The organism is Pseudomonas sp. URMO17WK12:I7 (assembly GCF_003269045.1).
Taxonomy (GTDB): Bacteria; Pseudomonadota; Gammaproteobacteria; order Pseudomonadales; family Pseudomonadaceae; genus Aquipseudomonas; species Aquipseudomonas putida_J.
Genome location: NZ_QLTL01000011.1, coordinates 169,207 through 254,194, shown reverse-complemented (window position 1 = coordinate 254,194; position 84,988 = coordinate 169,207). Strand labels below are relative to the sequence as shown.

Genomic DNA, 84,988 nt, shown 5'->3' with positions numbered 1-84,988 from the left:
TCCACCGCGCCATCGAAGCGGCCGACCTGATCATCAACATTGGCCACGACGTGATCGAGAAGCCGCCGTTCTTCATGGTCCGTGGCGGCACCGAAGTCATCCACATCAGCTTCCGCTCCGCCGAAGTCGATGCCGTGTACTTCCCGCAGGTCGAAGTGATCGGCGACATTGCCAACGCCGTGTGGCAGATCAGCGAAGCGCTGACCGACACCGCGCACTGGGACTTCACCCGCCTGATGGCCATCCGTGAAGCCAACGAAGCGCAGATCGCCGAAGGCGCCGACGACAACCGCTTCCCGGTCTACCCGCAGCGCATGGTCGCCGACATCCGTCGCGTACTGCCGTCCGAAGGCATCGTTGCCCTGGACAACGGCATCTACAAGATCTGGTTCGCCCGTAACTACAAGGCCCACAAGCCGAACACCGTGCTGCTCGACAACGCCCTGGCGACCATGGGCGCCGGCCTGCCATCGGCAATGGCGGCGCACCTGGTCTACCCGGACCGCCCGGTGATCTCGGTGTGTGGCGACGGCGGCTTCATGATGAACAGCCAGGAGCTGGAAACGGCGGTGCGTCTGGGCATGCACATCACCGTGGTGATCCTGCGTGACGACGGCTACGGCATGATCCGCTGGAAGCAGGCCAACATGGGCTTCACTGATTTCGGCCTGGACTACGGTAACCCGGACTTCGTCAAATATGCCGAAGCCTACGGTGCCAACGGCTACCGCGTGGAGAGTGCAGATGCCTTGCTGCCGCTGCTCGACCACTGCATCGCCAACCCAGGCGTGCATGTGATCGATTGCCCGGTCGACTACAGCGAGAACGACCGCATCCTCAACACCGAGCTGCGGGCGCGGGCGCTGATGGTATGAAGCGCTGACCGACAGCGGGCCGGCGGTTGTCCCCAGCCACTGACCTGCGCCTCATACGATATCGATTGACCTCTTGCCAGCAGGCGCAGACATTGGCCTGCTGGCTTTTTTATCTGGCGCAGGGTGCATGCTACGTTGGCGCAGGCCGACCGTTGTCGGATAATGAGGTTTTTCTGCCCTCGTGTTGAATGGAGGGCCTCAATCGTGTGAGGTTTTGCAAATGGTGAAAGCGCGGCCGCGTCCAGCGGTGAATGGAGTGGCATCGGCAGACCGTGTTTTGACCGTGCTGACCGCTTTTCAGATAGGTGATTCTGCGCTGAGCCTGGTCGAGCTGGTTGAGCGTACCGGGCTCATCAAGAGCACGATCATGCGCTTGATGGTGTCTCTGGAAAACCACGGATTCATCACGCGCATGGCTGATGGCCGCTATCAGCTGGCCAGTGAAGTCATGCGTTTGAACGCTGTGTATCAGGAGGCGCTCGACCTCGAGAGGCATGTGATGCCGCGTTTGCATTATCTGGCTGAACAGTCGGGTGAAACCGCTTCGTTCTATGTGCGTCACGGTGCGTATCGGATGTGTCAGTACCGGGTTAATTCCTCGCACAGACTGCGTCTGAACATGCAACCTGGTGACATGCGTCCGATGGATGAAGCTGCAGGTGCGCAGGCCTTGCGCGCGCCCTATCAGATAGGCATAGCCTTGCAAAAGCCTTACTACTCCAAAGGCGCAACCGACCCGCATGCTGCTTCGATGGCACTGCCTATCTACGGTGCGCAGCAGGAGCTGATGGGCGCGCTTGTCATTTCAGGTCCTGCGAGTCGCTTGACGGAAGAGTATGCCGAAAGCCTCAAGCATATGTTTTTCGAAGCTGCACGTGATCTGATGCGTAGTCTGGGCTTCAAGGCGGCCTCATTGGAGTCCGAAGCGGTCCAGTAGGCGCATTTTGCGGCGATGGTGGCTGGGGCCATTCCTCGTGGGGATGGCCCCAGGTAGCAGTTCAGAAGCCTTCCAGCACGATCTTGCCGCGCGCCTTGCCACTTTCGATCATGGCGTGGGCGCGCTTGAGGTGCTCGGCGTTGATGGTGCCGTAATGCTCGCCCAGGGTGGTCTTCAGCACGCCCTCATCAACCAGTTGCGCCACGCGGTCGAGCAGTTGGTGTTGCTTGATCATGTCCTCGGTCTTGTACAGCGAACGGGTGAACATGAGCTCCCAGTGCAGCGAAAGCGACTTGCGCTTGAGCGGCATGACATCCAGCTGCGCCGGGTCGTCGATCAATGCCAGCTTGCCTTGAGGGCGCAATACTTCCACCAGCTGTGCCAGGTAGCTGTCGGTGTGGGTCAGGCTGATCACGTAGTCGACCGAATCCAGCTTGAGCGCTTGCAGCTGAAGCGGGAGCGATTCGGTGTGGTCGATGACGTGGTGGGCACCCAGTTGCCGGACCCAGGCCTGGGTTTCGGGGCGCGAGGCGGTACCGATGACTGTCAGCTGGGTCAGCTTGCTGGCGAGCTGGACCAGGATCGAGCCCACGCCGCCGGCGGCACCGACCACCAGCAGGCGCTGGCCCTGGCCGCCGTTTTCTTCGATGCCCAGGCGGTCGAACAGCAGTTCCCAGGCGGTGATGGACGTGAGGGGCAGGGCGGCGGCGCTGGCGCTATCCAGGCTGCGAGGCTTGTGCCCGACGATGCGCTCGTCCACCACGTGGAACTCGCTGTAGCTGCCGGGGCGGTCGATGGCCCCGGCGTAGAACACTTCATCACCGGGACCGAACAACGTCACCTGGTCGCCAACCTCGCGCACGATACCGACGGCGTCCCAACCCAGCACCTGGGGTTGCTCACCCCCGCGGCTGGCGCGGATCTTGGTGTCGACCGGGTTGACGGCGATGGCCTTGACTTCGACCAGCAGGTCCCGCGGGCCGGGTTTCGGCTTGGGCAGTTCTGCGTCGTACAGCGACTGTGGGTCGTGGATCGGCAAACCGGGTTGGGTGTAAACGACAGCCTTCATTGGCGCTACCTCTTGGGCATTCGAAAAGTGGGTTCAGGCTATTCCTTTCGTTTCAAACGATAAACAGCCCAAATGGCGCAACACTTTCACTGCAGCAGTGAAAAAGCCATGAACCGCCGCTTCATGGCTCAGTTCCTCATGTGCTGATCAGCTTGCGCTGTAGCGTGGTGCGAGCTGGTTGCTGGACAACTGGCCGAACAGCGCCTGCCGGCTGGCCTGGTAGTGGTCGAAGGCCTGCAGGTCGTGCACCGACGGCAGCGAGATCAGCACACCGTTGTCGAAGTCCTGCAGTGCGCCGTCCACCAGGTCCTGGGCGGACATCACGATGCCGGGGTCGAGGTTCTCCACGGGCAAGCCGCCGATCTGCCAGAAGTCGGTGGCAGTGGCACCGGGTAATACCGCCTGGACCTGCACGCCTTGCTCTGCCAGCTCCTTGTTCAGTGACTGGGTAAACGCCGTGACATAGGCCTTGCTGGCACCGTACACGCCGTTGAGCAGTTCCGGCGCCAGGCTGACGACGGACGAAATGTTGATCACCGCCCCCTGCCGACGAGCGACGAAACCAGGCACTGCCGCGTAGGTGAGGCGGGTGAGGGCTGTGACGTTGAGGCTGATCATCTCGGCCATGCGCTCGACGTCGCTCTCCAGCAGGGGGGTGTGGGTACCGATGCCGGCGTTGTTCACCAGCAGGCTGATGCTGGCGTCCTCGCGCAGCTTGCGCTCCACCTTGGCCAGGTCCTCGGCATTGCCCAGGTCGGCCGGGAACACTTCGACGTTCTGCCGGGTTTGGCTGGTGAGCCGGCCGGCGAGCGCGTTCAGGCGTTCCCGGTTGCGAGCCACCAGCACCAGGTCATAGCCGCGGCGGGCCAGGCGCTCTGCGTAGATCGCTCCAATACCGCTTGAAGCGCCTGTGATGAGCGCGGTGCCTTTGAATTGCTGCGTCATGGTGATGCTCCGTTGCTTGGGTGTGGAGCCATGATGCAGAAAGTGTTTTGTGGCTTAAATGACGTATATGGTAAGTTTTCAGGACAACAGGCGCAGGAGGTTCACGATGCATCGGGTCGGCTATCTGATTACTGAAGGCTTCCAGATCATGTCCCTGGCGACGCAGACGGTGTTCGAATTCGCCAACATCTCGGCGGGCGAAACGGTGTACAGGGTCCAGAACTTCTCCATCGAGGGCGGTATGGTGCGCTCCTCCCTGGGCATGCATATCGAGACGCTGCCACTGGGCGCGCCCGGCCTTGCGGACACCTGGATGGTCACCGGCACGCTGACGCCACTGACACCACCCAGTGACGCAGTGCTGGCCAGCGTGCGCGGTTTCGTTGATGGTGCACGCCGGACCGCTGGCCTGTGCACCGGCGGCTTCGTGCTGGCCCAGGCCGGCGTGCTGGATGGCCGGCGCGCCACCACTCACTGGGCTTACGCCCCGAAGCTGCGCGAGCTGTTCCCTCAGGTGCAAGTGGAGGAAGACCGGATATTCATCGTCGATGGCTCGATCTGGACCTCCGCCGGCATGACCGCTGCCCTGGACATGGCCCTGGGCATGGTGGAAAAGGACCTGGGCGCCGAACTGGCCAGGTCAGTGGCGCACAGGATGGTCATGCACCAGCGCCGCTCCGGTGGGCAATCCCAGCATTCCGAATTGCTGTCGCTGTCGCCCAAGTCGGACCGTATCCAGCACGCGCTGGATTACGCCCGCCAGCACCTGAGCCGGCCGCTGAGCGTGGAGGAGCTTGCCGACGTGGTGCACCTGAGCCCTCGGCAATTCACCCGTGTATTTACCGCCGAAACCGGCCAGTCACCCGCCAAAGCGGTGGAAAGCCTGCGCCTGGAGGCTGCCCGGGTGATGATCGAGCAGAGCCGGCACAGCCTGGACACAGTGGCCCGGGAGACTGGCTTTCGCGACCGGCGGCATATGCGAGAGGTGTTCATGCGTGGGTTTGGTGTGCCACCGCAGGCGGTGCGCAGGGACGCACGACGCGTAGTGGCTGGCTGAAGCGCCGGCTGTAAGCGAGATGCCGGGGCTGCAAGTCAGCTGCAGGCGCCCAATCGCTGCCAGGCCTGCGGCGACATGCCCTCCGCTTTCGCAAAGGTTCTACAAAAGTGGGACTGGTCGCAGAAACCGCAATCCAGTGCGATCTCAGCCAGCAATTTTTTGCTTCGCTTTAGCCGTTGCTCACGCATCCACTGCTGCGGGGGCACTTGCTCGGTTTCTTTGAACATGCGCGTGAAATGGCTGCGTGACAGCGCGCGTGCCTGGGCGAGCTCGGTAACGGTGATGCCGGTGTCCAGGTGACCCAGCATCAACGGCTTGGCAATCTTGAGCTGCCAAGGTTTGAGCCGCCCGGTCGTTTTCAGTGCGACAGTCGCCAGCACAGTGCAGTGGTCACTGTTCATACAAATCCATTTATCCATGAAGTGGGCACACACCGCCGTCCACTGCAGCCGGGTTACCCACCAGCGGGTCAGTGAGCAGCCCCTGGGCGCAGGGGCTGACAAGGGTCAGGCAGAGGCAGCAACCGGGGGCCCGGCGCGAAGCACGGGCGGGGCAGGGCGAACTCGCCTAACGCTCCAGCAACTGCCCCACCAGCCATTGCCCGGCGGGCCCCAGCGCCCGTTGGCGTGACCAGGCCACATCCATGGCCACCCGCCGCGGGTAGCCGGCCATGGGCAACTCCACCAGGCCACTGCCGAAGCGCGCCACCAGCGCCTTGGGCAGTTCGGCCCAGCCGAAGCCGCGCACGGCGAATTCGAGCAAGGTCAGGTAGTCCGGTGCCGACCAAGCCTGGCCGTGGCCGTGGGGCAGGCTTGGGGCGTAGGTCTTGATGTACAGCTGGCGTTCGTGTTCCAGGTGTTCCGGCTGCAACGCCGGCAGCTTCGCCAACGGGTGTTCGCGGCTGGCATAGAGGCAGAATTCTGCCTGCTCGGGCAGGCGTGCCACGCTGACGTCCGCCGGGTAACTGCCCTGCGCCGCGAGGATGCCGATGTGCGCCAGGCCTTGCTGCACCAGGTCGATCACGTCGGCGTCTTCGGAGGGGCCGCAGCGCAGTTCGGTGTGTGGGTAATGCTCGGCGAAACGGCCCATCGCCGCGCCCTGGAAGGTCACGCTGTAACTGTCGGACATCACCACTGACACCAGCGGTTCGACCTGGTCAGCCAGGCGCACGGCCAATGCATCCAGCCTGGCGCTGGCATCGAGGATCGCCTCGACGTGGTTCAGCACCTGATGGCCGGCCGCATTGAGCGTGGGGTGACGGCCGGCGCGGTCGAACAGCGGGCAGCCGATGTCGGCCTCGAAGTTGGCAATGGCGATGCTGATGGTCGACTGGCTCTTGCGCAGCTTGCGCGCGGCGGCGGAGAACGAACCGAGGGCGGCGGCTTCGACGAAGGCGACAAGAGCTTCGGGGGAGTAGCGCATGGGTATCGATTAAGGCTATGGAAGGTGTGCCAAGAGTATCGATCCCGCCAAAGTGGCAAGCAAGCATGAATCGTGGATGGCGGATTTCTGCACGGCGCAAGAGTTTGCTCTATGGGTTGCTGGTAGCGAAGGCTTGGCTGGTGGCGCACTCGATAAGCCAGTCGATCAAAACCTGTAACCTTCTGGGCATCGGATCGTGATGGGGGTAGACCAGGAAGTAACCGTAGTTGGAGGCATCCAGAAAGTCCCCGAACGGCAGCACCAGTTCACCTTGCGCAATACGCTCCCTGACCAGTTGTTCCCGGCCGATGGCAATGCCGGCGTGATTCAGCGCAGCGAGCGTGCAAAGGTCTGAACGGTCAAATGTGAGGAACCGGCGCGGGAGTTTGAGGCCGGCACCTGTGCTGTTGGCCCAGAGCTGCCATTCTGCATCGAATGCGGCGTTGTCCCAGGCCGCAACGTCATGCAATGCGGTGCACTGCTCCACCTGTCGCAGGTCACCTGCCAATGCATGGGTTTCTGCGTAACGGGGAGAGCACACTGGGGCGATCCGCTCGTTCATCAAGTGGATGCTCTGTAATCCGGGATGATGCCCATCCGAGTAACACAGGACCAGGTCGATCTTTCGTGTCCGGTAATCGATGCTCTCGTTACCGACCCTGATATCCAGCTGGATATCAGGGTAGCGGGCGCTGAACTGTGCCAGCCGCGGCACCAGCCAGCACTGTGCTACGGACGGGCGTACATACAAGGTCAACTGGCCGGCGATCTCGGCGTGGGCGCGCTCCTGCACGGCCTCGCTGAGTTCATCCATGGTCCGCTGCATGACCGTGAACAAGCGCTCACCGTCTTCGGTAAGGCGGACCTTGCGCGGCATGCGGTGAAACAGCTTGTATGCCAGCTCATCTTCCAGGCGGTTGATGCGATGGCTCACTGCACTGGCCGTCAGGCACAGCTCATCTGCTGCGCGAGAGAAGCTCAGGTGTCGTGCGGCCACCAGGAAAACATGCAGGCTGCCCAAGTGCGAGCCGTTGAGTTTCACCGTGGTACCGCTGCCTTGGCTGTTCATTGACCCATCCTTCTGCGCAGTTCATCTACTGCTGTTACACCGTAGCTGGAAGGCTTCGCCCTTTCGCCAGGTATGCGTTGAACTCATCGTCCGGCACCATGCTGCCACCTGTACCCCAGACGAGGTGGGTAGCCTGCTGCAGTTGGGCCGCGCAGTAGCCCAGGCGAGCCAGATAGTCGCTTGCCTGTAGCACCCGAGCCATCCCGGGTACGCCGGCCAGCGCAGAGGGCTCCAGCTTGACCTTGTCCTGTTCGAAGGCAACCACCATCAGGCGGTACAGCTCTTCGTCGGTCACGGTGTAGTAGCCGTCAATCAGCCGCTGCATGGCTTTGCCGACGAACCCGGACGGGCGTCCGACTGCCAGGCCGTCGGCGGCGGTGATGTTGTCGATACCGAAGTCTTGCACGCTGGTTTCGTCGTGCAGGCCGGTGTACACGCCCAGCAGCATGCAGGGCGAGTGGGTGGGCTCGGCGAAAACGCAGTGCACTGCATCACCGAAAACCAGCTTCAAGCCGAAGGCGACGCCGCCAGGGCCGCCGCCAACACCACAGGGCAGGTAGACAAACAGTGGATGATCGGCGTCCACCTTGATGCCGGCCTGGTCGAATTGCCGGGCCAGGCGCTCGGCGGCCACGGCATAGCCCAGAAAGAGTTGCGCAGAGTTCTCATCGTCAACGAAATAGCAGCTGGGGTCGGACGCTGACTGCTGGCGGCCCTGCTCGACGGCAACGCTGTAGTCCGAGGCGTGTTCAACCACCGTTACGCCGTTGGCGCGCAGCTTGTCCTTTTTCCACTGCCTGGCGTCGGATGACATGTGCACGCTCACCTGGAAGCCCAGCTTCGCGCTCATGATGCCGATCGACAAGCCCAGGTTACCGGTCGAACCCACGGCGATCTTGTACTGGCTGAAGAACCCGCGCGCCTGCTCGCTGGCCAGTACCGCGTAATCATCGCAGGGCGTGATCAGGCCGGCTGCCAACGCCAGATCCTCGGCGTGCTTGAGCACCTCATGTATGCCGCCACGGGCCTTGATGGAGCCTGAAATGGGCAGGTCGCTGTCTGCCTTGAGCCACAGGCTACCAGCGTTCTGCAATGATCCTTCTTCGACAAGCAGCTGGCGAAGCTGCGGCAGTGGGGCGATATGGGACTCGATAACCCCGCCGCTGGCTGCCGTTTCGGGGAACACAGTGGCGAGGTAGGGCGCGAACCTCTGCAGCCGCTGGCTCGTGGCCTGCACATCTTCAGCGGTCAGGCCCACGTCGCTCAGTGCTGCTGACGCCTTGGCAATACCAGGGTTGAACCAGCTGGTTTCCTTCAGGGCGACCAGGTCGGCAATGATCGGGTGGCTTTGTTGCCAGGCTTGCAAGGTTTTTCCGTGAATCATGATTTCACCTGTAGCGCAGTCTTTGCACAGTAGATCAGACAATTTTCGAAAGCAGCAGGGTCAGGCACAAGGCGATCACCGAGGCCAGCACAGTAGCTGCGGTAAATTTCTTCAGCGCATCGCTCAGCGAAAGGCCGAGGTATTCCTTCACAACCCAGAACGCCGAATCGGTAATGTGCGTCCAGCCAATGGCCCCGGCACCGATGGCGATCACCAGGATTTCTCGGTTGTATTCGGGGTGCTGGCCAAGCATCGGCATTACCATGCCCGCTGCGCTGATCATGGCCACCGTGGCCGAACCGACCGCAAAGTGCATGATCCCGGCGATCAGCCAAGCGAGGATGATCGGGTTGAGCTGGGTCTGGTTGAGCACGTCAGCCAGTGCCTTGCCGATGCCGCTACCCACCAGCATGTCGTTGAAGGCGCCACCGGCACCGATGATCAGCAAGATGCCGGCCAGGGGCGGGAAGCAGCGCTGGGTCAGATTGAGCAATTGCGACATGTCCAGGCCGCGACGCAGGCCCAGCGCCCAGTAGGCGAACACGACCGACAGCGCCAGGGCGATCAGCGGGTTGCCAATAAAGGCCACCCATTCGTAGAGCGGGGTGCCTTTGGCCAGCACGGTGACTGCCAAGGTCTTCGCGACCATGAGCAGCAGCGGCAGCAGCACCGTGGCGAGCGTGATGCCGAAGGGTGGTAGCGGTTGGTCGTCGGCCTGGGCCTCGCTGCGTGCGGCAAGGAAGGCCTGTTGCGTGGGTGTCGCGTCGCGGTTGCAGGCAAAGCGTACCCAGATCGGGCCGGCGATGATGGCAGTGGGCAGACCAACGATCAGGCCGTAGAGGATGACAGTGCCGATATCGGCATTGAGCATGCCGGTAATTGCCGTGGCAGCCGGGTGCGGTGGCAGGATGCAGTGCACCACCATCAGCGAGGTAGCCAGCGGCACGCCGAGGTACAGCATGCTGATACGGGTTTGCCGGGCGACCACGTAAATCAGCGGAATCAGCAACACGAAGCCGACTTCGAAGAACACCGGGATGCCGGCAATGAAGCCCACCAGCATCATTGCCCATGACGCGTTGCGTTCGCCCAGCAGGTTCAATAGCGTGGTGGCGATGCGTTTGGCTCCGCCCGATTCTTCGAGCAGTTTGCCCAGGATGCTGCCCAGGCCGATGATGCCGGCGAGAAAGCCGAGGGTGCTGCCCATGCCCTTTTCGAAAGCAGCAACCATGGCCGTAGGCGGCATGCCGGTGCCGATGCCTACCACCAGGCTTGCAGCCAGCAGGGCGAGGAAGGGGTGGACCTTGAGCTTGCTGATCATCACCACGATCAGGAGTATCGCGGTGCCCAGGACGATTAACGAGAACGTTGGAGTCATCTTGTAGTTATCTCTGTCGCTGATCGCTTCCGTGCGAGCTTCTTGTTGGTTTCCAACCATTAGATTTCAGCGATTTGATCGACTCAAACGATCACTTTTCAAGGCATGAGTGAACCCATGTCACCCATGGCATTGGGTTGGCAGTCAGAGTTGGGGGCACCCTGGCGAAGAAGTCCGCCGGATTGTGAAACAGCACGTGCTCGACCTGAGATTCGCAGCATCGCTTGCTGTTCCGTGTCGAACCAGTTCCCTTGCCAGCTCGCCCGCGAGCAGGCTTCGGCGTTGATGGGCGATGGCCAAGGCCTTGATGGAGGGCGCAGAGATAGGCATGGGGGCTGCGAAAGGCCAGGTCTGAGAACGCATTACGGCTACCAGGTGTTCGTCGACAGTTGTGCAGTGCCTGTGAAATCGAGCGCCGCCCGCGCGGCGCATCGCGAATAAATTCGCTCCTACATTTGTTGCAACGTGGCCATGCCTGACAGGCCATGGTTTCCAGCCTGCCTGCAAGGCTCAGGGCATGCGCCGGGGCTGGCAACCATGGCATAACAGGTTCGGTACGTTGCAACAAATGTAGGAGCGAATTTATTCGCGATGCGCCGCGCGGGCGGCGCTCGGTCTAACAGCCGCTGTCTATTCAACGTCGAACACCTTTAGGCCATCACGCCCTGAATCCGGCGATAACGACCCACCGCTGCACGTCACTGACTCAGCGGCACACCACTGAGTTTCTGCAGCGCGTCGAAGTCGATGTCTGCGCAGATCTCTATCACTTTCAGGCCATCGGCGGTCACTTCCAGCACGGCCAGGTCGGTGTAGATACGGCTGACGCAACCGATGCCGGTCAGCGGGTAGGTGCACTCGGGCACCAGCTTGCTTTCGCCAGACTTGGTCAGGTGGTCCATCATCACGAACACCTGGCGGGCGCCGGTGGCCAGGTCCATCGCGCCGCCCACGGCGGGGATCGAACCCTCGGCACCGGTGTGCCAGTTGGCCAGGTCGCCCTTGACCGACACCTGGAAGGCGCCCAGTACGGCGATGTCCAGGTGGCCGCCACGCATCATCGAGAACGAGTCGGCGTGGTGGAAGAAGGCACCCCCGGTAAGCAGGGTAACGTGCTGCTTGCCGGCGTTGATCAGGTCATCGTCTTCCTCGCCCGGGGCCGGGCTCGGGCCCATGCCCAGCAGGCCGTTTTCGCTGTGCAGGAACACTTCCTTGTCGCCCAGGTAGTTGGCCACCAGGGTCGGTGCGCCGATGCCCAGGTTGACGTATGCGCCTTCCTGGATGTCTGCGGCCACGCGCTGGGCCATCTCGGTGCGGGAAAGCTTTTTGGTGATGGTCATGGCAGGCCTCAGACAGCGTTGGCGATCGAAGAAGCGGCAGCGCCGGAGACGGCAACCACACGCTGGACGAAAATACCCGGGGTGATGATGTGTTCCGGGTCCAGTTCACCGAGCTCGACGATCTGGTCGACCTGGGCGATGGCGGTCTTGGCGGCCATGGCCATGATCGGGCCGAAGTTGCGGGCGGCCTTGCGGTAGGTCAGGTTGCCCCAGCGGTCGCCCTTGTGCGCCTTGATCAGCGCGAAGTCAGCGTGCAGCGGCATTTCCAGCACGTACTGGCGGCCGTCGATCTCACGGGTTTCCTTGCCCTCGGCCAGCAGCGTGCCGTAGCCGGTCGGCGAGAAGAATGCACCGATCCCTGAGCCCGCCGCGCGGATACGCTCGGCCAGGTTGCCCTGCGGCACGACTTCCAGTTCGATCTTGCCGGCCCGGTACAGTTCGTCGAAGACGTATGAGTCAGACTGGCGCGGGAAGGAGCAGATTACCTTGCGCACGCTGCCCGCCATCAGCAGAGCGGCCAGGCCGATCTCGCCGTTGCCGGCGTTGTTGCTGATGATGGTCAGGTCGCGGGCACCGGTGGCGATCAGGCCATCAATGAGTTCCGAAGGCATGCCGGCAGTGCCGAAACCGCCGACCATGATGGTCGAGCCGTCGGTAATCCCTTCCACCGCGCTGGCGATGGACTCAAACGTTTTATTGATCACAGCGAGCTCCTGGTTCTTCCTGGAGTATGGTTTGTCGACCTGGCCGCGTGCGGACGCGGTGGGGCCATTCAGCGCTTGGCGTTGTGTGCTGACTTGCCTATAGCGTGCCGCAAGACAGGGCAACAGTAGAGAGGGCGGAGTGGAATTTGTGCGATTACCGAACTGTTGTGCGATTTATGAGCGGCTCAGGTCACCTGCGTTCACGCGGATGCAAACGACGGTCGTTCCGCGAACCATGCCACCGCCACCGCCACCGCCACCGCCACCGCCTTGAACGCCTCGGCTGAAGGCGTCAGCGGAGAGCGCTGGTCATGCGCCAGCACGATGCTATGGGTTGGCAGTTTTCCCTCGGTCGGCCGGCAGACCAGCGCTTGGCCATCATCGCTACGGTCACCAAATGGGGGTATGGATCAGCGCCACGCCAAACCCGTTGGCGACGAGGCTGCGCTGCAACTCGAAGGTGCGCACACGGTGCACGGCGGCAGGTGAAAGGTCGTAGAAGCTGAACAGATCCAGTATTCCCCGACCTGCTATGAAGGCCTAAAACCTGCGCTGTACCTGTGGGAGCCGCGCAACCAGCAGGCAAGGCTGCAACCTGGCTTTGCGCTGCGCGCGATGAAACGCGACCCGGTGACTAGTTCGCGGGCAAGAGGATCACGAAGTTCTTTTTCATGTCTTCCAGCACGGTCCATTTGCCCTTGGCGCCCGGCTCGATAATGAACGTGTCGCCAGTGGCCAGTGTGACGGGGGGGCAACCCTCGAGCTCGATGACGCAGGTTCCACTCAGCACATGGCAGAACTCCCAAACTGTGTAGTCGATGCGCCACGCTCCGGTGCTGGCTTCCCATTCTCCGGAAATACGACCTTGCTGTTCATCGTGGTAGTACTTGGACGTCAGCGTATGAGGGGTGCCTTCCAAGACCTCTTCAAAAAAGGGAAGGTCACGCACCGGTTGGATATCCAGTTCGCGGAACACGGTCAGTTTGTTGTTCATGGTTTTTTCTCGAGCACGTTTTAGATAGGGCGATACATCAAATAGGCTTCACCGGTTACGCCCAGCATCGGGTGCGGAACGATCTGGCAGGTTTTAACAATCTGAAAACCGTGGCGTTCGTAGAAGCGGCGTGCACCGTGGTTTTCTGCATAATCGATCAGGCATAGCCCATTCAGGCCAGCGTCCTCAGCACGTTGCTGGGCGTGGCGAAGAAACTGCACGCCCAACCCTTGGCTGCGCCAGGCTTCATCCAGGGCCAGGCTGGATAGGTACAAGGTGTCGGGTATTTCCATGTCGGAATAGGGCGCAAGGACAGGGTCTGACTCGACAGGCCTGTCAGGGGTCTCGTGCAAGGCATAGCTATGCATCATGCCGATGACGCGCCCTTCGAAAGTGGCCATCAGGCAGTTCTTGTAGGAGAAGTCGCCCTGTTCCCTGGCATAGCGAGAAGCACCGACACTCAGCAATGCTTCACCAGGTGCGGCAAGCTTGCTCCATATGTAATCGGCCATGCCCTCCGATGTCAGTTGAAAGAAGCGTGCAATATCGCGCGCGTCTGAGGCTTGCGCGGGTCTGAAGTCGATAGGCAAGTACAGTGCTCCCATGGCATCGGGTGATTAGTTTTCAAGGATTACGCCTTTGACAGGGGGGCAGGGTAGGCGGGTTCAGCGGTTGCCATCATGCTCTGGGCGAACACCGTCAGCACGGCCTGCGACGTTGCCCATGTTCAAAGGCATGTGGCCGTCTAATGGCTCAGGCCTGGGGAATCGATCATGCAATTGCTGGAGGTGGAGAGGCGAGAAGCGGGGGCGATGTTTACTTCCATGGCGGGGTGGCCGGAAACTGAGCAGGTCGTGTTGCACGAAATGGCAGCAACCGACCCATTGCGGACATTCAACAGAGGCTACAATACAACACCAAATCACCAAAAACTGCCTGCCCTACGGTTCGTCTTCCTCAATAAAGCTCGCAATCGCATCAAGGTGTTGTATTGGGAGCGTCGACAGCCAGTCTCTGCCTAGCGTTCGTGCGCCAGTCGCCATGAAGGCGAGAGCTGTGATTTCTCCACGCCGCGGCACGGCGTGATAGAAGGCACGTGTCAGGCTCCCGAAGACCCTCGATAAGTGCTGCCCCTGCCTGAGGGCCTGAAGCATTGGTTAGGGGCCGTCAGCATCCTGCCCCGGGGCGACGGAATGCTGCATCCTCAAAATGAATTGCTGGGTTTCGGGCAATAGTTTCTGGAACACCTCGTCCAGTTCCGGGGCAATCTGGATATCCCCGCCTCGTAAACCCTGGGCAACCTGATCCTGGTAACGCTCAACAAAACGCTGCCGGATGTGCAGTGCCTCGGGGGCATCGTTGGCGACAAGTTCTTCAAGAACTCCTTGCACTGCCTGCATGAACACCAAGCTGCGCTTGTACTGCTGGTCTCGAAGCCTGGATTGCTCGAGCGCTGCTGCATAATGCTCATCCATGACCTCAACCCTTGCCTGCAACAGGTCATTGGTGCTCTGCAATGCCTCAAACGCTTTTGACATTCCAGTCGTCTGTCCGCCCTCGGCGCACTTGCCCGCTTTCGCGACTTGGGAGAGTTGTTGGTACATCAGGTCAATCATTGTCTCCTGGCGCTCTACAACGGCCCTGAGCTGCACTGCCTCCTCGAAATACTGCCGGAGATGCCCCCTCAGCGGCTCCAATTTTTCATTGGCGCACGCCGCCCCCGCATCCCAGCCTTGCGAGTAGCCTTGGGAATGCCCTTCATCGAAGCCCTCCTTGCGCCCTTCTTGCTGCCCCTGGCTGCGCCCGACATGCAAGTTGGAGATCGCATGGTCCAGCGACCCGATATAACCGCCATCCAGGCCGCCACCGCGCCTGCCCGCACCCCAGTTGTGATCCATCTGTCACCTCCTTTGATCCGCCTGTCGTTAGCATGCCCACCGGCGAAGTCTGGCACAGGGTGGCGGATGAATGTCAGCGTCGTACAGCGCTCGGAATCGGGCAACATTGGTGTGGGTAGCCTTGGGCTGGCCATGCCCTTGTTGCTGCCAGTACCATCGAAGTGCACCGTGACGTGCAATGAATCATTCATGCCATTTCCCTATGAACATACGTCGGATCAGTCCGCATTCAACTTCAGAATGTGATCACGTATTGCAAACCCGGCCTGGTCGATGAGTGGTTCCCAGAACTCACGCCCCCTGGTCATGAGTGGCGATCCTCGCAAAGCGTCCGCCGAGGCATGCAGTGCAAGCACTCCGAACTCTTCAGCCATGCTGGTGACGCTGCGCTTACGCCTGTCCAGGTTGTCATACGGTTTCTGATACCACGTCGCGATCTGGAACTCGACACCCTGCTCTTCGAACTTGGCGTACAGATGAGAGATCAGTGAAATGATGGTTTCGCGAATCAGGCCAGGGTCAACGCCCTGTGTTTCCAGGAAAGCCTGGGTAGCAATCTGGGCAACCGCAGTCAGATCTTCGTGGGTATAGCCAGACATCGGCGGAAAAACGCCATCCGGCAATTCCATCTTGGCATCTAAGTCGTGGCAGGTATTTTCATCATCTTGCATGAAGGGCTCCAGAGCAGTTCAGCTCATGAAAATGAATGCCGACAAAGAGCAGTTGAACACATGCACTCCTTGCTGGGCGAGTGTGGCCAGGCTTACCCAGCGCTCGTAACGTCGGTCGAGGGCTCCATCCTGGCTCGCGAGTTTGCCCACGAACGTGCCGCACAGCAGGCTGACGTCAGCCAAGACTGGCTGAACGCTGCCGATATACCCCCCACAGGGATCATCGAGTCAGCCGCAGACGACATCTGGAACATGAAGCCCTAGCCAAAAATGCAGGCACACAACCGACAAAGGCAGGTGAATTCACGCGCTATCGCGAAGCAGTCTTGAACTGCCGGGTGCTGTCCTTGCACCCCATGGATGCAACCGTGAACAACACCTCATACCGCGTGTATGCACTGGCATCAATGCTCGATGGCCTAGGCCCCTTGTCCACGGTCTTGCTGTATGCAAGCACCGCATCGCACGCGATAGCATCCACGACCTGGTTGCTGACACTAGCCGCACGCTGGCGCATTCCCAGCTCGAACTGCGCATCATCCAGAACAACCGGCGTACGCGCTGGCGTGGTCGCCAATGCAGCGTAAGTCCCTTGGGTTTCCCCCAGCAAACGTACGGCAATCGTGATACCGCCACCGTTCTCGATCTGCGGATACCCGGCAAACCGGGCAGTGAACTTATCCGTAGCCGCCAACTGGCTTACCGTGCGACCCACCACTTTGGCCCAGTATTCATTTGGCGGATTGGACGGCTCATAAGCTGGCGCCCCGCGATCATAGGGCTTGCCCGCCATCCTGAGCTGCTCCTGGCGCAAGAAGTAGCTGGAGCGGCATTTATTACTAATCTGCGCTTCCAGCGGCCGACCAGACTTTGCGCTGTAAAGCAAAGCAGATGCGCATTGCAGCTCGAACTGCCCGTTGAGGTACAGTGGCTCACCGGTCCCCAACGGACTTATAGTGGGAATAAGGTTGACCACCCCCCCACCGGCCCCTCCCGCAAGCCCGGTCACAAGGGCATTGGGCATCATCGAAGTAAGCGAACTGACAGCCTCGTCCGAAAAGCGAATCTTGTTGGTCCCGTCCGGCATGTGCTCGGTGGTTACACAGCCCGCCATTGCCGCAGCCGCCAGCAGGGGCAGGATGAGTTTGCACTTGGTCATGCTTGTGTCCTTACTTGAAAAAATCGAACCAATTTATCAACCCGACCTGCCTACAAGTTGAGGTCTTAGCTTACCAGTGGCATGACTGGCTTACAGTTCCACGGCAACAACGTTTCGAAGTCACAAACTGTTGACGCATGCGGCAACAGTTGCAGTGCGTAGCGCAGCCACGCATAGGGGGCGCTGGCGATCGATCCATTGAAACTCGCACGAACGTGACGATGTTAGGCCAGACCGACTCAATACGCATGACGCTGGGGTTGCCTGAGCATCACGCAAGCAAAGGGCGAAAGAAGGTTCTCTCGTAGCTCATGATGAACTTCAATTCGGACGCTTCCTCAACCAAACGTACACATTCAGGATCGACTGCGGCTTCTTGCCGATACTGTTCGTAGTCGGCAAGGCTGGAGAAGCTAAAGAGGCAATACGCGACGTTATTTGCTCCTTCAGCCGGTAGGAAGTAGCCGTGATGCTGGCCACCCATTCGGGTTACTACCGGAATCCAAGAGCGGGAATAGCGTTCGAACGCATTGATTTGATGGGGGTCGATGATGTACCGGACATGACAGGTGATCATGAAATCGTTCCTTGATTTGGGATCGCTATTTTAGTGGGGGGCAACGACGGGTCAAGAGCAAATGACAATCGCTCACGTGCGGATGATTCTTGAGTCGCTCTTGGTTTGGTACCTCGAATGGCTGCAAAGGGTCGAAAGCAGCCTGTTGCCACTGACCGCAATCGACCCTTAGCGGCCATGAACATTCACCCAAGAGATTGTTCTCACGGGTAGACGATCAGGAATCGAAGTGGTCACCCGGCATGATGGAATGCGTATAACTAAGTTCTGGTTGAATGCCTTGATCTCGAACGCCAAAGCCTTGGCGCTGTCATTGGGTCAAGCTGGATATAACTGATCAACTATCGAGACTGTAATGGGCGAGCGTTCGCCGCCGGTGTGAAGTGTGGTATCCGTTTCAATCAGCATGACCGCACACTCATCCTCAGCTATTGGCTTGTGTCGGATCTGTTTGGGGAGGAGTCAGCTGCCTTGGTGCGCCTTGGGCTCCCCTTCGATATGGCCGGAGCCCCGCTTGCCCCCTTGCTCAAGGCTTTTAGTAATGCCTTTCCGAGGGCCGAGGTAAAGATTTTCAGCGCTGCCTCGATGGATCTCGACCAAGCGTTCGCCGACGGCAAACTCGATCTGGTACTCAGTCAAGGCCCGATCAACGTCGAATTGGGCGAACGGCTGACTGTGGATCAACTCGTATGGTTGGGCAACGAGGCGACAGCAGCACAGAGGCCATTATCCCTGTGCTTTCTGACCGCGAATTGTGCTTTTCGCGATACCGTTTTGCAGCGTCTTGGCGAAGAAGGTATTGTCGGAAGGATGGTGTTCGAAAATACCTCAGCCGATACTACATTGACCATGGTTCGCAGTGGGCTTGCGGTCACGCCTTGGCTGCGAAGCCTCGCTCCCGAAGGACTCATACTGTCTTTACCGGACTGTGGGCTACCGACATTGCCCGAGTTCGCGGTGCGGTTGCAGATGGTGGATAATGCCAGTAGTCCTATTTCTGATCTTGCTGATCTTATCAGGGATCATTTTAAGCGCTCTGACATCTAAAGCGCCGAAAGATTTTTCAGGCATTACCTAAAGCACCCATCGGGTTTGGAAGGGACAAAGTGCGCCATGCTGCCGATCAACTCGACGCGTTATGAGCGGCTATTTAGGAACAGCCACTTTGGGTCGAAAGCTGCCGTACGTGACAGACCGCTATCGACCCAAAGCTGCCCTTCCCGAAAGGCGGCAACCGGCCAAAAGCGAACGACTAGAGTTGCCTACGAAACTGGGTTCGATTCAGTCGTTACGCTCGAAGGGGCAACGTAAGCGTCTGCCAAACCCACCTTCCTGATGCTTACGCTGAGGGCGATGAAGTCCATCTATTGAGGTGCCCTCTACTGTCGGGCAAACTCCGGTTGTTTCATTGGCCGATAACAGGAGTTTACGGATGCCATTTCCACTGACGGAGCATAATGCCTTGTTGGCCCTAAAGGGCGTAGGGCCGGCTGTTATCGCTCGCCTTGAGCAGATGGGCATTGACTCGCTAGCTGTGCTCAGCAAAGCGAATGCTTGTGACATTCTGGCTCAGGCGTCGGCAGCAGCGGGATCGAGTTGCTGGAAGAATAGCCCCCAAGCTCGGGCCGCCATTAACGCGGCCATCGAGCTTGCAAAGGACTCTCAGTTGGGCACACCTAGCGCGTAAAGCTGATCGCTTATTTCAATTGGTAAATCTGATTCGTGTCCATCAGCCAATCTCCGCTGAACGACTGGCTAGCCGAATTGGCGTTTCCGTTCGCTCAATCTATCGATACTGAATCGCCCCTGGTTTCCTAGATTCCTCCAGGTCTCATTAAAGGGCTTGGAGGTGTCCAGGGCACCAGGGGCGATTCACAACGCTTCATCTAATGGTCGCAGAGCGGACGCTGGGACAGTGGTGCTGGGATCACGTGTACTTGTCCATATTCCACTCCCCGCTCGACCATCAACTGGCGCGACAGCTCACTAATACGCCCACGTTCACCCTGTAACACCGAGACTTCCAGGCAATGCCCGGCATCCAGGTGTACGTGCAATGTCGAGCGTGTCAGGTCATGGTGGGCATGCAAGGTCTGGTTCAGGCGCTTGGGCAGCTCACGGGTGGTGTGGTCGTACAAATAGCTGACCACCGCCACGCACGGCGTATCGTCGGGCAACGCCTCGGCTTCGCGCAGGCCGCTGCGCAGCAGGTCGCGAATGGCCTCCGAGCGCCCTTGATAACCTTGCACTTCCACCCGCCGATCAATGAGATCCAGCAGTTCTTCATCCAGCGTGATGGTGATCCGTTGCATTTTGTAACTTCCAGTAAGATGATTTTACGTAGACATCATACCCACCGCTGATTAGCCTACGCCCTCCGTTGAAGTGGGGGACGCAGTGTGAAGCAGCAGCCAGGCAAACGAAAGCCCGCCTTGTGGGGCATCCTTTTCCTCGCGGCGAGCGCCTTCGCTGAAGCCGCCGACACCCAGGCCCCAGGTCCGACACTGGTGTACTCCTGGCCCGTCAACGCGGGCCCGCTTGACCCGCGTGGCTACTCGCCGAATCAGATGTACGCCCAGGCGATGGTGTACGAACCGCTGGTGCGCTACACCCACTCCGGTACTGTCGAGCCGTGGCTGGCCACCAGTTGGAAGGTTTCCGATGACGGCAAGACCTATACCTTTATCCTGCGCGACGGGGTGCGCTTCAGCGATGGCACTGCGTTCGATGCTGCGGCCGCCAAGGCCAACCTGGATGCGGTCCTGGCCAACAGCCAACGCCACCGCTGGATGGAGCTGGTCAGCACCCTAGACCACGTAGACGCTCCGGATCGCCTGACCTTGCGCCTGGTGCTCAAGCACCCTTATTACCCAACCCTGATGGAGCTGGCCCAGGTTCGCCCGCTGCGCTTCGGCGCGCCCGCTGCCAAGCCCGGGCAGCCCGTAGGTACCGGGCCATGGGTACGTGCCGAATCACGTCTGGGCGAGTTCGACCGCTTCGTGCGCAATCCGCTGTACTGGGGGCCGAAGCCAGCCTATGGCGAGGTCATGGTCAAGGTCATTCCCGACCCCAACAGTCGTGCCCTGGCTTTGCAGGCTGGCGAGGTCGAGCTGATCCAGGGCGCCGCCGGCGAGATCACTGCCGGCACCTTCGTACGCCTGCGCGACCAGGGCTACGCCACTGCGCTGTCGGCCCCCTTGGCCACGCGCACGCTGGCCATGAACACTGGCCGTGGTGCCACTCGTGACCTGGCGGTGCGCCAGGCGATCAACGAGGCGGTGGACAAGCAGGCGATCATCGACAAGATCCTCTACGGCCTGGAGCCAAAGGCTGACACACTGTTTGCTAGCAACATGCCGTACGCAGACATTGGCCTGAGGCCTTATCCGTACGATCCCGCTCAGGCGATGCAGGCACTGGAGACTGCGGGCTGGACACTCGCTCCCGGTGCGTCCGTGCGCAGCAAAAACGGTGAGCCGCTTTCGATCGAACTGGTGTTCCTCGGCACCAGCGCCCTGCAAAAAAGCCTGGCCGAAGTGCTGCAAGGCGAGCTAGCCAAGGTCGGTATCCATATCGAGCTGCGCGCCGTGGAAGAAGGCGCCTTGGTCCGCCGCCAGCGCGACGGTGACTTCGGCATGATCTTCGCCGACACCTGGGGCGCCCCTTACGACCCGCATTCGTTCGTCAGTTCCATGCGTTATGCCGGCCACGCCGACTACATGGCCCAGCGCGGCCTGGCGATCAAGGACGAACTCGATCAGCGCATCGGCCAGGTGCTGGCCAGCACCGACGAGAAAAAACGTACCGATCAGTACCGTTTCATCCTCACCACCCTGCACGAACAGGCCGTGTACCTGCCGATCTCGCACCTTACCGCCATCAGCGTGCGGCGTGATTCGGTGGCCCACGTGCAGTTTGGAAGCACCCTTTTCGATGTGCCGTTCGAGGCCATGACACCGAAGCAGGAGCCCTGACATGCTGCGCTACATACTGATGCGCCTGGTGTTGCTGGTGCCAGTGATGTTAGGCGTGTCGCTGCTGGTGTTCGTGCTGTTGCACCTGGGCAGTACGGACCCGGCGCTGGATTATCTACGCCTGTCGCACATCCCGCCGACCGATGCGGCCATCACCGAAGTGCGCCACACCTTGGGCCTGGATCGTCCCTTGCACGCGCAGTACCTGAGCTGGCTGTGGAAAGCCCTGCATCTGGACTTCGGTATTTCCTACCTGACGGGCCGGCCGGTGCTCGATGACCTGCTGTACTACCTGCCCGCCACCCTGCAACTCGGCGGCTTGGCCCTGGCCTGTACGCTGTTACTGTCGATTCCGCTAGGGCTGATGGCGGCACGTTGGCAGGGCCGCTGGCCCGATCATGCGGTACGAGCGGTCACCTTCCTGGGCGTGTCGATGCCCAACTTCTGGCTGGCGTTCTTGCTGATCGCGCTGTTCTCGCTGTGGCTGGGCTGGTTACCACCGCTGGGACGGGGCACGGCCGGGCACCTGGTGATGCCGGTGCTGGCCATTGCCCTGATGTCGATGTCGATAAACGCCCGCCTGCTGCGCGCCAGCTTGCTCGAAGTTAGCGGCCAGCGCCATGTCACCTACGCCCGCGCCCGCGGCCTGCCCGAGCGCCGGGTATGGCGCCACCATGTGCTTCGCAACGCCTGGCTGCCATTTGTCACGGCCACCGGCATGCATGTGGGCGAGTTGATAGGGGGTGTACTGGTGATCGAAACCATCTTCGCCTGGCCCGGAGTGGGTCGTTTCGCCGTTTCGGCGGTGCTCAACCGAGACTTTCCAGTGATGCAGTGTTTTACCCTGCTGCTGACCGGTCTGCTCATGGTCTGTAACCTGGTGGTGGACGTGTGTTACGCCTGGCTCGATCCGCGCAGCCGGCTGGAGGGCGCTAGCGCATGACCGTTCTCACCACAATTCGTCGGCCGGCACTGGCCGGCCACACTGGCCTGATTATCGGGATAATCCTCGTGGGGCTTCTGATTGTCCTGGCCGTGTTCGGCCAGTGGCTGGCACCGCACGACCCTGACCTGGTCGACCTCAGTCAGCGTCTGATGCCTCCGGACGCCCGCCACTGGCTGGGCACCGATCACCTGGGCCGCGACCTGCTCTCTCGCTTGATTGTCGGCACCCGACTGTCACTGGGCAGCGTGATGCTCACGCTGGCAATGGTGTTGGCCCTTGGGCTTGTCGTGGGTGGGCTTGCGGGCTTCCTCGGCGGGCGGACCGACCTGCTGCTGATGCGTCTGTGCGATATGTTCATGACCTTCCCGACGCTGGTGCTGGCGTTCTTCTTCGTTACCCTGCTCGGTACCGGCCTGACCAACGTGATCATCGCCATCGCGTTGTCCCATTGGGCCTGGTATGCACGCATGGTGCGCGGCATGGTGATTGCTCAGCGCGGTCGCGAATACGTGCTGGCTTCGCGCTTGGCCGGCGCTTCGCGCTGGACGCGCCTGCGTCAGCATGTATTGCCAAACATCGCCGGCCCGCTGCTGGTGCTGGCGACCATGGACATCGGGCACATGATGATGCACGTCTCGGGCCTGTCGTTTCTGGGCCTGGGGGTGACGCCTCCGACCGCCGAATGGGGCGTGATGATCAACGACGCCAAGGAATTCATCTGGACCCACCCACAGTTGCTGCTGTTGCCGGGGCTGATGATCTTCTTCTCGGTAATGGCCTTCAACCTGCTGGGCGATGCCCTGCGCGACCGCCTTGACCCGACTCGGGAGCACCACTAGATGACTCCATCTACCCTGGAAGTCCGTGACCTGCGTATCGAGGGCCATGCCAGCGCATTGGTGCAGGGCATCGATCTCCAACTCCATCGCGGCGAAGTCAGTGCACTGGTCGGGGCCAGTGGTTCAGGCAAGTCGCTGAGCTGCCTGGGCATGCTCGACCTTTTGCCGGCAGGCCTTTTACGCACACAGGGCCAGTTGCTGCTCGACGACCAACCGGTGAACGCAGCCCAAGTGCGCGGCCGCCTGGCCAGCCTGGTGCTGCAAAACCCGCGTAGCGCCTTCAACCCGGTACGCAACATGGCCAGCCACGGGCTGGAAACGCTTCGCCAGCGCGGCATGACAGGTACCAGTGCCCGTGAGCGCATGGCCCATTGCTTGGAAGTCGTGGGCTTGGAAGATCAAACCCGCGTCCTGCAATCGTTCGCCTTCCAGCTCAGCGGCGGCATGCTGCAACGCATGATGATCGCCCTGGCGTTAATGGCCGAAACGCCGTTTCTCCTGGCGGACGAACCCACCAGTGATCTGGATGTGCTGAGTCAAGCGCGCTTTCTCGATCTGCTCATGGAGTTGGTCGAGGGGCATGGCCTTGGCGTGCTACTGGTAACTCACGACATGGGCGTGGTAGCGCGCTGCGCCGATCAGGTCGCGGTGATGGAGGCTGGCCGGATTGTCGAGCGGCAGCCGGTGAATGCACTGTTCAGCAACCCCACCAGCGACGTCGCGCGCACGCTGCTCGAAGCCCATCAAATCCTGTGCGCAAGCCCATTATGAGCCTGCTACATGTCCACCAATTGAGCCATCGCTACCGCACTGGCGGATTGCTGCACAAACGCGGTTGGCTACAGGTCCTCGACGGTATAGATCTGGAGCTTCAGGCAGGCCAATCGCTCGGCTTGCTGGGCAGCAGTGGCAGTGGCAAAAGCACGCTGGCCCGCCTGCTGCTCGGGTTGGAAAAACCGAGCCAGGGCGAGGTGACGTTCGCCGGCCAAGCCGTCAGCCAACTACGAGGTGAATCAGCGCGTGCATTCCAACGCACCGTGCAGTTGGTGTTCCAGGACGCGCCAGGCGCATTTAACCCGCAGCGCAGCATCGGCTGGAGCATTGCCGAGCCGTTGCGTCACTTGAGCAATCTGGATCAGCCAGCCCGCCGCACACGTGCCGTTGAGTTGCTTGAACAAATGGGCCTGCGTGCCGAGCACGCAGAACGCCTGCCACAGCAACTCAGCGGAGGTCAGCTACAAAGGGCCAGCATCGCACGAGCGTTGGCGATTTCACCAAAACTGGTGGTGCTCGACGAGGCGCTATCCAACCTGGATCGTGTGCTGCAACTGCAACTGCTGCAACGCCTCGAAGCACTGCGTCGCGATCATGGCACTGCCTTCCTTCTGATCACCCATGACCTCAGTCTGGTGCGCTACTTTTGCCAGCGGGTTGTCGTGCTCGATGCTGGGCGCATGGTCGAAGACCGCCTGATAAACGGCAACCTGTCGTTTGACCACCCGGTAGGGCAACAGCTGCAAGCCGCCGTGTTGCCTGAACGCCCAACAAAGGCCGGCGCTCGGGTGAATGGATCTTTCGTGTGAGCAAATGAGCGTAATGGGCACTCATCCTCAGCGGGTAGAAAGCAGGCGGTCAGCACTGTGCGCTATCGGCCACCGGTACCAGGCCCCTTTGTAGATCACGTTATCGCGACCCTGCGTAGCGCATTTAATTTTCAGCTGCCTGGTTAACCTAAATAAGGTCAGGCTTCGCGACCCATAGCGGACATCTGTAAACGGTACTGACCAGAGCTATGGAACGCCGCCTGCTCTGGGGTGGTGGGGGGGCGGCCTTGGATGCAGGCACGCCCAATAGCAGACCACCAAGGCAACGCACAGACGCTTTTGTGAACCGAAGGAAGTTTTGCTATAACAGCCGGCCACCTCAAAGGAATGAACCTATGACAATCAAATCTGTAATTTTTCTCACCGCTGCGCTTGCTTCAGGTTTCGCCATGGCGGCGGGTGAGCCTGATTATTCAGTGTCAGAAGAGCATTGCACTCCTGAGTACTGGGAGAATCTACCAGATGGCAAGAAGACGGAAGATCTAATCGATAAGTGCGATGATCTGGAGCCATCCGAGAACGGCGGTTCTGGGCAAAAGACCCGCTGAGCGCGATCCGAAGGATAAGGAGCCCGTAGGCTCCTTATTGGCGAGGTGGCTTGTCAGGCTAGATGCTCAGAAATTGTCTTCTGGGCTTTTCTTGAATTCCCATTCGGTCATCTTCTTCGCGGCGATGAAACTCTTGCAGTTTGCGATGAACTCGTTACGGTTCGATTCTTTCGACAAACTCGCCAGATTCTTTTCGTACATCTCCGGAGCACAGTTGTCTGCTGTCGGCTCGGGTACTTTTTCCTCTGAGCAGGCTGCCAAAATCATGGCCAATCCCATGGCTGCACCCAGCCGAGCCAATTTGATATCCATATTGTGATCCTTAGGTCATTGCGTTCAGCTTGGTAGTGGGCTCCCTTGAGCCCGCAGTAGCCTAAAGCGCGGGGGCGTGAAACACCAGCCTCGGCCATTTCTCTCGCTATACACCAACGGACGTTTTGTGTCGAAAGCAGCCATTTACGACCGGTAACTAACGCTCCCGAGCGTGCGCATCGAGCGAATCATGCGCAGGACCAGCGAGCAACTCTCGCCGTTTGACGGCAAAAGCACAGTCCTGTCAGCTACAAGACTCAGGCCGCTGGCTAAAACTGTCCAACTTTTCGGGGGCAGACCACTTCGTGGGAGCAGGTTTAGCCGCGAACACCGGCACTGCAAACCACCTGGCAGCGACCAACCATTGCCCTGTCACTCGACAGCAACTCGGCCGATAGCCAGCACCTGGAGGTTGGGTAGCCCGGTGGATGTCCACTTTCGGCCAGCAACGGCCAGCCTCTTGAGCCACTTCAAATAACTGATTGTTGAAGTTATCAGGGTCCGAAAAAGCTCACTCGGTCGAAGGGGCAGATACTTTGCCGCCCAAGCGGATTAGTTCATTGGAGAAGCACAGTCCGATGATGATCAGTGCCGCTCCCACGTACAGGCTTTCGCGCGGTACCTCATTGAGCACCACAAATGCCAGCAGCGCGGCGAACAGGGGTTCGGTCAGCTCCAGCGCCTGCACTTGTGATGGTTTGAGATACTCGATGGCCTTGGTGGTGCAGAAGAAACCCAGGACTGTCGGCAGCGTGGCCAGCGCCAGTAGTACAGCGATCGCCAGCAGCGACAGCTCTCCTGTCACGAAACCATCGGCCGCAGCCGGCATCAGCAGGTACAGGCTGCCAAAGAACAACAATTGTCGGGTGAAATGCAGCCCTCCCGATACCCCCATCCTTTTCATGGCAACCGAAAAGGCCCCATAGCCACATCCACCAATCGAAGCAAGCACTGCGCCTTGCAGCGTGAAGCCTTCTCCCAGGTCGGCGCCAAAAATCACCGTAATACCGGCGATGGCCAAGCCGGCGCCAACCATTGCGTTGGCGGTAATGGGGTCATGAAGGACCATGCGTCCAAAGAGAATCGACGATAGGGAGGCGCTCGCCATCAGAATGACGACGACGCCCGCCGCCGCGTAATGGCTATAGGCCGAGGTTTCAAAGTGGAACAACACGAAAATTCCGAGAAAGGCACAAATGGCTGCGTGAAACCACTTGGCAGTGGTCGCGGGTCGCTTGGAAAACAGGAGCAGGACTGACAGTAGCAGGCAGCCGAAAACTGTCTTAATTAAGGCGATGCTGCTGGAGTTGAATCCACTGTTCATCAACATCTTGCTAAGTACGCCGATTGTCGCATTCAGGGCCGCGGCGCAGAGTGCAAAGAGGACGCCTTTGCCAAAATAGGATTGCATTAGTACATTCCTTGTCACGGGTCTTTAGAGTACGGAGAGGTCTTGCTGACATAGGGCCACGCGCTTCGAACGCGAGCTCGCTGTCTTACGTATTTCTTGAGCCATTACGGCCGGCCTGCCTTAGTGGAGAAACTGATCCTTGACGTAGCGCACCGTCTTCTCCAACGTGCGCGCCATATCGGGATGAGTTAACTGATACTTGCGTTCCAATTGCTCGCTATCACTCATGTCGAAGCGCTGCGTATGGATGAAGTGCAATGACTCGTCGCTGATCGCAAATCGTGCTGCCAGCCCGGGAATCGTCAAAAGCCACCTGAGCAACCTTATCGGTACATGCCGGCGGGGCGCCTTGACCTCCAGCGTTTTTGCGATCTGCTCAAGCATCCCCTGCAGGCTCAATGTGTATTCATAGAGCGCCAGCGCCTGCCGGTTGGCCATCGAGGGATCGAACGCCACATAGGTCATCATCGCCACCAGGTAGTCAACGCTGACTAATGGCAACCAGTGCTTGGGGGAACCGGGGACCGCTTTGAACCGACCTTGTGCCAGATTTCGAATGAGTGCGACCAGAGGTTGTCCCTCCAGTATGTGCCCACTCTCGCTGTGGCCACACACCGTAGCAGGATGAACGATCGTGTAGTCCGCGCCCGCATCCTGCATATAACGGATGACTGCAAAATGTGACTCGATCTTGCTTCCTTCGTAACCACCTACACGTCCGTAGACTTTGTGCCAACTTGTGTTTTCAGGGCACTCTATATCAACACCGATACTGGCAAGGTGGTTAAGGTTTTTCAGCATAAAGCCGCCCACCATCAGCAATCGGATGCTCTGGCTCGCCGCAAGCTTGGCGACCCTCAGCGCCCCAAGCACATTGACTGATTGGGCGCGCTCCATTGTCAGCCCCCAGGAAAACTCCGCCGCGAGGTGGAAGATCACAGAGGTCGAAGACACGCACTGCTTGTCCGCTTCGCTGAGCCCAAGCCCGTCTATGCTGATATCGCCCTCAACGGCATGGACATAGGCAGGATTACCGCCCAGTTGACTTACCTGTTTTCTAAGACGCTCAATGTTGCCAGGGGTGCGCATAAGCACCCAGGTCTTGTACCCTGCAGCAGTAAGACGGGCCAGTAAATGTTGCCCCACAAATCCACTGCCGCCTGTGACGAAGCATTCCACGCTCATGCCTGATCCCTTGTTTGGATAATGGGCGCAGGCTAAGGTGTAGAGCACGCTCTACAGTCAAGGAGTTTTTAGTGTGAACGTTGGAGAATTAGAGCGCCGCAGTGGCGTCGGTCGGCATACATTGCGCTATTACGAACAGCTCGGGCTTATCGTGGCACAACGACAAGCCAACAACTACCGCAGTTATAGCGATCAGACGGTTGTTGACCTGGCCTTTATTCAGAGCGCCCAGAGTGGCGGTTTTTCCCTCGCTGAGATTGGAGAAATTCTTGCAGCCAAGCGAGGCAATAAGATCGATTGCGCGCAAGGCGCAGCTTTAGTTGCCAGCAAGATGGTCGAAATTCAAGCGAAGATCGCCAAGCTTCAAGCCGCTTATGTCTTTCTGAACGCAGAGCATGCGAAGCTTGAAGCCAGTGCCATTGCCAACGGTCTGATTACCCCCTTAGCTGAACATCTGCATGCCTCTACGCCATAACCTCCCGGCAAGGCCATTTGCCAGTTGCTTCCAGGCCTTCATAGGCCTGCCGGGAAACCTTGCGGCCAATCAGCCAATGACTGCCGGTGTCGAATGGCCGCTATGGGTCGATAGCGGTCAGTCGTGACTGTCTGCTTTCGACCCGAAGCTGCCGTTCACACCTCAATGTAGCTATGCTTGCGATCCAGTCCGAACTCATCGGCTCGGGGAAGCACACAGGAGGTGATGAGATGTACGGCTTTGCCAAGGATCTGAAGATCGAAGGTATCCTAGGAGAGGAAATACGGCAGATTTGCCTGGGACGATACGACGTTCAGTTTCTATTTGGCTCAGGCAGCTGCATCGCTGTCCAGAGCCCGATAGAGGTATTTCATGGCGACGAGCTAATTGCAACTTGGGATGAAGACGCCAATTGGACGAGCAGCAATTTCCAAAGGCTCCTGAACGTCTCCGTGACCAGCTACAGAGTGATTGATGAGAGAGTGTTGGAGATCTGCCTTCGTGAAGAGTTCAGACTACGTCTGCACGATAATTCAGAGCAATTCGAAAGCGTGCAAATTTACCCCGAGCACATCGTTATCTAAGCGTGGATAGCGCCAAGCCAACAGACAAGGCGTAGCGACGGTCCGCTTCGGGTCGTCAGCAACCATCCACGGCCAGCAGCTTTCGACCCAACGCGGTCGTTGGACTATTCGTTGCCATAGCTTGCGGTCCAGCTATTCCAAGCGTCTTCATTCCGCGCATAGACAGAAATAGGCAGGAAATCTCGGTGGCGAGGAAAAAGATTGGACACTAAGTCTTGCGTGTAGAAAATCGTCGGGCCGAGCATGGCGAGAATATTTGTCATAACGACGTTGGCACATTCCATCTCCTCATCCGTCGGATCACCGTCGAATTCAAAGCGCGCGCTCAGTCTTCCATTGTCAGCAATATCAAACGATACGGATCTCAGGCGTGGGGGAATTTCACCCAGTAAGGCGCGCTGAGCCGCAAGACGAATTTCAGACTCAGTTGGAAAAGCTATTGATGGCATGGACCGATTGCTCACGTAGGAGATGGTCAAGTTATGACAGATAGCCGCTGGTGTCGACCGGCCGCTTAGGGTCGATAGCGGCCATTGGCGATAGCTCCCAAGCAGCGGGATGTTGCTCCCCGTACCCCCCTAACACCGCCAAGCACCCTGAAAAACTGTATATCCATGGCATTCGAAGGCAGGCGAGGGCGAGTCATCTGTGAGCCAAGTTTCGGGAATGGAAAGCGATTGGCAGAACGCCGGGGAGGGTGCGTTGGCGGGGGGATGGGCCGAAAATCGGTTCCAAAACTGAAACGGCGACCCTTTTAGTATGCGGCCTGTAGCCATGCCGTATCGTCTTTGTTGTGGAATCGATCAAGTATCGCGCCAGGCGATACCTGCCAGCACGAAATACGCATTCTTGCTCAGGCGCATTCGCGTATAAGCCTGTTCATGCGCTATCGACGTCTGGACCTCAACCTGCTGGTCGCCCTGGATGTGCTGCTCGAAGAGTGCAGCGTCAGCCGGGCTGCGCAGCGTCTCAACCTTGGCCAGTCTGCGACCAGCGCTGCGCTGGGCCGGTTACGCGAGCACTTTCAGGACCCGCTTTTGCTGCCGGTAGGGCGAGGCCTGGAACCGAGTGCCCTGGCGCGCCAACTGGCACCTAAGGTGCGCGAAGTGCTGAGCCTGACGGGCGAAGTGGTGGAGATGTCGGCGGCATTTGACCCCGCCCGCTGTGACCGGCGCTTCATCCTGGTGGCCTCGGACTATGTGGCGGCCACCCTGGTTCCGGCGGTCAGTCGTACCCTGGCGCGGGTTGCGCCCGGTGTTTCGCTGGTGGTGCGTGACCTGCCGCTGCCGCGTGACGGCGATGTGGTGGCCGAGGCGCTGGACTATCGCCGCAGCGACCTGGTGATCGTGCCGCAGCCGCGCATCAACCCGCGCTACCCTCACGCCTCGCTGCTCCAGGATGAGCTGTGTTGCATCGTCTGCGCAGACACCCCCGGCTACCGACAGGACCTGAGCCTGGCCGATTACTGTGCGGCCGGGCACGTGGTGCGTGAATTCAGCCATGGCCAGAACCTTTCGCTGGACACCCAGCACCTGCGCGAGATGGGTATCGAACGGCGACTCGAAGTGGCAGTGCAGAGCTTTGCCCTGATGGCCGAATTCGTCGTCGGCACGCCGCGTATCGCCACGCTGTTCCGCCGCCAGGCCGAGGCGCTGGCGCGACGCTACCCCCTGCGGGTGCTGGCGTCGCCCATTGTCTTTCCGGTGGCCTCGCAAGTCCTGCAGTGGCAGCCGCAGCAAGCCTCTGACCCGGCCCTGGCCTGGCTTCGCCAGGTGCTGACGGAGCAGGCCGAGGCGCTGGATCAAGGCTGATGGTCGCCGGTATCTGCGACCAGCCCGTGGCTTTCGATGGCCAGCAGGGCGCAGCGCTCGTCGTTGTCCGAGGTGTCGCCACTGACGCCGATCGCACCCAGCACGCAGCCCTCGGTATCACATAGCAGGATGCCCCCGGGCATGGGAATCACCTCGCCGTCGGTTAGGCTGTTGATGGCCGCGAAGAATGCCGGCATCGCTTGGGCACGGCGAGCCAGTTCGCGGCCACCCAAGCCCATGCCCAGGCAACCACGGGCCTTGCCGGTAGCGATCTGCGGGCGCAGGAAGCTGGCCTGCTCGTCGCGCAGCACCGCCAGTGGATGCCCTGCGCTGTCGAGCACGGCGGCTGCCAATGGGCGCATGCCCAGGGTGCGGGCGTGGCGCAGGGTGGTGGCGGCCAGTTGCGCAGCCAGTTCGAAGTCCAGGGTAGGCATGGTCACAGGCTCCATTTGCCGAGTTCGGCTACGCGGTCGCGGGTGTAGAGGTCGGTCCATTTCAGCGAGTTGAAGTCCGACACCTGTTTGGGGTTGTAGCCCGTGCGTTGCAGGCGCACCGGCTCGCCGGCCTTGTACACGGCCAGCAGGCGACTGCGGTCCTGGAGGATGCGGATGTCGTCCAGGGGCGAGCCGTCCAGCACCAGCAGGTCGGCCTGCTTGCCCGGCTCGAGCGTGCCGAGGGTCTCGCCCTTGGGCATCAGCCGTGCGCCGACGTTGGTGGCGGCGTACAGCGCCTCGGCCGGGGTGAAGCCCAGGCGTCGTACCAGCAATTCGAGTTCGCGGGCATGCCATTCTCCATAGGGGGTGATGGCAAAGCCGCTGTCGCTGCCGCAGGCAAAGGGCACGCCGGCAGCCTTGGCGCGCTTGAGTACCGGTGTGCCCACCTCCAGCGTGCGTGCGCAGTAACCGGCGTAGCCGGTGCTGATGGCGGGGTCGTGGGGCTGGCAGAAGTCCACGGTGTTCTGTGGGAAGGTCATGATCGGGGCCAGCACGCTGCCTGCCTCAAGCAGCGCCTCGATGCAGGCATCGTCCATGTAGAAGGCGTGGAACACCAGGTCTACGCCGGCCTTGGCGGCATACATGACCGCCTCGCGGCCATAGGCGTGGGTGGCGACGCGGCAGCCGAGGCGATGGGCCTCATCGACCATTTCACGGGTTTCGTCGGCGGTGAAGGCGGCGATGATTTCACCGTTGGGGCGACGGTGGGTGCCGTCCATGGCGATCTTGATCAGGTCCACGCCATCCTTGGCCTGCTTGCGGATTTGCGCGATGGCTTCGGTACGGCTGGTGACCAGCGCGGCGGTGAAGTATTCCGGCGCGCCGACACGGCTGGGGAACCAGTCGTTCAGGCTCTGCCGGTTGGTGATCACGCGGCTGCTGGCGGCGATGCGCGGCCCCTCGAACAGGCCGGCATTGACCGTGTTGCGCACGGCGATGCTGAGTTGGCCGCTGTCGCCGGGGCAGACCATCGAGGTCACGCCTGCGGCCAATACATGCTGGGCAAAGAACAGGCCGCGCAAGGCGCGAAATTCGTCGCTGGTCCAGATGTCGATGTCCTCTTCGCTCTGGGCATTGCCGAACGCCAGGTGGGTGTGCACATCCACAAGCCCAGGCATGACGAAGGGCACCTGGGCTTCACGGTCACCAGGCCGGGGGCGCGGCGCCTCTGCGGTCGGCCCGACATGGCGGATCACGCCGCCTTCGATGATCAGCGTGTGCAACGGGCGGGCCTGCAGGCCCGTGCCATCGAACAAGGTGGAACAGTGCAGATGAAGGGCGCTCATGGACGAATTCTCCTCGTCTTGTTGTTTGCCGGCAGGCTAGGCCGTGAGCGCTGCCACGCACCAACAGATGCTGTCGATGGCCCGCCATCGATGCCGTCGATACCTGGCCAAGCCCTTGTCCTTTCTGGGCTGCACGGGAGAAGTCGGGCGGACTCAGCGAGTATCGGCAGTGGCGATGCCTGGCATGGCGATTGGCGATTTTTCCTCGGGGCGGGGGTGGCGCGAGGATGCGTTCGCCAATCAATCACCGAGGACAATTCCATGAAGGCTATTCACGATCTGTTGCTGGGCCTGGAGGCCGAACGCCAGCGGGCCCTGCTACAGGAAGACCATGTCCGGCTTCAGACGCTGTTCGACGATGACCTGCTGTACGTGCACACCACCGGGCTGGTGCACGACAAGGCGCAATACCTGGACTATGCCCGTGACGCTGTGCGTTACCTGGCGGTAGAGCGTGGCGAGTTGACGGTGAGGGTGTTTGCCGATGGCCTGGCGCTGATGAGCGGGGCGCAGTGCAACCTGCTGCAAAAGCGTGGCGGCGGCGAGCCGGTGCGCGCCGAAGGCTTCGCCACGCAGCTGTGGGTGAAACGCGAGGAGGGGTGGCGGATTGCAGCGTTCCACGGCACGCGGGCACCGGCCTGATGACTCGGTGACCCGCTAGCAGGTACCCGGTCAGCCCTTGATGAGGCTGGCCGGGTACCTGCTGGCGCGGGAGGTCAGGCGGTATGGCCACCGAGGGTCTCGGCGACCCAGTCGGCGATGTAGTGGCCGGCGTTGATGCTGTTGTCGAAGCTGGAGTGCTGCACGCCGCCTTCGCGGTCGGTGAAGATCTTCAGCTCACGTTTTGGGCTGTTAAGCAGTTGCTCATAGGTGCGATGCGCCCACTTGAGCGGGATCTGCGAGTCTTTCTCGCCGTGGGTGACCAGGAACGGCACGCGAATGCGCTCCAGCACGCCGTCCAGGTGCACACTTTCAGCGATACGCATGAAGTCGTCCATGTCCTTCGCCCCCCAGACCCAGCACACGTGTGCCCAGTAGTGTGGCACCGGGAAATTGCCTTCCTTCTCCAGGCGGCGCTTTTGCACATCGCGCCAGTCGTGGTTGGCGCCCCACACCACACCGCAGGCGAAACGCGGCTCGAACGCCACCGCGCGCGGGCAGTAATAGCCGCCCAGGGACACACCTTCCAGGCCGATGCGCCCAGGGTCGACGTCGGTGCGGGTTTCCAGCCAGTCCACCACGCGGCTGGCCCAGTGCTCGCTGTCGAAGCGTGCGGTCAGGCCGTGCAGGCGTAACGCCTCGCCAGTGCCGGGCTGGTCGATGATCAGCGACGACACGCCGCGCTTGGCCAGCCAGGCGGGCAGGCCGACGCGGTACTTCATCTCCTTGGTCGAATCCAGGCCGTTGACCTGCACCAGCAGAGGCGCTGGGCCGCTGACGCCCTCGGCGCGCACCAGCAAGCCCGAGAGGTGCTTGCCCTCATAAGGGATTTCCACCCGCTCGCAGTTTTCTGCGGACAGGTCGATACCCCGCGCGAAGGTGTCCAGGAAGCGCTGGTACAGGCCTGCGCGACCCGGCGCGCCATGGGCCTGCAGGCGTTCGCAGGTGAGGTAGTAGGTGGCGGCGCGGTTGTATTTCTCACCGGCGGAGAGGCGTCGCCCAGCCGCTTCGTCTTCCTCGGCCAAGGCGCAGAGTTTGTCGGCCATGTTCGACCAGGTTTCCCTGAAGGCCTGGGTACCGGCAGCGTCTGGCTGCTTGGCGGCTTCCAGCAGTGGTGCGCACATTTCTTCGATTTCGCCCATGCGGGCGCCCATCTCGATGGCCAGGTCCACCGAGAGGTTCCAGACGTAGTTGGTGGGAAAGTAACGGAACATTTGTTGTTGTCCTTCTGCGGTCGTTGGGTACGGCGCCCACAACTGCGGCAGGCACGCAGGGCGCGGTTCGCAAGCAAGGTACGCAGGCAGGGCAGGGCGGGGCCAATCGTGATAAGGGATGCGAGGTATCGTGAAACGCGATGCCCCGGCACCGTTGCGGTGGCCGGGGCGATGGTGGCGGTTCAGGCGGTGGCGCGCAGGGCACCTGGCTGCGTCTCGGCGCGCTGGATGAACTCGCTGATGCGCTCGCGCAGCCAGCGGTGCATGGGGTCACCCTCCATGCTGCGGTGCCAGAGCATGAACTCGCGCATTACTGGGATCTTCACCGGTGGCGGCAGGATGCGCAGGGGCAGGTAGCCAGCGTACAGCTCGGCCAGGCGACGGTGCATGGTGGCGATCCGCGGGGTGCCCACCAATAACTGGGGCAAGGTGTTGAAGTCGTTGGTGATCACTTCCAGGCGGCGGTTGAAGCCGTACTGGTTCATGAACCAGTCTTCGATACTCAGGTGGCGGTTGCGGCCAAAGCCCACCGAGATGTGCCCCATCTGCATGTACTGCTCCAGGCTCAACTGCTCGCCGACCTCGGGGTTGTCGCGCCAGACCATGCAGACATGGTCTTCCTCGAACAGCAGCTGTGCCGGATGGCCGTCGATCAGGTAGCGCTCGGGCACGATCATCATGTCGACCTCGCCGCGCATCAGCAGCTCAGCGCTGCCGTCGCCGGGGCTGATCATTTCGAAGGTAATGTGCGGCGCCTGCTGGTGGATTTTCTGGAGAACCTGGGCGAACAGCACGCTGATCAGGTAATCCGAGGCCACCAGGCGGAAGTGCCGCTTGCTGCTGGCCGGTTCGAACACCGGCTTGGCAGTGATTGACGAACGAATGGTCAGCAGCACCTCGCGCACCGGCTTGGCAAGCTCCAGGGCGTAGGGCGTGGGCTGCATCTTGCGGCCGACCTGCACCAGCAGTTCGTCCTCGAAGAAAGTCCGCAAGCGGCCGAGCACGCCACTGGTGGCCGACTGGGTCATGTGCAGGCGCTCGGCAGCACGGGTGATGTTCTGCTCATCGAGCAGGATGTCCAGGGCAACCAGCAGGTTCAGATCAAGGTGGTGAAAGCGCATGTGATAGCTCTCGGTTCTTGTAGTTATTTTCGCGATACCTTCCCGCTGGATTACCGATACGTCAATACCTTCCCCTTCTGCAGCCAGCCAACGCCAGGCGCCATGGGCTGGCGCGCAGGTATCGCGATTGCCGATGCCTCGCATCCCGACACGCGATTGGTCACTCCGGCCCACCACCGAGCAACCTGCGCTCCAGTCGAACGGCCGCCATGCCGCCGCGACCCACTACCGGTGACCCTGCCTCGCCGAATAACAATTTCAATGGAGTGGTAGCCATGAACATTCTTGGTCTCGACGCGCTGGTATTCGGCGTCGACGATATCCAGGCCTGTGCCGAATGCTTGCAAGACTACGGCCTCACGGCCGTGCAACTGGACGCCGACGGCGGCCGTTTCGAAGCGCTGGATGGCACCGCGATCATCATCCGCCGCGGCGACGACAGCCGCCTGCCGCCAGCGCTGGGCCCTACGCCGTCGCTGCGTGAAACTATCTACGGCGTGGCCGCCGCGACGGACCTGGAGGCGATCGCCGACGAACTGGGCCGTGACCGCGCGGTGCACCGCGACGCCGGCGGCGCACTGCATACCGTCGATGACCTGGGTTTCGCCATCGCCTTCCAGGTGACCTGCCGCCGCGCCTTCGAAGCGCCGGCTGACCTCACCAATGCCCCTGGCAGCGCGCCGCAGCGCCCGCTCAACCAGCTGGGCATCGCTCCAGACATGCCGGCCCTGCCACGCACCTTGTCCCACGTGGTGTACTTCGTGCCCGACGCGGCCAAGGGCGAAGCGTTCTACCGCGACCGCCTGGGCTTCGTCACCACCGACAGCTTCATCGGCGTCGGCCCGTTCATGCGCACAGCCGGCATGGACGACCACCACTGCCTGTTCATGATCCAGACGCCGCCGCACATGCAGGGCTGCGAGCACTTCACCTTCCACATGGGCAGCGGCACCGAGGTGCTTCTGGCCGGCACGCGCTTCCAGCAGAACGGCTGGACCAGCTTCTGGGGGCCAGGCCGGCATCTGCTGGGCTCCAACTGGTTCTGGTACTTCAACAGCCCGCTCGGTTGCCACATCGAGTACGACGCCGACATGGACAAGCACGATGACGCGTGGGCGGCGCGCCAGGCGCCGATGTCGGCCGACAACTCGCAGCTGTTCCTGTTCACCTCGCGGGAGAAATGGGCACCGAGCGGCCCACCGCCGAAGCAGGGTTGAAGCATGGGTTGCGTGGCGCTGTGCCGGCTCGATGCGCTGGGCGAAGGCCAGGCGCGCGGCTTCGACCCGCAGGGCCAAGGCGCGGACAGCGTGTTCGCCCTGCTCCACCGGGGCCAGGTCAGGGTCTACCGCAACCTTTGCCCGCACCTGCTGGTGCCGTTGGAGTACCGCAAAGATCGCTTTCTGAGTGCCGATGGCCAGTGGGTCGTGTGCTATGCCCACGGCGCGCGCTTCCGGCCCGAGGACGGCGCCTGCGTCCACGGCCCCTGCCGTGGCGAGGCCTTGCAGGTGCTGGTGCACCAGGAAGTGGACGGTTGGTTGCTATTGCCGCTGGTGCAGCTCGAACGCTGACCTATCGCGCCGCGCGATAGGTCGCATCCCGCGACGCGATTGGTCAACGCCCGGCACAGCCGGGAAGCTGTGCCCAGGCACAGGAAACGGTCGCCTCGCATGACGGGGCGGACAACAAGAACAAGACGTGAGACATGCCATGAATACTGTGAACAACGTGCTGATCGTGGGTGGCGGGATTGGCGGGCTGTGCGCTGCCATCGCACTGCGCCGCAAGGGCATTGCCGTCGATTTGGTCGAGTTGAAGACTGAGTGGACCGTCTACGGGGTCGGCATCATCCAGCAGAGCAACGTGGTGCGCGAGATGCACCGCCTGGGCCTGCTCGAAGCCTACCTTGATGCGGCCTACGCTTTCGAAGACGTGGCCATCTACACCACCGAAGGGCAACAGCTGGCGCGCATCCCCGGCCAGCGCCTGGCCGGCCCGCAGTACCCGGCCAACGTCGGTATCTCGCGCCGCGCCCTGCACAAGGTGCTGAGCGAAACCGCCATCGAACTCGGCACGCGGGTACGCCTGGGCACCTCGGTGGAAAGCTTCGAGCAGGATGCAAGCGGCGTGGATGTCCTGTTCAGCGACAGCAGCCAAGGCCGCTACGGGCTGGTGGTCGGCGCCGATGGCTTGTTCTCGAAGGTGCGCGGCCTGCTGTTCGGCGACCAGTACCAGCCGCGCTTCACCGGCCAGTCGGTGTGGCGCTACAACTTCCCGCGGGCCGCCGGCATCGACCATCTGGCCAACTACCAGGGGCCATCGGGCAACGCTGGCCTGGTGCCGCTGGCCGATGACCTGATGTACCTGTTCACCACCTCGCATGAGCCCGGCAACCCCTGGATGGAGCCCGCCACCTTGGCGCAGGACTTGCGCCAGCGCCTGGCCGGTTTTGGTGGGCTGATCGGCGAGTTGCGCGAGCTCATCGATGACAGCGCCGAGGTCGTCTACAAGCCGTTGGAGGCGGTGTTCGTTGACGAACCCTGGTACCGCGGCCGCGTGCTGCTGATCGGTGATGCCGCCCATGCCACCACGCCGCACCTGGGGCAGGGCGCCGGCATGGCCATCGAGGATGCCGTGGTCCTGGCCGAGGAACTCACCACCGACGGCAGCCTCGACGTACAGCTGCAGCGCTTCATGGGCCGGCGCTTCGAACGCTGCAAATTCATCAGCGAGATGTCCCTGCTGGCCGGCGAGAAGGAGGTCCAGCGTGACCCGTCCTTCGACCGCATCGGCTTGGTCAAGCAGATGCTGGAGGTTACCGCGCAACCGATCTGATTCCCTGACCGGCGCGCCCTGCCTGCCTGGCGCACCGGCCCCTACGCCAACACCGACGCACAAGAACAAGAAAGAGGAAACCACGATGTTGACTCGCAAAGGTGCATTCGCACGGCCAGTGCCGGCACTCAAGCCCCTCAGCCTGGCGCTTGTCGCGCTGGCTGCAAGCCAGGCGCAGGCCTTCGAATTCGACACCGGCAACCCCGACCTGCGGGTGCGCTGGGACAATACGCTGAAATACAGCGCCGCCTGGCGCACCCAGGACGCCAGCAGCAAGCTCACCGAAGGGCAGACCGCGCTGAACCTGGACGATGGTGACCGCAACTTCGACAAGGGACTGATCTCCAATCGCCTCGATCTGCTGTCCGAGCTGGACATCACTTATCACAACGTCGGCGCGCGGGTCAGTGGTGCGGCCTGGTACGACGATGTCTACAACCGGGGCACCGACAATAACGACCCCAGCCGCGCCAACAGCTATTCAGTCGGCTATGACGAATTTACCGACGACACCCGCACCCTGCACGGGCGTAAGGGCGAGTTGCTCGACGCCTTCATCTTCGGCAAGACCGAGATCGGCGACATGCCGCTGTCCGGCCGTCTTGGCCAGTACGCCATGCAGTGGGGCGAAAGCCTGTTCTACGGCATGAACGGCATCGCCGGCGGCATGGCGCCGGTGGACGTGGTCAAGGGCCTGTCGGTACCCAACACCCAGTTCAAGGAGCTGATTCGCCCGGTACAGCAGATTTCCGGGCAACTTCAACTGACGCCGGAGGTGTCGGTGGGGGCCTATTACCAGTTCGAGTGGGAGGCCAACCGCCTGCCGGCGGCGGGTAGCTATTTTTCCACGGACGACTTTTTCGGCGATGGTGCCGAGCGCATGTTCGTCGGGGCGCCGGTGTTCCCGGGTGGCCAGCCCCTGGCGTTCTTCCACGGCCACGACAAGCAAGCCAAGGACTCGGGGCAGGGCGGTGTGCAGTTGCGCTGGCGTACCGAGACGGTCGACTGGGGCCTGTATGCCATCCGCTTCCACGACAAGTCGCCGCAGCTCAACGTGCGCCCGGATTTCGCCAGCCTCGACCCGGTCAGCGGCAAGGCCGGCGAGTTCTACTGGGTGTACCCCGAAGGCATCGAGGCTTTTGGTGCCAGCTTCTCCACCACCCTGGGCAACTTCAACCTGGCCGGCGAATTGTCCACGCGCTGGAACCAGCCGCTGGCCTCTACCAGCCAGCATGCGCTGGCCGTGGGCGAGGCAATCGACAACGACGACAACCCGCTGTACGCCACCGGCCGCACGTTGCACGCCAACTTTTCCTGGCTTGCCAGCCTGGAGCCGAACTTCGTCGCTGCCGAGTCGAGCTTCCTTGGCGAAATCGCCTGGAACCGGGTGATGAGCGTGAGCAAGAACGCTGATGCCATCGACCCTAACGCCGACCGCGACGCCACCAGCCTGCGCCTGGTGTTCGAGCCGATGTACCGGCAGATCCTGCCCGGTCTCGACCTGTCGGTGCCGATCGGTGCGAGCTACACCAACGGCGCCTCGATGGCGCTGGGCACCGGCTTTGGCACCGACCATGGCGGCGACCTGAACATCGGTCTGAAGGGCAACTACCTCAACACCTGGAGCCTGGGCCTGACCTACACGCACTTCTACGGCCCGGAGAACACCTTCCTCGACGCCGACAGCCACTACACCTTCGAACAGTCGCTCAAAGACCGCGACTTCATCGCCTTCACCGTCAGCCGCACCTTCTGACCGAGGACTACCCGATGAAACACAACAAGAAAGTCGTTTCCCTGTTCACTGCCCTGAGCGCCTCACTCCTGTTCGCCCACGGCGCCGTTGCCGCAGTGTCCGCCGAACAGGCAGCCACGCTCAAGACCAGCCTCACCCCGCTAGGTGGCGAGCGCGCCGGCAATGCCGAGGGCAGCATTCCGGCCTGGACCGGTGGCTACACCAAGGCCGACCCTGCCTACAAGGAAGGCGGCAAGCGTGGTGACCCGTTCGCCGGCGACAAGCCGCTGCTGACCATCACTGCGCAGAACATGGCGCAGTATGCCGACAAGCTGGCGCCGGGCATCCAGGCGATGCTCAAGAAATACCCAGACAGCTACCGCCTCGATATCTACCCGACCCACCGCAGCGCTGCCGCGCCACAGTCGGTGTACGACGCCACCTTTGCCAACGCCACCAGCGGCAAACTGGTGGACGGACCCGCAGGCCCCATGCCTGAAGGCGCATCCGGCGGCATTCCGTTCCCGATCCCGGCCAACGGCGTGGAAGCCATGTGGAACCACCTGCTGCGTTGGCGCGGTGCGTCCTGGCACGCCAGCTTCAACCAGTACCTGACCACCGCCGACGGCAAGCACGTGCTCACCAACGACTCGCGCGCCGACCTGCAGATGCCTTGGTACCTGCCTGGCGGCAGTGGCGACAAGGGGGTGTTCTGGTCAATCCGCATGACCAACGACGGCCCGCCACTGCGCGCCGGCGAAGCCATCACCGGCCTGGAAAACCTCAACGCCGACAACGCTGCGGTCTGGACCTACCTGCCGGGCCAGCGCCGTGTGCGCCGTCTGCCCAATGCTTGCTGCGACACGCCGACCCCGGCCACCGCAGGCGTCATGAGTTTCGATGAACTGTACGTGTTCAACGGTCGCCTTGACCGCTTCGACTGGAAGCTGGTGGGCAAGAAGGAGATGTACATCCCCTACAACGCCAACAAGGTGTTCACTGCCAGTAACGCCGAGGCGCTGCTCGCTCCGCATCACCTGAACCCCGAATCCATCCGCTGGGAGCTGCACCGTGTATGGGTGGTCGAGGCGACCCTGAAGAAGGGCCAGCGCCACGTGATGCCACGCAGCACCTATTACCTCGACGAGGACACCTGGGCGGCTGTGCTGGGTGAGCGCTACGACGCGCGCGACCAGTTGGCCAAGGTGGTCTGGACCTCGCCGGTGGTGCTGCCCGACCTGCCAGGCGTGGTGACCCTGACCAACGGCTTCTACGACCTGCTCTCCGGTGCCTGGTTCGCCGGGGACCTGTTCGCCGGCAAGAACGAGCAGTACCGCATCGTGCCTCCCTATAAGGACTCGGTATTCACCGCCGACGCCATGGCGGGCGAGGGCGTGCGCTGAGCGGGCGCACTGCGCCCGCGGTACCCACTACAAGAACAAAAGGTTGCGTGCGATGAACAAGATGCTCTACGGCTGGCTGCTGGCAGCCTGTTGCGGGCTGCCGTCGGCCTTCGCCGGCGGTAGTGTGGATGTACTCGCGCAGCCCGCGGTGCAAGGGCCCCAGGCCCTGCATGCGGTGCTGCAGGACGTGGCCCGCGCCGGCGCGCGCCTGGTGTCGGTGGGCGAGCGTGGCGTGGTGCTGCTTTCCGACGACAACGGCGCGACCTGGCGCCAGGCCAAGGCGGTGCCGGTGAGCGTCAGCCTGACCGCCGTGCAGTTCGTCGACGAGCGCAACGGTTGGGCGGTCGGCCACGCTGGCGTGGTGTTGCACAGCGAAGATGGCGGCGAGCACTGGGGCTTGCAACTCGACGGCGAGCGCGCTGCCGCCCTGGAGGTGCAGGCAGCCGAAGCGTCCGCTGACGAAGGCCGCCTCGCGGCGGCGCAACGGCTGCAGGCCGATGGCGCGGACAAGCCGCTGCTCGCGCTGAGCTTCGCCGATGCACGCCACGGCCTGGTCGTGGGCGCCTATGGCCTGGCCATGAGCACGGCCGACGGTGGGCGCAGCTGGCAGTCGGCGATGGGCCTGTTGCCGAATCGGCGCGGGCTGCACCTCTACGCACTGGCCCGCCAGGGCGCCAACCTGTACGTCGCCGGCGAGCAGGGCCTGCTATTGCGCTCGCGCGATGGCGGTGAGCATTTCGACGCGCTGCGAAGCCCGTACGACGGTAGCTACTTCGCTGCCGCCGTGTTGCCGGACGGCCGCCTGCTGGTCGGCGGCCTGCGCGGTTCGCTGTTCGCGTCCGATGACGGTGGCGACAGCCTTCAGGCGCTGGCCAACCCGGTTCCGGCATCGCTCAATGCCATGCGCGTCGCGGGTGGCCAGTTGTTGCTCGCCAACCAGGCGGGGATGCTGCTTCGCAGTGGCCTGGAGCGATTTGCCGCGCAGCCTGTGGCGGTCTCCGATGGCCTGCCACTGACTGCCGCCACCGCCGCCGCCGACGGTGCCATCGTTGCCGTCGGCATGGCCGGCGCGCGCCGCCTGGAATCTTCCTCCCTTCCCACCACGACGGACTGAGCCATGCACGCCATGAATTCACCAGCGCCGTCCAGCGGCCGTCTCGACGACTTCGACAGCACGTCCGGTTCGCTGCTGGAACGTGCCTTGTTCAACCACCGTGCGCTGGTGTTGTTGCTGTGCCTGGCAACGACCCTGCTGCTCGGTTGGCAGGCTTCGCGCCTGACCCTCAACGCCAGTTTCGAGAAGATGATCCCGCGCGATCACCCGTTCATCCACAACTACCTGGAACACCGCCAGGAACTGGCCGGCCTGGGCAACGCCGTGCGTATCGCGGTAGCCAACCCGCGTGGCAGCATCTACGACAAGGACTACCTGCATAGTCTGCAGCAGCTCAACGACGCGGTGTACCTGCTGCCGGGGGTCGACCGTGCGGCGATGAAGTCGTTGTGGACCCCGTCCACGCGCTGGACCGGGGTGACCGAGGAAGGCCTGGAAGGCGGCCCGGTGATTCCTGATGGTTACGATGGCGCTGCCGCTAGCCTGGAGGCGCTCAAGCGCAACGTCGAGCGTTCCAACGAGATTGGCCAGCTGGTGGCCTTCGATCAGCGCTCGAGCATCCTCTACGTGCCGCTGCTGGAAAACACCCCGGACGGCCGTGCGCTTGACTATTCGGCCTTCGCCCATGAGCTGGAGACGTTGCGCGAACGCTTCCAGGCGCAGGGCGTGGAGATCCACATCAGTGGTTTCGCCAAGGTCGTCGGCGACCTGATCGACGGGTTGCAGCAGATCCTGCTGTTCTTCGCGGCCGCCATCGCCATCACCGCCGGTGTGCTGTACTGGTACACCCGTTGCGTGCGCAGTACCGCGCTGGTGGTGGTGTGCTCGCTGGTGGCGGTGATCTGGCAGCTTGGCCTGCTGCCGTTGCTCGGCTACGAGCTCGACCCCTACTCGGTACTGGTCCCGTTCCTGGTGTTCGCCATTGGCATGAGCCACGGCGCGCAAAAGATGAATGGCATCATGCAGGACATCGGCCGCGGTATGCATCGCCTGGTGGCGGCGCGCTTCACCTTCCGCCGGCTGTTCCTGGCCGGGCTCACCGCACTGCTGTGCGATGCCGTGGGCTTCGCCGTGCTGATGATCATCCAGATTCAGGTGATCCAGGATCTGGCGGTGATCGCCAGCCTGGGCGTGGCGGTGTTGATCTTCACCAACCTGATCCTGCTGCCAGTGCTGCTCTCCTACGTGGGCGTCAGCGGCCGTGCGGCGCAGCGCAGCCTGCGTGCCGAAGAGGGCGATGCCAGGGGGGCACGCAAGCAGGCGCTGTGGCGCTTCCTCGACCTGTTCACTCGCCGCCGCTGGGCTGCCGCGTGCATCGCCGTGGCCGCACTGATGGCGGCCGGAGGCTACGCCGTGAGCCTGCACCTGAAAGTCGGTGACCTCGATGCCGGCGCCCCCGAGCTGCGCGCCGATTCGCGCTACAACCGCGACAACGCGTTCATCACCCGGCACTACGGCGCCAGTAGCGATGTCTTCGCAGTGATGGTACGCACCGCCCCTGGTGGCTGCTCGGCCTACGACACCTTGAAACGCGTGGACGACCTGGACTGGCAGTTGCGTGGCCTGCAGGGCGTGGACTCGACCAACTCGCTGGCGCAGCTCAACCGCCGCGTGCTGGTCGGCCTCTCTGAAGGCAGCCCGAAGTGGTACGACCTGGTCAACAACCAGGCGACCCTGAACATGGTCACCGCGGGCGCCCCTCGCGGGCTGTACAACGACGACTGCAGCCTGCTGACGCTCTACGCCTACCTCACCGATCACAAGGCCGACACCCTGGCGCGGGTAGTGGACAGCGTCCAGGGCTTTGCCAAGGCCAACGACAGCGAGCAGGCCAGCTTCCTCTTGGCTGCCGGTAGCGCTGGTATCGAGGCCGCCACCAACCAGGTGGTGAAACAGGCCAACCGCGACATGCTCTGGTGGGTCTACGGCGCGGTGATCCTGCTCTGCCTGGTGACCTTCCGGTCCTGGCGCGCGGTGCTGTGCGCGGTACTGCCGCTGGTGCTGACCTCGATCCTCTGCGAAGCGTTGATGGTTGCCCTGGGCATCGGCGTGAAGGTGGCGACCTTGCCGGTGATCGCCCTGGGCGTCGGCATCGGCGTGGACTACGCGCTGTACGTGATGAGCATCGTCCTGGCCCAGTTGCGCCAGGGCGCGAGCCTGTCCCAGGCGTACTACCGTGCGCTGCTGTTCACCGGCAAGGTCGTGATGCTCACCGGCATCACCCTGGCCATCGGCGTCGGCACCTGGATCTTCTCGCCGATCAAGTTCCAGGCCGACATGGGCGTGCTGCTGGCCTTCATGTTTGTCTGGAACATGGTCGGCGCGTTGATCCTGTTGCCGGCGCTGGCCTACTTCCTCTTGCCGCAGCGTCAGGTGCGCGCGGATCAGGAGCGCCAGCCAGCATTGCCGACGTATGAGCATACGACGAGGCAGCACGAGCACGCGGGTGCAACGGTGGAGCAGGGTGCCCGCTTGCGCCCGCTCAAGGAGATCAGTCATGGCCGCTGAACGTACCGCCGCAAGCCCCCAGGCCGCCTTGTTGCTGTTCGGCAGTTGCCTGCCCGTGCTGGGCGCGGTGCTGATCGCACCGGTGCTGCCACGCATGCATGCGCATTTTGCCCAGACACCGGGCGTTGCTGTGCTGGTGCCGGTTGCGCTGACCCTGCCTGCACTGGTGATCGCCTTGCTGGCACCGCTGGCCGGGGTGCTGGCCGACCGAATGGGACGGCGGGCGCTGCTGCTGGCGAGCATGTTGCTCTACAGCCTGTGCGGCATGTTGCCGTTGTGGCTGGATTCACTGGGCCTGATCGTTGCCAGCCGCGCCGGCATCGGCCTGGCCGAAGCCGGCATCATGACCTGCTGCACCACGCTGATGGGCGATTACTTCGATGGCCAGCGTCGGGCGCGGTTGTTCGCCTTGCAGATGGTGGTCACCTCGTTGTCGGCAGCGTTGTTCATGGGCGTGGGCGGTGCACTGGGTGAGGGCAACTGGCGTACGCCGTTCGCGCTCTACGCGGTGGGCGTGCTGTGTTTGCCGCTGATGGCCGCGCTGCTGTGGGAGCCGCGCGCCTGCCACAGCGCAGCCGAAGCGACGGCGCAGTCGCGTTTCCCATGGGCCGCCCTGGCGCCGTTGTACCTGCTGACCGCGCTGGCCGGTGTCAGCCTGTTCATCGTCCCGGTACAGGCCGGCTATGTGCTGCAACTGCTGCAGGTCGATGCGCCCCGGCAGGTCGGCCTGGCCATGGGCGCCAACCAGCTCGGCGTGCTGGCCGGTGCCCTGGCCTTCCGCTTGCTGGCGCGCTTGCCGGTCGCTCGTCTGCTGGCCTTGGGCTTTGCCACGGCGGGGTTTGGTGGCGGTCTGCTGGCGCTGGCGAGCGGCTATGCGCCGGTGGTGCTGGCTGTGCTGGTCAATGGCCTGGGTGTGGGGCTGTTGTTGCCGACCCTGATCACGTGGGTGATGCAGCAGGTCGGCTTCGACCAGCGAGGCCGCGCCACGGGCGGGTTCACCGCGGCAATTTTCGCGGGTGAATTCATCAGCCCCTTGCTGGTGCTGGCGCTGATGGCCGGTATGGCTATCCAGCTGCCGCATGCGCTGCTGGTGATTGCCCTCGGTCAGCTGGCGCTGGCGCCAGCGTGCCTGGCGTTGATGCGTCGCCAGCGTGCGGCGGTAGGGATAGGTGCACCATGAGCGAATGGTGTTCCCTGGCGGGCAAGACCGCCCTCATCACTGGCGCCAGCCGTGGCATCGGCCTGGCCATTGCCCGCGAGTACGGGCGCGCGGGGGCGCGTCTCGCCATCAGCAGCGAATATGCCGAGGCTTGCACGCAGGCCGTGGCACAGCTGGCGCAAGAGGGCATCGAGGCCATCGCCCTGGTGGCTGACCTGCGCGAAGCCCAAGCGGTACAGGATTTGGCCGATCACTGCCTGGCGCACTTCGGAGGGCTCGACGCGCTGGTGTGCAACGCAGGCGTCGCGCCGCACCTTGGGCCGTTATCCACGGCCAGCGACGCCGATTGGGAGCTGACCTTCAGCGTCAACCTGCGCAGCGCCGTATGGCTGACCACTGCATTGCTGCCGGCCATGGCCGAGGGCGGTGGTGGCAGCGTGGTGCTGATGGCCAGCATCGCCGGTGTGCGCGGCAACAAGGGGCTGGGCCTGTATGGGTTGTCGAAGGCCGGTCTGGCACAACTGGCGCGCAACCTGGCGGTGGAGTGGGGGCCGGCGAACATTCGTGTCAATGCCATCAGCCCCGGCGTCATCCAGACCGAGTTTGCCCGGCCATTGACCGATAACCCGGATGTCTTGCAACGGCGCCTGGCGCTGACGCCGTTGCGCCGGGTCGGGCGCCCCGAAGAGGTGGCGGCCTTGGCACTGCTGCTGGCTGCTCCCGGCGGCGCATTCATCAGTGGACAGAATCTTATTGTCGACGGTGGCACGACCATCGGCGACGGCAACTGAAAGGAGACACCATGCAATCGCTTCCTGCATTCAAACGTGTGGTCACCGGCCACGATGCCGCGGGGCAGGCGGTCGTCGCCAGTTGTGGCCCGACGCCGAACAACTTCCCGCTCAAGGCGGTGCCGGGCACCTTGTTCTACGAAGTCTGGAACAGTGTCGGCAGCCCGGCGCAGCTGGATAACGGCGACGATCCGACCGCGCAGCCCCTGCAACTGAGCCCTGGCCCGCTGGGCAGCGTGATCCGTGTGGTGGATATTCCACCGGACAGCGTGCAGAACCAGGTCAGTGCCGAAGAAGCGGCGGCAGCCTTCGCCGAAATCGGCGAAGCCAGTGCCGGCACCGGCAAGTCGGACTCCAGGCACAAGCTGATGCACCGCACCCAGACCCTGGACTACGGCATCGTCACCGAGGGCGAGGTCTGGCTGGTGCTGGACGATGGCGAAGTCCACCTCAAACGTGGCGACATCGTGGTCCAGCGCGGTACCAACCACGCCTGGAGTAACCGCAGCGAACAGATGGCGCGGATGGTCTTCATCCTGCTCGACGGCCGCTATGCCGATGACCTGAAGGAGCTGCTGCCATGAAGCTCGCATCGCTCAACGACGGCAGCCGCGATGGCCGCCTGCTGGTGGTGGCGCGTGACCTTGAGCGCGCGGTCGACGCCAGCGACATCGCCGCAAGCCTGAAGGTTGCCCTGGAGAACTGGCCCCAGGTCGAAGCCCGCTTGCAGGCGCTGTACCAGCAACTCAACGATAACGTGGCCGCAGACGCTTTTGATCTCGACCCGGCGCAGCTGGCCGCGCCCTTGCCACGGGCCAGCCAATGGCTGGACGGCTCATGCTTCCTCAGCCATGGCGAGCTGATGCAGAAGGCCTTCAACCTCGACCCGATCGAAGGCGTCGAGCACATCCCGCTGATCTACCAGGGCGCCAGCGACGACTTCCTCGGGCCGTGCGCGGACATCCCTTTGCCGAGCGAGGCCCACGGCATCGATTTCGAGGGGGAGTTCGCCGTGCTGTTGGACGACGTGCCCATGGGCTGCCCGGCGGAGCAGGCGTTGCAGCATGTGCGCCTGGTTCTGCAGCTCAACGACGTCAGCCTGCGGGCCCTGGCCCCGCGGGAAATGAGGACCGGTTTCGGCTTTCTCCAGGCCAAGCCAGCCAGCAGTTTCGCACCGGTGGCGGTCACCCCGGATGAACTCGGCGAGGCCTGGCGCGACGGCCGGGTGCACCTTGCGCTGCAGGTGCAGTGGAATGGCGAGTGGTTTGGCCATCCCTATGGGGGCGCCATGCACTTCGGCTTTCATCAGCTGATTGCCCACGCGGCGCTGACCCGGCGCTTGAGCGCCGGCACGCTGGTGGGCTCCGGTACCGTTTCCAACGCCGATCGCAGCGTGGGCTCGGCGTGTATCGCCGAGCGCCGTGCCATCGAAACCCTTGCATCCGGTGCGCCGCGCACAGATTTCATGCGCTTTGGCGACCGGGTGCGGATGGAGGCACGCGGGCCGGGGGGCGAGGTGCTGTTCGGCGCCATCGACCAGCGCGTGGTCCAGGGAGGCTGGCCATGCGTGTGATGGTCACCGGTGCCAATGGCTTCGTCGGTCGGCTATTGGTGCGGCGCTTGCTGGAGACCGGCGAGGTACGCGGGCGGCGGATCGAAGCGTTGCTGGTGCTGGACCAGGCACTGGACGGCCTGCCCGAGGATGCACGCTTGCGTCGTCACCACGGCAGCATCACCGACGCGGCTTTGCTGCGCCGGGCGCTGGCCGATGGCGTGGATGTGGTCTTCCACCTGGTCAGCGTACCGGGCGGTGCTGCCGAGGCCCAGTACGAGCTGGGTTACCAGGTGAACCTGCAAGCCAGCCTCGAGCTGCTCAACCAGTTGCGCAACCCCAATCGCCCACCGGTACTGGTGTATGCCAGCAGCGTCGCGGTGTACGGCGGGGAGTTGCCGGCTCGCATGGACGAAGGCCAGCCGGCGTCACCGCAACTGTCTTATGCCGCACACAAGCGCATGGTGGAAATCGCCGTGCAGGACCTCGCCCGCCGTGGCGAAGTCGACAGTCGCGCCTTGCGCCTGCCTGGCATCGTCGCCCGGCCGCGCGAGCCGAACGGTTTGCGCTCGGCGTTCATGAGCGACCTGCTGCAGGCCTATGCGGCAGGGGAGGCCTACACCTGTCCGGTCTCTCCCGAGGCGTGTGCCTGGTGGATGTCTGCGCGCTGCTGCGTGGACAACCTGCTGCGCGCCGCAGAGCTGGACGACCTTGGCAGCCAGCGCATCTGGCAACTGCCGGTGCTACACCTTTCCATCGCCCAGGTGCTGGCCGGCCTGGCGGACAGTTTTGGCGCGGACAATCTCGCGCGTATCGCCTTCGACCCGGACCCGCAGCTCGAAGCCCTGTTCGGCCGTTATCCACCATTGCGCAGCCCCCAGGCTCGCGAACTGGGCTTCTGTCATGACGGTTCGGTGGCAGGGCTGCTACGCAATGCCCTTGACCTGCCATCCCGTCGCAACCGCTGCGCCGCCAGCCGCAAAGGAGTCTTCTCATGGCCTTGAACACACGTCGCCTGCTGGACCTGTCTGTAACCCTGGATAACAACCCCTACACAGATCCGCCGCCCCTGCTGCCGAAGATCGACTACATGGACCACCAGCAGGGTTGGCCGGAGATGGCCGCCATGTTTCCCGGGCTGCGCAAGGAAGACCTGCCGGGTGATGAGTCGTGGGCGGCGGAGCGCCTGCAGATCACTACCCACAGCGGTACCCACATGGATGCGCCCTGGCACTACGCATCGACCACCGACGGCGGCAAGCCGGCCTTCGGCATCGATGAACTGCCGCTGGAGTGGTGCTTGCAGCCGGGGGTGAAGCTGGACTTTCGGGGTTTGCCGGATGGTCACGTGGTCACGGCGGCGCAGGTCGAGGCCGAGCTTGAACGTATCGGTCACGAATTGCAGCCGTTGGACATCGTGCTGGTGAATACCCGGGCGGGTAGCCTGTTCGGCCAGCCTGGCTACCTTGAGGCCGGAGTGGGCATGGGGCGCGAGGCGACGCTGTACTTGCTGGAGCGGGGGGTGAGGGTGGTTGGCACCGATGCCTGGAGCTGGGACGCCCCGTTCAAGTACACCCGCGAACGCTTCAATGAAACCGGTGATGCCTCGCTTATCTGGGAGGGACACAAGGCCGGGCGCGATATCGGGTACGGACAGATGGAGAAGCTGGCCAATCTGGAGCAGTTACCGGCCTATGGGTTTCTGGTCAGTTGCTTCCCGTACAAGATCCGTCATGCTTCTGCAGGTTTTGTCCGGGCCGTGGCGATTCTGGAGTAACGGCTCCTGCGCGCCTGCGGAAAACTGCTTTCTCTGACCGCTATGGGTCGAAAAAAACCGGTCGTGAATGACCGCTATCGACCCATAGCTGCACTTCGAGGTGAGCCGTTCCCAGCTGGTGCAATGGCCCAGTGCTCAATCTCCTGCGACTTATCATGATCTCAGACGCTTTGTGCTGTCTGACTTCAGATTCCATTCAGATTCGACCCTGATAATTCTCTCCGTCGAGCCCAATCGGGGGAGTTCCATGAACGAATCTCAATGGAGCAACCTGCTCCCGCTTCCTATAGGCAGCCATGCCGACCATCACGCGCGGCTGTCGCTTCATCTGGCAGGCGACTCTACACGCGAGGGTCTGGAGCACTTCATCCACCACTGCTTTGCTACCGTGCACCAAGCGGATGTGCAGCATTACCTGCCAGAGCTGCTGGCATTGCATGACAGCCACGGACGGCTGATCGCAGCGGCCGGCATGCGACCAGCCCGCGCCGGTCCTCTTTTTCTCGAGCGGTATCTGGACGCGCCTTTGGAGGCCGCCGTTTCGCAGGTCGCTGGCGTTGCCTTGGACCGTTCATGCATGGTCGAAGTGGGCAACTTGGCTTCACTCAGCGCTGGCAGCGCCCGCATCATGATCATTGCCGTGACCTGGTTGTTGGCCTTGCGAGGCCTGGAGTGGGTGGCATTCACTGGCGCAGCGACACTGATCAACAGCTTTCAACGGCTGGGACTGATGCCTACCGTTTTGGCTGCGGCCGATCCTGAGCGTTTGCAGGGGCAGTCGAATCAGTGGGGGACGTACTACGACCAACGGCCTCAAGTGTTCGCCGGCAACATCGGCTATGGATTCGATGCCTTAACCCGGACGGGGGTGTTCCAGCGCCTTGGATTCCCCAATCTGGCCCAGGAGGCCGGCCATGCCGCATGAACTGCACCTCTTTCAGGCGTTGTTGCTCCAGCATGCCCAGCAAAAACCTGATGCTGTAGCTGTTCAGGGCCCGGTTCAGCGTTTCACCTACCTGCAATTGCTTGACGAGGTCGAATGCCGTGCAGCCCGCTTGTTGAGCCAACCACCGGGCACGTTGGCCATGGTGCTGGATAACGGACCTGAATTGCTCTTCTGGGACCTGGCGGCTCTTTTTGCCGAGCGCGCTTGTGTGATCGTACCGCCGTTCTTCAGTGCGGCTCAGCTCCAACACTGCCTGCAGCAGAGTGGTGCCACGAGCGTGCTGTGCGAGACGCAGTGGACCGCCCAACTCCTTGAGCAAGGGTTTACCCAACAGCCGGCAGAAGACATCCTGGCGCGTGATGGTGTTGTCGCGCCTGAAATGCCGACGGGCACCGCAAAGATCACCTATACCTCCGGCAGTACCGGAAGGCCCAAGGGCGTATGCCTGGGCGCCGAAGCCATGTTGCGGGTTGCGCGGGAACTGGAGGCTGCAAGCCGACCAACCGAGCCGCAGCGATACTTGGCGGTACTGCCTCTGGGTGTATTGCTGGAGAACCTCGGTGTATATGCTGCGCTCATGGCAGGCGCCTGCGTCCAGCTCTACCCGCAGCAGCAGTTGGGCATGGGCGGCGCAAGCCAGGTGGATTTCAAGCGCTTGCTCGCTGCGATTGCCCTGAGCGGTGCACAGAGCCTAATCCTGGTGCCGCAACTGCTGATGGGGCTGGTCACCGCCATCGAGCGCGGGCTCATGGGCGTCGGCCCACTGCGCTTCGTGGCAGTGGGCGGCGCCCGGGTATCAGCCAACCTGTTGGCTCGGGCCGATGCGGTCGGCTTGCCGGTGTTCGAAGGCTACGGCTTGTCCGAATGTGCCTCAGTGGTAGCGCTGAACCGACCGGGGGCCGTTCGCCCTGGCAGCGTCGGTAAGCCCTTGCCCCATGTTCAGGTGCGCATTGCTGAAGATGGTGAGGTGCTGGTGGCTGGCTCGACCTTGCTGGGTTACCTGGAAGAGGCGCCGGTCACCGGCGAGTGGTGGGCGACGGGCGACCTCGGTCACCTCGACGAAGAGGGCTACCTTTACCTCGACGGACGCAAGAAACACCAGTTCATCACCAGCTTCGGGCGCAACGTCAACCCCGAATGGGTCGAAGCCGAGCTCACTCAGAGCGGCGTCATCGCCCAGGCCTTCGTGCATGGCGAAGCCTTGCCGCACAACCTGGCACTGCTGTGGCCGCTGGATCCCACCGCCAGCGACGAGGCTATCGAGCTGGCCGTGCAGCTCTGCAACGCGCAACTGCCCGATTACGCCCAGGTGCATACATGGCGCCGTTTGCCGGCCCCGTTGAGCCCCATTGATGAAACCCTGACTGCCAACGGCCGCCCACGACGCGAGGCGATCTTGCAGCGTTACCACGCCCTGTTATCCGACATCCCGTTGTGAGGTTCACCATGTCTTTTTTCGATACTTTGCAAACACACACTGCCCAGGAACGTCAGGCTTTATTCGCAGTGCCGGTAATCCGGGATGCGTTGGCCAGCCAGGTCAGTCTGGAGAGCTACGTCGCCTTCTTGACGCAGGCCTACCACCATGTCCGCCATACGGTGCCACTGATGATGGCCTGTGGCGCGCGTTTGCCGTCGCGCCTGGAATGGCTACGCGGTGCGGTGTGCGAATACATCCAAGAGGAGTACGGCCACGAACAGTGGATCCTCAACGACATCAAGGCTTGCGGCGGCGACTGGGAGGCCGTGCGTGATGGTCGGCCAGCGCTGCCAATCGAGCTGATGGTCGCCTACCTCTACGACCTGATTGCACGCGGCAACCCTGTCGGGCTGTTCGGCATGGTCAATGTGCTCGAAGGCACCAGCATAGCCTTGGCCACACAGGCGGCGGGCACCATTCAGAGTACGCTGGGCTTGCCTGGCCAGGCGTTCAGCTACCTGAGTTCCCATGGTGCGCTCGACCAGGACCACATGGTGACCTACAAACAGTTAATGGACCGCCTCGATGATGAGGGCGACCAGCAGGCTGTCATCAACGCGGCAAAGGTCGTCTACCGCTTGTACACCGAGATGTTCCAGGGCTTGCCGCGCGTCGGGAAGCACGAGGTGCATCATGCGCTTGCCTGAATCCGTGGTGATCCTCACCGGCGCCAGTGGGGGTATTGGCTTGGAGCTGGCCGAGCAGCTGTGCGCAGCCGGTGCCCAGGTGCTGGCGGTCAGCCGGCACATGGGCAAGCTGGCTGGCCTGATGAATCGGTACCCGGACCGTTTGCGCTGGCAAGAAGCTGACCTACGCAGCCAGGTAGGGCGTGAACAAATCGTCGACCGAGCCCGCAAGATGGGCAATGTCAACGTTCTGATCAACGCTGCCGGTGTGAACCGCTTCGCCTTGCTCGATCAATTAGACGAGCACGAGCTCGATGAGCTGCTTGACATCAATCTGAACGCACCACTGCAGCTGACACGTGGCTGCCTGCCATTGCTGCGTGCTCAGCCCACGGCCTTGGTGGTCAATGTCGGGTCAACCTATGGCTCGATTGGCTATCCCGGCTATGCCACCTACTGCGCCAGCAAATTCGCCCTGCGTGGCTTTTCGGAAGCACTGCGGCGCGAGCTGGCCGACACCACGGTGAATGTGCTGTATGCAGCACCTCGTGCGACCCGCACGGCGATGAACAGCAGTGCTGCCACAGCGCTCAATCAGGCGTTGAAAGTCGGCATGGACGACCCGGCGGATGTCGCCCGTGCAGTGCTTGAGGCCGTGCAGTCTGAACGCAGCGAGCTTTACCTAGGCTGGCCGGAAAAGCTCTTCGTGCGCATTAACGGCATGTTGCCGGGAGTAGTCGACCGCGCATTACGCAAGCAATTGCCTGTCATTCGCCGATACATTGGTAGCCACTCCAAGGAGTCGATGAAATGAAGCGACTGTTCATTGCCAGCTTGCTGGCATTCGCACCTTCCACCTGGGCACTGGATCAGACAGGCACACAGCACCTGAGTGACCTGCAGCAGCGCTGGGCACAGATCCAGTACCAGTTACCCAAGGACAAACGTGCTGACGCCCTCGAAAAGCTAGCGGGTGACGCGGCGGCCTTCGTTCATCAGTACCCCGGTACACCAGAGCCATTGATCTGGGAGGGCATCATCAACAGCAGCTGGGCGGGGGCTACCGGTGGCCTTGGAGCACTAGGCAAGGTAAAGGCGGCGAAGGCTAGCCTGGAGCAGGCCATGAAACTGGACCCCAACGCTTTGCAGGGCTCGGCCTATACCAGCCTGGGCACGCTGTACGATCAAGTGCCCGGCTGGCCGATTGGCTTCGGCGATGCCGAGATGGCCGACAAGATGCTGCGCAAAGCCCTGCAGATCAACCCCAGCGGTATCGACAGCAACTATTTCTGGGCTGATCATCTGTATCGACAAAAGCGCTATCCGGAGGCTACCGCAGCCCTGCAGAAAGCCTTGCAAGCACCACCCCGGCCGGGGCGTGAGCTGGCTGATCAGGGCCGTCGCGCGGATATCGATGCTTTACTCAAGGCGATCAAGGATAAACAGGACTGAACATGCGGCTATTGCTGGTTGAGGATGACATCGCACTGGGAGAAGGGATCTGCGACGGTTTGCGCCAGGAGGGCTACACCCTTGACTGGTTGCGTGACGGTGTCAGCGCCTTGCATGCGTTGCAGCACGAGACCTTCGACCTGGTGATCCTGGACCTAGGATTGCCCCGCATGGATGGCATTGAGCTCCTGCGGCGGGTACGCGCCGGCGGCGATAGCCTGCCGGTGCTGATTCTCACCGCACGGGATGCCCTCGATGATCGCATCACCGGCCTGGATGCCGGCGCCGACGATTACCTAGTCAAACCGTTCGACCTCAACGAGCTGAAGGCACGCTTGCGCGCGTTGCTCAGGCGCAGCGCCGGACGCGCCAAGGTCATGATCGAGCATGCCGGAGTCAGCCTCGACCCCGCTACCCAGCAAGTTCATTACAACGGCGTTGAAGTGGTGCTGACCCCTAAGGAGTACAGGCTGCTGCACGAGTTGCTGGCCCAGCCAGGCAAGGTATTCACCCGCGAACGCCTGACCCAGTTGCTGTATGGCTGGGATGAGGAGCCGGAGAGCAATACGCTGGAGGTGAACATCTACCACCTTCGCAAGAAGCTGTTCAACGGGCTGATCCGTACGGTGCGCGGCATTGGCTATCTGGTCGAGGCCAAGGCATGAGCTCGCTGCGCCAACGCACCCTGTGGCGGGTGATGCTGTTGCTGCTGCTGGGGACCGGTCTGCTGGCGCTCTATAACTATCACGACAGCCGCCATGAAATTAACGAGGTGTACGACGCGCACCTGGCCCAGAACGCTCGCTTGCTGCAGGGCGTCATGAGCCTGCCGGTGCAAAGTGGCTCGCGTGAAGCGATGTACCAGGCATTCAACGAGGCATTGGCCCAGGCGGGTCACCATCGGGTAGGCCACCCCTACGAGAGCAAGCTGGCATTCCAGGTCTGGCAGGACGGCGCCGGCCTGCTGGTGCACACACCCAGTGCACCGACCATCGACCCTCCACCGACGGTCCCCGGTTTCTACGACTTTTCCAGTGGTGGCGAGCAATGGCGCGGTTTCGTGCTGCCGGTGCCGGAACGACACTGGGTGATCTGGGTGGGCGAGCGTGACGATGTGCGCTACGACTTGATCGACCGTATCGTTCGCCACACCCTGCTCCCGTTCCTGCTTGGCAGCCTGGTATTGGCACTGCTGGTTTGGGCCGCTATCGGCTGGGGACTGCGGCCTTTGCAGAACATGGCCAACGTCATCCGTGGGCGTCACGCCGATTCGCTGGAGCCGCTGCAATTGGTGCCGCTGCCCTCGGAGCTGGAGCCCATGCAGGCCGCCATCAACCGCTTGTTGGCGCAGACTGAGGACCTGCTGCGGCGTGAGCATCGGTTCATTGCCGATGCCGCCCACGAAATGCGCACCCCCCTGGCCGTTCTCCGCCTGCATGCGCAGAACGCGCTGGAGGCCAGCAACGAGGCAGAGCGGCACAAAGCGCTGGACTATTTGATGGGCGGGGTCGACCGACTCACCCGGGTTGTCAACCAGTTGCTGACGCTGGCCCGTGTCGAGCCAAGGCTGGGGCAGCGAGTCAGCACTCAGGTCGACCTGGCCGAAGTGGTCACCGAGACCTTGGCTGACCTGACCCCGTGGATACTGGGCCGCGGCCTGGAGCCCTCGTTAGATATTGGTGAAGGCGACCCTCACCTGGCGATCGATGCTGGCGCCCTGGGCATCGCGCTGCAGAACCTGGTGTCCAACGCGGTGGAGCACTCACCGCGCGCTGGCCGCATCGCAGTGTCACTCAGGCGCCTGGACGATCACTTCGAGCTGACCGTCGAGGACGAGGGGCCAGGTATCGATGAGGCGAGTCTGTCGCGCGTATTCGAGCGCTTCTATAGCCGTAACAGTCCCAATGGTGCAGGCCTTGGGCTTTCCATCGTGGCGACCATCGTTGACCGGATGGGCGGGCAGGTGCTTTTGCGTAATCGAGCAAGCGGCGGGCTAGCCGCCACCTTGCTGTTTCCAGTGGGTTGAATCCCCCAGCAGAGTCGCTGCCAACGATACAGCTGGCATCTGACGCTGGTCACTTCAGACTTCCTTAAGCGTGGGCAGGATGGGAGGACGTGGGCTCAGCCGACCAACCAGGCGTACCCCTACCAACGCTGATACGGCGATACCCATCAGCGCAATGCTGAGCACCGCACTGGGGCATCACGCTGCCTTCGCCTGTTCCTGTCGATCCTGCGTTGGCCAGAACACTGAAGGACTGGTATGAGCGGGTAGGTAACGCTGGTTACGCACTGATTGGTTTTCATGCTTGTGCAGGCCTGGCACACCACGACTTGAAGACGCATGCTGCCACGGTGATACGGGCTACCTCACTGCAGACAGGTCAGGCGCTGGCTCTAGAAAGGGATGCTGCTGTTCATCAGTGACAGCTATGGGTCGATAGCGGTCCTCCTCGACCTCTAAATATCGAGCGACCTGTGGCAGCATGTCCCCTCAATAGCTGACAAGGAGCGTCAAGATGCCCCCCACCGGAAGACTCACCCCCGACCAACACGAAGCCTTCATGACACGCTATGCCCCAACCTTCGCGCTGGGCACCTTGCTGTGCATGGTGGCAGCGGGGAGCGGCATTGGGTTGTGGGACAGCAGCTACCTGCACAACCTGCCGGACAGGGGCGCTTACCTCCTTACTGGGGCGCTGACGCTGCTTATGCTGTTTTGCGCCGGCCAGTTCGCGATGATCCGCGGCTTTCGTTGGGGGCTCTGGTTGGTCTCGCCGTGCCTCGTAGGGCCTGCTCTCACGGCGATCAGCGTGTTCGGCACGCGCCATGCCGGCCCGTTGCAATACGTGATCCTCACGCTGTCCTTGCTGGGGCTGCTGGTGGTGAACAGCAAGCGACACCGCGCCATGCGCCAGCGCCTGGTGGAGTTGCGCCTGCAGCGTGCCGGCGTACTGCCGCCCAGCCGTGTCGACGACTACCCAGACGGCCCGCCGCCTAAAAAGCCCTGGTTCAGTATCGCGGTACTGGTATTGGGTGTGGTCGTCCTCATAGGCAAGGTTTACCTATTGGTTGCGCGCTAAGCGGGCAAGTCCAAGGCGCTAAGGCATAACCATATACCCTTTAATTCTTTGTCTCCTGGGACCATGTGTTTTCAACTAGCGCCTTTTTGAGCGAGCGCTGTCTGTGGAGCACTGTGAAGTAGTCGTCATCGGTCTGGGCGCCATGGGCGCCGCTACCACGTATCAGTTGGCCAAGGCAGGCGTCGATGTGGTGGGCATCGACCGCTACCACCCGCCGCATACCTTCGGTTCCAGCCACGGTGATACGCGAATTACCCGGCTGTCCGTGGGGGAAGGGGCACAGTACGTGCCTATCGTCAGGCGGGCTCAGCAAATCTGGCGCGAACTGGAAGCAGAGAGCGGCGAATCTTTGTTCGAACAATCCGGCTTGCTTGCGCTGACCTCCAGCCCCGACTTCGACCCCGCCGATAAAACCGACTTCACCTTGCGCACCATCGGGTTGGCCCAGACCTACGGGATCGACCACGAAGTCCTCGACGCAGAACAAATCCGCCAGCGCTTCCCACAATTCGCCCACGTGCGCGATGACGCAATCGGCTACTTCGAGCCGGGTGGCGGTTTCGTGCGCCCCGAGCGTTGCATCGAGGTGCAGTTGCGTTTGGCGGTGCAGCACGGCGCCACCTTGCACACGGGCGAATCGGTTACCCAGATCAGCTCGGATGAAGAGGGCGTCACGGTCACCACCGACCTGCGCACGGTGAAGGCCCGCAAGCTGGTGTTCAGCGCCGGTAACTGGACCGGCGGGTTGTTGGGTGAGCCTTTCGACCGGTTGCTGAGTGTCTACCGGCAGAGGCTGTTCTGGTTTGAGCTTGAAGACGGCGCGGCCCTAGAGGGTGCGTCGCCCACGTTCATCTTCACCCATGGGCGCGGGGACGACAAAATCAACTACGGCTTCCCCGCGCAACCTGGCGAGGGCAGCCTGAAAATCGCCACGGCCCAGTACCATACGGCCTCGCAGCCTGACCTGCTGGACCGCACTGTTTCTGCCGCGGAAGGAAGGGAGATGTACCAGCAGCAAGTGCAAGGCCGGATTGCCGGGGTCACCGACAAGGTCCTCAAGTCGGCCGTTTGCGCCTACACCGTCACCCCAGACCGGCATTTCATCATCGACCAACACCCCACGCTCAACCACACCCTGGTGGTGTCAGCCTGTTCTGGCCACGGTTTCAAACACTCGGCGGCCCTGGGCGAGGCCTTCGCCCAGTGGTGCACAGGCGGCACTACCGACCTTGATCTGTCCTCTTTCACCCTTGAACGATTCGAAGGAAAAACCCTGTGAAGCGCATTGCACTTTCCCTTGCCCTGCTGGCTGCCTCCCTCGGTGCTGCGCATGCCGAAACGCTCAAGATTGCCGTGGTGCCTGTGCCTCACGCCGAAATTCTGGCGTTTCTCAAACCTGAGCTGGCCAAGCAGGGGGTGGAGCTTGAGGTGAAGGTGTTCACCGACTATATCCAGCCGGACCGCCAGGTGGATGAGGGGCGGCTGGATGCCAACTACTTCCAGAGCAAGCCGTATTACGAGGCCTACAAGAAAGACCGCCCGAGCAGCGACCAGGTACCGGTTGTAGCCGTTCACATCGAGCCGTTCGGTGCCTACTCGAGCACGGTCAAATCGGTCGCCGAGCTGAAGGACGGCGCCACCGTCGCCATTCCCAACGACCCCACCAACTCCGGGCGCGCCCTGCTGCTGATCGCCAAGCAGGGCCTGATCACGCTGAAAGACCCCAGCAACATCATGGCAACCGCCGCCGACATCACCAGCAACCCCAAGCACCTGAAGTTCAAGGAGCTTGAAGCGGCCATGCTGCCGCGCGTGCTGGGCCAGGTGGACATGGCGCTGATCAACGCCAACTACGCGCTGGAAGCCAAGCTGGTGCCGCACAAGGATGCGTTGTTCATCGAAAGCTCCGAGTCGCCGTACGCCAACTACCTGTACGTGCGCAGGGACAAAGCCAACGACCCGGCCGTGCAGAAGCTCGGGGCGTTGTTGAACTCGCCGCAGGTCAAGCAGTTCATTCTTGAGCGTTATCACGGCGATGTGGTGCCGGCGTTCTGACCCCTTGAACTGACATCGCACATCAAGCCGTCACGGGCCAGGCCCGTGACGGCTCGCGGATTTCAGATCGGTATCCCGCTCAGCTTCTGTCCAGAAGCGGGTCTCGCTCGGCAACGTTCCTTTGAACCCCTTCCCATCGGCTTATGACCAGCGGCGCGATGGCGTTCCCGAGCACATTGAGCGTGGTGGTGCCGCTTTCAATGACCCGGAAGATCCCTGCCACCAGTGCAACAGCCTCGAGTGGCAGCCCGGCCGATGCCAATGTCGCCGAGAGGATGATGATCGCAAAGCCGGGGACACCCGCAGCGCCTTTTGAGGTCAGCACCATGGTCACGACCAGTAGAATTTGCTGAGAAAGGCTGAGGTCTATTCCATAAAGCTGCGCAATGAATATTGTCGCGACACCCAGGAATATAGACGCGCCGTCAAGGTTGAACGCGTACCCCACGGGTACGACAAAACTGACAATACGTCGTGGAACACCATAGTCCTCAAGTTTTACCATCAGTTGGGGCATTACGGCAGCGGACGCTGCACTGGAGCACGCCAGAATCAGTTCGTCCTTGAAGTAACGAACAAGCGTGAACAGGTGCTCGCCGATCAAATAACAGATCCCGCCGAGTATGACAAAAGCGAACAGAAAGAGTGCCAGGTAAACAACACCGATCAACTTGAGCAGGGGGAGTAGCGCGGCGAAACCAAAGGTGGCGACTGTAGCGCCGATCATCCCGAACACCCCGATCGGTGCGTAAGCCATGACATAGCTGACCAGTTTGAACATTGCGTCAGCAGTGCCCTGCAATGTTGCGACAACCGGGGCGCTTTTCTCGCGGGGCAGGGCATTCAAGGCCATGCCAAACAACACGGCGAAGAACAGAATTGAGAGCAGCTTGCCTTCAGATAATGAGAGAACGATATTATCCGGTACGATATTTTGCAGAATGATCAGGGCGCCTTTGGAGGGCTCAGGTTTCATGACCGCATCGGCATGCGCCATACCTGCGATCACGGTGCCCGATCCGGGCTCCAGCAGGTTACCAAGGACAAGCCCCACAATGATCGCCAGCGTCGTGATAGCGAAGAAGTAAGCAAGGGATTTGGCCCCCATGCGACCAAATGACTTGTTGTCCCCGCCACCCGCGATGCCCAGCACCATGCAGCAGAAGACAATAGGGACGACAATCATCTTCATCATCTTGATGAAGATGTCACCCAAGGGCTTCAGCACTTCACTGCTTACCCATTGCTGATGCTCTGGATGGGTATTCAGGTACCCGCCTACAAGGATGCCAAGGAACAAGCCGGCAATGATCTGCCAGACCAGTGGGATTCTTTTCATGACTCTAGCCTTTTTTATAGAAGGTGTGCTGCACGGACGGCAGTAGCTAGATGCGTGAGCGAGGGGCTCACGCGGGCGCACGTTGTGTAATCACTATGACTTGGCGAATATCTGTGCCATGTCTTTGAACGCTTTGAATTCCAGTGCATTGCCGCACGGGTCAAATAGGAACATCGTGGCTTGCTCACCCACCTGTCCCTTGAAGCGTATGTACGGTTCGATGACAAACTGGGTGCCCAGGGCCGTAAGCCGCTCGGCAAGTGCCTCCCATTGGTCCCACTGCAGAATCACGCCAAAGTGTGGAGCAGGGACGTTGTGCCCATCCACCGGGTTGCTCAAAGCGTTTTCCTGATACGCCATCTTGGGATGTTCGTGAATCACAAGTTGGTGACCGTAGAAGTTGAAATCAACCCACTGAGCAGCAGAGCGCCCCTCTTCGAGATTGAATACCTCCCCATAGAATTTACGGGCGGCAGGGATATCGTAAACGGGAATCGCAAGGTGGAAAGGGGACAGGTTCATCAGGCGCTCCTGGAGGGCTATTGATGGTTCGACTGGGCGAGATGCCGTTGCAACATCTCGTATATTTCGTTCTGGGAGAGAGTTTAGAAGTGGCCAATCAATAAAAAAATCAATATATTTTGGTCAAAAACACAAAGGAAATTTGTAAATGATTCGCGAGCTCAAGACGCTGGTTGCGGTGGCCCGAGAGGGCACATTCGCTGCGGCGGGAGTGAGGATCAACCTCACACAGGCTGCGGTGAGTGCCCAGATGCAAAGGCTTGAAGGGGAGCTTGGCTTCGAGATATTCGAGCGCAAAGGCAGGAACGCGCAGTTGAACCGGCGGGGCCAGCAAATTCTGATCCAGGCGCAGGAAGTGATCAGGCTATACAACAGCCTGGGTTCCAATGCACTGGGTAGCGTGCCATCGGTACAAGTAGATATCGGCGCGATTGCGTCCATACAACGGTCACTGCTGCCGCAAGCATTGGCTCAATTCCATGGCACGCGGGCTGAATGCCGCACGCGGATCATTCCAGGGGTATCGCTGCAGTTGCTCAGTGCGGTAGATGCACGGGAAATCGACTGTGCGATAATCATCCGCCCACCGTTCGAATTGCAAAGTGACCTGCATTGGACAACGCTGGCAAGCGAACCCTACCGCTTGATTGTTCCCGCAGGCCTGCCAGAGGGTGACTGGCGCGACATACTCTCGACCCAACCTTTCATTCGTTACGAACGCTCTTCGTTCGGTGGCCGGCAGGTCGATCGCTTCCTGCGCCAGGCTCACTTCACTACCAGGGACGTGTGCGAGCTGGACGAGCTGGATGCAATCACCGAGCTGGTCGCGAAGGGCGTTGGGGTGGCATTGGTACCGCAAACCATCACGCGGGATGCCTGGCCAGCGTCGGTTCGAGCCTATGACCTTGGCGCGAGCACGTTTCATCGCGACATTGGCCTGGTTTACCCCGCCAATGTCGCGTTGAGCGAGCAGGTCACCCTGCTGATCGACCTGATCGTCCAGGCGGCAGCTCAATCAGCAGGCCAGGTAGGCCTACCCGGTATCACGTGACAGCGGGGGGCCCGGAAACGGCGCAGATCAGGGCGCGATGTGGGTGTGGTAGACCTTGCTGACCACCGTCCACTGACCCTCGACTTTCAACAGGTTGAAAAAGTCGGTGAAGCAGAAACCTGAGATGTCGTTGGTATCGATACGCGCACTGGCGGCAGTGCCGACGATATCGATATTGACGATGACGCCCTGGGCCTCTGGCGAGGGGCGGAAAGGTGGGTTGTCGATGATGTCGAACAGGCCCTGGATCGGCCCGCCAACCAGCTTGGCATTGGCATCGACGCCAAAAATGGTGGCCTGCTCACTGAACGCCGGTTTCATAAGGCTGCTCTTGGCCTGCTTGCCGCCTTCGTTGTACTGATTCAGTACTTCGACGATGGCGTTGTATTCCTGCACATAAGTGGGTTTGTTCATGGTGTTGTTCCTGTGGTGAATAAAGCTATGACGAGTCTTGCCGGGTAGGGGGACGATCGGGTCGTTTACGGTGGTGTTGGCAATCACGGCGGCTCGCGGCATGACACAGCGCGTCCTTCAGTAATTGCCGTTGGGCCAGTCGGTGTACCCCTTGGCGCCACCCCCGTAGTAGCTCTCGCGCGAAGCGACTGTCAGCGGCGCACCCTGGCGCAAGCGTTCAACAAGGTCGGGATTGGAGATGAACAGGCGGCCGAAGGCCACGGCGTCGATCTTGTTGTCAGCGCGGCGCTCGATGGCCATTTCCAGGTCGTAGTTGTTGTTACCGATATAGGGCCCTGCGAACAAGCTGCTGAGGGCATCCATATCAACGCCCGCGGGGATTTCGCGGCTGGTCGCCGTGGCGCCTTCGACGAAATGCAGGTAAGCCAGGTTCAGCGCGTTCAGCTGGGGCACCAGGTAACCGAACAGGCCCATGACGTTGCTGTCGGGGGGGGTGTTGCCAGCGTCCGGGGTGACCGGCGAAAGGCGGATGCCAACCCGGTCGCTGCCCCAGATCTCGACAACCGCGCGGGTGACTTCAAGTGTCAGACGCGCCCGGTTTTCGATCGAACCACCGTACTGGTCGGTACGCTGATTGGTGGAATCACGCAGAAACTGGTCGAGCAGGTAGCTGTTGGCAGAATGCACCTCCACGCCGTCGAACCCCGCGCGCTTGGCGTTGCGCGCGGCAGTACGGTATTGCTCGATGATGCCGGGGATCTCGTGGGTTTCCAGGGCGCGCGGTGTGGACACTGGGACGAAACCGTCGACCGTATAGGTACTGCCCTCGGCCTTGATCGCCGAGGGTGCTACCGGTGCCTGGCCGCCAGGCTGCAATTCGACGCTGGAGAAGCGGCCGACATGCCACAGTTGCAGCACGATCTTGCCGCCTTCGGCATGCACAGCTTCCGTGACTTTCTTCCAGCCAGCGGTCTGTTCATCGCTCCAGATGCCCGGCGTGGCAGCATAGCCACGGCCTTGGGCGCTGATGTTGGTCGCTTCGGCGATGATCAGGCCGGCTGAGGCGCGCTGGGCATAGTAGGTGGCGTGCAGCTCATTGGGTATACCGTCCTCGGCGTAACGGCTGCGCGTGACGGGTGCCATGACGATGCGGTTGGCGAGTTCGATGGCGCCCATGCGGGTGGGGGCGAACAGATCGGTGCGGGTGCTGTTGTCAGTCATGAGGGATTCCAGTAAGTAGACCAGTCGTCTAGTTTTCGGGTAAAAAAAAGCCGCTCAACCGAGCAGGCTTTTAGTCATGGCCAAAGCCGATTGGAAGGGTTGGGCAGAGCGGTTAACTTTCGCCATCAACGATGCGCCCAACCACAGTTGATACAGTGATTCGGCGAGTGCAGCGCTGTCTTTGGTAACGATGCTGCCATCATTGATACCGCGCTCGATGCTATCGCTGATCAGCCTGATGATGCGGGAAGTACCTTGATCCAGCACATGACGCATGACCTCAGAAAGGTCGCAGACTTCAGCGCCGAGCTTCACCACCAGGCATTTGTTGTCGACGGCGTCGTCGTACTGGGTTTTGCTCCAGTACTGAAAATACTTCAGAAGGCTTTGCGCGCCATTGGCCTGCTGCTTGAGAATCGGCTCGATACGGGCCAGGTACGCCTCGAAGTACACATCGAGCAACGCCTGGCCAAATTCTTCCTTGGACTTGAAGTAATGGTAGAACGAGCCCTTGGGCACACCCGCCGTGCTCAACACCTCGTTGAGACCGACGGCGGTGTAGCCTTTGTGGGTCATTAGCGCCCTGGCAACATCGAGGATGTGCTCACGCATTTCATTGGCTGGTTTTTTCATAGTGGGCGCAGTCTATTCCAGATTAGACCAGTCGTCTACTGCGCTCGACAGAGGGTCGATTCATTCTTCGGCGGCACCCTGTATCTACCGTTCAGGCTTAGTCTGAGGTCAGAGTATCGGCCACATCACCCATTCGGCGGGACGGGCGCAGCGCCTGGTGGCCGACCTTCTTGATTTCACACTCGTGCACGTTGGGCGCGGCATCGAGATGACGTTCGAGCCGGTCGACCTTCCTGTGAAACCGATCACAAGCTGAAGCAGCTGGACCCCACTGGCGCTCAAGGACCGACCGCAGACGCCTGTATTTAGGCCGTTCGCGGCCCAATCACAGACGTCCGCTTTGGGTCCAGGCTGTGTGAAAACACCTGCGATTGTCTAACCTTCTGATCGTCGAGATCGTGGCGGGGACGATCATGAAACGGTTCATTGAAGGTGAAGCCCGGACGCAAGTCACGCTGCTGCCGGAGTGCCTGGATGATTACATCACCGAAAAAAAACCCAGTTCGGGTGGTCGACGTTTTCGTCGATGAACTCGACCTCGGAGCACTCGGGTTCGAGGGTGTCGATCCGGCTGCAACGGGTCGTCCGGCCTACCATCCAGCAGTCCTGCTAAAAATCTACATCTATGGCTACCTCAATTGGATTCAGTCCAGCCGCCGGCTTGAACGCGAGGCAGCGCGCAATGTCGAGCTGATGTGGTTAGCGGGCCGGTTGGCTCCTGACTTCAAAACGATTGCCGACTTTCGCCGAGACAACGGCAAAGCCATTCGCAGCGTCTGCCGGCAATTCGTAGTGCTTTGCCGCAACCTCAATCTTTTCTCCCAGTCGATCATTGCCATCGACGGCAGCAAATTCAAAGCCGTAAATAACCGCGACCGCAACTTTACCCAGGGCAAGATCAAGGCACGCATGCAGCAGATCGAGCAGAGCATTGACCGCTATCTTGCGGCGATGGATTCGGCGGATCGGGCAGTGCCCGAGGTCGCCGAGGCTAAGACTGAACGGTTGAGCGAAAAAATAGAAAAGCTGAAACAGCAGATGACGAAGCTCAAGGACATTGAAGCGCAGCTTCGCGCCAGCCCAGATCAGCAAATCTCTCTTACCGATCCTGATGCACGCTCAATGGCCACGAGTGGCCGAGGTACTGGCACGGTTGGCTACAACGTACAAACAGCAGTCGATGACAAACACCACCTGATCATTGCTCATGAAGTCACCAATGTTGGCAATGACCGAACGCAACTGAGCAATATGGCGAATCAGGTGCGCGAAGAGATCGGCGCTGAGTCGCTGACAGTGGTCGCCGACCGAGGCTATTACAAAGGTCCGGAGATCCTTGCTTGCGGGCAGGCCGGGATCACCACTTTTGTCCCGAAGCCGCTGACATCAGGCAGCAAAGCGGAAGGCCGATTCGGCAAGCAGGACTTCAGCTACATCGCTGCATCGGATGAATACCGATGCCCTGCGGATCAACTACTGACTCGCAGGCATTCTTCGGTGGAAGACGGCATGTTGCTGCACTCCTACTGGTTCTCTGGCTGCCAAAGTTGCTCCATGCAGTAGCAGTGTACGACGGGTAAGGAACGCCGATTGAAGCGCTGGGAGCATGAAACGGTAGTCGAAGCGGTGCAGATCCGATTGGAGCATGACCCCGGAAAGATGAAGGTTCGCCGGCAGACGGTGGAGCCCCCCTTCGGAACGCTCAAATACTGGATGGGAAGCACCCACTTCCTGACCAAAACCCTGCCGAGGGTAAGCACCGAGATGAGCCTTCACGTGCTTGCTTACAATCTCAAACGAATGATGAGCATCTTTGGCATCGCTGGGCTGATTGAAGCGATCAGGACATGAGTCCAAGCGTTTTATGCGTCCGTATACGGCTATCTGGGCCGCTGCCGCGGCCCAGATAGCACAGGCAGCGCCTGGCGCCCGACTGAGTTAGACCTGCACTTAGATCTGCTGAATTTACAGGCTGACCCAGCTTCTTTCGCTCCTCGACGTACTTACTTGCGTTTTCACACAGCCTGGGTCGTTAACCGCCATTCGCGAAGGACAGCTTTCGACCCTGAGCGGCCGTTCGACGAACTCTATCTTCAGCCACCCAGCAGGTGTTTGAGCCACGAGTTGTCGTACACTGCTCAAGGCCTTGGACTACCTGTAAATAAGGAAAAGTGAATTTCATGACAACACTTCTTGAATGCTCAAATGAGGTTTTCAGTCGCGGAACCGTATTCAGAGCCAAGGGTTCATACCCGTATGAAGAGGTTGTGGATTTCATGGTTTTCGAAACACTGGACGAGGATCGTCGCTTTGGGCTGATGGTTACCACTGGCTATAAAGCAGGTCTGCCGCTGGTTTGGCTACCTAGGGAGAGTAATGCAGAATGCCTCGGCCTTAGCAAGGAGTGGGTTTTGGCCAACTGGGGCAAGTGGATCTATCCGGACTGTGAAGTCTCGCAAGTCCTTGTGATTGAAGGCTATAAACCTGGCTCTCACGTGGGGAAGTTTGACTACCCTCCAGCTGATGGGCGGTTGGTGTCGCACTGAATCGACCTTGGTTTTGCAGACACCTCGACCGACTGCTCTGGGTCGTAAGCAGCCTTTCGCGACTGGCCGCTATCGACCCGTAGCAGACGCTCGCAGAGCGAAGACTGCGGCAAGATCTTTGTATTTTGCCGAGCCCCAGTTTCGCTGTCAGCTTGCTACATGGGGGAGCGGCGTCAAGCCACTATCTTTGATCGCGGCGTCGGCTTCTGGCGATGCCAGATAGTCGAGGAGCGCCTGGGCTGCGGCATGATGCTGGCTCTTGGTGACGACAGCGCCAGAATACATAGTCATTTTCTGCGCTTCAGCCGGGATCAGACCAACGATGTCGATCCCCTTTACTGGCTTAAGCTCACTGAGCTGTTGGAAGCCGATCTGTGCTTGGCCGCGAGCGACCACCGCGCCGACAGGCTCGGCAGGTATCATGTGAGCCTTGGCCACGAACTGGTCACCGAGCTGCATGCGAGGGAACAGGGTCTTGGAGAGATAAACGCCGCTGGCGCTGTCGGAGTAGGCGAGCGACCTGCTGTTTTGCAGCACAGTGCGCAAGGCCTGCATCGTGCCAATGTCCGGCTTCGGTTCGCCTTTGCGAACGGCCATGGCAATGAAAGACTTTCCAAGATCTATTCGGCTGGTTTTGTCGGCTAGACCGCTGGCGACCAGGTTGTCGAGCGCCGAACCTACCATCAAAACCACATCCGCCTGCTCACCGCGGGCGAGCCTATTTGGGACGGCCTGTGGGGTTTCCCCCATCGAAGGCGCGGCTAGAACTTCCAGCTTCACGCCATGTGTCTTCTCATAAGCTGGCGCCACTTCCCGGATAGCGCCCATGATACCGCCGGAACTCAGAACGGTCAGCGTTTGCTCGCCACCTTGTACAGCGTCAGCAGCCGAGCAGGCGAATGAAGTGGTCAAGAGGGCAGCACAGGACAGCATTCGAAGCATCGGAGCGTTCTCCACATGTAAAAGCGCGAAATTTTACGGAGCGTGGAGCCGCTAAGAATTAATCAACGATTAAGAATGTTTTAAATTTCTTTCCGCAGATGACAGCGACGGTCTGAAAGCCGGTGGCAACAGTTCCCACAGGTTCGGCGCAGGTTTGCAGACGGGTGACATTCGGGTCATTGATAAAAGCGATAGCTACTATGTGGAAGGTATCAGTTCCATCAAAGAAAATGCGCCATGACGTAACTACATGATGGAATCTGTTATGAAAAAGGTCTCCTTCACCGAACGCATGGTCCATGCCGTTGGCTATGAAATCTTCGCGGTGCTGCTCTGTGCGCCACTGCTCTCGTGGATCATGGGCAAGTCGCTGGCCACCGCTGGCGCCCTGGCGGTCACCCTGTCGGTGATCGCGATGATCTGGAACATGGCCTACAACGCGCTGGTCGACCGTTTCGTGGCGACGCCGCGCATCCAGTGGAAAGCGCTGGCGCGCTTCGTTCATGGCCTGGGCTTCGAGGCGGGGCTGGTGGTCTGGTGCCTGCCGGTGGCGGCCTGGATGCTGCAGATCTCGCTGATGCAGGCATTCATGGTCGAGCTGGGTTTTTTCGTGATCATCCTGCCGTACACCGTGCTGTACAACTGGGCGTTCGACCGGGCCCGGCACTTCATCGTGCAGCGCCGGGCTATGGCCTGAGGCTTCAGAAGTGCTTGCTGACGCCGGCTACCACGGTGGCGCTGCAGACATCGTCAAAGCCATAACTGCTGGCGCATTCGGCGTGCGACAGGTTGGTATCCAGGTAACTGAGGCGCCAGGTGAGCCCGAGGACATCGCGTGTGAGCCTGGCCTCCCACTCACGGTATGAGTCGCGCGACTGGCCGCTTTGCGACCAGTAGCTCGGGTCCTTGAGGTCCACGCGGCCGTAGCGCAGTTCCAGTCCGACCCGCAGCGGTAATGCTGTTTGATAGCCCACCCAGGTGTAGAGGCTGTCCTGATCCTTGCCGTACTGGGTCGAGGAGTCGGTCGAGTAATACGCCGCCAGCTTGAAACCCTGCACCGCGAGAATGGCGTAAAGCTCGGACAGGTTGTACTGGCTCTCCTTCGGGTAGCTGTACTTGATGTAGCCCAGGTCCAGGTTGACCTGCTCAGCCATCTGCCAAGCCCAGCCACCGTAGTAGTCGACTTCCTGGCGGGTCTTGCTGGCAAAGCCGAAATCGACGTTCGAGGTCCAGGCGCCGAGGTACAGGCCGCTGGCGTGGCTGAGCATGATGTCGGCCTGTAGCGCCGGGTCGCCCTGGGTTTGCGAGATGCCGCGGCTGCGGTAGTCACTGACCGCCGCCAGGTCGATGTCGACCGCGAAGTCGTCATTGATCGGCAGGGCGATGGCGACGGGGGCAAGCGTGGCGCAGCCGAACGCGCACACGGCTGCCAGGGTAGCGTGTTTCATGGTGATCCCTATCTTGTGTTGTGGTTGTTGTGGCAGATAGAAAGGCGGCATGCCGGGGGCATGCCGTGCAGCTAAAGGGGGGCGCAGCGGCTTAGCGGGCGTATACCTGGCGGCCGCCGAAGTAGGTGGCCAACACCTGGGTTTCGCCGAGCTGCTGGTCGTTCACCGCGAGCACGTCACGGTCGAGGATGACGAAGTCGGCCTGTTTGCCCGGGCTCAGCGAGCCGATCTGCTGCTCCAGGCCCAGGGCCTTGGCGGCATTGGCGGTATAGGCATAAAGCATGGTCTGGCGGTCGAGGCGCTCGTCGGCGTTGAGCACGCCTTGCTCACCCTTGCGCGTTGCCGCCTGGGCGATGGCCAGCCAGGGGCTCGGTGACGACACCGGCCAGTCGCTGGCCCCGGCGATGGTCGCCCCCTTTTTCTGCAGCGAATGGGCCGGGTACTGGTAGCGGAATGCCGTTGCGTCGACGTAGGGCTTGACCATGTCGACGGTGTAATCGTCGCCGGCGGCCCACAGCAGCTGCATCGATGCGATCACGTCGAGGGCTTTGAAGCGGGCGAAGTCCTGGGGGTTGACCAGTTGCAGGTGAGTGATCGAGTGATGGATGCCGCTGTTGCCAGCCTTGCGCGCTTGCTCGATGCCGTTCAGTGACTCACGCACCGCACGGTCGCCAATGGCGTGGATGTGCACCAGCCAGCCCCGTTGGTCGGCGGCGCTGACCAGCTCGCCAAAATGTTGCGGGTCGATCAGCAGTTCACCCGGTTTATGGGTGTTGTGATACGGCTTGAGCAGGGCGGCGGACTGCGCGGGGTATTCGAGCACACCGTCGGCGAACACCTTGATGCCCGGCAGGGTCAGGTTCGGCACACCGGCGAACTGCTTGCGCACGTTGTCGATGGTCTGCAGGTCGGCGGGGGTGCTTTTCGGGTTGACCACCAGCAGCGCGGCGACATGCGCGTTGAGCCCACCCTGCTCGGCGAGGGCCTTGTAGGCTGGCAGAACGCCCACGGTGTGATCGGTGGGTTTGATGGCGAAGATTGCCTCGCCGGGCATGCTGTTGGCTGCCGGGTCCATCCAGGCGGTGATGCCCAGGCTGTTGTTGAACTGCACGGCGGCCTGCGCGCCCTTGAGCAGGGCGGCGGCATCGGCCTTGGGCAGTACGCTGGTGACCCGGTCCCAGCCAGCGTCGACCAGAAAGCCACTGGGCTGGCCATCGTCGAAGCTGCCGATGGTGTCTTTTTCCTGGGGGCTCAGGCTGCTCAGCAACGCCTTGTCGATACCGGCGCGCTTGAGCATGGCCTGGTTGGCCCAGGCGGTGTGGTAGTCCTCGCCAATGAACACGATGGGCGTCGAGGCCCACTCGCCCTGGCTGAAGCGCGCATTCAGTGCCTTGGCCTGGGCCCAGTAGCTCGAGCTGACGCCGAGCACGTGCAGCACATCGCCGTTGCGTGCACGCCCGTCATCGCGCCAGGCGCGCAGGCGGGCCTCGAAGTCGTCCAGCGGCAGCGCCTCGCCGCCCATGTCGGCGCCACTCAGTTGCAGGCCGCCGAAGATGGCGTGGGAGTGGGTATCGATCAGGCCTGGCGTGACCCGTTTGCCTTGCAAGTCGATCACCTGGGTGTGCGAGTCGGCGAGTGCGCGGGCCTGGGCATCGGAGCCCACCGCCACCAGCTTGCCGCCTTCGATGGCGATGGCCTGCACCTGCGGGTTGTTGCGGTCGGCGGTGAAGATCTTGCCATTGACCAGCACCAGCTCGGCGGCAGCCAGCGCTTGCCCGGAGGAAAAAGCCACGGCCAGCGCCAGCAAGCCAGGAAGACATCTCGACATGTGTAGCCTCTTGTATTTATGGGTGTAACGCGAGCCTAACCAGCGCGCGCCTGGCATAGAATCGCCAGAACGCTAAAAAGCCTTTTGCCATTCAGGAAAAACCGCATGGATACCTTGGGTGCGATTTCGATGTTCGTCGCCACTGCCGAGCATGGCAGTTTCAGCCGCGCAGCCGAGGCGCTGGGCAAGACGCCCTCGGCGCTGACCAAGGCGGTGACACACCTGGAACGTGAGCTGGGCAGCCAGCTGTTCGAGCGCAGCACCCGGCGCATCGTGCTGACCGAAGCCGGCCGGCTGTACCTGGAAACCGCCCGGCAGGTGTTGAAGAGCCTGCATCAGGCCGGTGAAGAGATCAGCCAGTTGCAGGGGGTATCCGGCACCCTGCGCCTGACCGCGCCACTGGCGTTCGGCAGGGCGTTCCTGGCTGATGCCTGTGCTGGCTTCATGCGCGAATACCCGCAGATTCAGCTGCGGGTGGAGTTGTCCGATGCCTTTGTCGACCTGATCGAAGCCGGTTACGACCTGGCACTGCGCGAAGGGCACAGCGACCTGCCGGGCCTGATTGCCCGGGTCATCGGCCACAACCGCATCGTTCTCTGTGCCAGCCCCGACTACATCGCGCGCAACCCGCTGCCGGTGACGGCGCACAGCATCGGCCAGCACCACTGGCTCAAGTACATTCACCCGGCGCTGGATGCGCGGTTCTGGTGGCTGCAGTGTGACGGCGTGCGCATGCGCCTGCCGTATCCGCAGAAGGCGCGGCTGGAAAGCGACAACTACGACTTGCTGCTACGCAATGCACTGGCGGGGCACGGCATCCTGCACACCCCGCAGTGGAGCGTGCGCCGCTATTTGCAGGAGGGGCGGCTGGTGCGGGTGATGGAGCACTGCGTGATCGAGCCGGATGCATTCGGTGAAGACATCCTCGCGGTCTACCCCAGCCACCGGCGTGCCAGCGGCAAGGTGCTGGCGTTCATCGACTACTTGCAGGGCTACCTGCAGCGGCAGTGAGGTTCAGCCGATAGGGTCCTGGCCGAGCACCTTGCTCAACGCCACCCGGGCATCTTCCAGTTGCACCAGCGAAGCATGCCGTGCGCCCAGGGCGTCGCCGTTCTGGATGGCGGTGAGGATCGCCTTGTGCCGCGGCAACGCCAGTTCGTCGAAGTTGGGACGCTGGTTGGAGTAGCGCACCGACTCACGCAACGCCAGCGAGAGCATGTTGCACAGGTAGGCGAGCAGGTCGTTATGGGTGGCGTCGGCGATGCGCGCGTGGAAGTCCAGGTCCGGTTGCAGGCGTTCCTCGTGAGTGCTTGCGGCTTCCATGCGCAGGTAGGCCTCGCTGATCGCCGCGACATCGGCAGGGCTGGCGTTGGTCGCAGCCAGTGCTGCAGCGGCGGGTTCGATGACCCAGCGCACGCTGGACAGGGTGTTGAAGAATTCCTGCTGTGGCGTGGCCTGCATCAGCCAGTGCAGCACGTCCGGGTCGAGCATGTGCCAGTCGTGACGCGGGCGCACCAAGGTACCGACGCGTGGGCGGGCTTCGATCAGGCCCTTGGCGGTGAGGGCGCGCATCGCTTCACGGAACACCGGCCGGCTGATGGCGTAGGCTTCGCACAGGCTGGCTTCGGCGGGCAGTTTGTGCCCCGGCTGGAGCTGGCCGGATACGATCTGCAGGCCGAGGTCCTGGACCAGGGTGGCGTGCATGCTCTTGCGCGTGGTGGGCTGGCGGTAGTTCATGGGCGGTGCAGGCGGTCCATCGGAGCGGGGAGGGCATCATAGCATCACAAATCGAGCACAGGTCTTGCTCTTGCAGGAGCGGCCTTGTGTCGCGAAAGGGCTGCAAAGCAGCCCCGGCGATCTGTGCATTGTTGCTGATACCCGGGGGCTGCTTTGCAGCCCTTTCGCGACACGAGGCCCTCCTACAAGAGCAGGGCCAGCGCGGGGTCAGTGGGAGTGCTTGGGCACCTCAGAGCCCCGGCAGCCGACCAGGAAGTCGAAGTCGCAACCTTCGTCGGCCTGCATCACATGGTCGAGGTACAACTTTGCATACCCCCCGCTGATCAACGGCTGCGGCGCCTGCAGGTCCGCCAGGCGGCCGGCCAGTTCCTCATCGGAAATATCCAGGTGCAGGCGGCCTGCCTGGCAGTCCAGCTCGATCCAGTCACCTTCGCGCACCGCTGCCAATGGCCCGCCTGCCGCCGCTTCTGGCGCCACGTGCAATACCACCGTGCCATAAGCCGTGCCGCTCATGCGCGCATCCGAGATGCGCACCATGTCAGTCACGCCCTGGGCCAGCAGCTTGGCCGGCAGGCCCATGTTGCCGACTTCGGCCATGCCCGGGTAACCCTTCGGCCCGCAATGCTTCATCACCAGCACCGAGCTGGCGTCGACCTCCAGTTCCGGGTCGTTGATGCGTGCCTTGTAGTCTTCGAAGTTTTCGAACACCACGGCGCGGCCACGGTGGCGCATCAGCGCAGGCGTCGCCGCCGAGGGCTTGAGCACGGCGCCCTTGGGTGCAAGGTTGCCGCGCAGGATGCAGATGCCGCCATCGGCCACCAGCGGCTTGTCGATCGGGCGAATGACGTCTTCGTTGTACAGTGGTGCGCTTTGGCAGTTGTCCCACAGGCTCTTGCCATTCGCGGTCAGTGCGTCGGGGTTGGGCAGCAGGTTGTGCTCGCCGAGGCGGCGGATCACTGCCGGCAGGCCGCCTGCATAATAGAACTCTTCCATCAGGAAACGGCCCGACGGCTGCAGGTCGACCAGGGTCGGCGTACCGCGGCCGACACGGGTCCAGTCTTCCAGTTGCAGGTCCACGCCGATGCGCCCGGCGATGGCCTTGAGGTGGATCACGGCGTTGGTCGAGCCACCGATGGCGGCGTTGACGCGGATGGCATTCTCGAAGGCTTCGCGGGTGAGGATCTTCGACAGGCGCAGGTCTTCATTGGCCATCTCGACGATGCGCATGCCCGACAGGTGAGCGAGCACGTAACGGCGCGAGTCCACAGCCGGGATCGCAGCATTGTGCGGCAGCGAAGTGCCCAGGGCTTCGGCCATGCAAGCCATGGTCGAGGCGGTACCCATGGTGTTGCAGGTACCGGCCGAGCGCGACATGCCGGCCTCGGCCGAAAGGAATTCGTTCAGGTCGATCTGCCCGGCTTTGTAGGCCTCATGCATCTGCCAGACGATGGTGCCGGCGCCGATGTCGCGGCCCTTGTGCTTGCCGTTGAGCATCGGCCCGCCGGTCACCACGATCGCTGGCACGTCACAGCTGGCAGCCCCCATCAGCAGTGCCGGGGTGGTCTTGTCGCAGCCGGTGAGCAACACCACGGCATCCACTGGGTTGCCGCGGATGGCTTCTTCCACGTCCATGCTCGCCAGGTTGCGGGTGAGCATGGCGGTGGGGCGTAGGTTGGACTCGCCGCTGGAGAACACCGGGAACTCCACCGGGAAGCCGCCGGCCTCCAGCACGCCTTTCTTCACGTGTTCGGCGATCTTGCGAAAGTGCGCGTTGCATGGAGTCAGCTCAGACCAGGTGTTGCAGATGCCGATGATCGGCTTGCCCTGGAATTCGTGGTCAGGGATGCCCTGGTTCTTCATCCAGCTGCGGTACATGAAGCCGTTCTTGTCGGCCGTGCCGAACCATTGGGCGGAGCGCAGGGGGCGTTTGCTATCAGACATGACGGACACCTTATTAGTATTACTATTTGTCGTTATGTGGCGACTCTATCGCTAAAAAAGCGCTCTGTGAAGGGTTGTTGTTTTAAATAGTAATACTATATGATCCTTTCACCGCGCCGGAGGTCTGCCCACCAAACCCCGGCCATGTGCTGTCCCCATTACAAGAACAATCGGAGACCTCGCCATGATTCAGGAGCAGCGGCTCGTCCGCCTGATCACGCTGAAACTCATCCCTTTTCTGGTCCTGCTTTACCTGGTGGCCTACGTCGATCGCTCGGCGGTGGGCTTTGCCAAGCTTCATATGGGAGCCGACATTGGCATCGGTGATGCCGCCTACGGCCTGGGGGCCGGGCTGTTCTTCATCGGCTACTTCCTGTTCGAGGTCCCCAGCAATCTGTTGCTCGACCGCTTCGGCGCGCGGCGCTGGTTCGCCCGCATCCTGGTGACCTGGGGCGCGATCACCATTGGCATGGCATTCGTCACCGGGCCCCATGGCTTCTATGTGATGCGCTTCCTGCTCGGTGCTGCCGAGGCGGGCTTCTTCCCCGGCGTGCTGTACTACATCACCCAGTGGTACCCGGTACGCCATCGCGGCAAAATCCTCGGCTTCTTCATCCTCTCCCAGCCACTGGCGATGCTGGTCACGGGGCCGCTGTCGGGCGCCTTGCTGGGCCTGGACGGCAACCTCGGCCTGCACGGCTGGCAGTGGCTGTTCATCTGTATCGGTACCCCGGCGGTGCTGCTGGCCTGGCCGACCCTGCGCCTGCTGCCCGATGGCCCGGACAAGGTGCGCTGGCTGGACGACACTCAGCGCCGCTGGCTCAAGGAGCAGTTGGCCGAAGACCTGCGCGAGTTCGGCCAGACCCGCCACGGCAATCCGCTGCATGCCCTGAAGGACGGCCGGGTGTTGCTGCTGGCGCTGTTCTACCTGCCGATGACCCTGAGCATCTACGGCCTGGGGCTGTGGCTGCCAACGCTGATCCACCAGTTCGGCGGCAGCGACTTGGTGACCGGCTTCGTCTCGGCGGTGCCATACCTGTTCGGCATCATCGGCCTGCTGATCATTCCGCGCAGTTCCGACCGCCTCAACGATCGCTATGGCCACCTCGGCCTGCTCTATGCCCTGGGCGCCCTGGGCCTGTTCCTCAGCGCCTGGCTGACAATGCCGGCAATGCAGCTGGCGGCGTTGTGCCTGGTGGCCTTTGCGCTGTTTTCCTGCACGGCGATCTTCTGGACCTTGCCTGGGCGTTTCTTCTCTGGTGCCAGCGCGGCGGCCGGCATCGCCCTGATCAACTCGATCGGCAACCTCGGCGGCTACCTTGGCCCCTTCGGCATCGGTGCGCTCAAGGAGCACACCGGCCAGCTGTCCTCGGGCCTGTACTTCCTGGCCGTGGTCATGCTGTTCGGGTTGGCATTGACCGGCGTCGTCTACAACCGCCTGGAGCGCCGCCAGCGCCAGGCATCCGTGAACATTGCAACCGACAAGCGAGCACAAGCATGCGACTGATCCAATTCGAAACCGCCGCCGGCCAGCGCCGGGTCGGCGTGGTGGAGGGCGAGCGTGCCCTGGAAATCTGTGGCGCCAGCAGTACCCGTGAGCTGGCCCTGCAGGCTATTGCTGCTGGCCGCGACCTGGCCACCCAGGTGCGGGCTGCAGGCCTGGGCGAGGGGCATGACTATCAAGCCCTGCTTGCCGAAGGCCGAGTGCTGCCACCGCTGGACCATGAAGACCCGGCGCATTGCCTGGTGACCGGTACCGGCCTGACCCACCTGGGCAGCGCCGCCACCCGCGACAAGATGCATCAGCAGCAGGCCGAGGGTGCCGTCACCGACAGCATGCGCATGTTCCAGTGGGGCCTGGAGGGCGGGCGACCGTCAGCGGGCGAGGAGGGTGCGCAACCGGAGTGGTTCTACAAGGGCGATGGCGCCATCGTCGTGCGCCCGGGGGCCGACCTGCCCTTGCCGGCATTCGCCGAGGATGCCGGAGAAGAACCGGAGCTGGTCGGGCTGTATGTGATCGGCGAGTGCGGCACACCGTTCCGCCTGGGTTACGCCCTGGGCAACGAATTTTCCGACCATGTGATGGAGCGCCGCAACTACCTGTACCTGGCGCATTCCAAGCTGCGCGCCTGCAGCTTTGGCCCCGAACTGCGCCTGGGGGCGCTGCCCGCGCACCTGGAAGGCCGCAGCCGCATCCTGCGCGATGGCCAGCAACTGTGGAGCAAGCCGTTCCTGTCCGGGGAGCAGAACATGTGTCACAGCTTCGAAAACCTCGAATTTCACCACTTCAAGTACGCCCAGTTCCTGCGCCCGGGCGATGTCCACGTGCATTACTTCGGCACCGCCACGCTGTCGTTCGGCGACGGCATCCAGGCGCGCCCCGGCGACACCTTCGAGGTCAGCCTCGACGCCTTCGGCCAGCCATTGCGCAACGGCATCGCCGCTGCTGACCAGGCGCCGCGCCCGGGCCTGGTGAAAAGCCTCTGAGCCTTCAATCGTTGTCACAGGAGTCAATCATGTCGGGAAGCAACTTTATCGGCGGCGCCCGCAGCGCCGCTGGCAGCGTGCGTCTGCAGAGCTTCGACGCACGCAGTGGCGAGCCCTTGCCGGTCGTCTTCAGCCAGGCCACGCCTGACGAGGTGGACGCCGCCGCCCGCGCCGCCGAGCAGGCCTTTGCCGGGTACAACGGCCTGGCGCCGCAACGACGCGCGCACTTTCTGGAGGCCATAGCCGAGCAGCTGGATGGATTGGGCGAGGCGTTCATCGATACGGTTTGCCGCGAAACGGCCTTGCCCGCCGCACGCATCCAGGGTGAGCGCAGCCGTACCAGCAACCAGTTGCGCCTGTTCGCCCAGGTACTGCGCCGCGGCGACTATCTGGGGGCGCGCATCGACCGTGCGCAACCGCAGCGCCAGCCACAGCCGCGACCGGACCTGCGCCAGTACCGTACCGGCGTCGGCCCGGTGGCGGTGTTCGGGGCCAGCAACTTCCCGCTGGCGTTCTCCACCGCTGGGGGCGATACCGCCGCCGCGCTGGCTGCTGGCTGCCCGGTGGTGGTCAAGGCCCACAGCGGCCACATGGCCACGGCCGAGTATGTCGGCGAGGCGATTCAGCGTGCCGCCGAGGCCACTGGCATGCCGGCGGGGGTGTTCAACCTGATCTACGGCGCCGGCGTGGGTGAAGCGCTGGTCCGCCACCCGGCGATCCAGGCGGTCGGCTTCACCGGCTCGCTCAAAGGTGGCCGCGCCCTCTGCGACCTGGCAGCGGCGCGCCCGCAGCCGATCCCGGTGTTCGCCGAGATGAGCAGCATCAACCCGGTGCTGGTGCTGCCCGCAGCGCTGCAGGCCAGGGGCGAGCAGGTGGCCGGTGAACTGGCAGCGTCAGTGGTGTTGGGGTGTGGGCAGTTTTGCACCAACCCAGGGCTGGTCATCGGCATTGCCGGGCCCGCGTTTGCGGCGTTTGTTGCGGCGCTCGGTGCGCGCATGGCCGACCAGCCGGGCCAGACCATGCTCAATGCTGGTACCTTGCGCAGCTACGCGAGTGGTGTGGCGCGCCTGCACCAACACCCGGGCGTGCGTCACCTGGCAGGGCTGGAGCAGCGCGGCGACCAGGCCCATGCCCAGCTGTTCCAGGCCGATGTCAGTTTGCTGCTGGAGGGGGATGAGCTGTTGCAGGTAGAAGTCTTCGGCCCGACCACGGTGGTTGTCGAGGTGGCCGACGTAACCGAACTGCGCCGTGTACTGGAGGCGTTGCACGGTCAACTGACTGCGACGCTGATCGCTGAACCTGCAGACCTGGAGCGCTTTGCCGCGCTGGTGCCGCTGCTTGAACGCAAGGCCGGCCGGTTGTTGCTCAATGGCTATCCGACGGGGGTCGAGGTGAGTGATGCGATGGTGCATGGCGGGCCGTATCCGGCTACGTCCGATGCGCGTGGGACCTCGGTGGGGACGCTGGCCATTGATCGCTTCCTGAGGCCGGTGTGCTACCAGAACTATCCGGATACCTTGCTGCCGGAGGCGTTGAGGAACGCCAATCCGTTGGGGCTGTTGCGCCTGGTCGATGGTGAGTACAGCCGGGAAGCCTTGATTTAGGGCTGCTGCCTCTTCGCGGGCAAGCCCGCTCCCACAGGATTTGCGCCTGCCCTGAAATTCGCGCTTTGACTGTGGCAGCGGGCTGGCCCGCGAAAGGGCACTTGCAGACAAACGAGCAAGTCGCCCCAGCCTGTGAGAGGATGTCCACCACCCCAGCCAGGACCCCGAACGCAGCCTGATGAAGACACCAAAACGAATCGAACCACTGATCGAAGACGGCCTGGTCGACGAAGTACTGCGGCCCTTGATGAGCGGCAAGGAAGCAGCCGTCTACGTGGTGCGCTGCGGTGCCCAGGTCCGCTGCGCCAAGGTCTACAAAGAGGCCAACAAGCGCAGCTTCCGCCAGGCCGCCGAGTACCAGGAGGGCCGCAAGGTCCGCAACAGCCGCCAGGCCCGAGCCATGGCCAAAGGCAGCAAGTACGGCCGCAAGGAGGCCGAAGACGCCTGGCAGAACGCCGAAGTGGCAGCCCTGTTCCGCCTGGCCGGCGCCGGGGTGCGAGTGCCCAAGCCGTACGACTTCCAGGACGGCGTGCTGCTGATGGAGCTGGTCACCGACGCCGACGGCGATGCCGCACCGCGCCTGAACGACGTGCACCTCGAGGCCGAGCAAGCACGCGAATACCACGCCTTTGTCATCCGCCAGATCGTGCTGATGCTCTGCGCCGGCCTGGTGCATGGCGACCTGTCCGAATTCAACGTGCTGCTCGGCCCCGATGGCCCGGTGATCATCGACCTGCCCCAGGCGGTGGATGCAGCGGGCAACAACCATGCGTTCAGCATGCTGCAGCGGGACGTGGCGAACATGGCGCATTACTTCGGGCGCTTTGCCCCGGAGCTCAAGAGCACCCGCTACGCCGATGAGATGTGGGCGTTGTACGAAGCCGGTGAGCTGCGCACGGACAGCCCGCTCAGTGGGCAGTTCGAGGAAGACGACCACGAGGCTGACGTATCTGGCGTGATGCGCGAGATCGATGCCACGCTGCGCGATGAAGCTCGCCGCCGTGCGGCGCGGGAAGAGGCCGAGCACGGGCCGGCCAAGGCTGAAGAGCCGACGCCGCCTTGGATGCAGTAACGGTTTGACTGCAGCTGCTCTGCGCAGCATGCCTCTTTCTTCAGGGCTCCACCTTTATCTGGGTAGGGTGGGGCTCTGAAGGCGTTGGCTTGTCAGTGTCAGTAATAACGGCTTTAAATCTAATGTTCTCGCATATATCCATACTTTGCGGGTAATAAATTCCTACGCATAAGTTCGCACTCCTCGGAATGCTCCTACAGTAATGTTAGCTGCTGGGAATATTCCCGCAGGATAAGTCGGGTTCGTGTAGGACTATTATCCTATTGCCAGGCGCTAGTATCTGCCCATGTTCTAATTGCACATGGGGTGGGCAGGTGTCCGATCAAGCTGAAGTCGGTGAGCACCAAACACGGGATAGCGGCCTGGCCTGCCTGGTCATGCTGGCGCGATATCACGATGTAGCGGTTTGTTCCGAGCAACTGAGTCATGAGTTTGCAACGGATGGCATGCCATTTTCCGTTGCGCAGATATTGCAGGCATTTCAGCAATTTCGCCTGAAAGCCAAATATCGACGCACCGACCTGAAGCGCCTGGCGCACATGCCGCTACCGGCCATTGCAGCGGACAGGCAAGGTGGCTATTTCATCATCGCCCGAATAGAGGGCGAGCACGTGCTGGTGCAGGACCCCCGGGTTTTTGCGCCGCAAACCTGGACGCTGGCCGAACTCGAGCAGCGCTGGGCCGGGGAGCTGATTCTGGTCCGCTCGGACGCGCCCTTGCCGCGAGGGCTGGAACGGTTTGACCTGACCTGGTTTATCCCGGCAGTGGTCAAGCATCGAAAGTTGCTGGGTGAGGTATTGCTGGTTTCACTCATCATCCAGATCCTCGCACTGCTGACGCCGTTGTTCTTCCAAGTGGTAATGGACAAAGTACTGGTCCACCGGGGCCTGACCACTTTGGATGTGATTGCGCTGGGCCTGTTGACTGTATTGCTCTTCGAAAGTTTGCTCAGTGGCTTGCGTGCCTATGTGTCGGCGCATACGGCTTCGCGCATTGATGTCGAACTGGGCGCCAAGTTGTTTCAGCACTTGATAGAACTACCGCTTGCGTATTTTCAGGCGCGGCGCGTCGGGGATTCGGTTGCTCGCGTGCGTGAACTGGAAAACATCCGCAGTTTTCTGACCAGCAACAGTATCACCTTGCTGTTGGATGTGTTGTTCGTTGCGGTATTCATCGCGTTCATGTTGCTGTACAGCGGTTGGCTGACGCTGCTGGTCATCGCTTCATTGCCGCTTTACCTGCTTGTTTCGGTGCTGGTTACCCCTGTGTTACGTGCCCGGATCGACCAGAGCTTTCAACGTGGCGCGGAAAACCAGGCGTTCCTGGTAGAAGCGGTCAATGGCATCGACACGTTGAAAACCATGGCTGTAGAGCCGCACGTCACGCGTAGATGGAACCAGCAGCTGGCGGCCTATGTTACCGCCAGTTTCAAGACCCAGAACCTCTCCAATATCGCCAATGAAAGCGTTGCCCTCATCGGCAAACTGGTTACGGTCGGCACCTTGTGGCTGGGTGCGCGGCTGGTCATCGAGGGGGAACTGACGGTCGGCGAACTGATCGCCTTCAACATGCTCGCGGGCCGTGTGGCCCAGCCGATCATGCGCCTGGCGCAGTTGTGGACGAGCTTTCAGCAGACCGGTATCTCGATCCAGAGGCTGGGCGACATCCTCAACAATCGTACCGAGGTCAGCCATGGCGCGCAGTTGCCTGCGTTAGGCGGGGGCATCGAACTCGACCAGGTGTGCTTCCGTTATCGCCCGGGTGGCAACGAGGTCCTGCGCGACGTCAGCCTGAAGATCAGCCCTGGCGAAGTCATCGGCATTGTCGGCAGGTCAGGTTCAGGCAAAAGTACGCTGACCCGGCTGATACAACGGCTGTATTCGCCGGAAGGGGGGCGAGTGCTGCTCGATGGTGCCGACCTGGCGCTGGCCGATGTCTCTTCGCTGCGACGGCAGATCGGTGTGGTGCTGCAAGAGAACATGCTGTTCCGGCGCACCGTGCGCGAGAACATCGCGTTGGCCAACCCAGCAGCCCCCCTTGAGGAGGTCATTGCAGCGGCCACGCTGGCAGGTGCGCATGAGTTCATCCTCGAGCTGCCTGACGGCTATGAAACATTGGTTGGCGAGCACGGCGCCAGCCTGTCGGGTGGCCAGCGGCAACGGATCGCGATCGCCCGTGCTTTGATGGGCAACCCGCGCATTCTCATCCTGGATGAAGCCACCAGTGCCCTGGACTATGAGTCCGAACGGATCATCCAGCAGAACATGGCGCGTATCTGCGCCCGGCGTACCGTGATCATCATCGCCCACCGCCTGTCTGCCGTGCGCCATGCCGACCGGATCGTGGTCATGGAGCGGGGGCAGATCATCGAGCAGGGCGCTCACGATGTTCTGATGGGCAACCCGCAAGGCGCTTATGCCTACCTGCATCGGTTGCAACAGGGGGCGGCAGCATGAGTGCGCCTGTACTCGACCTGCTGGAACGCTACCGCGAGGCTTGGCGCAACGCCTGGGGGCGCCGCCGGGTCATGCAAGGGGAACCACGGGAGGCCGATGAGCTGGCGTTCCTGCCCGCGGCGCTGGCCTTGCAGGAAACCCCGGTACATCCGCTACCGCGCCGCGTGCAATGGTGCCTGCTGGCGCTGATAACGCTGGCCTTGCTGTGGGCCTGCCTGGGCGAAATCGATGTAGTCGCCAGCGCCGAGGGCAGGATCGTGCCCAGCGGCAGGAGCAAGGTGATCCAGGCCAGTGAGGTCGCGGTGGTGCAGGCGATTCATGTGGTGGATGGCCAGACCGTTGCCAAAGGCGACCTGCTGGTTGAACTCGAAGGGCAACTGACCGCCGCCGACATCAAGCGCCTGAATAGTGAGCTGCTGGCAGCCCGGATCGACCTGGCACGCGCTGCTACCTTGCTGGAAGCGCTCGATGGCAACACCGCGCCGGCCTCCCTGGCGCCACGCATTCCCCAGGCCACGGCGCTACAGCAAGCAGCCGCACAACGCTGGCTGCATGGGCAGTACCAGGAGCTGCGCACTTCGCTGCAACAGGCGGATGCCGAAATCGCCCAGCGCGGCGCAGAGATGCGCTCGGCGCAAGCCCGCGCCGATGCGCTGCAGCACTTGCTGGTGATTACCCGCCAGCTCACGGCGGACTACCAGCAACTGTTCAGCGAGTCGGCGGTTGCCAAGCACACCTACCTGGAAAAGGAACAGGCCCGCCTGGAGCAAGAGCGCGAGCTGGCCATTCAACGTTCACGCATCGAAGAACTGGGCGCTGCGCGGCTGGCAGCCCAGCACCGCCGCGAAGGCATCATCGCCCAGCTGCGCCGGGCCATGCTCGACCTGCATGCCGAGGCCGACCGGCAGATCGCGACCCTGAGCCAGGAGTTGTACAAGGCCGAGCAACGGCATCGGCTTCGGGCGCTGACATCCCCGGTCGACGGCACGGTGCAGCAATTGGCCATTCATACCCAAGGCGGAGTTGTGACCCCTGCGCAAACACTGATGGTGATTGTGCCGAGTGATCAGCCGGTTGAAGTGGACGTGCAGATCGAGAACAAGGACATCGGCTTTGTACAGGCGGGGCAGGCCGTGGAGGTGAAAGTCGAGACCTTCACATTTACCAAGTATGGCGTTGTGCCAGGAGTTGTTCAGAGTGTTTCCAACGATGCCGTTGAGGATGAGCGGCGGGGGTGGGTTTACAACGCTCGGATTCAGTTGGGGTTGAGTGCTTTGCGGGTTGGGGATAG

Annotated in this window: 85 protein-coding genes and 1 pseudogene (1 of these 86 cut by a window edge); 52 read left to right on the top strand and 34 right to left on the bottom strand. The window is 61.9% G+C overall.

From position 1 onward, the window contains the following. Both H040_RS17220 and H040_RS17215 read left to right on the top strand, forming a co-directional pair. The coding region (locus tag H040_RS17220; RefSeq protein ID WP_256595188.1) for a thiamine pyrophosphate-dependent enzyme at positions 1-875 on the top strand (875 nt) is incomplete at its 5' end. 220 nt (positions 876-1,095) lie between these two features. Next, positions 1,096-1,812, top strand: a complete 717-nt coding sequence (locus tag H040_RS17215; RefSeq protein WP_027916925.1) for an IclR family transcriptional regulator — start codon at positions 1,096-1,098, stop codon at positions 1,810-1,812. 61 nt (positions 1,813-1,873) lie between these two features. Here H040_RS17215 and H040_RS17210 read toward each other — a convergent pair whose 3' ends face one another. Together H040_RS17210 and H040_RS17205 are read right to left on the bottom strand one after the other, a co-directional pair. Further along, positions 1,874-2,881 (bottom strand): zinc-binding alcohol dehydrogenase family protein, encoded by a 1,008-nt coding sequence (locus H040_RS17210; protein ID WP_027916924.1) that lies wholly within the window; start codon positions 2,879-2,881, stop codon positions 1,874-1,876. 147 nt (positions 2,882-3,028) lie between these two features. After that, entirely contained in the window at positions 3,029-3,826 is a 798-nt protein-coding gene (locus H040_RS17205) for an SDR family NAD(P)-dependent oxidoreductase (protein ID WP_027916923.1), read from the bottom strand. Between the two features lie 106 nt (positions 3,827-3,932). On the opposite strand from H040_RS17205, the gene H040_RS17200 reads away from it, so the two are divergent. Next, positions 3,933-4,883 carry a GlxA family transcriptional regulator gene (locus tag H040_RS17200; RefSeq protein WP_027916922.1) on the top strand — a complete coding sequence of 317 codons (951 nt, stop codon included), beginning with the start codon at positions 3,933-3,935 and terminating at the stop codon, positions 4,881-4,883. Between the two features lie 35 nt (positions 4,884-4,918). On the opposite strand, the gene H040_RS17195 is transcribed toward H040_RS17200, so the two are convergent. The 9 genes from H040_RS17195 to H040_RS17150 all read right to left on the bottom strand — a co-directional run bounded on the left by H040_RS17195 (position 4,919) and on the right by H040_RS17150 (position 13,779). Beyond that, entirely contained in the window at positions 4,919-5,284 is a 366-nt protein-coding gene (locus tag H040_RS17195) for a helix-turn-helix domain-containing protein (protein WP_027916921.1), read from the bottom strand. A 166-nt stretch (positions 5,285-5,450) separates the two neighbouring features. Further along, a complete protein-coding gene (locus tag H040_RS17190; protein ID WP_027916920.1) occupies positions 5,451-6,305 on the bottom strand; it encodes a LysR family transcriptional regulator in 855 nt (284 codons plus the stop codon). 109 nt (positions 6,306-6,414) lie between these two features. Beyond that, positions 6,415-7,374 carry a DNA-binding transcriptional regulator DsdC gene (dsdC, locus tag H040_RS17185; protein WP_027916919.1) on the bottom strand — a complete coding sequence of 320 codons (960 nt, stop codon included), beginning with the start codon at positions 7,372-7,374 and terminating at the stop codon, positions 6,415-6,417. Between the two features lie 34 nt (positions 7,375-7,408). Continuing rightward, positions 7,409-8,758 carry a D-serine ammonia-lyase gene (locus tag H040_RS17180; protein ID WP_027916918.1) on the bottom strand — a complete coding sequence of 450 codons (1,350 nt, stop codon included), beginning with the start codon at positions 8,756-8,758 and terminating at the stop codon, positions 7,409-7,411. 34 nt (positions 8,759-8,792) lie between these two features. Further along, positions 8,793-10,136, bottom strand: a complete 1,344-nt coding sequence (locus H040_RS17175) for a GntT/GntP/DsdX family permease (protein WP_027916917.1) — start codon at positions 10,134-10,136, stop codon at positions 8,793-8,795. Between the two features lie 698 nt (positions 10,137-10,834). Next, complete coding sequence (locus tag H040_RS17170) at positions 10,835-11,476, bottom strand: 3-oxoacid CoA-transferase subunit B (protein ID WP_027916916.1); 642 nt, start codon at positions 11,474-11,476, stop codon at positions 10,835-10,837. 8 nt (positions 11,477-11,484) lie between these two features. Then, positions 11,485-12,180, bottom strand: coding sequence for a 3-oxoacid CoA-transferase subunit A (locus H040_RS17165; RefSeq protein ID WP_027916915.1), 696 nt, complete (start codon positions 12,178-12,180; stop codon positions 11,485-11,487). 634 nt (positions 12,181-12,814) lie between these two features. After that, a complete protein-coding gene (locus H040_RS17155) occupies positions 12,815-13,174 on the bottom strand; it encodes a cupin domain-containing protein (protein ID WP_027916914.1) in 360 nt (119 codons plus the stop codon). 20 nt (positions 13,175-13,194) lie between these two features. Next, a complete protein-coding gene (locus tag H040_RS17150; RefSeq protein ID WP_027916913.1) occupies positions 13,195-13,779 on the bottom strand; it encodes a GNAT family N-acetyltransferase in 585 nt (194 codons plus the stop codon). A 168-nt stretch (positions 13,780-13,947) separates the two neighbouring features. On the opposite strand from H040_RS17150, the gene H040_RS27505 reads away from it, so the two are divergent. Next, positions 13,948-14,196, top strand: a complete 249-nt coding sequence (locus tag H040_RS27505; protein WP_177326663.1) for a hypothetical protein — start codon at positions 13,948-13,950, stop codon at positions 14,194-14,196. A gap of 135 nt (positions 14,197-14,331) precedes the next feature. On the opposite strand, the gene H040_RS17145 is transcribed toward H040_RS27505, so the two are convergent. Beyond that, positions 14,332-15,072: a hypothetical protein gene (locus H040_RS17145; protein ID WP_027916911.1), complete on the bottom strand. Its 741-nt coding sequence runs from the start codon at positions 15,070-15,072 to the stop codon at positions 14,332-14,334. 218 nt (positions 15,073-15,290) lie between these two features. After that, positions 15,291-15,743 carry a hypothetical protein gene (locus tag H040_RS17140; protein WP_027916910.1) on the bottom strand — a complete coding sequence of 151 codons (453 nt, stop codon included), beginning with the start codon at positions 15,741-15,743 and terminating at the stop codon, positions 15,291-15,293. 60 nt (positions 15,744-15,803) lie between these two features. Here H040_RS17140 and H040_RS17135 point away from each other — a divergent pair, with 60 nt between their 5' ends. Next, complete coding sequence (locus H040_RS17135; RefSeq protein WP_256208008.1) at positions 15,804-16,007, top strand: hypothetical protein; 204 nt, start codon at positions 15,804-15,806, stop codon at positions 16,005-16,007. A 46-nt stretch (positions 16,008-16,053) separates the two neighbouring features. Here the strand turns inward: H040_RS17135 and H040_RS17130 are convergent, their stop codons facing one another. Both H040_RS17130 and H040_RS17125 read right to left on the bottom strand, forming a co-directional pair. Next, positions 16,054-16,902, bottom strand: a complete 849-nt coding sequence (locus H040_RS17130; protein WP_027916909.1) for a hypothetical protein — start codon at positions 16,900-16,902, stop codon at positions 16,054-16,056. A 271-nt stretch (positions 16,903-17,173) separates the two neighbouring features. Further along, a complete protein-coding gene (locus tag H040_RS17125) occupies positions 17,174-17,479 on the bottom strand; it encodes an NIPSNAP family protein (RefSeq protein ID WP_027916908.1) in 306 nt (101 codons plus the stop codon). 474 nt (positions 17,480-17,953) lie between these two features. Between H040_RS17125 and H040_RS17115 the strand changes: the two genes are divergently transcribed. From H040_RS17115 to H040_RS27800, 3 genes are all read left to right on the top strand, one after another. Next, complete coding sequence (locus tag H040_RS17115) at positions 17,954-18,526, top strand: LysR substrate-binding domain-containing protein (RefSeq protein WP_256208010.1); 573 nt, start codon at positions 17,954-17,956, stop codon at positions 18,524-18,526. A 385-nt stretch (positions 18,527-18,911) separates the two neighbouring features. Next, positions 18,912-19,166, top strand: coding sequence for a hypothetical protein (locus tag H040_RS27805; protein WP_027916907.1), 255 nt, complete (start codon positions 18,912-18,914; stop codon positions 19,164-19,166). After that, on the top strand, positions 19,129-19,278 hold the full coding sequence (locus H040_RS27800; RefSeq protein WP_256208007.1) for an HTH domain-containing protein: 150 nt from the start codon (positions 19,129-19,131) through the stop codon (positions 19,276-19,278). The genes H040_RS27805 and H040_RS27800 overlap by 38 nt, the downstream gene beginning before the upstream one ends. A gap of 87 nt (positions 19,279-19,365) precedes the next feature. On the opposite strand, the gene nikR is transcribed toward H040_RS27800, so the two are convergent. After that, on the bottom strand, positions 19,366-19,791 hold the full coding sequence (gene nikR / locus H040_RS17100) for a nickel-responsive transcriptional regulator NikR (RefSeq protein ID WP_027916906.1): 426 nt from the start codon (positions 19,789-19,791) through the stop codon (positions 19,366-19,368). Between the two features lie 87 nt (positions 19,792-19,878). On the opposite strand from nikR, the gene nikA reads away from it, so the two are divergent. The 6 genes from nikA (at position 19,879) to H040_RS17070 (ending at position 25,390) form a co-directional block, all read left to right on the top strand. After that, positions 19,879-21,453: a nickel ABC transporter substrate-binding protein gene (nikA, locus tag H040_RS17095; RefSeq protein WP_027916905.1), complete on the top strand. Its 1,575-nt coding sequence runs from the start codon at positions 19,879-19,881 to the stop codon at positions 21,451-21,453. 1 nt (position 21,454) lies between these two features. Continuing rightward, complete coding sequence (nikB, locus tag H040_RS17090) at positions 21,455-22,396, top strand: nickel ABC transporter permease subunit NikB (protein WP_027916904.1); 942 nt, start codon at positions 21,455-21,457, stop codon at positions 22,394-22,396. Beyond that, entirely contained in the window at positions 22,393-23,238 is an 846-nt protein-coding gene (nikC, locus tag H040_RS17085; RefSeq protein ID WP_027916903.1) for a nickel ABC transporter permease subunit NikC, read from the top strand. Before nikB ends, nikC begins: the two co-directional genes overlap by 4 nt. Further along, complete coding sequence (nikD, locus tag H040_RS17080) at positions 23,239-24,009, top strand: nickel import ATP-binding protein NikD (RefSeq protein WP_027916902.1); 771 nt, start codon at positions 23,239-23,241, stop codon at positions 24,007-24,009. After that, positions 24,006-24,821: a nickel import ATP-binding protein NikE gene (gene nikE, locus H040_RS17075; protein WP_027916901.1), complete on the top strand. Its 816-nt coding sequence runs from the start codon at positions 24,006-24,008 to the stop codon at positions 24,819-24,821. The genes nikD and nikE overlap by 4 nt, the downstream gene beginning before the upstream one ends. Before the next feature lie 356 nt (positions 24,822-25,177). Then, positions 25,178-25,390, top strand: a complete 213-nt coding sequence (locus H040_RS17070) for a hypothetical protein (protein WP_033695893.1) — start codon at positions 25,178-25,180, stop codon at positions 25,388-25,390. Positions 25,391-25,456: 66 nt separating this feature from the next. Here H040_RS17070 and trbK read toward each other — a convergent pair whose 3' ends face one another. The 3 genes from trbK to H040_RS17055 form a co-directional block, all read right to left on the bottom strand. After that, on the bottom strand, positions 25,457-25,702 hold the full coding sequence (gene trbK / locus H040_RS17065) for an entry exclusion lipoprotein TrbK (protein WP_050437157.1): 246 nt from the start codon (positions 25,700-25,702) through the stop codon (positions 25,457-25,459). Positions 25,703-26,213: 511 nt separating this feature from the next. After that, positions 26,214-27,113, bottom strand: a complete 900-nt coding sequence (locus H040_RS17060; RefSeq protein ID WP_027916899.1) for a DMT family transporter — start codon at positions 27,111-27,113, stop codon at positions 26,214-26,216. 120 nt (positions 27,114-27,233) lie between these two features. Next, positions 27,234-28,298, bottom strand: coding sequence for an SDR family oxidoreductase (locus H040_RS17055; RefSeq protein WP_027916898.1), 1,065 nt, complete (start codon positions 28,296-28,298; stop codon positions 27,234-27,236). Positions 28,299-28,371: 73 nt separating this feature from the next. Here H040_RS17055 and H040_RS17050 point away from each other — a divergent pair, with 73 nt between their 5' ends. Together H040_RS17050 and H040_RS17045 are read left to right on the top strand one after the other, a co-directional pair. Next, on the top strand, positions 28,372-28,773 hold the full coding sequence (locus H040_RS17050; protein ID WP_027916897.1) for a MerR family transcriptional regulator: 402 nt from the start codon (positions 28,372-28,374) through the stop codon (positions 28,771-28,773). Between the two features lie 230 nt (positions 28,774-29,003). Beyond that, positions 29,004-29,357: a hypothetical protein gene (locus H040_RS17045; protein WP_027916896.1), complete on the top strand. Its 354-nt coding sequence runs from the start codon at positions 29,004-29,006 to the stop codon at positions 29,355-29,357. A 104-nt stretch (positions 29,358-29,461) separates the two neighbouring features. Here the strand turns inward: H040_RS17045 and H040_RS27290 are convergent, their stop codons facing one another. Beyond that, the gene (locus tag H040_RS27290) at positions 29,462-29,806 is read right to left on the bottom strand and encodes a hypothetical protein (protein WP_143512508.1); all 345 of its coding nucleotides are present in this window, start codon (positions 29,804-29,806) and stop codon (positions 29,462-29,464) included. 432 nt (positions 29,807-30,238) lie between these two features. Between H040_RS27290 and H040_RS17040 the strand changes: the two genes are divergently transcribed. Continuing rightward, positions 30,239-31,168 (top strand): LysR family transcriptional regulator, encoded by a 930-nt coding sequence (locus H040_RS17040; RefSeq protein ID WP_027916895.1) that lies wholly within the window; start codon positions 30,239-30,241, stop codon positions 31,166-31,168. Here H040_RS17040 and H040_RS17035 read toward each other — a convergent pair. Both H040_RS17035 and H040_RS17030 read right to left on the bottom strand, forming a co-directional pair. After that, positions 31,159-31,602, bottom strand: a complete 444-nt coding sequence (locus tag H040_RS17035; RefSeq protein WP_027916894.1) for a GlcG/HbpS family heme-binding protein — start codon at positions 31,600-31,602, stop codon at positions 31,159-31,161. The two genes, H040_RS17040 and H040_RS17035, sit on opposite strands and share 10 nt — an antisense overlap. A gap of 2 nt (positions 31,603-31,604) precedes the next feature. Next, positions 31,605-32,948, bottom strand: a complete 1,344-nt coding sequence (locus H040_RS17030) for a metal-dependent hydrolase family protein (protein WP_027916893.1) — start codon at positions 32,946-32,948, stop codon at positions 31,605-31,607. A gap of 261 nt (positions 32,949-33,209) precedes the next feature. Between H040_RS17030 and H040_RS17025 the strand changes: the two genes are divergently transcribed. Beyond that, positions 33,210-33,590, top strand: coding sequence for a nuclear transport factor 2 family protein (locus H040_RS17025; protein WP_027916892.1), 381 nt, complete (start codon positions 33,210-33,212; stop codon positions 33,588-33,590). 74 nt (positions 33,591-33,664) lie between these two features. On the opposite strand, the gene H040_RS17020 is transcribed toward H040_RS17025, so the two are convergent. After that, on the bottom strand, positions 33,665-34,822 hold the full coding sequence (locus tag H040_RS17020; protein ID WP_027916891.1) for an alpha/beta hydrolase family protein: 1,158 nt from the start codon (positions 34,820-34,822) through the stop codon (positions 33,665-33,667). 182 nt (positions 34,823-35,004) lie between these two features. Then, the gene (locus H040_RS17015; protein WP_027916890.1) at positions 35,005-35,943 is read right to left on the bottom strand and encodes a LysR family transcriptional regulator; all 939 of its coding nucleotides are present in this window, start codon (positions 35,941-35,943) and stop codon (positions 35,005-35,007) included. A gap of 275 nt (positions 35,944-36,218) precedes the next feature. Between H040_RS17015 and H040_RS17010 the strand changes: the two genes are divergently transcribed. From H040_RS17010 to H040_RS16895, 23 genes are all read left to right on the top strand, one after another. Then, positions 36,219-37,160 carry a VOC family protein gene (locus H040_RS17010; protein WP_027916889.1) on the top strand — a complete coding sequence of 314 codons (942 nt, stop codon included), beginning with the start codon at positions 36,219-36,221 and terminating at the stop codon, positions 37,158-37,160. 3 nt (positions 37,161-37,163) lie between these two features. Further along, positions 37,164-37,511 carry a Rieske (2Fe-2S) protein gene (locus H040_RS17005; protein WP_027916888.1) on the top strand — a complete coding sequence of 116 codons (348 nt, stop codon included), beginning with the start codon at positions 37,164-37,166 and terminating at the stop codon, positions 37,509-37,511. Positions 37,512-37,650: 139 nt separating this feature from the next. Further along, positions 37,651-38,775 carry an FAD-dependent oxidoreductase gene (locus tag H040_RS17000; protein WP_027916887.1) on the top strand — a complete coding sequence of 375 codons (1,125 nt, stop codon included), beginning with the start codon at positions 37,651-37,653 and terminating at the stop codon, positions 38,773-38,775. A gap of 85 nt (positions 38,776-38,860) precedes the next feature. After that, positions 38,861-40,531 (top strand): DUF1302 domain-containing protein, encoded by a 1,671-nt coding sequence (locus H040_RS16995; protein WP_027916886.1) that lies wholly within the window; start codon positions 38,861-38,863, stop codon positions 40,529-40,531. 14 nt (positions 40,532-40,545) lie between these two features. Continuing rightward, positions 40,546-41,913: a DUF1329 domain-containing protein gene (locus tag H040_RS16990; protein WP_027916885.1), complete on the top strand. Its 1,368-nt coding sequence runs from the start codon at positions 40,546-40,548 to the stop codon at positions 41,911-41,913. 52 nt (positions 41,914-41,965) lie between these two features. After that, positions 41,966-43,027, top strand: a complete 1,062-nt coding sequence (locus H040_RS16985) for a WD40/YVTN/BNR-like repeat-containing protein (protein WP_027916884.1) — start codon at positions 41,966-41,968, stop codon at positions 43,025-43,027. Between the two features lie 3 nt (positions 43,028-43,030). Then, positions 43,031-45,535 (top strand): efflux RND transporter permease subunit, encoded by a 2,505-nt coding sequence (locus H040_RS16980; protein WP_027916883.1) that lies wholly within the window; start codon positions 43,031-43,033, stop codon positions 45,533-45,535. Beyond that, positions 45,525-46,715, top strand: a complete 1,191-nt coding sequence (locus H040_RS16975; protein ID WP_027916882.1) for an MFS transporter — start codon at positions 45,525-45,527, stop codon at positions 46,713-46,715. The genes H040_RS16980 and H040_RS16975 overlap by 11 nt, the downstream gene beginning before the upstream one ends. After that, positions 46,712-47,485 (top strand): SDR family NAD(P)-dependent oxidoreductase, encoded by a 774-nt coding sequence (locus H040_RS16970; RefSeq protein ID WP_027916881.1) that lies wholly within the window; start codon positions 46,712-46,714, stop codon positions 47,483-47,485. The genes H040_RS16975 and H040_RS16970 overlap by 4 nt, the downstream gene beginning before the upstream one ends. Positions 47,486-47,496: 11 nt before the next feature. Continuing rightward, positions 47,497-48,069, top strand: coding sequence for a cupin domain-containing protein (locus H040_RS16965; protein WP_027916880.1), 573 nt, complete (start codon positions 47,497-47,499; stop codon positions 48,067-48,069). After that, the gene (locus H040_RS16960; protein ID WP_027916879.1) at positions 48,066-49,058 is read left to right on the top strand and encodes a fumarylacetoacetate hydrolase family protein; all 993 of its coding nucleotides are present in this window, start codon (positions 48,066-48,068) and stop codon (positions 49,056-49,058) included. Before H040_RS16965 ends, H040_RS16960 begins: the two co-directional genes overlap by 4 nt. Then, positions 49,049-50,041: an NAD-dependent epimerase/dehydratase family protein gene (locus tag H040_RS16955; protein WP_027916878.1), complete on the top strand. Its 993-nt coding sequence runs from the start codon at positions 49,049-49,051 to the stop codon at positions 50,039-50,041. The genes H040_RS16960 and H040_RS16955 overlap by 10 nt, the downstream gene beginning before the upstream one ends. Then, entirely contained in the window at positions 50,032-50,814 is a 783-nt protein-coding gene (locus tag H040_RS16950; protein WP_027916877.1) for a cyclase family protein, read from the top strand. Before H040_RS16955 ends, H040_RS16950 begins: the two co-directional genes overlap by 10 nt. 247 nt (positions 50,815-51,061) lie before the next feature. Then, positions 51,062-51,739, top strand: a complete 678-nt coding sequence (locus tag H040_RS16945) for a thermostable hemolysin (RefSeq protein WP_027916876.1) — start codon at positions 51,062-51,064, stop codon at positions 51,737-51,739. Continuing rightward, a complete protein-coding gene (locus tag H040_RS16940) occupies positions 51,729-53,198 on the top strand; it encodes an AMP-binding protein (protein WP_027916875.1) in 1,470 nt (489 codons plus the stop codon). The genes H040_RS16945 and H040_RS16940 overlap by 11 nt, the downstream gene beginning before the upstream one ends. Before the next feature lie 8 nt (positions 53,199-53,206). Further along, positions 53,207-53,887: a TenA family transcriptional regulator gene (locus tag H040_RS16935; RefSeq protein WP_027916874.1), complete on the top strand. Its 681-nt coding sequence runs from the start codon at positions 53,207-53,209 to the stop codon at positions 53,885-53,887. Continuing rightward, positions 53,874-54,680, top strand: a complete 807-nt coding sequence (locus tag H040_RS16930; RefSeq protein WP_027916873.1) for an SDR family oxidoreductase — start codon at positions 53,874-53,876, stop codon at positions 54,678-54,680. The genes H040_RS16935 and H040_RS16930 overlap by 14 nt, the downstream gene beginning before the upstream one ends. Then, entirely contained in the window at positions 54,677-55,318 is a 642-nt protein-coding gene (locus tag H040_RS16925; RefSeq protein WP_027916872.1) for a hypothetical protein, read from the top strand. Before H040_RS16930 ends, H040_RS16925 begins: the two co-directional genes overlap by 4 nt. 2 nt (positions 55,319-55,320) lie before the next feature. Then, complete coding sequence (locus H040_RS16920; RefSeq protein WP_027916871.1) at positions 55,321-55,983, top strand: response regulator; 663 nt, start codon at positions 55,321-55,323, stop codon at positions 55,981-55,983. Next, positions 55,980-57,344, top strand: coding sequence for a sensor histidine kinase (locus H040_RS16915; RefSeq protein WP_027916870.1), 1,365 nt, complete (start codon positions 55,980-55,982; stop codon positions 57,342-57,344). Before H040_RS16920 ends, H040_RS16915 begins: the two co-directional genes overlap by 4 nt. Before the next feature lie 538 nt (positions 57,345-57,882). Beyond that, the gene (locus H040_RS16905; protein WP_050437156.1) at positions 57,883-58,401 is read left to right on the top strand and encodes a hypothetical protein; all 519 of its coding nucleotides are present in this window, start codon (positions 57,883-57,885) and stop codon (positions 58,399-58,401) included. A gap of 103 nt (positions 58,402-58,504) precedes the next feature. Further along, positions 58,505-59,680, top strand: coding sequence for an N-methyl-L-tryptophan oxidase (gene solA / locus H040_RS16900; protein WP_027916869.1), 1,176 nt, complete (start codon positions 58,505-58,507; stop codon positions 59,678-59,680). Further along, complete coding sequence (locus H040_RS16895) at positions 59,677-60,456, top strand: MetQ/NlpA family ABC transporter substrate-binding protein (RefSeq protein WP_027916868.1); 780 nt, start codon at positions 59,677-59,679, stop codon at positions 60,454-60,456. Before solA ends, H040_RS16895 begins: the two co-directional genes overlap by 4 nt. 79 nt (positions 60,457-60,535) lie before the next feature. Here H040_RS16895 and H040_RS16890 read toward each other — a convergent pair whose 3' ends face one another. Then, positions 60,536-61,795 carry a cation:dicarboxylate symporter family transporter gene (locus H040_RS16890; protein WP_027916867.1) on the bottom strand — a complete coding sequence of 420 codons (1,260 nt, stop codon included), beginning with the start codon at positions 61,793-61,795 and terminating at the stop codon, positions 60,536-60,538. A gap of 93 nt (positions 61,796-61,888) precedes the next feature. After that, entirely contained in the window at positions 61,889-62,317 is a 429-nt protein-coding gene (locus tag H040_RS16885; RefSeq protein WP_027916866.1) for a VOC family protein, read from the bottom strand. Between the two features lie 148 nt (positions 62,318-62,465). Here H040_RS16885 and H040_RS16880 point away from each other — a divergent pair, with 148 nt between their 5' ends. Next, a complete protein-coding gene (locus tag H040_RS16880; RefSeq protein WP_027916865.1) occupies positions 62,466-63,368 on the top strand; it encodes a LysR family transcriptional regulator in 903 nt (300 codons plus the stop codon). A 27-nt stretch (positions 63,369-63,395) separates the two neighbouring features. Here H040_RS16880 and H040_RS16875 read toward each other — a convergent pair whose 3' ends face one another. The 3 genes from H040_RS16875 to H040_RS16865 form a co-directional block, all read right to left on the bottom strand. Next, positions 63,396-63,782 carry a nuclear transport factor 2 family protein gene (locus tag H040_RS16875; protein WP_027916864.1) on the bottom strand — a complete coding sequence of 129 codons (387 nt, stop codon included), beginning with the start codon at positions 63,780-63,782 and terminating at the stop codon, positions 63,396-63,398. Between the two features lie 117 nt (positions 63,783-63,899). Further along, positions 63,900-65,003, bottom strand: coding sequence for an alkene reductase (locus tag H040_RS16870; RefSeq protein WP_027916863.1), 1,104 nt, complete (start codon positions 65,001-65,003; stop codon positions 63,900-63,902). Positions 65,004-65,057: 54 nt separating this feature from the next. After that, positions 65,058-65,636 (bottom strand): TetR/AcrR family transcriptional regulator, encoded by a 579-nt coding sequence (locus tag H040_RS16865; protein WP_027916862.1) that lies wholly within the window; start codon positions 65,634-65,636, stop codon positions 65,058-65,060. 413 nt (positions 65,637-66,049) lie between these two features. On the opposite strand from H040_RS16865, the pseudogene H040_RS16855 reads away from it, so the two are divergent. Together H040_RS16855 and imm45 are read left to right on the top strand one after the other, a co-directional pair. Then, positions 66,050-67,487: pseudogene (locus H040_RS16855) on the top strand (IS1182 family transposase). A gap of 329 nt (positions 67,488-67,816) precedes the next feature. Next, on the top strand, positions 67,817-68,182 hold the full coding sequence (gene imm45 / locus H040_RS16850) for an Imm45 family immunity protein (protein WP_081784219.1): 366 nt from the start codon (positions 67,817-67,819) through the stop codon (positions 68,180-68,182). 147 nt (positions 68,183-68,329) lie between these two features. Here the strand turns inward: imm45 and H040_RS16845 are convergent, their stop codons facing one another. Further along, complete coding sequence (locus H040_RS16845; RefSeq protein WP_027916861.1) at positions 68,330-69,124, bottom strand: substrate-binding domain-containing protein; 795 nt, start codon at positions 69,122-69,124, stop codon at positions 68,330-68,332. 265 nt (positions 69,125-69,389) lie between these two features. Between H040_RS16845 and H040_RS16840 the strand changes: the two genes are divergently transcribed. Next, positions 69,390-69,821 carry a multidrug/biocide efflux PACE transporter gene (locus tag H040_RS16840; protein ID WP_027916860.1) on the top strand — a complete coding sequence of 144 codons (432 nt, stop codon included), beginning with the start codon at positions 69,390-69,392 and terminating at the stop codon, positions 69,819-69,821. 4 nt (positions 69,822-69,825) lie between these two features. On the opposite strand, the gene H040_RS16835 is transcribed toward H040_RS16840, so the two are convergent. Then, the gene (locus tag H040_RS16835; RefSeq protein ID WP_033695892.1) at positions 69,826-70,572 is read right to left on the bottom strand and encodes a TorF family putative porin; all 747 of its coding nucleotides are present in this window, start codon (positions 70,570-70,572) and stop codon (positions 69,826-69,828) included. A 91-nt stretch (positions 70,573-70,663) separates the two neighbouring features. Next, entirely contained in the window at positions 70,664-72,400 is a 1,737-nt protein-coding gene (locus H040_RS16830) for an amidohydrolase (RefSeq protein ID WP_027916858.1), read from the bottom strand. Positions 72,401-72,505: 105 nt separating this feature from the next. Between H040_RS16830 and H040_RS16825 the strand changes: the two genes are divergently transcribed. Next, a complete protein-coding gene (locus tag H040_RS16825; protein ID WP_027916857.1) occupies positions 72,506-73,411 on the top strand; it encodes a LysR family transcriptional regulator in 906 nt (301 codons plus the stop codon). A gap of 3 nt (positions 73,412-73,414) precedes the next feature. On the opposite strand, the gene H040_RS16820 is transcribed toward H040_RS16825, so the two are convergent. Both H040_RS16820 and H040_RS16815 read right to left on the bottom strand, forming a co-directional pair. Further along, positions 73,415-74,137 (bottom strand): FadR/GntR family transcriptional regulator, encoded by a 723-nt coding sequence (locus tag H040_RS16820; RefSeq protein WP_027916856.1) that lies wholly within the window; start codon positions 74,135-74,137, stop codon positions 73,415-73,417. A gap of 207 nt (positions 74,138-74,344) precedes the next feature. Beyond that, the gene (locus tag H040_RS16815) at positions 74,345-76,078 is read right to left on the bottom strand and encodes an IlvD/Edd family dehydratase (RefSeq protein ID WP_027916855.1); all 1,734 of its coding nucleotides are present in this window, start codon (positions 76,076-76,078) and stop codon (positions 74,345-74,347) included. A gap of 184 nt (positions 76,079-76,262) precedes the next feature. Here H040_RS16815 and H040_RS16810 point away from each other — a divergent pair, with 184 nt between their 5' ends. From H040_RS16810 to H040_RS16785, 6 genes are all read left to right on the top strand, one after another. After that, complete coding sequence (locus H040_RS16810; RefSeq protein WP_027916854.1) at positions 76,263-77,585, top strand: MFS transporter; 1,323 nt, start codon at positions 76,263-76,265, stop codon at positions 77,583-77,585. Then, positions 77,576-78,565: an AraD1 family protein gene (gene araD1, locus H040_RS16805; RefSeq protein WP_027916853.1), complete on the top strand. Its 990-nt coding sequence runs from the start codon at positions 77,576-77,578 to the stop codon at positions 78,563-78,565. The genes H040_RS16810 and araD1 overlap by 10 nt, the downstream gene beginning before the upstream one ends. A 29-nt stretch (positions 78,566-78,594) precedes the next feature. Further along, entirely contained in the window at positions 78,595-80,169 is a 1,575-nt protein-coding gene (locus tag H040_RS16800) for an aldehyde dehydrogenase (NADP(+)) (RefSeq protein WP_027916852.1), read from the top strand. Positions 80,170-80,347: 178 nt separating this feature from the next. Continuing rightward, complete coding sequence (locus tag H040_RS16795; protein WP_027916851.1) at positions 80,348-81,241, top strand: PA4780 family RIO1-like protein kinase; 894 nt, start codon at positions 80,348-80,350, stop codon at positions 81,239-81,241. Between the two features lie 314 nt (positions 81,242-81,555). Next, entirely contained in the window at positions 81,556-83,697 is a 2,142-nt protein-coding gene (locus H040_RS16790; protein WP_027916850.1) for a type I secretion system permease/ATPase, read from the top strand. Further along, positions 83,694-84,988, top strand: partial view of an HlyD family type I secretion periplasmic adaptor subunit gene (locus H040_RS16785; protein WP_027916849.1) — the 5' portion only. Its footprint extends 124 nt past the window's final position; only the first 1,295 of its 1,419 coding nucleotides appear in the window; its start codon is at positions 83,694-83,696; the stop codon falls past the right edge of the window. The genes H040_RS16790 and H040_RS16785 overlap by 4 nt, the downstream gene beginning before the upstream one ends.

Coding starts and splice junctions, on each gene's coding strand:
- dsdC (WP_027916919.1), bottom strand. CDS start 7,374: ATGAACAGCCAAGGCAGCGGTACCACGGTGAAACTCAACGGCTCGCAC.
- H040_RS17150 (WP_027916913.1), bottom strand. CDS start 13,779: ATGGGAGCACTGTACTTGCCTATCGACTTCAGACCCGCGCAAGCCTCA.
- H040_RS16800 (WP_027916852.1), top strand. CDS start 78,595: ATGTCGGGAAGCAACTTTATCGGCGGCGCCCGCAGCGCCGCTGGCAGC.
- H040_RS16920 (WP_027916871.1), top strand. CDS start 55,321: ATGCGGCTATTGCTGGTTGAGGATGACATCGCACTGGGAGAAGGGATC.
- H040_RS16875 (WP_027916864.1), bottom strand. CDS start 63,782: ATGAACAAACCCACTTATGTGCAGGAATACAACGCCATCGTCGAAGTA.
- H040_RS17040 (WP_027916895.1), top strand. CDS start 30,239: ATGCGCTATCGACGTCTGGACCTCAACCTGCTGGTCGCCCTGGATGTG.
- H040_RS17140 (WP_027916910.1), bottom strand. CDS start 15,743: ATGCAAGATGATGAAAATACCTGCCACGACTTAGATGCCAAGATGGAA.
- H040_RS17030 (WP_027916893.1), bottom strand. CDS start 32,948: ATGAGCGCCCTTCATCTGCACTGTTCCACCTTGTTCGATGGCACGGGC.
- H040_RS17060 (WP_027916899.1), bottom strand. CDS start 27,113: ATGCAATCCTATTTTGGCAAAGGCGTCCTCTTTGCACTCTGCGCCGCG.
- H040_RS16950 (WP_027916877.1), top strand. CDS start 50,032: ATGGCCTTGAACACACGTCGCCTGCTGGACCTGTCTGTAACCCTGGAT.
- H040_RS16940 (WP_027916875.1), top strand. CDS start 51,729: ATGCCGCATGAACTGCACCTCTTTCAGGCGTTGTTGCTCCAGCATGCC.
- H040_RS16870 (WP_027916863.1), bottom strand. CDS start 65,003: ATGACTGACAACAGCACCCGCACCGATCTGTTCGCCCCCACCCGCATG.
- nikC (WP_027916903.1), top strand. CDS start 22,393: ATGACCGTTCTCACCACAATTCGTCGGCCGGCACTGGCCGGCCACACT.
- H040_RS17020 (WP_027916891.1), bottom strand. CDS start 34,822: ATGTTCCGTTACTTTCCCACCAACTACGTCTGGAACCTCTCGGTGGAC.
- H040_RS16810 (WP_027916854.1), top strand. CDS start 76,263: ATGATTCAGGAGCAGCGGCTCGTCCGCCTGATCACGCTGAAACTCATC.
- H040_RS16905 (WP_050437156.1), top strand. CDS start 57,883: ATGACACGCTATGCCCCAACCTTCGCGCTGGGCACCTTGCTGTGCATG.
- araD1 (WP_027916853.1), top strand. CDS start 77,576: ATGCGACTGATCCAATTCGAAACCGCCGCCGGCCAGCGCCGGGTCGGC.
- H040_RS16975 (WP_027916882.1), top strand. CDS start 45,525: ATGGCCGCTGAACGTACCGCCGCAAGCCCCCAGGCCGCCTTGTTGCTG.
- H040_RS16935 (WP_027916874.1), top strand. CDS start 53,207: ATGTCTTTTTTCGATACTTTGCAAACACACACTGCCCAGGAACGTCAG.
- H040_RS27290 (WP_143512508.1), bottom strand. CDS start 29,806: ATGCCATCAATAGCTTTTCCAACTGAGTCTGAAATTCGTCTTGCGGCT.
- H040_RS16930 (WP_027916873.1), top strand. CDS start 53,874: ATGCGCTTGCCTGAATCCGTGGTGATCCTCACCGGCGCCAGTGGGGGT.
- H040_RS16985 (WP_027916884.1), top strand. CDS start 41,966: ATGAACAAGATGCTCTACGGCTGGCTGCTGGCAGCCTGTTGCGGGCTG.
- trbK (WP_050437157.1), bottom strand. CDS start 25,702: ATGGATATCAAATTGGCTCGGCTGGGTGCAGCCATGGGATTGGCCATG.
- H040_RS17210 (WP_027916924.1), bottom strand. CDS start 2,881: ATGAAGGCTGTCGTTTACACCCAACCCGGTTTGCCGATCCACGACCCA.
- H040_RS16835 (WP_033695892.1), bottom strand. CDS start 70,572: ATGAAACACGCTACCCTGGCAGCCGTGTGCGCGTTCGGCTGCGCCACG.
- H040_RS17180 (WP_027916918.1), bottom strand. CDS start 8,758: ATGATTCACGGAAAAACCTTGCAAGCCTGGCAACAAAGCCACCCGATC.
- H040_RS17125 (WP_027916908.1), bottom strand. CDS start 17,479: ATGATCACCTGTCATGTCCGGTACATCATCGACCCCCATCAAATCAAT.
- H040_RS17145 (WP_027916911.1), bottom strand. CDS start 15,072: ATGGATCACAACTGGGGTGCGGGCAGGCGCGGTGGCGGCCTGGATGGC.
- H040_RS17015 (WP_027916890.1), bottom strand. CDS start 35,943: ATGCGCTTTCACCACCTTGATCTGAACCTGCTGGTTGCCCTGGACATC.
- H040_RS16840 (WP_027916860.1), top strand. CDS start 69,390: ATGAAAAAGGTCTCCTTCACCGAACGCATGGTCCATGCCGTTGGCTAT.
- H040_RS17200 (WP_027916922.1), top strand. CDS start 3,933: ATGCATCGGGTCGGCTATCTGATTACTGAAGGCTTCCAGATCATGTCC.
- imm45 (WP_081784219.1), top strand. CDS start 67,817: ATGACAACACTTCTTGAATGCTCAAATGAGGTTTTCAGTCGCGGAACC.
- H040_RS16830 (WP_027916858.1), bottom strand. CDS start 72,400: ATGTCGAGATGTCTTCCTGGCTTGCTGGCGCTGGCCGTGGCTTTTTCC.
- H040_RS17175 (WP_027916917.1), bottom strand. CDS start 10,136: ATGACTCCAACGTTCTCGTTAATCGTCCTGGGCACCGCGATACTCCTG.
- nikR (WP_027916906.1), bottom strand. CDS start 19,791: ATGCAACGGATCACCATCACGCTGGATGAAGAACTGCTGGATCTCATT.
- H040_RS16890 (WP_027916867.1), bottom strand. CDS start 61,795: ATGAAAAGAATCCCACTGGTCTGGCAGATCATTGCCGGCTTGTTCCTT.
- H040_RS16965 (WP_027916880.1), top strand. CDS start 47,497: ATGCAATCGCTTCCTGCATTCAAACGTGTGGTCACCGGCCACGATGCC.
- H040_RS16865 (WP_027916862.1), bottom strand. CDS start 65,636: ATGAAAAAACCAGCCAATGAAATGCGTGAGCACATCCTCGATGTTGCC.
- H040_RS16955 (WP_027916878.1), top strand. CDS start 49,049: ATGCGTGTGATGGTCACCGGTGCCAATGGCTTCGTCGGTCGGCTATTG.
- H040_RS16885 (WP_027916866.1), bottom strand. CDS start 62,317: ATGAACCTGTCCCCTTTCCACCTTGCGATTCCCGTTTACGATATCCCT.
- H040_RS17190 (WP_027916920.1), bottom strand. CDS start 6,305: ATGCGCTACTCCCCCGAAGCTCTTGTCGCCTTCGTCGAAGCCGCCGCC.
- H040_RS16945 (WP_027916876.1), top strand. CDS start 51,062: ATGAACGAATCTCAATGGAGCAACCTGCTCCCGCTTCCTATAGGCAGC.
- H040_RS17130 (WP_027916909.1), bottom strand. CDS start 16,902: ATGACCAAGTGCAAACTCATCCTGCCCCTGCTGGCGGCTGCGGCAATG.
- H040_RS17170 (WP_027916916.1), bottom strand. CDS start 11,476: ATGACCATCACCAAAAAGCTTTCCCGCACCGAGATGGCCCAGCGCGTG.
- nikE (WP_027916901.1), top strand. CDS start 24,006: ATGAGCCTGCTACATGTCCACCAATTGAGCCATCGCTACCGCACTGGC.
- H040_RS16915 (WP_027916870.1), top strand. CDS start 55,980: ATGAGCTCGCTGCGCCAACGCACCCTGTGGCGGGTGATGCTGTTGCTG.
- H040_RS16880 (WP_027916865.1), top strand. CDS start 62,466: ATGATTCGCGAGCTCAAGACGCTGGTTGCGGTGGCCCGAGAGGGCACA.
- H040_RS17005 (WP_027916888.1), top strand. CDS start 37,164: ATGGGTTGCGTGGCGCTGTGCCGGCTCGATGCGCTGGGCGAAGGCCAG.
- H040_RS17195 (WP_027916921.1), bottom strand. CDS start 5,284: ATGAACAGTGACCACTGCACTGTGCTGGCGACTGTCGCACTGAAAACG.
- H040_RS17025 (WP_027916892.1), top strand. CDS start 33,210: ATGAAGGCTATTCACGATCTGTTGCTGGGCCTGGAGGCCGAACGCCAG.
- H040_RS17155 (WP_027916914.1), bottom strand. CDS start 13,174: ATGAACAACAAACTGACCGTGTTCCGCGAACTGGATATCCAACCGGTG.
- H040_RS17055 (WP_027916898.1), bottom strand. CDS start 28,298: ATGAGCGTGGAATGCTTCGTCACAGGCGGCAGTGGATTTGTGGGGCAA.
- H040_RS16970 (WP_027916881.1), top strand. CDS start 46,712: ATGAGCGAATGGTGTTCCCTGGCGGGCAAGACCGCCCTCATCACTGGC.
- H040_RS16980 (WP_027916883.1), top strand. CDS start 43,031: ATGCACGCCATGAATTCACCAGCGCCGTCCAGCGGCCGTCTCGACGAC.
- H040_RS17135 (WP_256208008.1), top strand. CDS start 15,804: ATGCACTCCTTGCTGGGCGAGTGTGGCCAGGCTTACCCAGCGCTCGTA.
- H040_RS16795 (WP_027916851.1), top strand. CDS start 80,348: ATGAAGACACCAAAACGAATCGAACCACTGATCGAAGACGGCCTGGTC.
- H040_RS16845 (WP_027916861.1), bottom strand. CDS start 69,124: ATGCTTCGAATGCTGTCCTGTGCTGCCCTCTTGACCACTTCATTCGCC.
- H040_RS17045 (WP_027916896.1), top strand. CDS start 29,004: ATGTACGGCTTTGCCAAGGATCTGAAGATCGAAGGTATCCTAGGAGAG.
- nikD (WP_027916902.1), top strand. CDS start 23,239: ATGACTCCATCTACCCTGGAAGTCCGTGACCTGCGTATCGAGGGCCAT.
- H040_RS17205 (WP_027916923.1), bottom strand. CDS start 3,826: ATGACGCAGCAATTCAAAGGCACCGCGCTCATCACAGGCGCTTCAAGC.
- H040_RS27805 (WP_027916907.1), top strand. CDS start 18,912: ATGCCATTTCCACTGACGGAGCATAATGCCTTGTTGGCCCTAAAGGGC.
- H040_RS17035 (WP_027916894.1), bottom strand. CDS start 31,602: ATGCCTACCCTGGACTTCGAACTGGCTGCGCAACTGGCCGCCACCACC.
- H040_RS17010 (WP_027916889.1), top strand. CDS start 36,219: ATGAACATTCTTGGTCTCGACGCGCTGGTATTCGGCGTCGACGATATC.
- H040_RS16820 (WP_027916856.1), bottom strand. CDS start 74,137: ATGAACTACCGCCAGCCCACCACGCGCAAGAGCATGCACGCCACCCTG.
- H040_RS27505 (WP_177326663.1), top strand. CDS start 13,948: ATGCAATTGCTGGAGGTGGAGAGGCGAGAAGCGGGGGCGATGTTTACT.
- H040_RS16825 (WP_027916857.1), top strand. CDS start 72,506: ATGGATACCTTGGGTGCGATTTCGATGTTCGTCGCCACTGCCGAGCAT.
- H040_RS16815 (WP_027916855.1), bottom strand. CDS start 76,078: ATGTCTGATAGCAAACGCCCCCTGCGCTCCGCCCAATGGTTCGGCACG.
- H040_RS16925 (WP_027916872.1), top strand. CDS start 54,677: ATGAAGCGACTGTTCATTGCCAGCTTGCTGGCATTCGCACCTTCCACC.
- H040_RS17215 (WP_027916925.1), top strand. CDS start 1,096: ATGGTGAAAGCGCGGCCGCGTCCAGCGGTGAATGGAGTGGCATCGGCA.
- nikB (WP_027916904.1), top strand. CDS start 21,455: ATGCTGCGCTACATACTGATGCGCCTGGTGTTGCTGGTGCCAGTGATG.
- H040_RS16960 (WP_027916879.1), top strand. CDS start 48,066: ATGAAGCTCGCATCGCTCAACGACGGCAGCCGCGATGGCCGCCTGCTG.
- H040_RS16990 (WP_027916885.1), top strand. CDS start 40,546: ATGAAACACAACAAGAAAGTCGTTTCCCTGTTCACTGCCCTGAGCGCC.
- H040_RS16995 (WP_027916886.1), top strand. CDS start 38,861: ATGTTGACTCGCAAAGGTGCATTCGCACGGCCAGTGCCGGCACTCAAG.
- H040_RS17000 (WP_027916887.1), top strand. CDS start 37,651: ATGAATACTGTGAACAACGTGCTGATCGTGGGTGGCGGGATTGGCGGG.
- H040_RS17070 (WP_033695893.1), top strand. CDS start 25,178: ATGACAATCAAATCTGTAATTTTTCTCACCGCTGCGCTTGCTTCAGGT.